Source organism: uncultured Sunxiuqinia sp. (assembly GCF_947495665.1).
GTDB lineage: Bacteria > Bacteroidota > Bacteroidia > Bacteroidales > Prolixibacteraceae > Sunxiuqinia > Sunxiuqinia rutila.
This window is the reverse complement of record NZ_CANLZV010000006.1, coordinates 57,672-173,014: the sequence shown is the minus strand read 5'-3', so window position 1 is coordinate 173,014 and position 115,343 is coordinate 57,672. Positions and strand designations below refer to the sequence as shown.

General features: G+C 45.5%; 90 protein-coding genes and 2 tRNA genes (2 of these 92 cut by a window edge). 41 read left to right on the top strand and 51 right to left on the bottom strand.

What is annotated here, in order from left to right:
- Positions 1-1,034 carry the start of a DUF2723 domain-containing protein gene (locus tag Q1A18_RS09685; RefSeq protein ID WP_299578963.1) on the bottom strand. Its footprint begins 2,026 nt before the window's first position, so 1,034 of the gene's 3,060 nt are visible here — the first part of the coding sequence; its start codon is at positions 1,032-1,034; its stop codon lies off the left edge, out of view.
- Positions 1,035-1,421: 387 nt separating this feature from the next.
- On the bottom strand, positions 1,422-2,150 hold the full coding sequence (locus Q1A18_RS09680; protein ID WP_299578960.1) for a PAS domain S-box protein: 729 nt from the start codon (positions 2,148-2,150) through the stop codon (positions 1,422-1,424).
- A gap of 216 nt (positions 2,151-2,366) precedes the next feature.
- On the opposite strand from Q1A18_RS09680, the gene Q1A18_RS09675 reads away from it, so the two are divergent.
- Together Q1A18_RS09675 and Q1A18_RS09670 are read left to right on the top strand one after the other, a co-directional pair.
- Complete coding sequence (locus Q1A18_RS09675; protein WP_299578958.1) at positions 2,367-12,056, top strand: HYR domain-containing protein; 9,690 nt, start codon at positions 2,367-2,369, stop codon at positions 12,054-12,056.
- 284 nt (positions 12,057-12,340) lie between these two features.
- Positions 12,341-13,006 carry a DUF6629 family protein gene (locus Q1A18_RS09670; RefSeq protein WP_299578956.1) on the top strand — a complete coding sequence of 222 codons (666 nt, stop codon included), beginning with the start codon at positions 12,341-12,343 and terminating at the stop codon, positions 13,004-13,006.
- Between the two features lie 148 nt (positions 13,007-13,154).
- Here the strand turns inward: Q1A18_RS09670 and hcp are convergent, their stop codons facing one another.
- Positions 13,155-14,825, bottom strand: coding sequence for a hydroxylamine reductase (gene hcp, locus Q1A18_RS09665; RefSeq protein ID WP_299578954.1), 1,671 nt, complete (start codon positions 14,823-14,825; stop codon positions 13,155-13,157).
- A 27-nt stretch (positions 14,826-14,852) separates the two neighbouring features.
- On the opposite strand from hcp, the gene Q1A18_RS09660 reads away from it, so the two are divergent.
- Positions 14,853-15,011, top strand: a complete 159-nt coding sequence (locus Q1A18_RS09660) for a hypothetical protein (protein WP_299578952.1) — start codon at positions 14,853-14,855, stop codon at positions 15,009-15,011.
- 72 nt (positions 15,012-15,083) lie between these two features.
- On the opposite strand, the gene Q1A18_RS09655 is transcribed toward Q1A18_RS09660, so the two are convergent.
- The gene (locus Q1A18_RS09655) at positions 15,084-15,974 is read right to left on the bottom strand and encodes a 4Fe-4S binding protein (protein WP_299578950.1); all 891 of its coding nucleotides are present in this window, start codon (positions 15,972-15,974) and stop codon (positions 15,084-15,086) included.
- A 79-nt stretch (positions 15,975-16,053) separates the two neighbouring features.
- Here Q1A18_RS09655 and Q1A18_RS09650 point away from each other — a divergent pair, with 79 nt between their 5' ends.
- The 5 genes from Q1A18_RS09650 (at position 16,054) to Q1A18_RS09630 (ending at position 21,326) form a co-directional block, all read left to right on the top strand.
- Positions 16,054-16,728 carry a Crp/Fnr family transcriptional regulator gene (locus Q1A18_RS09650; RefSeq protein WP_299578948.1) on the top strand — a complete coding sequence of 225 codons (675 nt, stop codon included), beginning with the start codon at positions 16,054-16,056 and terminating at the stop codon, positions 16,726-16,728.
- A 74-nt stretch (positions 16,729-16,802) separates the two neighbouring features.
- Complete coding sequence (gene pgeF, locus Q1A18_RS09645; RefSeq protein WP_299578946.1) at positions 16,803-17,591, top strand: peptidoglycan editing factor PgeF; 789 nt, start codon at positions 16,803-16,805, stop codon at positions 17,589-17,591.
- Positions 17,592-17,658: 67 nt separating this feature from the next.
- A complete protein-coding gene (locus Q1A18_RS09640) occupies positions 17,659-18,363 on the top strand; it encodes a queuosine precursor transporter (RefSeq protein ID WP_299578944.1) in 705 nt (234 codons plus the stop codon).
- A 248-nt stretch (positions 18,364-18,611) separates the two neighbouring features.
- Positions 18,612-19,859, top strand: a complete 1,248-nt coding sequence (locus Q1A18_RS09635; RefSeq protein ID WP_299578942.1) for an aspartate kinase — start codon at positions 18,612-18,614, stop codon at positions 19,857-19,859.
- Positions 19,860-20,042: 183 nt separating this feature from the next.
- Entirely contained in the window at positions 20,043-21,326 is a 1,284-nt protein-coding gene (locus Q1A18_RS09630) for an efflux RND transporter periplasmic adaptor subunit (RefSeq protein WP_299578940.1), read from the top strand.
- A 72-nt stretch (positions 21,327-21,398) separates the two neighbouring features.
- Here Q1A18_RS09630 and Q1A18_RS09625 read toward each other — a convergent pair whose 3' ends face one another.
- Positions 21,399-22,550: a carboxypeptidase-like regulatory domain-containing protein gene (locus Q1A18_RS09625; protein ID WP_299578938.1), complete on the bottom strand. Its 1,152-nt coding sequence runs from the start codon at positions 22,548-22,550 to the stop codon at positions 21,399-21,401.
- 232 nt (positions 22,551-22,782) lie between these two features.
- Between Q1A18_RS09625 and Q1A18_RS09620 the strand changes: the two genes are divergently transcribed.
- Both Q1A18_RS09620 and Q1A18_RS09615 read left to right on the top strand, forming a co-directional pair.
- Positions 22,783-23,439 (top strand): hypothetical protein, encoded by a 657-nt coding sequence (locus Q1A18_RS09620; RefSeq protein ID WP_299578936.1) that lies wholly within the window; start codon positions 22,783-22,785, stop codon positions 23,437-23,439.
- A gap of 22 nt (positions 23,440-23,461) precedes the next feature.
- Entirely contained in the window at positions 23,462-24,061 is a 600-nt protein-coding gene (locus Q1A18_RS09615) for a DUF1080 domain-containing protein (protein ID WP_299578934.1), read from the top strand.
- Here Q1A18_RS09615 and Q1A18_RS09610 read toward each other — a convergent pair.
- Together Q1A18_RS09610 and Q1A18_RS09605 are read right to left on the bottom strand one after the other, a co-directional pair.
- The gene (locus Q1A18_RS09610) at positions 24,058-25,395 is read right to left on the bottom strand and encodes a deoxyguanosinetriphosphate triphosphohydrolase (protein ID WP_299578932.1); all 1,338 of its coding nucleotides are present in this window, start codon (positions 25,393-25,395) and stop codon (positions 24,058-24,060) included. The two genes, Q1A18_RS09615 and Q1A18_RS09610, sit on opposite strands and share 4 nt — an antisense overlap.
- A gap of 39 nt (positions 25,396-25,434) precedes the next feature.
- Entirely contained in the window at positions 25,435-26,148 is a 714-nt protein-coding gene (locus tag Q1A18_RS09605) for a SprT family zinc-dependent metalloprotease (protein ID WP_299578930.1), read from the bottom strand.
- A gap of 49 nt (positions 26,149-26,197) precedes the next feature.
- Between Q1A18_RS09605 and Q1A18_RS09600 the strand changes: the two genes are divergently transcribed.
- From Q1A18_RS09600 to Q1A18_RS09585, 4 genes are all read left to right on the top strand, one after another.
- A complete protein-coding gene (locus tag Q1A18_RS09600) occupies positions 26,198-26,911 on the top strand; it encodes a hypothetical protein (RefSeq protein WP_299578928.1) in 714 nt (237 codons plus the stop codon).
- A 652-nt stretch (positions 26,912-27,563) separates the two neighbouring features.
- Positions 27,564-29,003 carry an alpha-L-fucosidase gene (locus Q1A18_RS09595; RefSeq protein WP_299578926.1) on the top strand — a complete coding sequence of 480 codons (1,440 nt, stop codon included), beginning with the start codon at positions 27,564-27,566 and terminating at the stop codon, positions 29,001-29,003.
- A 26-nt stretch (positions 29,004-29,029) separates the two neighbouring features.
- Positions 29,030-30,145 carry a carbohydrate-binding family 9-like protein gene (locus Q1A18_RS09590; protein ID WP_299578924.1) on the top strand — a complete coding sequence of 372 codons (1,116 nt, stop codon included), beginning with the start codon at positions 29,030-29,032 and terminating at the stop codon, positions 30,143-30,145.
- Positions 30,146-30,149: 4 nt separating this feature from the next.
- Positions 30,150-31,223: a family 10 glycosylhydrolase gene (locus tag Q1A18_RS09585; RefSeq protein ID WP_299578922.1), complete on the top strand. Its 1,074-nt coding sequence runs from the start codon at positions 30,150-30,152 to the stop codon at positions 31,221-31,223.
- Between the two features lie 152 nt (positions 31,224-31,375).
- On the opposite strand, the gene Q1A18_RS09580 is transcribed toward Q1A18_RS09585, so the two are convergent.
- Positions 31,376-32,797, bottom strand: coding sequence for a gliding motility-associated C-terminal domain-containing protein (locus Q1A18_RS09580; protein WP_299578920.1), 1,422 nt, complete (start codon positions 32,795-32,797; stop codon positions 31,376-31,378).
- A 128-nt stretch (positions 32,798-32,925) separates the two neighbouring features.
- Here Q1A18_RS09580 and Q1A18_RS09575 point away from each other — a divergent pair, with 128 nt between their 5' ends.
- Complete coding sequence (locus tag Q1A18_RS09575; RefSeq protein ID WP_299578918.1) at positions 32,926-33,936, top strand: aspartate-semialdehyde dehydrogenase; 1,011 nt, start codon at positions 32,926-32,928, stop codon at positions 33,934-33,936.
- A 78-nt stretch (positions 33,937-34,014) separates the two neighbouring features.
- Here the strand turns inward: Q1A18_RS09575 and hflX are convergent, their stop codons facing one another.
- The 3 genes from hflX to Q1A18_RS09560 form a co-directional block, all read right to left on the bottom strand.
- Entirely contained in the window at positions 34,015-35,226 is a 1,212-nt protein-coding gene (hflX, locus tag Q1A18_RS09570; RefSeq protein WP_299578916.1) for a GTPase HflX, read from the bottom strand.
- Between the two features lie 75 nt (positions 35,227-35,301).
- The gene (locus Q1A18_RS09565; RefSeq protein ID WP_299578914.1) at positions 35,302-35,985 is read right to left on the bottom strand and encodes an energy transducer TonB; all 684 of its coding nucleotides are present in this window, start codon (positions 35,983-35,985) and stop codon (positions 35,302-35,304) included.
- 127 nt (positions 35,986-36,112) lie between these two features.
- On the bottom strand, positions 36,113-36,796 hold the full coding sequence (locus Q1A18_RS09560; protein ID WP_299578912.1) for an energy transducer TonB: 684 nt from the start codon (positions 36,794-36,796) through the stop codon (positions 36,113-36,115).
- Positions 36,797-37,360: 564 nt separating this feature from the next.
- Between Q1A18_RS09560 and Q1A18_RS09555 the strand changes: the two genes are divergently transcribed.
- The 5 genes from Q1A18_RS09555 (at position 37,361) to Q1A18_RS09535 (ending at position 41,581) form a co-directional block, all read left to right on the top strand.
- Positions 37,361-37,434 (top strand) — tRNA-Ala (locus tag Q1A18_RS09555).
- A 255-nt stretch (positions 37,435-37,689) separates the two neighbouring features.
- A complete protein-coding gene (locus tag Q1A18_RS09550; protein ID WP_299578910.1) occupies positions 37,690-38,484 on the top strand; it encodes a patatin-like phospholipase family protein in 795 nt (264 codons plus the stop codon).
- Positions 38,485-38,755: 271 nt separating this feature from the next.
- Complete coding sequence (locus Q1A18_RS09545) at positions 38,756-39,769, top strand: META domain-containing protein (protein ID WP_299578908.1); 1,014 nt, start codon at positions 38,756-38,758, stop codon at positions 39,767-39,769.
- Positions 39,769-40,494: a hypothetical protein gene (locus Q1A18_RS09540; protein ID WP_299578906.1), complete on the top strand. Its 726-nt coding sequence runs from the start codon at positions 39,769-39,771 to the stop codon at positions 40,492-40,494. Before Q1A18_RS09545 ends, Q1A18_RS09540 begins: the two co-directional genes overlap by 1 nt.
- A gap of 10 nt (positions 40,495-40,504) precedes the next feature.
- The gene (locus Q1A18_RS09535; protein WP_299578904.1) at positions 40,505-41,581 is read left to right on the top strand and encodes a PCMD domain-containing protein; all 1,077 of its coding nucleotides are present in this window, start codon (positions 40,505-40,507) and stop codon (positions 41,579-41,581) included.
- A 102-nt stretch (positions 41,582-41,683) separates the two neighbouring features.
- Here the strand turns inward: Q1A18_RS09535 and Q1A18_RS09530 are convergent, their stop codons facing one another.
- The 11 genes from Q1A18_RS09530 to Q1A18_RS09480 form a co-directional block, all read right to left on the bottom strand.
- Positions 41,684-42,718: an AMP-binding protein gene (locus Q1A18_RS09530; RefSeq protein ID WP_299578902.1), complete on the bottom strand. Its 1,035-nt coding sequence runs from the start codon at positions 42,716-42,718 to the stop codon at positions 41,684-41,686.
- Positions 42,715-43,788 (bottom strand): o-succinylbenzoate synthase, encoded by a 1,074-nt coding sequence (locus Q1A18_RS09525; protein ID WP_299578900.1) that lies wholly within the window; start codon positions 43,786-43,788, stop codon positions 42,715-42,717. Before Q1A18_RS09525 ends, Q1A18_RS09530 begins: the two co-directional genes overlap by 4 nt.
- Positions 43,785-44,696: a 1,4-dihydroxy-2-naphthoate polyprenyltransferase gene (locus Q1A18_RS09520; protein WP_299578898.1), complete on the bottom strand. Its 912-nt coding sequence runs from the start codon at positions 44,694-44,696 to the stop codon at positions 43,785-43,787. Before Q1A18_RS09520 ends, Q1A18_RS09525 begins: the two co-directional genes overlap by 4 nt.
- Positions 44,697-44,865: 169 nt before the next feature.
- Complete coding sequence (menB, locus tag Q1A18_RS09515) at positions 44,866-45,690, bottom strand: 1,4-dihydroxy-2-naphthoyl-CoA synthase (RefSeq protein WP_299578896.1); 825 nt, start codon at positions 45,688-45,690, stop codon at positions 44,866-44,868.
- Between the two features lie 14 nt (positions 45,691-45,704).
- Positions 45,705-47,387 carry a 2-succinyl-5-enolpyruvyl-6-hydroxy-3-cyclohexene-1-carboxylic-acid synthase gene (gene menD / locus Q1A18_RS09510; RefSeq protein ID WP_299578894.1) on the bottom strand — a complete coding sequence of 561 codons (1,683 nt, stop codon included), beginning with the start codon at positions 47,385-47,387 and terminating at the stop codon, positions 45,705-45,707.
- Entirely contained in the window at positions 47,384-48,499 is a 1,116-nt protein-coding gene (locus Q1A18_RS09505) for a chorismate-binding protein (protein ID WP_299578892.1), read from the bottom strand. Before Q1A18_RS09505 ends, menD begins: the two co-directional genes overlap by 4 nt.
- The gene (locus Q1A18_RS09500) at positions 48,486-48,926 is read right to left on the bottom strand and encodes a PaaI family thioesterase (RefSeq protein ID WP_299578890.1); all 441 of its coding nucleotides are present in this window, start codon (positions 48,924-48,926) and stop codon (positions 48,486-48,488) included. The genes Q1A18_RS09505 and Q1A18_RS09500 overlap by 14 nt, the downstream gene beginning before the upstream one ends.
- Before the next feature lie 102 nt (positions 48,927-49,028).
- Positions 49,029-51,134, bottom strand: coding sequence for an alpha-galactosidase (locus Q1A18_RS09495; protein ID WP_299578888.1), 2,106 nt, complete (start codon positions 51,132-51,134; stop codon positions 49,029-49,031).
- Between the two features lie 184 nt (positions 51,135-51,318).
- Positions 51,319-52,611: a S28 family serine protease gene (locus tag Q1A18_RS09490; protein WP_299578886.1), complete on the bottom strand. Its 1,293-nt coding sequence runs from the start codon at positions 52,609-52,611 to the stop codon at positions 51,319-51,321.
- A gap of 29 nt (positions 52,612-52,640) precedes the next feature.
- Positions 52,641-55,004, bottom strand: a complete 2,364-nt coding sequence (hypD, locus tag Q1A18_RS09485) for a trans-4-hydroxy-L-proline dehydratase (protein WP_299578884.1) — start codon at positions 55,002-55,004, stop codon at positions 52,641-52,643.
- A 28-nt stretch (positions 55,005-55,032) separates the two neighbouring features.
- Positions 55,033-55,830 (bottom strand): glycyl-radical enzyme activating protein, encoded by a 798-nt coding sequence (locus Q1A18_RS09480; RefSeq protein ID WP_299578882.1) that lies wholly within the window; start codon positions 55,828-55,830, stop codon positions 55,033-55,035.
- A gap of 321 nt (positions 55,831-56,151) precedes the next feature.
- Between Q1A18_RS09480 and Q1A18_RS09475 the strand changes: the two genes are divergently transcribed.
- Complete coding sequence (locus Q1A18_RS09475; RefSeq protein ID WP_299578880.1) at positions 56,152-56,592, top strand: DUF4395 domain-containing protein; 441 nt, start codon at positions 56,152-56,154, stop codon at positions 56,590-56,592.
- A gap of 255 nt (positions 56,593-56,847) precedes the next feature.
- Here the strand turns inward: Q1A18_RS09475 and Q1A18_RS09470 are convergent, their stop codons facing one another.
- From Q1A18_RS09470 to Q1A18_RS09445, 6 genes are all read right to left on the bottom strand, one after another.
- Positions 56,848-60,237: a DUF1080 domain-containing protein gene (locus Q1A18_RS09470; RefSeq protein WP_299578878.1), complete on the bottom strand. Its 3,390-nt coding sequence runs from the start codon at positions 60,235-60,237 to the stop codon at positions 56,848-56,850.
- Positions 60,238-60,306: 69 nt separating this feature from the next.
- Positions 60,307-61,575, bottom strand: coding sequence for a Gfo/Idh/MocA family oxidoreductase (locus tag Q1A18_RS09465; RefSeq protein ID WP_299578875.1), 1,269 nt, complete (start codon positions 61,573-61,575; stop codon positions 60,307-60,309).
- A gap of 269 nt (positions 61,576-61,844) precedes the next feature.
- Positions 61,845-64,148 (bottom strand): LamG-like jellyroll fold domain-containing protein, encoded by a 2,304-nt coding sequence (locus tag Q1A18_RS09460; RefSeq protein ID WP_299578873.1) that lies wholly within the window; start codon positions 64,146-64,148, stop codon positions 61,845-61,847.
- A 22-nt stretch (positions 64,149-64,170) separates the two neighbouring features.
- Entirely contained in the window at positions 64,171-64,440 is a 270-nt protein-coding gene (locus tag Q1A18_RS09455) for a hypothetical protein (RefSeq protein ID WP_299578871.1), read from the bottom strand.
- A gap of 127 nt (positions 64,441-64,567) precedes the next feature.
- Entirely contained in the window at positions 64,568-65,800 is a 1,233-nt protein-coding gene (locus Q1A18_RS09450) for a dipeptidase (protein WP_299578869.1), read from the bottom strand.
- A gap of 14 nt (positions 65,801-65,814) precedes the next feature.
- Positions 65,815-67,233 (bottom strand): Mur ligase family protein, encoded by a 1,419-nt coding sequence (locus Q1A18_RS09445; RefSeq protein WP_299578867.1) that lies wholly within the window; start codon positions 67,231-67,233, stop codon positions 65,815-65,817.
- A 131-nt stretch (positions 67,234-67,364) separates the two neighbouring features.
- Here Q1A18_RS09445 and Q1A18_RS09440 point away from each other — a divergent pair, with 131 nt between their 5' ends.
- The 3 genes from Q1A18_RS09440 to Q1A18_RS09430 all read left to right on the top strand — a co-directional run bounded on the left by Q1A18_RS09440 (position 67,365) and on the right by Q1A18_RS09430 (position 70,020).
- Positions 67,365-68,474 carry a DUF3810 domain-containing protein gene (locus Q1A18_RS09440; protein ID WP_299578865.1) on the top strand — a complete coding sequence of 370 codons (1,110 nt, stop codon included), beginning with the start codon at positions 67,365-67,367 and terminating at the stop codon, positions 68,472-68,474.
- A gap of 5 nt (positions 68,475-68,479) precedes the next feature.
- A complete protein-coding gene (locus Q1A18_RS09435; protein WP_299578863.1) occupies positions 68,480-69,313 on the top strand; it encodes an MBL fold metallo-hydrolase in 834 nt (277 codons plus the stop codon).
- Between the two features lie 209 nt (positions 69,314-69,522).
- Positions 69,523-70,020, top strand: a complete 498-nt coding sequence (locus Q1A18_RS09430) for a GtrA family protein (protein ID WP_299578861.1) — start codon at positions 69,523-69,525, stop codon at positions 70,018-70,020.
- Between the two features lie 76 nt (positions 70,021-70,096).
- Here the strand turns inward: Q1A18_RS09430 and Q1A18_RS09425 are convergent, their stop codons facing one another.
- Together Q1A18_RS09425 and Q1A18_RS09420 are read right to left on the bottom strand one after the other, a co-directional pair.
- The gene (locus Q1A18_RS09425; protein WP_299578859.1) at positions 70,097-71,083 is read right to left on the bottom strand and encodes an NAD-dependent epimerase/dehydratase family protein; all 987 of its coding nucleotides are present in this window, start codon (positions 71,081-71,083) and stop codon (positions 70,097-70,099) included.
- Entirely contained in the window at positions 71,001-71,888 is an 888-nt protein-coding gene (locus Q1A18_RS09420) for an SDR family oxidoreductase (protein WP_299578857.1), read from the bottom strand. The genes Q1A18_RS09425 and Q1A18_RS09420 overlap by 83 nt, the downstream gene beginning before the upstream one ends.
- A gap of 702 nt (positions 71,889-72,590) precedes the next feature.
- On the opposite strand from Q1A18_RS09420, the gene mutA reads away from it, so the two are divergent.
- The 3 genes from mutA to scpA are packed head-to-tail and all read left to right on the top strand — an operon-like array spanning position 72,591 to position 77,088.
- On the top strand, positions 72,591-74,468 hold the full coding sequence (gene mutA / locus Q1A18_RS09415) for a methylmalonyl-CoA mutase small subunit (protein WP_299578855.1): 1,878 nt from the start codon (positions 72,591-72,593) through the stop codon (positions 74,466-74,468).
- A gap of 29 nt (positions 74,469-74,497) precedes the next feature.
- Positions 74,498-74,893, top strand: coding sequence for a GxxExxY protein (locus Q1A18_RS09410; RefSeq protein WP_299578853.1), 396 nt, complete (start codon positions 74,498-74,500; stop codon positions 74,891-74,893).
- A 41-nt stretch (positions 74,894-74,934) separates the two neighbouring features.
- Positions 74,935-77,088 (top strand): methylmalonyl-CoA mutase, encoded by a 2,154-nt coding sequence (gene scpA / locus Q1A18_RS09405; protein WP_299578851.1) that lies wholly within the window; start codon positions 74,935-74,937, stop codon positions 77,086-77,088.
- 241 nt (positions 77,089-77,329) lie between these two features.
- Here the strand turns inward: scpA and Q1A18_RS09400 are convergent, their stop codons facing one another.
- Both Q1A18_RS09400 and Q1A18_RS09395 read right to left on the bottom strand, forming a co-directional pair.
- On the bottom strand, positions 77,330-77,722 hold the full coding sequence (locus Q1A18_RS09400; protein ID WP_299578849.1) for a GIY-YIG nuclease family protein: 393 nt from the start codon (positions 77,720-77,722) through the stop codon (positions 77,330-77,332).
- 322 nt (positions 77,723-78,044) lie between these two features.
- Positions 78,045-78,635 (bottom strand): hypothetical protein, encoded by a 591-nt coding sequence (locus Q1A18_RS09395; RefSeq protein WP_299578847.1) that lies wholly within the window; start codon positions 78,633-78,635, stop codon positions 78,045-78,047.
- A 239-nt stretch (positions 78,636-78,874) separates the two neighbouring features.
- On the opposite strand from Q1A18_RS09395, the gene Q1A18_RS09390 reads away from it, so the two are divergent.
- Both Q1A18_RS09390 and Q1A18_RS09385 read left to right on the top strand, forming a co-directional pair.
- Positions 78,875-79,564, top strand: a complete 690-nt coding sequence (locus Q1A18_RS09390) for a 2-phosphosulfolactate phosphatase (protein WP_299578845.1) — start codon at positions 78,875-78,877, stop codon at positions 79,562-79,564.
- A gap of 132 nt (positions 79,565-79,696) precedes the next feature.
- A complete protein-coding gene (locus Q1A18_RS09385; protein ID WP_299578843.1) occupies positions 79,697-80,863 on the top strand; it encodes a PatB family C-S lyase in 1,167 nt (388 codons plus the stop codon).
- Here the strand turns inward: Q1A18_RS09385 and Q1A18_RS09380 are convergent.
- The 5 genes from Q1A18_RS09380 to Q1A18_RS09360 all read right to left on the bottom strand — a co-directional run bounded on the left by Q1A18_RS09380 (position 80,860) and on the right by Q1A18_RS09360 (position 87,119).
- Complete coding sequence (locus Q1A18_RS09380) at positions 80,860-81,843, bottom strand: glycosyltransferase family 9 protein (protein WP_299578841.1); 984 nt, start codon at positions 81,841-81,843, stop codon at positions 80,860-80,862. The genes Q1A18_RS09385 and Q1A18_RS09380 overlap by 4 nt on opposite strands.
- 68 nt (positions 81,844-81,911) lie before the next feature.
- Positions 81,912-82,154, bottom strand: a complete 243-nt coding sequence (atpC, locus tag Q1A18_RS09375) for an ATP synthase F1 subunit epsilon (protein WP_299578839.1) — start codon at positions 82,152-82,154, stop codon at positions 81,912-81,914.
- 11 nt (positions 82,155-82,165) lie between these two features.
- Positions 82,166-83,677 (bottom strand): F0F1 ATP synthase subunit beta, encoded by a 1,512-nt coding sequence (gene atpD, locus Q1A18_RS09370; RefSeq protein ID WP_299578837.1) that lies wholly within the window; start codon positions 83,675-83,677, stop codon positions 82,166-82,168.
- Positions 83,678-83,793: 116 nt separating this feature from the next.
- Positions 83,794-84,777 carry a polyprenyl synthetase family protein gene (locus tag Q1A18_RS09365; protein WP_299578835.1) on the bottom strand — a complete coding sequence of 328 codons (984 nt, stop codon included), beginning with the start codon at positions 84,775-84,777 and terminating at the stop codon, positions 83,794-83,796.
- A gap of 5 nt (positions 84,778-84,782) precedes the next feature.
- Positions 84,783-87,119, bottom strand: a complete 2,337-nt coding sequence (locus Q1A18_RS09360) for an MMPL family transporter (protein WP_299578833.1) — start codon at positions 87,117-87,119, stop codon at positions 84,783-84,785.
- A 330-nt stretch (positions 87,120-87,449) separates the two neighbouring features.
- Between Q1A18_RS09360 and Q1A18_RS09355 the strand changes: the two genes are divergently transcribed.
- The 6 genes from Q1A18_RS09355 to Q1A18_RS09330 all read left to right on the top strand — a co-directional run bounded on the left by Q1A18_RS09355 (position 87,450) and on the right by Q1A18_RS09330 (position 92,814).
- The gene (locus Q1A18_RS09355) at positions 87,450-88,214 is read left to right on the top strand and encodes a hypothetical protein (RefSeq protein ID WP_299578831.1); all 765 of its coding nucleotides are present in this window, start codon (positions 87,450-87,452) and stop codon (positions 88,212-88,214) included.
- 190 nt (positions 88,215-88,404) lie between these two features.
- Positions 88,405-88,478: transfer RNA gene (locus Q1A18_RS09350), tRNA-Asn, on the top strand.
- Between the two features lie 202 nt (positions 88,479-88,680).
- On the top strand, positions 88,681-89,667 hold the full coding sequence (locus Q1A18_RS09345; protein WP_299578829.1) for a DUF1080 domain-containing protein: 987 nt from the start codon (positions 88,681-88,683) through the stop codon (positions 89,665-89,667).
- A 353-nt stretch (positions 89,668-90,020) separates the two neighbouring features.
- On the top strand, positions 90,021-91,016 hold the full coding sequence (locus Q1A18_RS09340) for a hypothetical protein (protein WP_299578827.1): 996 nt from the start codon (positions 90,021-90,023) through the stop codon (positions 91,014-91,016).
- Between the two features lie 26 nt (positions 91,017-91,042).
- Positions 91,043-92,296 carry a cytosine permease gene (codB, locus tag Q1A18_RS09335; RefSeq protein ID WP_299578825.1) on the top strand — a complete coding sequence of 418 codons (1,254 nt, stop codon included), beginning with the start codon at positions 91,043-91,045 and terminating at the stop codon, positions 92,294-92,296.
- 83 nt (positions 92,297-92,379) lie between these two features.
- Positions 92,380-92,814, top strand: coding sequence for a hypothetical protein (locus Q1A18_RS09330; protein ID WP_299578823.1), 435 nt, complete (start codon positions 92,380-92,382; stop codon positions 92,812-92,814).
- Positions 92,815-92,936: 122 nt separating this feature from the next.
- Here the strand turns inward: Q1A18_RS09330 and Q1A18_RS09325 are convergent, their stop codons facing one another.
- The 10 genes from Q1A18_RS09325 to Q1A18_RS09280 all read right to left on the bottom strand — a co-directional run bounded on the left by Q1A18_RS09325 (position 92,937) and on the right by Q1A18_RS09280 (position 105,038).
- Positions 92,937-94,388 (bottom strand): hypothetical protein, encoded by a 1,452-nt coding sequence (locus Q1A18_RS09325; RefSeq protein ID WP_299578821.1) that lies wholly within the window; start codon positions 94,386-94,388, stop codon positions 92,937-92,939.
- A gap of 208 nt (positions 94,389-94,596) precedes the next feature.
- Positions 94,597-94,788 (bottom strand): cold shock domain-containing protein, encoded by a 192-nt coding sequence (locus Q1A18_RS09320; protein WP_299578819.1) that lies wholly within the window; start codon positions 94,786-94,788, stop codon positions 94,597-94,599.
- Between the two features lie 131 nt (positions 94,789-94,919).
- A complete protein-coding gene (locus Q1A18_RS09315; RefSeq protein WP_299578817.1) occupies positions 94,920-96,476 on the bottom strand; it encodes a pyruvate kinase in 1,557 nt (518 codons plus the stop codon).
- Positions 96,477-96,628: 152 nt separating this feature from the next.
- Positions 96,629-97,159, bottom strand: a complete 531-nt coding sequence (locus Q1A18_RS09310) for an archaemetzincin family Zn-dependent metalloprotease (protein WP_299578815.1) — start codon at positions 97,157-97,159, stop codon at positions 96,629-96,631.
- Between the two features lie 80 nt (positions 97,160-97,239).
- Positions 97,240-98,583: a sigma-54 dependent transcriptional regulator gene (locus Q1A18_RS09305; RefSeq protein ID WP_299578813.1), complete on the bottom strand. Its 1,344-nt coding sequence runs from the start codon at positions 98,581-98,583 to the stop codon at positions 97,240-97,242.
- 12 nt (positions 98,584-98,595) lie between these two features.
- Complete coding sequence (locus Q1A18_RS09300) at positions 98,596-100,266, bottom strand: ATP-binding protein (RefSeq protein ID WP_299578811.1); 1,671 nt, start codon at positions 100,264-100,266, stop codon at positions 98,596-98,598.
- 207 nt (positions 100,267-100,473) lie between these two features.
- Positions 100,474-101,184: a hypothetical protein gene (locus Q1A18_RS09295; protein WP_299578809.1), complete on the bottom strand. Its 711-nt coding sequence runs from the start codon at positions 101,182-101,184 to the stop codon at positions 100,474-100,476.
- Positions 101,185-101,225: 41 nt separating this feature from the next.
- The gene (gene nrfD / locus Q1A18_RS09290; protein ID WP_299578808.1) at positions 101,226-102,458 is read right to left on the bottom strand and encodes an NrfD/PsrC family molybdoenzyme membrane anchor subunit; all 1,233 of its coding nucleotides are present in this window, start codon (positions 102,456-102,458) and stop codon (positions 101,226-101,228) included.
- Positions 102,451-103,317 (bottom strand): 4Fe-4S dicluster domain-containing protein, encoded by an 867-nt coding sequence (locus tag Q1A18_RS09285; protein WP_299578806.1) that lies wholly within the window; start codon positions 103,315-103,317, stop codon positions 102,451-102,453. The genes nrfD and Q1A18_RS09285 overlap by 8 nt, the downstream gene beginning before the upstream one ends.
- Positions 103,318-103,361: 44 nt before the next feature.
- Positions 103,362-105,038: a hypothetical protein gene (locus Q1A18_RS09280; RefSeq protein ID WP_299578804.1), complete on the bottom strand. Its 1,677-nt coding sequence runs from the start codon at positions 105,036-105,038 to the stop codon at positions 103,362-103,364.
- A 454-nt stretch (positions 105,039-105,492) separates the two neighbouring features.
- On the opposite strand from Q1A18_RS09280, the gene Q1A18_RS09275 reads away from it, so the two are divergent.
- On the top strand, positions 105,493-106,494 hold the full coding sequence (locus Q1A18_RS09275; protein ID WP_299578802.1) for an adenosine kinase: 1,002 nt from the start codon (positions 105,493-105,495) through the stop codon (positions 106,492-106,494).
- Between the two features lie 119 nt (positions 106,495-106,613).
- Here Q1A18_RS09275 and Q1A18_RS09270 read toward each other — a convergent pair whose 3' ends face one another.
- Positions 106,614-107,228: a deoxynucleoside kinase gene (locus Q1A18_RS09270; protein ID WP_299578800.1), complete on the bottom strand. Its 615-nt coding sequence runs from the start codon at positions 107,226-107,228 to the stop codon at positions 106,614-106,616.
- A 61-nt stretch (positions 107,229-107,289) separates the two neighbouring features.
- Entirely contained in the window at positions 107,290-108,807 is a 1,518-nt protein-coding gene (locus Q1A18_RS09265; RefSeq protein ID WP_299578797.1) for a GH3 auxin-responsive promoter family protein, read from the bottom strand.
- A gap of 183 nt (positions 108,808-108,990) precedes the next feature.
- On the opposite strand from Q1A18_RS09265, the gene Q1A18_RS09260 reads away from it, so the two are divergent.
- The 5 genes from Q1A18_RS09260 (at position 108,991) to Q1A18_RS09240 (ending at position 114,601) form a co-directional block, all read left to right on the top strand.
- Positions 108,991-109,530 carry a CvpA family protein gene (locus Q1A18_RS09260; RefSeq protein WP_299578796.1) on the top strand — a complete coding sequence of 180 codons (540 nt, stop codon included), beginning with the start codon at positions 108,991-108,993 and terminating at the stop codon, positions 109,528-109,530.
- Positions 109,514-110,524, top strand: coding sequence for a DUF3667 domain-containing protein (locus Q1A18_RS09255; RefSeq protein ID WP_299578794.1), 1,011 nt, complete (start codon positions 109,514-109,516; stop codon positions 110,522-110,524). Before Q1A18_RS09260 ends, Q1A18_RS09255 begins: the two co-directional genes overlap by 17 nt.
- 194 nt (positions 110,525-110,718) lie before the next feature.
- Entirely contained in the window at positions 110,719-112,011 is a 1,293-nt protein-coding gene (gene tyrS, locus Q1A18_RS09250; RefSeq protein ID WP_299578792.1) for a tyrosine--tRNA ligase, read from the top strand.
- A gap of 181 nt (positions 112,012-112,192) precedes the next feature.
- The gene (locus tag Q1A18_RS09245) at positions 112,193-113,146 is read left to right on the top strand and encodes a Wzz/FepE/Etk N-terminal domain-containing protein (RefSeq protein ID WP_299578790.1); all 954 of its coding nucleotides are present in this window, start codon (positions 112,193-112,195) and stop codon (positions 113,144-113,146) included.
- A 78-nt stretch (positions 113,147-113,224) separates the two neighbouring features.
- Positions 113,225-114,601, top strand: coding sequence for an O-antigen ligase family protein (locus tag Q1A18_RS09240; RefSeq protein WP_299578788.1), 1,377 nt, complete (start codon positions 113,225-113,227; stop codon positions 114,599-114,601).
- A gap of 42 nt (positions 114,602-114,643) precedes the next feature.
- On the opposite strand, the gene efp is transcribed toward Q1A18_RS09240, so the two are convergent.
- Both efp and Q1A18_RS09230 read right to left on the bottom strand, forming a co-directional pair.
- A complete protein-coding gene (gene efp / locus Q1A18_RS09235) occupies positions 114,644-115,213 on the bottom strand; it encodes an elongation factor P (RefSeq protein WP_299578786.1) in 570 nt (189 codons plus the stop codon).
- A gap of 98 nt (positions 115,214-115,311) precedes the next feature.
- Positions 115,312-115,343 carry the 3' portion of a DUF3108 domain-containing protein gene (locus Q1A18_RS09230; RefSeq protein ID WP_299578784.1) on the bottom strand. 700 nt of this gene lie beyond the right edge of the window, so the window shows 32 of its 732 coding nt (coding positions 701-732); its start codon lies beyond the right edge, outside the window; the stop codon is at positions 115,312-115,314.

Here is a 115,343-nt window from a genome sequence, read left to right as displayed (position 1 = left end):
TGTCCGGTTATCAGCGGACGGTCGCCATATTGTTCGCGGTTCAGGTAGCTCAACAATGAGAAAACATTGTCGGGGCTGTTCTGATCCATCGGTGTGTTGGCCGAAGAACGGATTACAATCATGGCAAAGGATGAATAGCCGATCACAATTACGGTGAAAGCTACTAATACGGTGTTCCAAAGCACCATGTTCTTTTTGGTGGTGTAATGAATACCATACACAATCAGTCCAATGAGTAGCAGGGCATAAATAATGGTACCGGTGTTAAATGGAAGTCCAAAACCGTTGACAAACATCAGTTCGAACCAGGAGGCCACGGTGATGACTCCCGGAATAATTCCGTACATAATGACCCCCAGAAGCACCATGGAAATGATAAGACTGGCGATGATTCCGTTTCGGCTGACTTCGTATTTTTTGAAATAATAGACAAATACAATGGCAGGGATAGCCAGCAGGTTCAGCAGGTGAACTCCGATGGAAAGCCCCATGAGGTAAGCAATCAGAATGATCCAGCGGTTAGCCTGAGGTTCATCGGCCACATTTTCCCATTTCAGAATGGCCCAGAAAACAATGGCGGTAATGAGCGATGAGGTGGCATAAACTTCACCTTCAACAGCCGAAAACCAGAAGGTGTCGGAAAAGGTATAGGCCAGGGCACCAACAACGCCACTGCCAATAATGGCCAAGGCTTGTCCGGTGGTGTATTCATTTTCTTTCTTAACCAGTTTTTGCGCCAGGTGGGTGATGGTCCAGTATAAAAACAGGATGGTAAAAGCACTGGCCAGAGCCGACAGCGCATTGATCATCATGGCGGCGTGGGCCGAGTCGGCAAACAGGGTGAAAAAGCGTCCGAGAATCATGAAGAAGGGGGCACCGGGTGGGTGTCCTACTTCCAGTTTATACGAAGTTGTAATAAATTCACCACAGTCCCAGAAACTGGTGGTCGGTTCAATCGTCATTAAATAAACAACGGCTGCAACTAAAAACACCAGCCAGCCGGTAACATTGTTAATGAACTTATAATTTCTCATTCGTTAAAGTTTTCTATTTTAGAGGTTTAATTAAACGCTTGGATTGCCTGTTAAATCGTTTTTCTTGGCATGCAGGCTAAGTCCTGTTAAGCACTTGTATCAACCGCTTCTATTTTCATGTTTTTTTGATGTTTGCGAAGATAGTACATTCTTTGAACTCAGACTAATCAGAATATAAAATTAAGCGTTTTTAACAGCCTGTAAATAGCCGGTATTAACACTTATTAAGAAGGCTTCAGCAACAGAAGTATTCGCTTTTACCAGACTAAAGGCCCTGGCCCGAGATTGATTTAAGGGGAACAATTAAAGGTGATTTTGGAGTGACGAATAAAGGAGGTTAAAGGTTGTGAGGGACTTGCATTTGTATGAATGTTAGCTCCTTCGTTTCTACTTGACCAGTTTGATCAGGTATTCTGTTAACTTAACAGATCGGTCCAGACCCAGTTTTTTTCGAAGACGTTTTCGGGCTACATAAACCCCATTCAGGCTAATACCCAGTGCTTCTGAGATTTGATGGGAGTCCTTATTTAGGAAAATCAAGGATGCCAGCTTCAGGTCGTTGTTGTTAAGGTTCTTGTGTTTTGTTGTTAAGCAGGAACGAAATTGAAAATCAATTTCAACAGGGTTCATTGGTGCTTCGTTGAGTGAAGGATGCTGAAAAGCGAGGCTGGTGTTTTTAACTTTTCTGAGTTCGCATTTAAGCAAGGCAATGTTTTGCTCCAGGCATCTTCTTTCAATGAGTTGCTGGTCGGTTTCCTGGCGTGATTCCAAACGAACAGTGGTTTGAACAAACTTTTGGGAGCCCGCATAAACATAGCAGGTTTTTACCTGAGTGGGAAAAAGCGTGCCATCTTTTTTCCGGTTGATTCGTGGCACAAATTCTCCACGAGTGAGGTGCTCCTGGGGGATTTCCTCCGGAAATAGCTTGGCAAAATCCTCCGGAACGAGTTGGGTGACCGGCAGGCCTATGAGCTCCTTCGGGTCTGGATATCCGAACAGGGATGCAGCCAATGGATTTGCCGTGATGACCTGCCCTTTTATGCTGACTAAAAAGAGGGCTTCCTGACGGCATTCTGTCGTCTGAAAAATTAAATCCTCAATTTCTAGTTCTTCCATAGCATACGTTCATTATCCAATTTGCGACGAAAGAGAAAAATAAAATTTCCGATGGGGTAGTCTATGCTCATGTAATTGTTAAAAAGAATGTAAAAAATTAGGCTGAATGTACCCAAACTGTACCCATAATCAGTCTGCAATTCGTATGGATAAGCCCTAATTTTGGCGCACAACTACCTGTATAACATATTGTACCCTTTGTGATAAATTAGAAATATGAGAGAATTTTACCTGTCACGTGACCTGAGGTCTTTTAGACACACAATTTTAAGAGGCTTTTTCGTAAGCCTTTTTTTACTGTTTGCCGTAACGACAAAATTAGCGGCCAACGAACGAGTGATTGTTAGTGCCGAACCTGGGCCAAAAGCCATAAGTTCAACGGAACGTTTGCTGGTTAATGCAATCGGTTCATCGAAATCAAGAATCTTTGCGGAGAATGCCCTTCGTGTGGAGAATGATCTTACCCCTCCCACGGTATTAACGAAGAACATTTCCTTAGCTCTGGATGAAAACGGAAGGGCAACGCTTACACCACAAATGATTGATGCCGGCTCTTTCGATGATGTTGGCATTACTGAAATGACGCTGGATGTTACTTCTTTTGATTGCAGCCAGTTGGGAGAGCATACCGTTACCCTTACAGCTCGGGATGCTGCTGGGAAAAGTACTTCGGTCCCGGCAGTGGTTACTGTTGTTGATAATACCCCTCCAGTCTTATTAAACAGTAAACTAACGCTTGTGCTTGATGCCCAAGGAAAGGCCATTTTTACACCCGAAGACTATTCGTTTGAAACGACCTTAACGATGTATCCAAACTATACAAATAATGAGATTATTGTTGGGGGTTTTACAGCTGACGGACCGGCACCGGAGGACTTGGATGGCTTGTTTTTTACGCTTGATGGCACAAGCTATCATCAGCTATTCTTCTACTATAACGGTAGTTCTAATTATTCCCATTATTTCATTGACACGGATGGCTCCAACTATGCTCTGAATGTACAAGATTTATTTGGCAAAGAGCCTGGGGAGTTTACCTTGAAATTTACCCTGTGGAAGGATAACTGTGGCGAGGTGCAGCCCGATTTAACTCCAAGAACATTTGGCTGCGAAGAGGTGGGCGATCATCCCCTGTCGTTGACTTTGACCGATGCACAGGGCAATAGTCGTGAGGAAATGCTAACCATTACGGTTACCGATACCATACATCCTGTTTTTTCAGCCCAAAACCTGACACTTCATTTTGAGAATGATGCGGCCGACGCAATCACCATTGCTCCGGAGGATTTGGTTATTTGGGCTACGGACAATTGTGGAATTCAGGAGCCTGTTCTAAGCCGAAGTACCTTTAGCCCGAAAGATGCGGGCGAAAATAACGTCACCGTGACCTTAAGCGATGCGCATGGAAATACCGTTGAGCAAACGGTTGTTGTTACGGTTGCTGTACCGGACAATACGCCGCCAGTGGTATTAACCCAGGATATTACGGTTGAGTTGGATCAGTCGGGCAAGGCAAGCATCGGCCTGGAGCAGATAGACAAGGGATCGACCGACAACCTCCGGATTACAGAGCTTACCTTGGATCAGTCTTCTTTTGACTGCAGCCAGTTGGGAAATAATACAGTTATGCTGACAGCCTGGGATGCTGCCGGCAACAGCGCTTCGACCCCGGCGGTGGTTACCGTGGTTGACAACAGGGCTCCGGTTTTACCTGCCAAGAACCTTACGCTAATGCTTGATGCCGACGGGAAAGCCGTTTTCACCCCGGAGGATTTTTCGTTTGAAATGACATTCGAAATGTATTTGTTCCCTGATAATCTAATTCAAATTAATGATTTCAAGGCTGATGGACTCACTCCGGAAGATTTAGATGGCTTGTATTTTAGGCTTGATGGTTCAAGCTATCATCAGCTTTTCTTTCAATGGAAGGAAGGTAGATACTCTTATTTCAGTTTAGATACGGATGGAGATAGTCCGACTCCGAACCCAGTAGAGATCTTTGGAAAAGACAATGGAGAGTTTACTTTGAGCATTTCTCCCTGGTATGACAACTGCAGCATGCAGCTTACGGCCAGTAAAGAAGTATTTAGCTGCAACGAGGTGGGCGATCATGAAGTCACGCTAACCGCAACCGATGCCAGCGGCAATGCGTCAAGCCAGCAAACGATTATTACCGTTGTTGATAACACCCCTCCGAGTCTGTCAACCAATAACTTTACGATAGTACTTGATGCCAACGGGAAAGCTGATTTTACACCGGAGGATTATTCGTTTGAAACGACCTTGATGGTGTATCCGAATGTCCCTTATAATGATATTCATCTTAGTGGATTTGAAGCTAACGGACCCGCGCCAGAGGATTTAGACGGTTTGTATTTTACACTCAATGGCTATACCTACCATCAACTGTTTTTCCATAGTAAGAATGCAAGTCGTGCATATTACTATATCGATTTGAACCGGCATAGCACAACTCCGAATTCGGGGGACATCTTTGGAGATACATCCGGTGAGCATACTTTAAACTTTGCCCCGTGGAAGGATAACTGTGGCGATGTGCAAGTTGAGCTAAGCCAACAAGAATTTACCTGCGCAGATGTGGGTAATAATGAAATTGTTCTGACTGCACGGGATGTCAACGGTAATGAAGCAACGGCTGCGATTACGGTTGCCGACACCATTCGCCCGGCTTTATCGGTTCAAAACTTTACGGTTAATTTTAAGAGTGATGCCGCTGAAGCGATCACCATTACCTCTGCGGATTTGGTTGTTGAGGCTACAGACAATTGCGGAATTCAGGAGCCAGTCTTAAGCCGAAGTACCTTTAGCCCGAAAGATGCGGGAGCAAATGAAGTAATCGTGACTTTAACCGATACGCATGGAAATACCGTGGAGCAGCGGACAATTGTTACGGTTACCGCTCCGGATGATACACCGCCGGTAGCCTTAGCGCAGGATATTACGGTAGAGTTGGAGCAATCAGGAACAGTAAACATCAGCCCGGAGCAGATTGATAATGGTTCGACCGATAATTTGAGAATCACAGAGCTTTTGTTAGACCAGTCTTCTTTTGACTGCAGCCAGCTGGGTGAGCATACCGTTACCCTTACGGCCAGGGATGCTGCCGGCAACAGTGCTTCAGCCACAGCGGTGGTTACAGTGATTGATAATTTGCCACCAGCCCTCGTGAACAGTAATCTAACGCTTATGCTTGACGCGGATGGAAAGGCAACCTTTACGCCGGAGGACTATTCGTTTGAAGTATCCTTAACGGTGTCTCCGTTCTATTCATCTAATCAGGTTGTCATTGGCGGCTTTATGGATGGCGGACTGACGCCGGAAGACCTGGATGGTTTGTCCTTTACACTTGACGGTTATACCTTTCATCGGTTATTCTTGGCTTACAACTATAACAGTTATTCTTATGTATATAATATCGATAAAGATGGCTACAGTTCTACTCCCAATGCGCGGGACATCTTTGGAGATACATTCGGGGAAGTTAGCTTCAAATTTGCCCTGTGGTATGATAACTGCGGCGAAGTGCAGTCGGATTTAGTTGCAAGAACATTTTCCTGCGAAGACTTGGGCGATAATCCCCTGCCGCTAACGTTAACCGATGCACACGGTAATCGTATGGAGGAAACGCTAACCATTACGGTTACCGACACCATCCGTCCGGTTTTATCGGTTCAAAATTTTACGGTTAATTTTGAAAGTGATGCCGCCGAAGCGATCACCATCACTTCAGCGGATTTAGTTGTTGAAGCTACGGACAATTGCGGGATTCAGGAGCCAGTCTTAAGCCGGAGTACTTTTAGCCCGAAAGATGCGGGGGAAAATGAGGTAACGGTGACTTTAACAGATACGCATGGAAATACCGTTGAGCAGAGGACAATTGTAACGGTCACCGCTCCGGATGATACGCCACCGGTAGTCCTAACCCAGGATCTTACCCTTGAGCTGGATCGGTCAGGAAAGGCAAGCATCAGCCCGGAGCAGATTGACAATGGATCGACCGATAATTTGAGAATCACAGAACTTTCGTTGGATCAATCTTCTTTTGACTGCAGCCAGTTGGGGAATAATACCGTTACGCTGACAGCCTGGGATGCTGCCGGCAACAGCTCCTCGGCAACAGCATTGGTTACCGTGGTTGACAAGCTTGCACCAAGCTTACCCACCGGAAATCTGACGCTAATGCTTGATGCCGACGGGAAGGCCGTTCTTACACCGGAGGAATTTTCGTTCGAAATGACCTTAGAGGTGTTCCCTGCACCGGCTAATGGAATTGAAGTTTATGGCTTCAAGGCTGGCGGATTGACCCCAGAGGAGCTGGATGGTTTGTTTTTTTCACTTGATGGAGTGACCTACCATCAGTTGTTCTTTTATGGTAAGCGTGATGAAGTTGCGGCCTACCTAATTGATTCGAATCAATTGGGTATGACTCCGAACGCACAAGAGATTTTTGGAGAGGCCTACGGAGAGTTTACCTTGAGCCTTACCCCGTTTTATGACAACTGCGGGATGCAGCTTACAGTCAGTAAAGAAGTGTTTAGCTGCGAAGAGGTGGGCGATCATGAAATCACGCTAACGGCAACCGATGACAGTGGCAATGAGTCCATCCAACAGACAATCCTTACGGTTCTGGACACAATTTTGCCCAAACTGACGGTTCAGAATTTGGAGTTGGCACTGGATGCCAATGGAAACGCTACCATCAGCGCAAAGGATTTAGTGGTTGAGGCTACGGATAATTGTGGCATTCAAGATACCTTATTAAGTCAATCGGAATTTAGTCATGCAGACGAGGGCGGGAATGAAGTAATCGTGACCTTGGTGGATGTGCATGGCAATCGTGCTGAACAGACCGCTGTGATAAGCATTCCTGACCTTACCCCTCCTACGGTATTAATGAATAACATTTCCTTAGACCTGGATGAAACCGGCAGCGCAACGCTTACGCCAGAAATGATTGATGCTGGCTCTTCGGACAATGTTGGTATAACTGAAATGACGTTGGATATTACTTCCTTTGATTGCAGCCAGCTGGGTGAGCATACCGTTACCCTTACGGCCAGGGATGCTGCCGGTAACAGTGCCTCGGCAACAGCGGTGGTTACCGTTGTTGATAACACCCCTCCGGGGCTGTCAACCAATAATTTTACGATAGTACTTGATGCCAATGGGAAAGCCGCTTTTAGGCCGGAAGATTTCTCGTTTGAGATGGCCTTAACGGTTTATAGTGCGAGTACTAACTCAATTGAAATATATGGTTTCAAGGATGATGGATTAGTTCCGGAGGATTTGGATGGCTTGCTTTTTACGATTGATGGTTCTACTTTTCACCAACTATTCCTTAATCCACATTATCTGGGAGGTTCGTATTATTATATTGACACGGATGGCTTCAACCCGACTCTCAATGCGCAAGATTTATTTGGAAAAGCTTACGGAGAGTTTACCCTGAACTTTGCTTCGTGGTATGATAACTGTGGCGATGTGCAAGTTGAGCTAAGCCAACAAGAATTTACCTGTGCAGATGTGGGTAATAATGAAATTGTTCTGACTGCACGGGATGCCAACGGTAATGAAGCAACGGCTGCGATTACGGTTACCGATACCATTCGCCCGGCTTTATCGGTTCAAAACTTTACGGTTAATTTTGAGAGTGATGCCGCTGAAGCGATCACCATTACCTCAGCGGATTTGGTTGTTGAGGCTACGGACAATTGCGGAATTCAGGAAACTGTTTTAAGCCGAAGTACCTTTAGCCCGAAAGATGCGGGAGCAAATGAAGTAATCGTGACTTTAACCGATAGGCATGGAAATACCGTGGAGCAGCGGACAATTGTTACGGTCACCGCTCCGGATGATACACCGCCGGTAGCCTTAGCGCAGGATATTACGGTAGAGTTGGAGCAATCAGGAACAGTAAACATCAGCCCGGAGCAGATTGATAATGGTTCGACCGATAATTTGAGAATCACAGAGCTTACGCTGGATCAGTCTTCTTTTGACTGCAGCCAGTTGGGTGATCATACGGTTTCGCTGACGGCTTGGGATGCTGCCGGCAACAGTGCTTCAGCCACAGCGGTGGTTACAGTGATTGATAATTTGCCACCAGCCCTCGTGACCAGAAATCTAACGCTTGTACTTGATGCCGAAGGAAAAACCGTTTTTGCGCCGGAGGACCATTTTTTCGAAATGAGCTTATCGGTGTATTTGTACTACTCACATAACTCGTACAATGAGATTGTTGTTAGCGGTTTTAAGGATGAAGGACCAAGGCCGGAAGACTTGGATGGTTTGTATTTTACGCTTGATGGCTCAAACTTCTATCAGTTATTTTTGTACCATCAGCATTCCACTGATTCGTACCTGTATCATTTTGACTCAGGTACCAACAATTCTTCTGGCAATATAGAGCGTATATTTGATGAAACGGACAAGGAATATACCTTAAGCTTTGCCCTGTGGTATGATAACTGCGGCGAAGTGCTGTCGGATTTAGTTGCAAGAACATTTTCCTGCGAAGACTTGGGCGATAATCCCCTGCCGCTAACGTTAACCGATTCACACGGTAATCGTATGGAGGAAACGCTAACCATTACGGTTACCGACACCATCCGCCCGGTTTTATCGGTTCAAAATTTCACGGTTAATTTTGAAAGTGATGCCGCCGAAGCGATCACCATCACTTCAGCGGATTTAGTTGTTGAAGCTACGGATGTTTGTGGAACACAGGATACGATTTTAAGTCGAACTACTTTTAGCCCGACAGATGCGGGGGAAAATGAGGTAACGGTGACTTTAACTGATACGCATGGAAATACCGTTGAGCAGAGGGCAATTGTTACGGTCACCGCTCCGGATGATACGCCACCGGTAGCCCTTACTCAGAATCTTATCCTTGAGCTGGATCAATCAGGAAAGGCAAGCATCAGCCCGGAGCAAATCGATAATGGATCGACTGATAATTTGAGGATTACAGAATTTTCGTTGGATCAGTCTTCTTTTGATTGCAGCCAGTTGGGGGATAATACGGTTACGCTGACAGCCTGGGATGCCGCCGGCAACAGCAACTCGGGCACAGCGGTGGTTACGGTGGTTGATAACACCCCGCCTGCCTTACCCAGCAAAAACCTAACGCTAATGCTTGATGCCGACGGAAAGGCTGTTTTAAGAGCGGAGGACTTTTCGTTTGAAATGACTTTGGAGGTTCTCCCATTCTATACGGATAACAGGGTTGCGTTAGGAGGTTTTAGTCCTGGTAGCCCGGCTCCGGGAGACCTGGATGGTTTCTATTTTACGCTTGATGGTTCAACCTTTCATCAGCTGTTTTTTATCCGAACGGATTATAGCACTTCTTATTATTATATTGATACTGATCGCTATAGTCTGACTCCGAACGCACAAGGTATCTTTGGAAAAGAGACTGGAGAATTTACCTTGAACTTTATCCCGTTTTATGACAACTGCGGGATGCAGCTTACAGCCAGTAAAGAAGTGTTTAACTGCGAAGAGGTGGGCGATCATGAAGTCACGCTAACGGCAACCGATGGCAGTGGCAATGAGTCCATCCAACAGACGATCATTACGGTTATGGATACGATTTCGCCCAAACTGACGGTTCAGCCAATGGAGGCAACTTTGGATGCCGACGGGAATGCCACCATTCGTGCAAAGGATTTAGTGGTTGAGGCGACCGATAATTGTGGCATTCAGGATACTCTTTTAAGCCAGACTGTTTTTAGTCAGGCTGATGCGGGAGAACAGGAAATAATCGTGACCTTGGTGGATGTGCATGGAAACTCGGTGGAGCAAACAGCTGTGGTAACCATTCCGGATATTATTCCTCCCACCATTTCGCTTCCTGCCAATAGTACGGTGGCTAGTGCAGCAGACCAATGTGGCGCACGGGTGAATTATTTGGAAGAGGTGGTTGATGTTTCGGTACTTGATGCTAATATGGAAGTAAGCGGAAGTGTCCAATGGCAATCGTTTAAAGCCGGGGAAACAGGTAGGTTAACGAAACTGCAGCTTCATTTAAATGGACCGGTTACCCCCATGTTTAAATTAGTTATTTTTGAGGGGACAGGTGTTGCCGGGAAAAACATTTACAGTGTCGATTATCAGGGCGAAAGTCACGATCGTGGTTGGCTGGATGTTTCAATTCCTTATGCCGATGCTCCGATGCTTATGGAAGGAGCAAGCTATACCTTTCAAATTGAAGGCACCAATCTTTTATTTGAAGCTTCGTATCCGGGAGTATATTCCGAAGGCCAGTATTATTCATCATTCTATAGTGGTTCTTATGACGTTGATCTGGCATTCAAGGTCTCTGTTGCCACAGGAATTGTTGCGCTTGATAACTCAGGCGAGGTAGCAATTACTCAGACTGCCGGCCTGCCAAGTGGTTCCGTCTTTCCGTTGGGAACAACCACCAACACCTTTGAATTTACCGATTGGGGGGGGAACACTGTTCAAAGCTCCTTCACAATTACTGTAGAAGACCAAACGCCGCCAACGCTGGTAACCGAAAACATAAGCCTGGAACTTGATGCCAATGGGGCAGCGACCATTAAGCCGGAAGATGTGATCATCGACGCGATGGATAATTGTGGCATTGGCGATCAGGTGATTTCGCAAACGGCATTTGACTGTGCAAACCTGGGCGACAATGAGGTGCTTGTGACCGTGACCGATCAGAGTGGAAACGAAAGCAAGGCTACTGTTATGGTGCGCGTGGTGGATGTAACAAATCCGGCAATCGCACAAAAGGAAGCCATTACGGTTATTGCTGAACCCGGAGCCTGTTCGGCGGTGGTGAACTTTGATTTGCCTGTTGTACACGATGCCTGTGGGGCTTCGCTCGAACAGATTGCGGGCCTTGCGAGTGGCAGCGAATTTCCGCTTGGAACCACGGAGCTGGTTTTCCGCGCAACCGACAATTCGGGAAATACCACAACATCCAGCTTCCAGGTAAATGTAGAATCCATAAATCAGGCGCCGGGGCTTGATGCTTTGGAGAACCTGATGGTGCCTGCGCATCAAACCAGCGTGGAGTTAGTACTGACAGGCATTCATGCCGGAGCCGATTGCGAGGGACAACGGGTTGAAAGTATTGTGGTTGATGTTGCTGACCCGTCAATGGTTACGGCAACGCAAGTGGACTACACACCAGGCGAAGAAACAGCCCGGGTAAGCCTTTCGCTTGCTGAAGGTCAAAGCGGAGAAACAACCATCAGCATTCGGCTGAAAGACAACGGTGGAACAGCGAATGGCGGACTGGATGAAACTCAGGCAAGTTTTACGTTAAGGTTGCTGGAAAACCAGGCTCCGGAGGTGACTGGAGAGAACCTTACCATTTATGTGGATAAAAACAGTAGCGTGACGGAGGACTTGTCGGCCAACCTGTTCAGCGATGCGGACGAAGGTGACCGCCTATCGTATCACATGAGTCTGGAAGATGGCACGACGTTGCCGGCTTGGGCCAATTTCAATCCGGAATCGGTGGAACTGACCGTGGCTCCAACCGAAACAGAGCTGGGTGAGCACCGGTTTAAATTAACGGCCACCGACCTTTCGGGTGCCAGCGCAAGCATTGAAGTGCTGGTGGTTGTGCAGATTCCGACCGGGCTGGATGAGCTTACCGAAAGCATGAGCCTAAAGGTTTATCCGAACCCCAGCAGGGGAATGGTGCAGGTCGCTATTCAGGCCGAAAACAGCTTGGAAGTTGAGTTAAGTGTTTGTAATCTGTTGGGACAGGAAATTCATCGTAAAAGCTATTTCTTGTCCGAACCCATTCAGCTCAATCTGTCTAATCAAATGGATGGGGTGTATTTAATCCAGGTGAAACTGGGAACATCCATCCTGACCAGGAAGGTGATTTTACGCAAGTAAGCTACCTACATATCGACAAGCGAGGCCGTTCAATTGAACGGCCTCGCTTTTTTTATGGCGTGTGGCTGATTCTACCCCAGAAAGCAAGGAGCATCCTGTTCTGATGCCCTGCGTTTTCGCAAATCAAATTCAATAAATGCGCACTGTCGTTATTGATGCTAAGCCCGATAACCCAATATATAATTTGTGCATGTCTGCTTTAACCAGGAATTATGTCGTACCTTTTAGTTTTTTTAGGTTCATCAGTATTTTGTAAATAGAAATTTCACAGAAAGGGAAAGTTGATGTGTTTTTCGCCAGAAGCCAGTTTTGTCAGTGGGGCAGTCATTACGGTGATTGGTGTTGTGACTGTAAGAAAAGTACATCATCCGGCACAGCTTGTCTTTGCAGTAATTCCTCTGTTTTTTGGGATCCAGCAATTTGCGGAAGGTGTTTTATGGCTTAGTCTGTTCACTGACGGATCAGAAACAATACGCATATTTAGTACTTACTTCTTTTTGGTTATGGCCGAAGTCATCTGGCCATCTTTAATCCCAGTCTCCGTCTTGTTGATGGAGAAAAATGAAAAATGGAGAAAGATCTTACGTGTGTTGCTGATTTTGGGTATGATTTTGTCCGGTTATTATGCCTTCTGTCTGATATCCTATCAGGTATCACCACGAATTGTTTATTATCATGTTCAGTACAATAATGATTTTCCGAGTTTATTGGCGTTACCTGCCTTTGGTTTATATCTGATTGTAACCATCGTCCCTCTTTTTGTTTCAGAAGTCCGAAAAACCAAGTGGCTGGGTATTTTGATGCTGCTGTCGTGCGTTGTTACTATCGTGTTTTTCAGACAGTACCTTACTTCGGTGTGGTGCTTTTTTGCTGCTTTAATGAGTGGGGTAGTATACTGGATACTTCACTCGTCAAAGGAAAAATTTAAATTGGGTCGAATCGAATTCTGACCACTATTTCACCCCGGAAAGTTGTTCAAGACCGCTTGCCCAGATTTGAGATGCACGTTTTGTTATTGTATGGAACAAAAACAAGGGGCACCTTTTCAGATGCCCCTGCTTTTTCCCAAATCAAATTTAAACTCAATAAATAACCAATCTAAATCGATGCATTTTCTTCGATGGGGTTCAAGAATAATTTCAAGTCTTCATCAACGTTGGTGATGCCGGCAATGCCAAAGTTTTCAACCAGTACGTTGGCTACATTGGGTGACAGGAAGGCCGGCAGGGTTGGTCCGAGGTGAATGTTTTTCACGCCCAGGTAAAGCAGGGCCAGCAACACAATCACAGCCTTTTGTTCGTACCAGGCAATGTTGTAGGCAATGGGCAGGTCGTTGACATCATCCAGCTCAAAAATTTCTTTCAGTTTTAATGCCACCACAGCCAATGAATACGAGTCGTTACACTGCCCGGCATCAATAACCCGTGGGATGCCGTTAATGTCGCCCAAAGGCAGTTTGTTGTAGCGGTACTTGGCGCATCCGGCTGTCAGGATCACGGTATCTTTCGGCAGTTTCTCGGCAAACTCGGTATAGTAATCGCGGCTCATCATGCGGCCATCGCACCCAGCCATCACAAAGAATTTACGAATGGCCCCGGTTTTTACGGCTTCAACAATGGGTTCAGCTAATTCAAAAACCTGGTTGTGTGCAAATCCACCTACAATTTCGCCAGTTTCAATTTCGGTTGGAGCAGCACATTTTTTTGCATGCTCAATAATTAGGGAGAAATCTTTCATTTCACCCGGTTTACGATCCGGAATGTGGATGGCTCCGGTTAGTCCGCTGGCGCCTGTGGTATAAATGCGGTCTTTGTAGCTGGCTTTTTCCAGAGGTGGAACAATGCAGTTGGTGGTGAACAGGATGGGACCGTTGAACGATTCAAATTCTTCCTTTTGCTTCCACCAGGCATTTCCGTAGTTTCCGGCCAAGTGACTGTATTTTTTGAACTCGGGGTAGTAGTTGGCCGGCAGCATTTCGCTGTGGGTATACACATCTACGCCGGTTCCTTCGGTCTGTTTCAGCAAGTCTTCCAAATCCTTCAGGTCGTGTCCCGAAATCAGGATGGCTGGGTTGTTGCGTACGCCAATGTTTACTTTGGTGACCTCGGGATTGCCGTACGAGCTGGTGTTGGCAGCATCCAAAAGTGCCATGACATCCACTCCGAATTTACCGGTTTCCAGCGTCAGGTTGACCAATTCATCCACGGTAAGGTCTTTGGTGGTTGCGGCCAGGGCTTCCTGCAGGAAGTCAAAAATTTCCTGTTTCTCATGGTCCAGGTTATAGGCATGCTCGGCATAGGCGGCCAGCCCTTTCAACCCATAAATAATCAACTCTTTCAGGGAGCGTACGTCTTCGTTTTTCTCACTCAGAATTCCCACTTCCTGGGCTTTTGCTTCAAACTCTTCGCCGGTTTTAGCGGTCCAGTGCACCGATTCGTGCTGACTGATGAACAATCCGGCATCCGCTACTTGGCCTTTCAGTTCATCGCGAAACTTCAAAGCTTTTTTGATGCGGATTACAAACGCCGTGTGGTCGAAGTTGGCATTGGTAATGGTGCTGAACAGCCCGTCAAAAATAACTTTGTTGGCTTTGGCATCTGCCTTTCCAACCGTTTTTAACTCGGTATTTAAAATTGAAATTCCTTTCAATACAAAGAGTAACGTATCTTGCAGGTTGGCTACATCGCTTGGTTTTCCACAAACTCCTTTAATGGTACATCCAATTCCTTTGGCAGCTTCCTGGCACTGAAAACAAAACATATTCTCCATAACTAAACGCGATTATTTTCTGATTAAATGATTTATTTTTTTGATGGTGGCCCCTACAAGAGCAAGGAAGTCATTCCGAACTGGTTTCGGAATCTGTGTCAGCTTAGGAAAGATGCGCTTTTCTCGCAGGTTCTGAAACAAGTTCAGGATGACTCGGTTTGCGATTTGACGCAGTTTCGTAACTGATTGCTATTGGTAGGGCTTGTAATTTTGGGGTGGTAAAAGAAGCCGGGATTCGGTGCTCCCGGCTATTCCTCCTTAAATCCACTCTTCAGCCAATACATCTCCTCTAATTCCTATGACAATTTCTTTTACCGGCACTTTCCGGCTGGCCCGCTCAACAGCCAGCTGGATCAGGTGGGAGAGTCCACCGCAGCAAGGCACTTCCATAATGACCACCGTGATGGTGTTGACCTTGGATTCATCAATCAGCCGGACTAATTTTTCAACATATATTTCTTTTCCCTGATCCAGTTTCGGACAGGCAATGACTAACTTTTTCCCTTTGATAAAGGTTTGGTGAAAACTGCCGTGGGCAAAGGCTGCGCAGTCGGCAGCTACCAACAGGTCGGCCCCTTTAAAATAGCCGGCTGCCGGATTGATCAGGTGCATTTGTACAGGCCACTGTTGCAGCTCGGATTGTCCGGAATGGCTTGCTGCTGGTTGCGGAGCCATCATAAAGGCCGGCTTTTCAAAACTTACCGGAGCTGACCCCGGGCATCCACCGCCGCAACCACTACTTTGCTCTTGCCCCTGGGGCTTGCTGTTATGCACTTCGCTGATAATGGCCGATACATTCACATTAATCTCTTCCTCATTGGCCTTCAAATAGCGAACAGCTTCCTGTAAGAATCCGGTTTCTCCATGATCTTTCAGATGTTTCAGGTGAGCGATCAACAAGTTTTCGCCTTTCGGAATCATTTGTTTAATCACGGTCACTTCATCGTATTCTTCTGCCTCGCGCTTTTCAATTTCGATGGCTCCCTGCGGGCAATGGCCCAGGCAAGCGCCCAGTCCGTCGCACATCAATTCGCTGATCAATCGGGCTTTTCCATCGATAACCTGTAGTGCGCCTTCGTGACAATTGGGGATACATAGTCCGCATCCGTCACACAACTCTTCATCTATTTTTACGATTTCTCTGATCATCTTTTCCTATGTTTGATGCAACAAATGTAGATGGTCTGTGTTGGGGAGAATGTATCAAATGTTACAAACTTGATTTTTTATGCTGAACTATGATTTATTAAGCCGATCGCCGGTTTTTAGGGGGCTGAGCCCGGAGCAGCTAACCGAGCTTTTTCGGGCTGTCCATTACCAGATCCGGAACTTTGAAAAGAATGAGCTGGTGGTACATGCCGGCGATGAATGTAATCGGCTGTTTATTGTGCTGAAAGGAAGTGTAAAAGGGGAGATGGCCGATTATACCGGAAAAACCATTAAGATTGAAGATATTGAGGCGCCGCGCCCTTTGGCTGCTGCCTTTTTGTTTGGTCAGAATAACCGGTTTCCGGTGACAGTGATTGCCAACGAGCAGGTAAGCTTGCTGAGTATTGAACGGGTTGAGTTCCTCAAGCTGTTGCAGCAGGATTCACAGATTTTGACCAACTACCTGAATTCGATCTCTTCGCGGGCGCAATTCCTGTCGCAGCGCATTAAGTTTTTATCGTTTAAAACCATTCGGCAAAAGATTGCGCACTACCTGCTCGATTTGGCAGGCGATCGTTTGGCAGTGGTGGAGTTACCCCTGTCGCAAGCGCAGCTGGCTGAGTTTTTCGGGGTGACGCGTCCGTCGCTGGCACGGGCCATGGGTGAGCTGGATCAGGAAGGCTACATTGAAGTGCAACGCCGGACGGTCCGCATTCTGGATAAGCAAAAAATGAACGACTTACTGAAAGGGTGAGGGCCTGTTTGTTAAGTTAGAATTAACACCGATTGTAAATAAACACTAATCTATCTTTTATTCTGTAGTTTTGTATGAAAAGGATCGCAATGGAATGTATTCAGCATGGTGAAAAGACGTTTTTGAAATTCCGAAAATTGACCGATTCCGGTGTTTTTCACTTTTCGTCGACTCGAAAAGGGTGGGGAGGCAACGGGCAATCCCGCTTTACGGGTGATCAGCCTGAAACTTACAATTATTTCCGGCAGGAGTTGGCCAATGCCTTCCGGCTTGACGCGAAGCAGTTGGTTATTCCGCGGCAGGTACACGGCAAACGGGTTGTTGTGGTTAATGAGCTTACCGTGCCCGGCGATCTGGAAGAGACAGACGCGTTGATCACCAACCAGCCGCAGTGTTGCATTTGTGTGCAAACGGCCGACTGTGTGCCCATTTTGTTGTATGATCCGGTGCGCCGGGTGGTGGGGGCTGTTCATGCCGGTTGGCGCGGAACCGTGCAAAAGCTTGTGAGCAAGACCGTTCATGAAATGCAACGTCACTTCAATACCCAGCCTGAAGACCTGATTGCCGGGATAGGACCTTCCATTCATTTGCATGCCTATGAGGTTGGTGACGAGGTAATTCGTGCTGTACGCGAAAAATTGCCCAATTACCGCGAATTGTTAAAACCGGCAACAAAGCCCGGGAAAGCTTACTTTGACTTGTGGGAAGCGAACAAAAGTCTGCTGGTAATGGCCGGCGTACCTGAAGAACAGATTGAAATTATGGGGTTCTGTTCGTTTTCTCACCAAACCCTTTTTTATTCGGCGCGACGAGACGGGATTAATACCGGACGCATGATTTCAGGTATTATGTTGGCGAAATAATTATCTTTGCGCCGATATTTTTTTCGTGAACAGCAGGTGGCATCACCCTGCCTAAAAAATTAAAAAAATGCACAACGAACTACTGTGGCTGGTTATGTTACTGGCCAATTTTCTGTTAATTATAGCTGCCTATAAATTCTTTGGAAAATGGGGATTGATCATGTGGATTCCAATTTCCGTTATTGTGGCAAACATCCAGGTTATTCAAACGGTTGAGCTGTTTGGCTTGGTGGCTACCTTAGGCAATATTGTTTATGCAACTTCTTTTTTGGTAACTGACATTTTATCGGAAAACTATGGGCGCGAAGACGCGAAAAAGGCCGTGTGGATTGGTTTCTTTAGCTTGATTTCGATGACCTTGCTGATGAATCTGGCACTTTATTTCCTGCCGCTTGGAGGCGATGTATTTGCCGGAACAACGCACGAAGCCATAAGCACCATTTTTAAGTTGATGCCCCGCATTGCAGTTGCCAGTCTGGCTGCTTACCTGGTTTCGCAAAGCCATGATATTTGGGCGTTCCATTTCTGGAAAAAGCGTTTCCCAACAACCCGTCAGCTATGGTTACGCAACAATTTAAGTACCATGGTTTCGCAGCTGCTGGATAGTGTGGTGTTTACCTTCATTGCCTTTTTTGGGGTGTTTGAGTTGAATATGCTGTGGGAAATCCTAATCACTACTTATCTGTTGAAATGGGCCGTTGCTGCTGCCGATACGCCTTTTGTTTACTGGGCTCGAAGCATCCATAAGAAGGGGAATTTTGTCGTTCGCTAAAGCGCGACCTGTTTTTTAGCGAAAGAGCTTCGCCTGCTTGCCAATCGGTGGCATGGATTGCTTGTCGACCTTTGTTGGGTGTGTTCATTTACAGCGGATTGAATCGTTACGGTGCATTTTGCTTTGCAGTCAACCATTTTCTTATTTGAGGTGTTGAAAATAAAATTCAGCGGCTGATAAAAATAGTTTTATGATGATCTAAAACTATTTATTTTAGCACCTTAAAGTTTGATTGAAAAACAGGACCTATGAAGATATTTAAATTTGGCGGAGCCTCGGTAAGCTCTGCAAGTGCGATCCAAAATGCGGCATCAATTATTGAGTTGTTTCCCGGACAAAAGGTCATTGTGGTTTCGGCCATGGGCAACACAACCAATGAGTTGGAAGAGCTCGTAAAAAGTTACTTCAACAAAGGCAAGAAAAGCCAGGAAGTGTTCCAGCGTATTCAGGATTACCATGCTGGTATTATTGCTGATCTGGGCCTTGGTGAAGACGATTTGGGTCAAGTGAAACAACTTTTTGCAGCTTTGGATCTGCGTTTGGCAGAGAGCCCTTCACTGAATTTTGATTACGAGTATGACCAAATGGTTTGCTATGGCGAATTGATTTCCACGGCTATCATTTCGGCTTACCTGAATAAGCGCGGCCTGAAAAACCAGTGGATGGATATCCGTCAAAGCCTGCGTACCGATGACACACATCGCGAAGCACTTGTTGACTATAAGTGGTCTGAAATGCTGATTAACAATAACTTCACTTTTAAGAATGTTGACCACTACGTCACTCAGGGCTTTATTGGTTCGACCAATACGAATCAGACGACCACTTTGGGACGCGAAGGTTCTGACTTTACGGCGGCCATTCTGGGTAACCTGTTGAATGCGGAAAGCGTAACGATTTGGAAGAATGTACCCGGTGTTTTGAACGCTGACCCCGTAGATTTTGAGGATACCGTAAAGCTGGAAGAACTCTCTTATAAGGAAGCGATTGAGCTGGCTTACTCCGGAGCAAAGGTTATTCATCCCAAAACCATTAAGCCTTTGCGCAACAAGCGGATTCCACTTCTTGTTCGCCCGTTCGACTTCCCGGACCAGGCTGGAACCATGATTCACGATGTAGGTCATCAGCTGGACTTGGTTCCTGTTTTTATTCTGAAGAAAAAGCAGGCGCTGATTACCCTGTCACCGTCAGATTTCTCTTTCATCGGGATTGATCAACTATCCGAAGTATTCAGCTTGTTTAAAAAGCGCCGGATTAAGGTGAACCTGATTCAGCAATCGGCGATTGATCTTTCGCTATGTATTGATGAACCGGAAGTTGGACTGGAATCGTTGGTTGTTGAGTTGCGTAAGGAGTTTGATGTGCTTTACAACACGGGACTGATCTTGGCCACCATTCGTTTTTACAACGATGATGCGATGGCAAAGATGAAGCAAGGTCGTCAACTCTTTCTGGAACAAAAAAGCCGGCGTACCGCACGTTTGGTGCTGAAATAGTCAAGCGCCAGACAGGCTTGGTTAAAAAATGAACCAAGCTGACAAAAGAATAAACTGCGGCCCGTTTTTTTCGAATTACGGGCCGCAGGTGTATATTTCTGTTTTGTTTGTCATAAGTTATCGAAATATCGTACTTTTAATCAACAAAATCAGAATTAGTGGACTGACCAAATAAAACACACCATGGCTAAAAGAAAAAAAAGCAAGTTACTTCCTTTACTACTCGTCCTTCTTGTTGTTCTCATCATTGTGTTGGTCGTTGGGAAAAAGCAAGGTTGGTTTGGAAAAGAGTTTGAAGTTAAAGTTACCACCCAAAAAATTGAAAGTAAAACCATCACCGAGTTGATCACAGCTAATGGGAAGGTTCAGCCTGAAACCGAAGTAAAAATAAGCCCCGATGTCTCCGGGGAGATTATTGAGATGGACATTGAAGAAGGAGACCAGGTGAAAAGAGGTCAGCTGTTGATGGTGATCAAACCCGATATTTACATTCAGGCACTGAACCGGGCCGAAGCCAGCCTGAATTCTTCGAAAGCTCGCTTGGCGCAGGCCGAAGCCCAGCTGATTGAGCGGGAGTTGGCGTTCAAGCGGTCTAAAACATTGTATGATCAGCAAGCCGTTCCGCAGTCGGAGTTTCAAACGGCTCAGGCCAGTTATAAGGTATCAGCCGCAGAGGTGCGCGCAGCTGAGTTTGCCGTAAAATCGGCTGAAGCTTCGGTGGCAGAAGCCGAAGAGCAGTTGGTGAAAACCAAAATCTATGCGCCCATGGATGGCACAGTATCCAAACTCAATGTTGAAAAAGGCGAGCGGGTAGTAGGAACCAACATGTATGCCGGAACCGATATGATGGTGGTGGCTGACCTGGACCGGATGGAAGTGAAGGTGGAAGTGAACGAAAACGATATTGTGAAGGTGACAAAAGGAGACACCGCCCTGGTGGAGGTAGATGCTTATTTGAAGCGCAAGTTTAAGGGAATTGTCACCGAGATTGCCAACTCGGCTAATACGGTGGGGACTTCATCTGACCAGGTAACCAATTTTGATGTGAAGGTGTTGCTGTTGCAGGAATCTTACCTCGATTTGATCGACAGCGCTTCCATGAATATTTATCCGTTTCGTCCGGGCATGTCAGCCACGGTTGATATTCAGACGGAGACTCGCAAAGGGGTGATTGCCGTACCGATTCAGGCAGTTACTACCCGGGTGGCAGAAGGCGATACCGTTTCGGGCGCAGAAACCTCAAAGGATGAAAAAGAAGAAGTGATTTTTGTGTTGGAAGAGGGATTGGCTCGTAAAAAACGGGTTGAAACCGGTATTCAGGATAACATGAACATTGAAATTTTGAGTGGAATTCAGGACGGTGATGAAGTGATTACCGGCCCCTATAACATTGTGAGCCGGACCCTGAAAGATAGCTTAAGTGTTAAGCCGGTGGATGAAAAAGAATTGTTTGAAGCTCAAAAATAAAGAGGCAAAGGCAACACAAAAAAAAGCCATTCGGGATTTTCCGAATGGCTTTTTCTATGCCTTGATGCTTACTTATTCCGGACGTTTAAAATTGTTCCAGAAACTTTCCAGGTAAGCCTCGTTTTCGAAGTAATCTTTTCCCGTTCGTTGGCTTGGGCTAGTGTTTAAATCCAGCACACTGGCCTTCCGGCTAAAGGTTACCTGCTGGTTTTTCGAATTTAAAAATGTTTTGTCGCAATCCAGGTAGCTAAGGGCGTACTTCCCGTCCTGGGGTTTGTATGTAGCCGTGTAATGATAACGTACCTGGCTTTGTTTTTTGCTTTTGGTTGCCAGTGAACGGTTGTGCGGGTTGTTGCGTTTGGATTCAACCACACACTCATTACGCAGAATTTCATAGTTATTCTGGCTGATGTAAATTTTCCCGTCCAGACGGGTGGCATAATAATCGCCGGTATGGGCCAAATCGGCTTTGATGGTTTTGTACGAAATTACCCAAACCGAATCGCCGTTAAAGGGGCTAATGCTTTCGAGTTTTAAGTCAAAGTCGTTGAGCAGTTGGGCATTTAAAATCCCATTGGCTAGCCGGGCAATATCCATTTCAAGCAGCTCGTCAAAGCCGGTGCTACCTGTTGAAATCGAATACGATTCGAAATTTTTGTTGACCTCCGTGAACTGATAGTGGCGATTTTTAAAGGCATCGGTGATGAATGGCGAGCGATAAGCTGTGACATCAAAAAGATCAATAACAGCTTCGCGGTTTTGTTGCGCATCATCTCCTGTTTTCAAGGTTTCCTGGTAGTAAAATTTCAGACCCAAAGGTCCTTGGTGAAAGTTCTCAGGAATATTGTTTGCGGCCGTTTTTATAATTCGGAAAAGAACCCGGGATTGTGCAGCAATATCAACATCCTCAATATCGTAGGTCTGCTCATTTAGGTCAATCTTGATGAAGTCTTTTTGCAAGAGTTGGGCAATGTCAAAGGTGCGGTTTTCATAGCCTACTGCCGAAAAAAACAGTTGTTCCTGTTGAAATTCTTCCGGAACCTTAAGTTCGAAAAAGCCTTGGGCGTCGCTGGCTGTGCCGTAAAAGGTGCCTTCAACACCAATGTTGGTATAGGCAATTCCTGCCTGGTTGGCCGCGTCAACCACGCGGCCTTTAATTTGCTTGACTTGTGCTTCTGTCGTTAAACTAAACAGAAGAAATAAGGATATTATCAGATTTCTCATGTTGTCTTTTTTTTAGCTCAGAGTTTTTCCTATTTTTAGCTAATAACGGGAGAATAAATTTAAAAGTACAATTTGAATAACATATTTATAAGAAAGACGTTATTTATTCAAATTAACCAAGCAACAAAAAAATAGTTTGAAATCAAACAATCCGGGAGTTAAATCCTCTTCAATTCAGCATGAATTAGGATTCAATTGCCCGGCTTATTGTTTACAATAAAATTGAATAAAAATGAGAACAAGCAAACTTGTTATATTCATCGCATGCGTGGGGCTTTTGTCTGTATCGTGTGTGTCGAAAAAGAAATACTTGGACATGGAATCATCGAAATTGCGCGCGGAGCAGCGGGTGCGGGACCTGACGGATGAGAATCAGGCCAAAGCTGACCGGATTGCGCAGCTGATTGCCGACTACGAAGAGACCAAGACAGAATTGATGGGCAGCAATGCTGAAAAGGATCAGCTGATTAGTGACTTAAACGGACAAATCAATACTTTGGCCAACAATGTGCAGGAAAAAGATGCCAACATCGAAGAAAAGATTTATGCCTTCGAATACGAAAAGAGGCAATATAACCAGCAGATGGAAGGCTATAAAAATCAGATAGCTACTTTGCAGGATGATAAAAATGCCCTTTCTTCGCAAGTGAAGAAACTGACTGGCGATCTTTCCGAAATTCGTTTTGACCAGAACCGTCAGAAAGATGAAAATGGTAAGTTAGAATTTCAACTCAAATCGAAAAACAGTACCATTGAAGAATTGTCGGGGCAGCTGGCTACTTTAAAATCGCAAGTGCAAAAGCTGAAAGTAGATCTTCAATCCAAGGATGAAAAAATCGAACAACTGAAAAACAATGTTAGCTTGCTGAAAAGTGAGTTGGCGAAATAAATCAATCGTAAAGTTAAATTGAATGAAAAAAATGACGTATTTGCTGGCGTTGCTGCTGTGCGCAGGGCCGCTGCTGGCACAAAAAGATGTAGTTAAACTGTTTAATGGTAAGAACCTGGATGGTTGGAAAATTCACGGTACCGAAAAATGGTATGTGGACAAAGGGGAACTAGTTTGTGAAAGCGGCCCGGATAAGGCTTATGGTTACCTGTCAACCGAGAAATCGTATGATGATTTTGAGTTGGAAGTTGAGTTTAAGCAAGAAGCCAATGGCAATAGCGGCATCTTCTTTCGTTCTACTTTTGAAGGAACGAAAGTGAGTGGCTGGCAAGTAGAAGTAGCTCCGCCAAATCACGATTCAGGCGGTATCTACGAGTCTTATGGCCGTGGGTGGATCTGCCAGATTCCGGATGAGGAAGAAGGTCACCTGAAAATGGGAAAATGGAATAAAATGAAAATTCGCCTGCAAGGCGGCCATGTCACTACCTGGTTGAACGGACACCAAATGTGCGACATGACCGACGATAAAATTGCAGAAGGCAAAGGAAGTATTGCCCTGCAAATTCATGATGGAGGCGGCATTAAAGTACGCTGGAGAAACCTGAAACTTCGGGAGCTTTAACCCAAAGAAGGCAGGTTAATTCCTTTTATTTTACGGAATAAATCAAGGGCATACAAATCCGTCATGCCCGACACAAAGTCGATTACCGATTGTACCTTTTCATAGGTCGAATGGTGGTCGACTTTGTACTGAACAGGCATCAGTGAAATCAGGCGTCGCGAGTACCCCTTGTCGGGAGAAAGGACCGCCTCGGTAAACGCTTCAAGCAGCGTTCCGATAATCTGGTGACCCGAAATTTCAACTTCCACTACTGCCCGGTGTCTGTAAATTTTTTCGATGGACAAGGCCTGAATTTCGTCCATGGCAACCTTCGAGATTCCTTTAACCTGGCTGATCAGCGACTGCTGAAAAGTTCCTTCCATAATGGCTTCCTGGTTGATTTCAAATTCAGCCATGCATTGGTGCACCAGCTTGTTAATTACCCCCGCACGCAGGTAGGCAATGCGCTCATTGTGGTCCAGTACTTCGTTGAAGGTTGCTTCAATCTTGGCCAATAAGTCCTTGTCTGCCTGCTGGTCATAGAAATTAAGGAAAAGGGCTTTGGTTTGCTCATAAGTCAGAATCCCCAGTTTGTGAGCATCTTCCAAATCCATCAGCTGGTAGCAAATATCATCGGCTGCTTCAACCAGAAAAACCAAGGGATGGCGGGCAAATTTCAGCGGATTGTTTTCAAGCTGTTTGATATTGAGCTCGCGGGCGATTTCTTCGTAGCAGGCTTTTTCCGATTGAAAAAAACCAAACTTGGGTTTGGTAACATTGACCGATTCAAACGGGTACTTAACAATGCTGGCCAATGTGGTATACGTTAAGGCAAAGCCTCCGGCACGACGCCCGTGAAATTGGTGGCTAAGCAGTCGCAAAGCATTGGCATTGCCATCAAAATAAACAAAGTCTTTCCATTCTTCGGGTTTTAACATGAGCTCCAGGTTCTGCCCTTTTCCATTTCTGAAATAGCTTGAAATGGCTTCTTCACCAGCATGCCCGAAGGGAGGGTTGCCCATGTCGTGGGCCAGGCAGGCAGCTGAAACAACCGCGCCCAGTTCCGAAATTAGCGGATTGGTTTCACCGGCAGCCAGCAACTTCTCTGAAAGAATATTTCCGAGCGATCGGCCAACACTGGCCACTTCCAGGCTGTGCGTTAGCCGGTTGTGTACAAAAATGCTTCCGGGCAGCGGGAAAACCTGGGTTTTATTTTGCATCCGCCGGAATGGCGATGAAAAAATAATCCGGTCGTAGTCGCGCTGAAACTGGGTCCGGTTATAGTTTTCCGCCTGTTTTGCTGCGGGTTTGGAGCCTAATCGTTTACTCGAAATTAATTCGTTCCAGTTCATCATAGCTTTTTATTTTAATAAGCAGTTGGGGGCGCTTTCTGTTCAAAAAATATCAACCTGATAATTTTTCAGCTCTCTGTCCAGTTGTTTTGAATTTGGACAAACCGATTCGAGCAGGTTCCAAAAGCGGGCACTGTGGTTCTTTTCCCGGGTATGGGCCAGTTCGTGCAGAAGAACATAGTCGGTTAAGTGATCCGGCAAACGCATCAGATGCACATTCAGGTTGATGTTGTTGGTGTATGAGCAGCTTCCCCAGCGGCTTTTTACATGTTTTACAAATACTTTTTCAAATTGAAACTGGTGTTTGTCAGCCAGTTCCTGAAGGCGGGCAGGCAAGTATACTTTGGCTTCGTAACGCATCACTTCTACGAGCGTTCTGCGTATAAACTGCTGAATGGGTGGGTGTTCGTGATTGATGTGTTCCGGAATGTTGATTTGAATAATCCCGTTCCCAATGCTGTTTGATACTTTTGACTGCCTGACTTTTACGACTCTTAATTGGTGAAACTTTGTTCGAAAAGAGCTATCTTGTCTAAAAACAGTTAAACCTGTTTTTAGCTTTTGTTGTTGTTCTTGTATCCAGGCCGTTTTTGATTTGACAAAGTCAATTGCTTTTGACTCGGAAGCTAAAACAGGCATGGAGACATGGGCCAGTCCATTGGGTTTTACCCGTAACCGAAAATAACGGGAGCGTTCATTTCTAACTAGAGTAACCTGGCCAACAGGTTCTACATCGATCACTTTTTCAGCCTTCATAGCGTTGATAATTGCTGACGAAGATAATCAATCCTTCAAAATTTGAACTATGGAACAAAAAAACACGATTGAGGTATTTGGGACGATTAACAAACGAGAAACCGTATTTACTATTGATGACAAAGTAGAGCCGGGAACCCTTGTTTTTGAATCACTTGAGCCATTTCCGGGCTATTACCACGAAACACCTTTTGACACAAAGCCAATCTACATGTACATTGCGTTACAGGAACATTATCCACTGGAAACGATTATTCGCGCCACCCAGGAGGTGGAAAAGGATTTTGACGAAAAATTTGATGCTGGTAAAGGGTTTCTTACCATGTATGATACGACTTACAATGTTTTGAGGGTGCGGCATCTGAACCGATATGACCTGATTGGTGCTCTGCAAAAAGCCTATGCTGCGAATGGGATTCAATTTCTGACTAAAAACCGGAAGAACCTGAAAGAAAAAGCCAACATTAAAGTGGTTAAGTTTTTCAGTTTGGAGGAAATTGACCCTGGAATTTACCTGGATTTGAAAGAAGAGTTTCATGCCTATATTGAGCTTCCGGCTCATTATACTTGGGAAGAGTTCGATGCACTAAGCAACCGAGTGAAATACAATTGGAGTGAGAGTAAATTTGATGCGGCTGTTGGAGCCTTTTATCACAAGGGGCGGTTGCGCGAGTTTGTAAGGATTTATAGTAATAAATTGAGCCTGGAATATTTGCAGCAGCTGAAAAAGCTGTATCTGGAAAAAGTGAAACTACCACAGTAAAGAAATACTGAAAGCGGGATAACGGTTGTTATTCCGCTTGTTGTATCGGGCAGATTGGTTTCATGTTACCACTTAAAAAAGCTGCACCAATGAAATGAATCACTGATGCAGCCCCGAGTAAAAAAAATTATGCTGCTAATTTATTGGAAGTCGTGTTTGTTAAAGGACTTGACTTCAACAACGAGTTTCCAATTTTTTTGAATCGGCCTGCGGAAGTTCCGGGTCGATTATTTTTTCTGTCACTTATCCCTGTCTCTATTTTTAAATCTGATTGACTATGAGAAGTGTACGTATTTTGCTGTCAGTTGTAACTGCCCAAAACTAAGTATATTTTTCTCAAGAAATGCTGTTTTTGCGGATAAATGTGTACGCACACACCATTTTTTTTTATCTTGTCGCATGTTCTTCTCCTCCAGAGGTATGGTTTAACAAAGGAAAATCCGACTAATCCATTGTTTGGTTAAGGGCTTTATTTTGAGTGCTTACCGGATTCATGTCGGAGGAGAATCAGAAAAAGGCTTCTTTCTTTGTTGACCGTAATTGTTCGAGGGCACTTTTGCAGATTTTTTATAGTGTGTTCGCAAACACTTTTTTAGAAAGGATTATAATTCGGAACTTTGTAATGTAGACTAATCTTTAAAATCGACTATAAATGAGAAAGATAATTGGAGTTTTGTTAATGGTTATGACAGTTTGTTGGTCGTTGTCGGCCCAGGACCTGGGTGTACATCAACAGTCAACAACCTATGAATGGCCATCCGACCAAAAGGTTTTGGAAAAATTGGATCAATGGCAGGATCTGAAGTTTGGAATGATTATTCACTGGGGCTTGTATGCCGTTCCGGGAATAATCGAGTCGTGGGCACTGTGTTCCGAAGACTGGATAAACCGGCCCGATAGCATGGGCTATTGTGAGTATAAATCGTGGTACTGGGGCTTGAGCAAAGAGTTTAACCCGGTGAAATTTGATCCGGAGCAATGGGCAGATGCTGCTGATCAGGCGGGTATGAAATACTTGGTGTTCACCACCAAACATCATGATGGGTATAACATGTTCGATACCCAGCAAACGGATTTTAAAGTAACGAACGGCCCGTTTGCTGACCATCCCAAAGCCAATGTGGCAAAGTATGTTTTTGATGCTTTTCGGGCTAAAGACTTTATGATTGGGGCATATTACTCCAAGCCAGACTGGCATTCGCAAGACTTTTGGTGGGATAAATATTCAACGCCCAACCGGAATGTTAACTATGACATTCGCAAATTTCCGGAGCGCTGGAATCGCTTTAAAACATTTGCCTATAATCAGATTCAAGAGTTGATGACTGATTACGGTTCAGTGGATATTCTTTGGCTTGATGGCGGTTGGGTTCGCCCGCGTGAGACGGTGAATGAAGAAGTGTTGTCGTGGGGAGCACCAATTCCGGAGTGGGATCAGAAAATTGATCTGCCCAAAATTGCCGATATGGCGCGCCAGAAACAACCTGGCTTGCTGATTGTGGATCGCACGGTTCATGGCCCTTACGAGAATTATCAGACTCCCGAACGCAGTATTCCTTCCAAGCAATTAACTTATCCTTGGGAAAGCTGTATTACCCTCGGCAGCAATTGGGGATTTGTTCCGAATGAAAAGCTGAAATCGCCGACGAAAGTGGTGCATGACCTGGTAGAGATTGTGGCCAAAGGAGGTAGTTTATTATTAGGCGTTGGGCCTCGTCCTGATGGAACGCTGGATACCAAAGTTATTGAACGGCTAAAGGTGATTGGCGAGTGGCTTGAGGCCAACGGAGACGCTATTTACAATACGCGACTTGCCGATTTTTACCAAGATGGCGAAGTGTTTTTTACGAAAGGTAAGAACAAGGAGACTTATGCAGTTGCCCGGTTGACAGAGGGAGAGCCTGTTCCGGCAACGATTCGTTGGAGTGGAAATTTACCGGCAAAGGGTTCAGATTTGATACTGCTGGCTACCGGAGAAAAAGTGAAATGGAAAATGGACGGAGACCAGGTGGTGGTGACCGTGCCAAAGTCATTCCGGAAAAGTCATGCTGAATACCCTGCGTTGGCCTTTTCTATTCAACCCAATTTATAGAACTGATCTTTTAAGTATTGAGAAAGATGATGAAAAAACAATTTTGTATACTGAGCCTGATTCTCTTACTGTCCGCTCCGTTTTCTGCTTCTACACAGAACTTGCGGGAAGGCCTTGAGCATTTGTTTACACCGGTTCGGAATTATGTGATTTACCAGGCTGCTGAACCGATTGTAGTGGATGGAAAACCAGACGAAGCCGCTTGGTCAAAAGCCAGTTGGACGGCAGAATTTGTGGATATTGAAGGAGACCTCAAACCAAAACCATTGCATCGTACACGTGTTAAAATGCTATGGGACGCGAACAACCTGTATGTGTTTGCCGAGCTGGAAGAGCCGCACGTTTGGGCCTACTACGACACGAATGATATGATTGTTTATCATGAAAATGATTTTGAAGTTTTCATTGACCCGGACGGCAATGCGCATGATTATTTTGAGTTTGAAGTAAATGCCCGCAACACCTTGTTTGACTTATTTATGCCACGTCCGTATCGCGACGGAGCCCGCCCCTTGGTCATTTACAATGCCCCGGGCTTTGAAAGTGCCATTGCTATTGATGGAACGCTGAATGATGCGAGTGACCGGGATAAAAAATGGACGGTAGAGATGAAAATTCCTTTTTCAGACTTGCGCTCCGGGGTTGAGAGTGAAGTGCCTGAGCAAGGTGAGCACTGGCGAATTAACTTTTCGCGGGTACAATGGAAAACCGATGTTGTTGATGGTCGGTATGTCAGACGCAAAAATCCGGATACGGGGCGTCCGTTGCCCGAATACAACTGGGTTTGGAGTGCTCCCGGCATCATCAGCATGCATGCCCCCGAACGTTATGGAATCGTTCAGTTCTCGACTCAGCCGGTAGGAACTACTACCGATGATTTTCAGCCGGAGAAGCATGAGCAATTGCGCCAATATGCCTGGTTAATTTATTACCGACAGAAAAATTATCAGCGTGAACACGGCCGGTATGCAGATAATTTGCAACAATTGGATTTAAATGACCGTTTCACCTTAGATGGAAATGAGCCGGCCAAGCTGGAGCTGGAAGCCAGTAAGTGGCAGTTTACAGTCAGGCTTACGGCTGCTGATGGAACTTCTTTTACGATTAATGATGTAGGCTTATTCAAAACAAATCAAAAATAGACAGATGAAAAAACGTGAATTCTTAAAATCGTCCTTACTGGCAGGTGCCGGTATTTTAAGCTATACCAGCTCGGGAGCATTTCCGAAAGCAAGCAAATCGGAAAAAACAGCGACTAAACATTGGGTTTGGGAAAATCCGAATCAAAAAGAAACAGAAGCTGAGTTGCAGAAAAAATACGAACGGTATTACGATGCCGGCATCCGGGGGATGTTTTTTGAGAGTGACAGCGAATTACACTTCCGGGTTGCCAAGAAGGCGGGACTGGAAACACATCGTTGGATGTGGACCATGAACCGGGGGGAGAAGTCGTTGCTGGAGTCGCATCCTGAATGGTACGCCATCAGCCGTACCGGCGAGTCGTGTGCCACCAATCCTCCGTACGTTAATTACTACCGCTGGCTTTGTCCGTCAAAACCTGAGGTTCAGAATTACTTGCGCGAACAGGTGGAAAAGGTTTTGGAGAAAGACTATGTGGATGGCATTCACCTGGATTATGTACGCTACTGCGATGTGATTTTGCCAGTTGATTTGTGGGAAAATTATGGCATTGTTCAGCAGGAGGAACTGCCGGAATATGATTTTTGCTACTGCGAAACCTGTCGGTCAAAGTATCAAGAAATGCACGGTGTTGATCCGCTGGAACTGGAATATCCGGATCAGAGCCTTTCATGGCGAAACTACCGATACGACCGGATTACAACTATTGTGAATCAGGCCTCGGCTATTGCCAGTAAGCACAAAAAGCAAATTACAGCCGCGGTGTTTCCAACACCGGAAGTGGCCCGCCGGATTGTTCGGCAAGATTGGACCAACTGGAACCTGGATGCTATCTGTCCGATGATTTATCACGGATTTTATCGTGAGCAAGTGCAGTGGATTGGCGATGCGGTGAAAGAAGGTGTTCACTTTCTGTGCGGTCGGTTCCCGCTGTATGCCGGATTGTTTCTGCCTAACTTCAAGTCATCGGAAGAGCTGGATGCTGGCATTAGCTATGCCTTGAAAAACGGTGCAGCCGGCGTTTCGCTGTTTGGTAATGTTGATGATGATGTGCTGGCTGTTTTGAAAAAGCACAGGTAACTTGAAGTTTGTTTCATCCGATTAACAGGAGCGATCCCTTCTTAAGAGATATCCAAATAAAGGCTCCAAGGCGAGTGATCTTCTGATCCCGTGCTTTGGGGCCTTTATTGATAGCGCCCAATCATTCTGCCAGAAATGCCCGTTTTGGTCTGTTATTCCAGACGGTCGGTAATGCTGCAGGCTTTTTTGAATTGGTGCGTGTTTCCGTTTTGGTCGTGCACTTCCAGCCAAACAATGTAAATACCCAGCGGACTTTTGCTCCCGTTTTGCAACTCGCCATTCCAAATCCATTCCCCTTGGCTGCCGGCAGGTTCGTTTTGAACCAAGTCATTGATCGGTCGACCATGAGAATCAAATATTTTCAGGTTGGCCACGTAATGCGGATTTTCAAATTGATAGCTGATTGTTAAATAATCATTGTACCCATCATCATTGGGGGAGAAGGATTTGGGTTCTAAGGTGACGCTGTTGGCTTGGTGAGACTCGGTCCGGCTCATTGAATTGGCATAGCCGGGAGTGGCAAAGTGTACGGCCGGACTTGCTGAAGCCCAGTTGGAAGGATCATTGCTGGATTGATCCAGGGCAATTCGCTCCAGCGATACACCTTCTTCGTCAACCAGAAGCGGATGGTGCATTTTCTCTGAATAGTGGAATTCTTCGAGAACTTTCAGCGAATCGGCCATTAGCACTATAGTTCCTTCATCGTTGTTCATGGCGGGCAAGTCAGGAAGGTTCAGAAAGCAATCGGGACAGGATGTGCTGTAGAAAGCAAAAACCTGCTCCTGACTTTCGCTGAGCACCAGATAACTTTTAGGCGGGAAGTATGCTTCTTGAGTTGTTATCGGAATGATGGTTTTTAAGCTTCCATCGTCGTTTTTATTGGCCAAAAACAGGTGATCAAGGCGAATCATCTTGTCCGATTGATTGTAAAGTTCAACAAAATCAACGCCCTCGGGATAGGGGTTGAAAAGAACCTCATTGATAAAAAGATCACCGATAACCGCCAGCTGATTCGGATCAATTTGTTCCGGTTGGTCGGTCCAAATGCGGATAGCATCCAGAATGACTTTATCGCTGGCATAGCTGCTATTCAGGCGAACGATGATTCGGATCGAATCACCTTCCAACTGAGATTGACTGGCGATGACTTCACCCCAGTTCCCTTCATTCACCCCATTGGTTTCAAAAAGTTGTTCTTCCTGCTGGTCAATCTGGTAATAGGCTTTCAGGTATTTACTCGCCGGATTTTTGCCGCTACCGGTCTCTTTGGCTATCAGCTCACAATTGATTTCGGTGTATTTGCTAATCATGATCCATGCCGAAGTCCAAATGGCTTCGCCGTCGCAGTCCAGGGCTTCAAATCGGCCGCCGGAGGTCGTCACTGTTTTAACGTAGTCATTTTCAGCCGTGAATTGACAATCTTCATAATCGAGAGACCAGCCCACATTCGGATCAAGGTTTGAATGAATGCTTTCTCCGTTCGCATCGCCCCATACACCCAAGTCGGGTTGGCTGAAGTTTTCCTCCCAAATTACCTTGCCCTTGCTTTCATTTGTTAATAATACTAAAAGCATTATAAGAAAAACACTATTTATACGCCACATATTGTGAAAAATTAAAAGCAAACTGCTAATTTTGCGGACTTTATTATACGTTTGAAAGAACGTAAGAATGAATTCAAATTAATAAAATTTATTAAATTATGAAAGTTGCAGTTGTTGGTGCAAGTGGTGCTGTTGGGCAGGAATTTCTTGAAGTTCTGGCCGAGCGTAATTTTCCACTCGATGAGTTAGTTTTGTTTGGATCGGCCCGTAGTGCCGGTAAGGTGTTTGACTTTAAAGGCAAAAAACTGACTGTTAAAGAATTGAAACACAACGATGACTTCAAGGATATTGATATTGCCTTGACATCGGCTGGCGCTTCTATTTCTAAGGAGTTTGCATCAACCATTACTAAATATGGTGCGGTGATGATTGACAACTCCAGCGCCTTCCGTAACGATGATGATGTTCCATTGGTTGTTCCTGAAGTGAATGCAGAAGATTCCAGAAACCGTCCACGTAACATCATTGCCAACCCAAACTGTTCAACCATTCAGATGGTTGTGGCTTTGAAACCCATTGAAAACTTATCCAAGATTACCAAAGTTCAGGTAGCTACTTACCAGGCTGCCAGTGGCGCAGGTGCTCAGGGGATTGCTGAATTGGAAGAGCAAACACGTCAGTTGGCTCAGGGCGAAGAGCCTACGATTAATAAATTTCAGTATCAGCTGGCCATGAATATTATTCCTCATATTGATGTTTTCCTGGATAATGACTACACCAAAGAGGAAATGAAAATGAATTGGGAAACGAAGAAAATCATGCACACAGACATGGAAGTAAGTGCTACTTGCGTGCGTGTACCGGTTGCCCGTTCACACTCTGAAGCTATTTGGCTGGAAACAGAAGAGGAGCTGAGCCTGGAGCAGGTGCGTGAAGCGTTCAATAACTTCAAAGGCCTGACAGTGATTGACAAACCACAGAACAAGGAATATCCGATGCCGCTTTTTGTAGCCGGGAAAGATGATGTTTATGTCGGTCGTTTGCGTAAGGACCTGACAAACCCGAAAGGAATTACCTTCTGGTGTGTTGGTGATCAGATCAAAAAAGGTGCAGCGCTTAATGCTGTTCAGATTGCTGAATGGTTGATTGCCAATGGTGAAGTGAAATAATGAATTTACCAGACAATAACTAATGAGAAACCCGGCTTGATGGCCGGGTTTCTTATTGGGTGATGTTTTTCTTTCTTGTTATTCCTGTGGATTGATCCAATCAATATCGTATAAGAAATCGTTGTATGGGAAGCGGGTAATATGTACCTTTTTCACTTCCTCATAAAGTACCTTTTTGAAGGCTTCCACATTGTCTTTTTCGGTGGCCGAAATAAATAAAGACGGCGTGTTGCCTTTGCCCATCCAACTGTTTTGAAGTTCTTCCAGTGAAAGGTTTTCCTTCGTTTTGGGGCTTAAATCGTCTTCATCTTTTTGGACGTACTCAAAAGCATCAATTTTATTGAACACGTAGATGGTGGGTTTTTCGCCGGTCTTAATTTCTGCCAGTGTTTCGTTAACGGTGTCAATTTGCTCCTCAAAACCGGGGTGTGAAATATCAACAACATGAACCAAAACATCGGCTTCGCGCACCTCGTCAAGGGTTGATTTGAACGACTCAACCAGTCCATGGGGCAATTTGCGAATAAAACCAACGGTGTCCGCCAACAAAAATGGAAGGTTGCCAATAACCATCTTGCGGACGGTGGTATCCAGTGTGGCAAATAACTTGTTTTCAGCAAAAACTTCTGACTTCGCCAGCATGTTCATGATGGTTGATTTGCCCACGTTGGTATAGCCAACCAAAGCTACACGAACCAGTTTTCCGCGATTTTTGCGCTGTGTGGCCTTTTGTTTGTCAATCTTTTGAAGCTGAATTTTTAGCCGTGCTATTTTATCCAGAATAATCCGCCGGTCGGTTTCAATCTGTGTCTCTCCTGGACCACGCATCCCAATACCACCTCGTTGCCGTTCCAAGTGGGTCCACATACGGGTTAGACGGGGCAGCATGTATTGATATTGAGCCAATTCAACCTGTGTTTTGGCATGCGCTGTTTGAGCGCGTTTGGCAAAAATGTCCAGGATCAAATTGGTTCGATCAAGAACTTTGCATTCCAGCGTTCGCTCAATATTCCGGAGTTGTGTCGGACTTAGTTCATCATCAAAAATCACGGTGTCAATCTCATGAACTTTGATAAAGTTGTTAATTTCCTCCAGTTTTCCCGAGCCAACGAAAGTTGCGGAATTGGGTGTGTCTAAGCGTTGAAAAAATTGTTTTTCAACTTTTGCCCCTGCGGTATCAGCCAAAAACTCAAGTTCATCCAGGTATTCTTGTGCCTGTCTTTCATCCTGTTCTTGGTTAATTAACCCAACGAGTACGGCGGTTTCCTGTGTTTTGGCGGTTTCTATCATTCAGCTTTTACTTCTATCCATAAAAAATCCTGGCCCCGAAATACGGAACCAGGATCTTTTGTTTATCTAAAATCGTTATTGTAATACAAAGTTAATTGGAACCGTGTAAGAAACTTTTACTGGTTTTCCCCTTTGTTGTCCTGGCTTCCATTTTGGAAGGTTGTTTACCACACGAAGGGCTTCTTTGTCCAACGACTGGTCAACACCACGGGCAATACGCGCATTGGTAACGCTTCCGTCAGTATCAACAACAAAGTTTACGTATACTTTACCTTGAATACCGTTTTCCTGAGCAATAACCGGATACTTAATGGCGTTGGCAATAAACTTACGCAAAGCCAATTCTCCACCGGGGAACTCGGGCATGTCTTCTACAATAAAGAATACCTGACCTTCTTCTTCCTCTTCTTCTTCCTGAATAACAGGAGCTACTTCAATAGCTGTTTCTTCGTCGATATCTGTGTCCTGGATTTCCAGTTCATCTTCAATTTCAACGTCGTCTTCCACAATGTTCAACACTTCTACTACTTTTGGAGGTGGAGGTGGTGGTGGTGGTTTTACTTCTTCTTGACGGGTGATGGGGATAACCTCGTCTTCTACTACCTGCTCAGCCATTGTTCCCAATGAAGATGCCTGTTCTACTTTTGTAGTCCATTCAAAAGCAAGCAAACAAAGACCAAGAGATACCACTAACCCTATCTGAACAAAGATATTTCTTTTGCTCTCAAGATCGGCTTTTGGTGATTTCTTTAGTTCCATAATTCAGTTTTAGAAGTTTATTCTATTCTCAGAAATACTTTTTCTTTTGAGGGGTTAAAGATAAAAAATAATCTTCAAAAGCAAGAGTTCAAATCTTTTTTATTAACAGACTTATTTCGGTTTTTGTTTATTGTAATACAAAACTAATGGGAACATGGTAGAACACGCGGACTGCGCGACCTGCTTGCTTGCCCGGTTTCCACCGTGGCATGCTTTCCACCACCCGGATTGCCTCTTTGTCAAGGGATGGATCAACAGGACGAACCACCGAAACATTGCCCACCTGGCCATCAGCATTAACAACAAAGTTGACATAGACTTTTCCTTGGATCCCATTTTCCTGCGCAATTACCGGGTAGTTGACTGTTTTGCCAATGTAGTTGAGCAGCGCTTGCTTGCCTCCTGGAAATTCAGGCATCTCATCCACAAAGTTATAAATGACGGTTTTGTCCTCATAGGCATCATCCTTACGGTTGGCAAGCAAGGCATCCACATCAATTCCTTCATCGGTTATTTCGGAATTGAATATTTCGAGATGCTCATCCTCAATCTCTGTTTGATTATCTACCAAGGTGAATTCTACGACTGTTTGAACCGGAGGAAGGACTTCTTTTTTCTCTGGTCGGGTAAGTGGGATCACAATGTCATCGGGGACGCCCCAATCAACCTGGTCAAAAGCGTCGGTTTGATTTACGGGTGTTTTCCAGCTGAAGGCCAGCAGCACAAAACTTAAGGAAAGAACCAGTCCAATACTTAGAAATAAGGAGCGTTTTCCTTCTAAATCGGCTTTTTTAGTTTTCTTAGTTTTCATGACTTTAAGTTTAAAAGTGAATGATTAATTCAATGGCTAAACCTTGAAACACAAAAACTAAACCAAAAACGAAAGGAAGAAACCTGGGAGTTTGAATTGGCCTCCGCCCAACCCATTTTGAACAGGTGTTTACTTGAAGGCTAATCGTTGAATTCGCTGAGAAAAGAACCGTTCTGGATACATTAATTAATTGTGTTTATTTTTTACAAAATTTCGAGGAGTCTCCCCGTAAGCTCTTTAAACAACTTATTCTGGGAAGAACACCAAACTGATTTCTCGCAAGGAGACTTTATTTCCGGGAGCTTCTATCGTTCGATGGAAGAAGGAAAAGCAGCTTTCTTAATGAATGAAGAGCTTATAGCGGGTAAAAAGGTGTCAATTCCATTGTTGGACCTGGCGATTACGAAAGAAAAGGCGTATTGGGAAAACAAAGAATAGCTTTTTGATATTGGACATTTCATTGAAAATGAGGAATACCCGATTTTTATTTGCCGAAAATGTAAAATTTGTGTGTTGGCATGGTCTTGCGGTTTAAAAATATTTATATATTTGCCCTCGCTTAATGGGGGATTAGCTCAGTTGGCTAGAGCGTTTGACTGGCAGTCAAAAGGTCATCGGTTCGATTCCGATATTCTCCACAAAAAGAAAAGCAGTTGCAGCTATTTGCTGTAGCTGCTTTTTTGTTTTTACAAAAGTCGTTTTTCAGTAGTCCTCATGCTGAAATACGATGCCCCTGTTTTTTCAAAATCCCAAATATCATGCTTTTTTCTAGGGGGTTAACTTCAATAAAATGACTAATTTTAACTATCCTATTTTGAAAGGAGGAACCTTCTTCAATTATAGAATGGCGCTGCTAGCCTGATGTGGAATCAATTCTAAATAAGTGAAAAGCAATGAATGAAAAGCAGGATCAGAAAATAGGCTTGGCTCTTGGAGGCGGCGGAGCGAAAGGCTTTGCTCATGTCGGGGTATTGAAAGCCATTGATGAAGCCGGAATTGTTGTGGACAAACTTGCCGGAACAAGCATGGGGGCAATTATTGGCCTATTGTACTGCGCCGGCTTTGGTGCTGATGAAATATTAACGATGCTCCACAAAGAGAAAATTTGGAATTGGTTTAAAATTGATTTCCGGAACGGTGGGTTGGTTAACCTCAATGGGGTGAAGAAGCGGTTGGAAAATTACATCAAGCACGATCGGTTTGATTTGCTTCAAAAGCGCTTTTTTGTAACGGCCACCAACTTGAATACCGGGAGAGTGAAGGTGGCGGGCGAAGGTAATCAATTGATCGATTGGGTAATTGCCAGCGCTAGCATCCCGGTGGCTTTTGCTCCGGTTCATCTTAATGGCTCTGTCTTTGTTGATGGGGGCTTGTTTATGAATTTACCGGTTGAGGCCTTAAACTTCGATTGTGATGTGGTGATTGGTTCAAATGTGATTGGCGATCAAAGAGTTGAGCATATTTCTGGAGCCAGGGACATTGCGGAGCGGGTGTTTGATTTGTGTGCTATTCAAAATCAACGGAATAGTAAAGTCTATTGTGACTTGTGCATAGAACCCGATGAATTGGAGCAGTTTTCAGTTTGGGACTTTGACAAGTTCGAGGAAATCGTAGCGATTGGTTACCACACGGCAAAGAAAGACCTTGATCTTTTCTTTCGGTGTAACCCTTCTTCAAATGATCAGTAATAATTACTGATGCTTATGCATCTGTTTCTCTGAATTCTTTTTTGTATTTATCTGTTTATTTATAAGACTTTAAGAATTGAGCCTGGTTGTTTCTTTGTAGGCTAAAGTTGCTTGTAAGCAACCTTTTCACTTCGACTTGCATCTAGTTGGATAGTTTAGTTTAATAGATTCAGGAAATAAGAGTGCTGAAGCGGGATCTGAAGTATTATCGATGACAATTACTTGGATTCGATCTTTGGTACTCGTTTAAATTAATTAAGGATAAAAGGTTATGATGAAAGGTATTTTTAGCTTAATACTGCTGGCAACGCTGTTTTCATGCAGTACGCAAAAGAATGTATACTGGGTGAATAGTAGTAAGGTTGATTGTATGGGTGTTAGCCCAATGTCGTGCATGCAAGTGCAAAAAGGGAATAACATGGAGGAAGCCCAATGGCAAAATTTTTATTCGACCATTGATGGTTTTGACTATGAACCGGGGTTTTTCTATAAATTGAAAGTCAAAGAAGAGCATCTTCCCAAGGAAGAGGTTCCGGCTGATGCTTCTTCCATCAAGTACACCCTTGTTAAAGTGCTGGATAAACAAGTGGACCGTAGCGCTCTGATCCATGGAAAATGGTTGTTAGCACGAATTAATGGCGGTCCGGTTAATCGCTCGGTCGTTCTTCCCACACTGGAAGTCGATTTAGAGAACAACCGTATTTTTGGTTCCAGCGGATGTAACACTTATTCAGGTCCCATTCAACAACTGACTCAGGAAGCGATTCTGCTGGGCAATGTTGCAAGTACCCGCAGAGCTTGCATGAATCGGAATATTGAAGATGCTTATTTGAAAGCTTTGAGCCAGGTAGCCAGCTATAAGGCGGTTCAGTCAGAGCTTGTTTTTTACGGTGAAGATGGCGCAGAATTATTGGCTTTTATCAGGCAGCATGAAGAGGAAAAGGTCAACCAAAACTTGAATGACATTTGGGCTTTGGAAACCATGAATGGAGAACGCGTAACTGATTTTGAGGAACGCCCGGTACTTGAAATTCACTTGGCCGAAATGCGGGCAGTAGGAACGGATGGCTGCAATAATTTCATGGGCGATATCAAAAAACTGGATGGAAAGAACCTGGAATTTGGTGTTCTGGCCGGAACCCGAAAAATGTGTCAGAACATGACTGTTCCTGATCAATTTGGAAAGAGTTTGCAGCAGGTTAAAGGCTATCAGCTTGTTGGTTTAACTTTAATTCTAACCGACGAAGCGGACAATGAATTGATGAAATTTAAGAAAGTTGACTAGTGTCAAACGAAAAAAGGAAATACCAGTATCGGCTTACCCTAATGCTTATTGGGGTAAGCTTATTGTTTCAAACTTACCAGGTAATGGGGCAGGATCAAACCAGTCCGATGTTTGAGAAAGGAACCTGGCACACGGGTTTTACCATGAACCTGAACAATACCAGCAGTGAGAATCTGGACAACCTGTTGTTTAACGTCGGGAAGTTTGATAATACTGGCTTCGGATTGAATTTTTCAGGAGGCTATTTCCTTGCGGATGATATTTCTGCAGGTATTAAATACAGTTATCAGAGTAAGGAAATGGATGCCATTTACGAATGGAACGAAGAAAATGCCCGCTACCAGTCGGCGAAGTCTAACCATCGCATGATTTTCTTTTTACGGAATTATTACCCAATCTCGCCTAATGGACGGTTTAGCTTCTTTAACGAAACTGATTTGGGAGTTGACTTAGGAAGTAGTGTCACGCGTCATACCAAAAGCGAGAAAGATATCACCAAATCCTATTCCGAAGAATTTTCGCTGGCCTTGGGTGTAAAGCCGGGTATGGCTGTTGTTTTAACCAGAGGCTTTGCTTTTGAGGTGTCTGTTGGTTTGTTGGGGCTTACTTACACCAATAAGAATGTAACTACAGATGGTGTCAAGGAGGGTAGTAGGGATAAGTTCAATTTCGATTTTGATATTTCGCTGCTTTCTCTGGACTTTGGCCTGGCTTATTATTTTTAGAAAGGAGGGAATGATGAAATCAATAGATCAACTAATAATTGCCTTACTCCTTGTTTCATTCACTGCCGGATGTGTCAAAGAAGATCACTTTGGTTTTAGTGATGGTGCCGATATTCTGAGCCTTGAACTTAGTAATCAGAATGGAACGCCTTTTATTGACCGGCAAAATGATTCGCTCTATGTGGAGGTCGCTAATGGAACCGATCTTTCGCAGCTTGTTGTAAAAAGCCTGGAACTGTCTCCGTTTGCAAAGGCTACCATTGCCGTTGGCGACACCCTGGATTTTAGTGAAAGCAGCGAGCTTCGTGTTGGTGTTACGGCTGAAAGTGGTGCCGTTTCGAGCTGGAGTTTCAATGTGTTTGAGCTAGGAAGTCAGCCACAAATCTCAAATTCTGATTTTAATACCTGGCACAATCGGGGAACTTACCTCGATTTAGGCGTGGATGATGAATCTTCAGCCTGGGGAACAAGCAACCCAGGAGCTGTTTTTGGGGGCATAACGCCCAATGTTCAGCAGTTGGAAATGACTACTGGTGATTATGCGGTTAAGCTAACAACCCGGTTTACCTGGGTTGGCTCGTTGGTTGGAAAACCGATAGCATCGGGCTCGGTCTTCACCGGCGATTTTCAGGAAGGAAACATTAGTTTCGACAATCCACAGGCGGCCGTTAAATTTGGAATTCCTTTTACAGCAACTCCTGCATCGTTCAGTGTCGATTACCAATATACTCCTGGCGAGAAGAACATGGATGCCTCTCAGAATGCTTTGCCTTATGCGGATACCGGCGATATGTACATTTTGTTGGAAAGGAGAGAGGAGGAGCAGGTAAAACGTGTGGCAACGGCTTGGTTCCGGATTGAGGAAGGAACCAGCTCGATGAAAAACATAACCGTCAATTTTACTTACGGGCAATTACCTGCGGGCTCGCCGGAATATATGCTTCCGGGTGAAGGCGAAACTTATGCGGCGGAGGGAGAAGTGCCAACGCATATTGTGGCTGTTTTCTCGTCAAGTGCCAATGGAAATGATTACGAAGGAGCTGAAAACAGTGTCCTCATCATTGATAATCTCGTTTTGAATTATTGATTGCTTTCCAAGTGAAAGCATCTTTAAATGAGTCAGACCGTTGGTTTTGATTCGTTTAATTGAAAAAAAGAAGTCCTGTCTGTTTATCGGGTAGGGCTTTTTTTATGATCCTTTTCGCAGGATTTTTCCATTGGGCGTGCGTGGTAAGGTATTCGTGAATTCAATGGCTCGCGGACGTTCAAATTTATCCAATTGCTGTTGGCAGATAGCGGTCAGTTCCGCCATGCTTTCTGCTGATTCACTTGCTTCGACTAATAAAACCAATTGTTGCCCAAGTTTTTCATGGGGGCGGGAGGTGATCAGAAAAGGAAATGGCAGATAGGGTTCCAGTTTTTGCTCCAGTTTCTCGGGAATAAACTTAATTCCTCCGGAAATAATCACATGATCGGATCGCCCAAGAATTTTAAATGTTTTGGAGTCGATAAGTTCAGCCAAGTCAGTTGTTTGAATGAAGTTGTTCTCCAGTCCGGCCATCTGAATTTGCAGGCAGCCTTCATCTGACAAGCTCAATTCAATGCCATCCAATATGTGGTAAAATTCGTCACGATCTTCTCCGTTGAGTTTCCGAAGGGCAATATGGGTAGCTGTCTCGGTCATGGCATAACTGGAATAGCAGGCCGTTGAAACCTTTTGGAGCTGGTCTGTTAGTGTTTGTGGAACGGCTGAGCCACCAATCAATAGGGATTCCAGGTTCTCGATTCCACTTTCCAGTATTTTATACACCTGGTTGGTAACCATTGCTGCAAATTGAAACGATTGGTTGTTCAGCAGCTGGAAGTCGCTTGCCGGATCAACCACCTGTAAGTCCAGCTGCCCAACCAAGGCGCGAACAACCATTAATTTACCGGCAATGTAGCGTGTAGGCAGGCAATGCAGCACCCGGTCGTCTTGCTTCAAATTGAAAAAATGGAGCGTACGTTGGGCACTGGCTGCCACAAATTCTTTCGTGAGGCGGATGGTTTTGGGTGTTCCTGTACTTCCTGAGGTGTTGACTTCAATAAAATCCTGGGGAGCATACCATTCTGCCAAAAAATCAAGCCATTCTTTTTCCCAGCCTGCTTTAGCTTGTTGCTGGAGCAAATTGGCAACAGCAGTTGGCCTGCCATTAAGTTTGATATGACTGGGAAACAGATTCATTGTTCCGCTTTATTTTTCGGTGAGTTGGCCTGTTTGCTGATCGGGCTTAGATCAAACGGTTGTTGTGGATTAAACCACAGCTTTTCACCGCGGATTTCCAAAGGGGATTTCACATTGTTGGTAAAAAGCTGGCCGGTTCCCAGTCCTTGATGCCCGTTTGCCTGGAGGGTGAAGGTCCACTGGGCAATGGCATTCAGCCCGATGTTCGACTCCAGGTAGGAAGTAATCCACCAGCCAATGGAGCTTTCGTTGGCCAGGCTAATCCATTCCGAGCACCCTGAAAAACCGCCATGCAAACTGGGTTTTAATACCAGGTATTGGGGGCGAATGGTGTCGAGTAAGCGTTCTTTGTCAGCCAGGGTATTGATGCCGATCAGTTCTTCATCCAGTGCAATAGGAACAGGAGTTTGCTGGCAAAGCTGCTGCATGGCTGTCCACTGAGAGGCGGCCAGAGGCTGTTCAATGGAGTGGAGGTTCAATGCTGCCAGCCGGTTCAGTTTCTCCAGTGCTTCTTCGGGCTTAAAGGCGCCGTTTGCATCTACTCGAAGCGTAATCTGACTGGCCGGATAATGCGTGCGAATGGCATGCAATAGCTCCAACTCTTCTTCAAAATGAAGGGCCCCGATTTTTAGTTTGATGCATCGGTAGCCGCTTTCCAGCTTGTACTGAATCTGCTTGCGCATGTCTTCCGCAGGCCCCATCCAGATTAGCCCGTTGATGGGAATGCCTGCTTCCCCCTTGGTAAATGCAGAGGGGAACAGTTCTTGTCTGCCTCCGTTTTGCAGGTCGGTTAAGGCAGTCTCCAGCCCAAAACGAACCGATGGAATGGCTTGAAGAAGCTCCGGATTTTCCAGAAATGGCTTCGGATCCTGACAAATCAATTTTAGTGCTGTTTCAACTTCTTCGGGCGTTTCCTGGCTAAGGCCGGGCAAAGGAGCACATTCGCCAATTCCTGTTTGGTTGTTTTGGTTTAGAAAAAGAAACCAAACGGGCCTTGTGTTGTATACGCCACGCGATGTTCCTGCAGCTTGCTTAAACTGAAGCTCATATTTTTGGTAGTGCGCAATCATGAAGCAGCCAAGATAAGGCCCAGGCAAAACAGCACGGTAAATGCCAGGGTTGAAAGTGACAGGCGTTTTAGAAAGGGATCCAAGCCTTGTGCTTCTTTTGTCCGGCTAATTTTGATCAGGTCGGTTAAAAAAAGTGGAAAGGCCAGTAGAAAGAGCCATTGCCAGGCTGACTCCTGCTGGTGGTAAGTAAACAGGATTACAGCCACCCATCCCCATAAGATCATGGCTGCATGGTAGATGCGGCTGTTGCGCTCGCCCATGCGAACCGGCAGTGTGATTTTTCCGGAAGCCCGGTCATTATCAATGTCGCGCATGTTGTTGAGGTTGAGCACGCCGGTGCTGAAAAAACCCATACTGATGGCAGGCAGCAAAATGGCCGTTTCAAAATAACTGGCGTGGAGGTAAAAAACGCCAACAACCGGTAAAAGTCCAAAGAACAGGAAAACGGCCAGGTCGCCCAGGCCAACATAGCCGTATGATTTTTTGCCGGCGGTATAAAAATAAGCTGCCAGTAACGAAAGGATTCCCAGACCAATAAAACTGAAAAAGGCGGTTTTCGAAACTTGCCAGGTCCCTACATAAACCAGTGCCAGCCCCAGCATAAAGCTCAGGCCGCCAATCAGGGCCATGCCGGCTTTCATTTCTGCTTTGGTAATCTCTCCGCTTTGCATGGTACGTGTTGGTCCCAGGCGGAACTCATTGTCAGTTCCCCGTTGGTTATCGCCATAGTCATTGGCAAAGTTTGAAAATACCTGAATAAGGGTAGCGGTCAGAATCGCCAACAAAGCGACAGCCGTGTTAAAAGTTCCGCAAAACCATGCCAAACCACAACCTAGTACAATGCCTGATAAGGCCAAAGGTAAGGTTCGGGGCCGGGCTGCTTTGATCCAACTTTTTGTTGTTGCCATAATCAGTGTTCAACGCTCGGAGTTCAACGTTCGGAGTTGTCCGAAAATCTGAATGTCCGAAAATGTATTTGTTTATTGTCTAATCTCGGGAAAGGTTACAATCCGGGCTAATTCAACTAAGCTTACCGAAAGGCGACTTTCCTTTCGATAAGCTCATTTCCCTTGTAAGTTATGGGAACTTGGGGTATTTCCCGAAGTCTGGTTTGCGTTTCTCCAGGAATGCATGTTTGCCTTCCTGAGCTTCTTCGGTTAAGTAATACAGCAAAGTGGCATTGCCTGCAAATTCCTGAATTCCAATTTGTCCGTCCAATTCAGCATTTAAGCCCAGCTTAAGCATGCGAAGGGCCAACGGGCTGTGTTCCTGCATCTTTTGAGCCCAAGCCACCACTTCGTCTTCCAGCTGATCGAAAGGGACAACCTTGTTAACCAAGCCCATTTCCAAGGCTTCCTGTGCGGAGTACTGGCGACACATGAACCAGATTTCGCGTGCTTTCTTTTGGCCCACAATGCTGGCCAGATAAGAAGAACCCAAGCCGGCATCGAAGCTTCCAACTTTGGGACCGGTTTGTCCGAAGATGGCGTTTTCGCTGGCAATACTAATGTCGCAAACCACATGCAACACATGGCCACCGCCAATTGCAAAGCCGTTGACCATTGCGATGACGGGTTTGGGCATGCTGCGAATTTGTTTTTGAACTTCCAGGATGTTGAGGCGCGGAATGCCATTCTCATCAATGTAGCCGCCGGTTCCTTTTACATTCTGATCGCCTCCGGCACAAAAAGCTTTGTCGCCGGCACCCGTCAAAACAATTACGTTAATGCGTTGGTCTTCACGACAAATCTGTAGCGCATCGCTGATGTTATTCACCGTAGTGGGGCGAAAGGCGTTGCGTACGTGTTCCCGGTTGATGGTAATCTTACCTATCCCGTCGAAATAATCGAAGAAAATATCTTCGTATTCTTTAATGGTTTGCCATTGTCTTGTTGTGCTCATCGTATGTTGTTTTTTTATTGTTTTACGTATTTAAATAACTCCCGAAACACGTTCGTGTTTACCTCCGCATCGGTAAAAATTTCGAGGAGGGCAGCCTTTTGCTGTCCGGGGGAATAAAAGTCGCTTAAAGCCTGGCTTAGTTCAGTTGCATTTTCGGCCTTGAAGTAGTCCAGTTCAAAAGCCCGGGCCAGGCCTTCGGCTTTAAATTTATTTTCGGTGAAGAAATGTTCCTGAAAAGCCGGAGAATTGCCGGGACCTTTGATCAGTCCAAAAATGTTTCCTCCCCGGTTATTGATGACAATCACCCGCAGGTTGCTGTGAATGTATTTGTTCCACAGGGCATTCGAATCGTAGAAAAAAGACAAATCGCCCAGGATGATGGTGTTGATTGTTGTTGCTTCGGAAGCAAAACCCAAAGCGGTGGACAAGGGGCCATCAATGCCACTGGTGCCGCGGTTGCCAAAGTATTGGGCATTTTTTACCGGCGGACAGATAAGTCCGTAACGCACCGGTGAGCTGTTTCCCAAATGGATGACAGAATTCTCGGGGATGGCTTTTCGAAGCTGGTCAAAGACCGTTAAGTCGGAATAGCTTGCCTGTTCGATAAAGGCATCCCGAAGCTGGTTGACTTGTTTTTCTTTGTTTTTCCAGCGCTGAATGTAGTTCTTTTCTTTGCTCGAAACCTTGGGTAAAAGCTGCCCGAAAAAGTCAGTCGCATCCTGTGGAATGACCTTGGTGAGCGACTGGTAGGTGTCGAAATGTTCCTTCGCTAAACTCAGGTGCCAGTGGTTAGCCGGCTTGTATTTCCGTAGAAATTGCTTTAAGGATTTGGATACAAATTGTCCGCCGAAACTGATGAGTAGTTCGGGCTGAAACTCTTCGATCCGGTCTTCCAGCAAGGCGGCCATCAGGGGGTCAATACTACCGCAAAAGTTGGGATCGTCGAGATTGGCCAAATGCTCTTTCAAAACCACAGCGCCTGTTTTGGAAGCCAATTCGCTCAGCTGGTTTTCCAGGCCGGGGTTTGGAATTTGCTGACCGGCCAGCACCAATACTTTATGGGCCTTATTGAAAACTGCAGTCAGCTGGTCGAGTGCTGAGTCCGCTAAAAGCTGCCGGGTGTCAGCGGTTTCAATGATTTTAACCGGAGGAAGCGATTCATCCAGTAAGTCGTGCAAAGGCTCTTCCAGCGGAATGTTAATGTGCACGGGGGCAGGCGCTTCACATAAGGCCGTATTGAGGCACTCATTGATTTGGCGTGCCGCATACCACAATTCATTTTCAGATTCGCCCAATGGCAAACTGATTTCTTTTTTAATGAAATTCTGATAAATATTTTCCTGACGGATGCACTGACTTTCAGCCTGATCAATCCAGTAGTCGGGACGGTCAGCTGTAAGCACAATCAAAGGGACCTGCAGGTAGAAAGCTTCGGCAATAGCTGGTGCATAATTCAGCGTGGCTGTTCCGGAACTGCAAACAATGACTACGGGCTTTTGCTTGGCTTGCGCCAGTCCAAGCGCGAAGTAAGCCGCACTTCGTTCGTCTACGATGTTGCGGCAATTAAACCGGTTGCTACCGGCAAACGTATGAGTTAGCGGCCCGTTGCGTGATCCGGGGGAAATGATGACATCGTCAATTTCCTTGGCCAGCAAAATGGCTGCCAGTTGCTGAATGTGCTTTTTTGTTGAAATCATGTATGTTGAACAGCGTCAATGGCTGATAATAAAGTGTCTGCTTTTTTGATGGTTTCTTCCCATTCTTCTTCGGGAACCGACCGGGCTGTGATTCCTCCTCCGGAATACAGAATGTAACGGTCGGGGGTAATTTCCATGCAACGCAAATTTACAAATAATCTGACGGAATCATTCATTCGCCAGGGACCGAGGTAACCCGTGTAATAGCGACGGTTGTGCTGTTCTATTTTCCGGATAAATTTGGCTGCCTTTGCTTTGGGATAGCCACACACGGCTGGTGTGGGATGGAGTTCGGCAACGAAATCGCCCAGTTTGTGAGCCAGTTTTTTTGCTGAAAACCGGAAGCTGGTAAACAGGTGAGCCACCTTGCCACTTTCCAAAGTTTCCGGACCTTGTGTGGTGTAAGGGTAAATGTTGAACCGGTAAAAAACATCCAGCAAATAACGGGAAACAAAGGCTTGCTCCTCAATTTCCTTGGTGTGCCAGCTGTAGTCCGAGTCGGCCCGGCGGTTTTGGGTGCCAGCCAGCGAAACCGTTTCAACGGTTTTGGCTTCTGCCTTTAACAATACTTCCGGAGTCGCTCCCATCCAGGAGCCTGCCTGGGGTAAATTGACCAGGTAAACAAAGGCGTTGGGCGTTTGCTGCAAGAGTTGCAGGTAAAGTTTGCCGAGCGACTCTGATTTTCGTTCTTTCGGAATCAGCCGGGAAACAATGGCTTTGGCAAGCTTGCTGTTTTTGATTTCCTCTACCGTTCGCTCAATATCGTTTAAGTAAGCTTTTTTGTCAATAATCCGATGTTGCTCCGGCCCCTTGTCCTGGGCTTCGCCTTTTTCCATAAGAGAAGGATCTATGGTCAGAATCTCTTCGATGCCTTTTTTGTAGGTTCCAGGCTTGAGAAGCACCAGCGGCGTTTCGTTGCTGATTTGATAGGGGGCAAACACAAAGCCCTCCTGACCGTTCAGTTTGTTAAATTCTGCCGGGTAAATCAGGTCATTCTTGTCGGTTAACAGAATTTCAGGAGTTTGGCTCCCCGGCATGGACCATAGCGCAAAAGAGCAATTTTTTTCGATCAGTTCATCCAGCAGTATGGCAAAATTCTCAGTATTTGTCATTCCTTTTCACAATCATATTGGTCACCCGAATGGTTGAAATCAGGCGTCCTTCTTCATTTCTTACATCAACATTCCAAATGTGGGTCTGGTTTCCCGGATGGAGAATATTTGCTACGGCGTAAGCTTTTCCTTGGCGTAAGCTGCTGGTATGGTTTCCGTTGACCTGGATACCCAGCACGTCAAAGTTTTTCATGTCAACCATAAGCATGCTTCCTAAACCGGCCAGGCTTTCGGCAAAAGCCAGGTTAGCTCCGCCATGAAGGATACCATCGGGCCGGCAATTTTTCTCCGAAAGGAGCATGGTGCCTTCAACGGTTCCTTCACCAACTTTGGTGATTTCGATACCCAGGCTTCCGATTAAGCCGTTTTGTGTTGCCTGATTAATGAGTTCAAGGGGGGTACTGTTATTTAGTAAACTAAGATCCATAATGATATATTCAAAAAAAGTGAACCTCAAAAGTAAGGTTTAGTTTTGAATTTTAACAGGGCTTTTCCCCATTCATTTGACCAGAGGATCCTCCTCAAGAGGCTAAGAATCTTGTTTCCGGTAGGCTTTTTTCAGTCGGATGCCGCTCATGGTCAAATCTTCCGCCGGATTTTCTTTTCCATTGGCCAGGTAGAACAGTTTCGACTCGTGTTTTTGCAAGGTGACTGTTATCTGGCTGAGGTTACCCAAGCTGATGCTTTCTCCTAACTTCCACTCGTACACCCAGTTGTTGTTTTCTTCGTTGATTTCAGAAAAGGTAAAGCTTTCAGTGACCGTTTGATCCGTGTCATTCAGAATAAGGAGCCCCCAGGCTTTGGGCGAGCGGTAGCGACGAAGTGCAATTTTACACTTTTTAGAGCCGCCCCAAAGGGGTATGGTCGCACTTTGCGGACGTTCCTGAGGCAGCAACAAACGCCAGGTATTCAGTTCCTGTTCCGTAAGCTCGGAGAACTTAACAGAGGTGCTGACCACTCCTCCCATAATGCCTACCCAATTGGCAATGCTGTTTTTCTCGGTGGGATTTAGGCCGTCATTTTCCAGATCGAAGGGAATAACATCCAGGTCGTTTTGCCAAAAGATGTTGTTGAAATATTGGGTGTTGTAACTTTCCTGCAACATGCTGCCTATTCCTTCTGTGGTCCATTGGTCTTGTTTGCTGTTGGCAATGCACATGGCATCCACATAACCAATCATTGGGGCATAGGGTGACCGACTTGTGATCCAGAAACTTCCGGCGCCGATTTCTTCCCGGATAATGTTGAGAATGTCGGTGAATATCTGAACCGATGTCTTGGTTTTGTCGTAGCGGTCGATGCCGATACTTGGCCTTAAGCCCCAATCCATGAAATCGGTTTTATAAAAGGTGAAGCCCATTTTTCGGTAGGCCCGAAACACTTTTTCAATGTATCGTTGCACATCGGGATGACTGCCATCGAGCGTGTAGTGACGGCTTTGACCGGAGGTTCGTTCCGGAATCGGATTGCCATCCAGGTCGCGAATGAGCCAGTTTTTGTGCCGTTTAAACAGCTTGCTTTCTTCGCTCACCATAAACGGTGACACCCAAACTCCGGCCCGATAACCGCGCTGAAAAATATCGCGGGCGGCGGGTTCCAGCCCTTTGGGCCATTGGTCATTGCAATCCAGCCAGTCGCCGTGCGTACAGTAACAGTCATTGATCAGGATGGCATCCAGCATTAGGGCTGGATTGATGGTGTCCAGGTTGCTCAGTAAGCCGGTCAGGCTGTCGTGGCTGAAGTCGTGGCCAAATTCATTCACCGAGTCCCAGTGATAGCTGGTCTTGGTGTCCTTGCGGGCCTGCAGCTGTTCCGAGATGTTCCAGGCCAGATGTTGAAGCGTTTCGTAGGGCTTATTCCCAAAATAAATATAAATGTCGGGAAGCTTGATGAAGTCATCTTTCAAGGGGATGTTCTCCGTCACAAAGCCCGTTTCAAACAAAATGGATTCAACATCGGGATACCGGTCCGATAAACCGCGACGGTGAGGCCGGTTGTATAAGGTGCTTTTTTGAATAAAATCGTGATGTTCGTAGGTGCCGATGGCCAGGGTGTCCTGTTGAGCCGAGATTAAACCGGTTGTCAGGTATGAATCATACGACCAAGCCTGTTCGCCGGGTTGATTCCCAAATTCGGCAGCAGTGGGTTTCTGAAATTCGTACAAGCCGGAAGGCCCCCCGAATCCTTGCCCTTGCCTGAAAAAGTGCTTGACCCCGTTAACCACCGCTTCGCCCAGTGGGCAGAAATAATAAGGCGCCCGTGGCATGCCGCTTAGTTCAGCGCCAATAGAGATGGAGCCTGAGTTAATTTTCAGGTCGAGCATGACAAAGCCCCGGTCCAGCTCATAAATAATACGCTTGCCTTTGGGCGAATCGCCCACGAAGGTATTTCGAACAAAAATACTCTGACCATCAATGGTGGGGCGGCAATTTCTCAAATGAATGCCACCGGCAATTAAATCGAAGGTGCCGTCATTGTGAAGAATCCACTGTGGTTTTCCAATCTTAAACCGGTTGCGGCTTACCGTGCTGGTATACTCAAGTGCACTTGAGTAGTAAGGCATTGTGAGTAATGATCCAATTCCAGTACCTACCAATTTTAGAAAATTCCTTCTTTCGATGGTCTTCTTGGTCATAGATGTATTTATTGATTTGTTAGAGTGGCTGTAAATTTAACAACTTTTAACAATGTTCGCACGAAAAGGAGAAAAACTTTATTTTGCACAAAAACACTGGTTGTTAGTTGCTTGTGTTTTTTAGCTGCTGTAGAAAATATTCTTTCTGCTTCAGGTGTGTTGCTGTTTATGGTTTAGAAAGAGATTATCGGACCATTTTGTTTATTTTTCGAATGAGTTTTTCACGCTTTTGTTCGGGAAGTGTTCCAATACGCGTGGCGTGATTCCCGCCCTCCTGTACTATTTTATGGTTATTTCCTCGTTTTCTGACAGTCGCAGCCGTTGCACTCCACGGGTCTACCTCCCCATAAATAAGCACGACGTTTCGGGCATCCGACTTTAAGAATTGATCTACCTGCCTGGAGGTCTTGTCGCTATAGGTGGTGGAACTTCCGACAGGAAGCATAAACTGGTTGACATATCCTTGGGTAGATTGCAGGGATAATAAGTCGGCAAAGGATTGGGTGTCGTAGCCGTAGTATCCTAGTTCACGGGCTGCCTGGTAGAAGAATGCCCGGAAATGAGCTGATCCCTGATAGGAAAAATAGTCCGGAGAACTGATTCTGATTAAGTTGTTGAAGAGCGCTTCGGTACTGGCCGTGTCTGCGGGAATGGCATTGCAGTTGTGACCCCATTGCCAAAAGGAGAAGGCATACTCCAGCACAATATAGTCAAGTGTTTCATCCATGGGCATGGGGAAGGTGTAGTTTCGCTGCTTGGCGTAGTCGGTTAGCAGCGGAAGCATTTGTGCCCGTCGTACCAGTATTTCGCGTTGGAAACTTCGGATTTTGTCCCTGCATTCATCCGATCCGACTTGATTTAAAAAGCGTTCGTGCCTCCCATCTTCAACCCCAAAATTAAGCGGCGCTACATAGGCAACCGTGGCCGAAACATCGTTGGGGAAAAAGCTGCGGTGAGCCAGAGCCGTTTGTCCGCCTTTGCTGATTCCGGTGTTGAGCCACTTTTCCTGGTAATGTTTTTTGAAAAGTTGCACAATACGATGATGATCCCGGGCGGCATTTTCAACCGTTAAGAACTCCCAGTTGATGGGATCGGGTACCGATTCGCCAAAATAGCGATGCTCCACACAAAGTTGGTTGGCCTCAAGCATCGGGCTGAGCTCGTGGATGAAATTGGGCTGTGCGGCATAGTTGGCATCGTACCCTTCCGTGATCAGCACCACAGGGCGGTCCGCTTTTTTGTCAGACACAAACACCCGCTGAAGGAAAAATCCTTGCGTGGTGTCCCGATGGTTTAGCGGCTGTCTGATCCTTATTTCGTAACATTGATTGAAAAAGTGATTTCCATCAATGGCTTTGATGGAGGAGATCTCTGGCTGAGCCTGCATAAATTGAAACAGGTTCTGGCATAGAGCGGTTCCGGTGGTCAGCAAAAAAAGAACCAGAAACCAATGGAGCTTAGCAGTTATTGGGTGCATTTGTGGCTTGTTTAGAAAATACCTTAAAATTAAAAGTTTTGGTGTTCGGTCCGCTCAATAATCTCATTTTGTAAATCTTCGCCCAGGTCGTTGAAGTAATCGCTGTAGCCGGCTACCCGCACAATCAGATCTTGATGATGCTCCGGATGCCTTTGGGCGTCGCGCAACGTGGCGGCATCCACAACATTGAATTGAATGTGGTGTCCGTCCATCCGGAAGTAACTTCGCACCAGGCTGGAAACCTGAGCAACGGCCGATTCTCCTTCAAAAAAAGAAGGGGTGAATTTCTGGTTTAGCAAGGTGCCGCCTGTACGTAAATGATCGATCTTGGCAGCCGATTTAATTACCGAAGTGGGACCTTTACGGTCAGCGCCCTGCACGGGCGAAATGCCTTCTGAAACAGGTGTTCCAGCCAGGCGCCCGTCAGCACTGGCTTGCATCACACTTCCAAAGTAGACGTGGCAGGTGGTCGGCAGCAGGTTAATCCGGTAATCTGCTCCCCGCGGACTTTTATGACCATGGACAGCCCGGTGATAAATTTCAAAAACACTTCGCAGCTGATCATCAGCCTGATCATCGTCATTGCCATATTTGGCGGTCTTGTAAACCAACTGGTAATGCAGGTTTTCAGCGCCTGAAAAATTGTTTTTCAAAGCCTCCAGCAGGTCTGGCATGCTGCAGTTTTTTTGGTCAAATACCTGTTGCTTAATGGCGGTGAGCGAATCGGTGATGGTGCCCATGCCTACACCTTGAATGTAGTTGGTGTTGTAGCGAGCGCCTCCATTAATGTAGTCGGTGCCGTTCGCAATACAATCATCAATGATTAACGAGAGAAATGGCGTTGGAATATGGTTGATGAAGGTTTTTTCAATGCGGTTGCTGCCTTCAATTTTAATTGAAACAAAATGTTGAACTTGTTTTTCAAAAGCCAGCATCAATTCTTCCATCGACCGAAATGCTGCAGGATTGCCGGTTTGCAGCCCAGTCTGCTTTTGGGTGCGTGGGTCAAAACCATTGTGAAGCGTAATTTCCAATATTTTGGGCAGGTTGAAGTAGCCGGTCAGAATATAACTTTCAGTACCGAAAGCACCGCTTTCCACACAGCCGCTGGCGCCTCCGTTTCTTGCATCCGTCAGGCTTTTGCCTTGGGCAACCAATTCCTGAATTATGGCATCGGTGTTGAAAATGGAAGGTTGGCCAAAGCCGGTTTTTACAATCTGAATGGCGCGTTGAATGAAACGGTCCGGATTTTTTTGACTCAGCTGAACCATGGAGCTGGGTTGCAGCAAACGCATTTCTTCAATAACATCCAGTATCAGGTAAGACAGCTCATTAACTGCATCAGTCCCGTTGGGTTTCACCCCGCCCAGGTTAATCAAGGCAAAGTCTGTATACGTGTTGCTTTCCAAAGCAGTAATGCCCACTTTGGGAGGCGCGGGATGGTTGTTAAACTTGATCCAAAAAGCTTGTAGCAGTTCCTGAGCCAGCTCTTTGCTTAGTGTTCCGGCAGCCAGTTCTTTTTGGTAGAAAGGGAGCAAATGCTGATCCAGTCGGCCGGGGTTAAACGAATCCCAGGGATTGAGTTCGGTGACAACGCCCAGGTGCACAAACCAATAATATTGCAGGGCCTCATGGAAGGTTTGAGGCGCATTGGCGGGCACCCGGCGACAAATGCCGGCCATGTTTTTAAGTTCCAGTTTCCGGGCCGCTTCTTTTTCTTGCCTGGCAAGCTTTTCCAATTGGTCGGCATGCCGGTTGGCAAATACAATTATGGTTTCGGCGGCCAGCTGCATGGCATTCAGCTCTTCCTGCTTGTCGTAAGCTTGCGGATCCTTTTTGAAATCGAGTTGGCACAGGCTTTCCTTGATGTCCAGAATAATATCCAGCATGCCTTTGTGATAGATTTTAGCGCCGGCAACGGTGTGCCCCGGAGCTCGCTGTTCCATAAATTCGGTAAAGATGCCCGCCTCGTAGGCAGCCAGCCAGTCTGGTTGCATTCGGCTCATAATCCGGTCACGATTGGAATGCCCCTGCCAAAATGGAATGATCACTTCTTCATAAACCCTTCGGGTTTCCGAATCAACCCGAAACCATACCTTTTTTCGGGAATTTAAGATGTCCAGATCCTGCAGCGAGTGTACGGTAATTTCCGGATAGGTGGGTGTGGCTTTGGGGGCCGGTCCCCGTTCACCAACAATCAGCTCATCGTCATTAATACAGATGGTTTTGTTTTCCATGATGTAGCGAAACGCTTTGGCGCGTTGCATCGGAATGGAGTCTCCCAGGGCCTGGTGACTTTTATAAAATTCGGTCAACAATAACGCTCGTTCGGCTGAGATGCGGTTGATGGCGTTTAAACTTTGATTGCGTAGTTTTTCTATTCGTGGTGTCATGTTGTTTGTAATTTTTGGGAATTCAAGGTTAAGCTCCGATGGAGACTGTAAATCCGGCCCTTTCAAACTGTTGCCTGATTTCAAGCAAGGCTTCCTTTCTCAGGGAAGCTTGATCTTTAAACGGGTTTTCCAGCTGAAAACGTATGTATTTAGACCTGGCTGTATTGTGAAATGGCAACAGGTCAACAGCGCGTGGCGGATGAGGCAGCTTCTGCAAAAATGCGATGCTTGCTTCAATATTCTCAGGCGTGTTGCTGACTCCTGGAATGATGGGAATGCGCACATTGTAGGCCTTTTGGAGCCTTGCCAGCTTTTGCATGTTGGCTAAAATCAACCGGTTGGAAACCCCGGTGTATGCCCGATGCTTTTGATCATCCATCAGTTTAAGGTCAAGGAGAAAGAGGTCGGTTGCCTGCGCTGTTTGCTGTACTGTTTTCCAGCTTGCCAATAAGCTGGTGTCTACTGCAGTGTGCATGCCGTGGTTTTGGCATAGCTTCAGCATTTTTTGTAGAAACGGGCTTTGCAATAAAGGTTCGCCGCCAGAGAACGTTACACCACCACCCGATTCTTCCATAAAAACTTGTTCTTTCTGAAGTTCTGCCAACAGTTGCCGGGGTGTTATGGTGTAACCTACCTGTTCGTTTTCGGTGAAAAGGTGCCCGTTGAGCTGAACGGTTTTGGGCACACAAACGGGTTTCGGATCAATGCTCTCGGGGTTGTGGCACCATTGGCATTGCAGGGGGCAACCTTTGAAAAATACGGTGGTGCGTATGCCCGGCCCGTCATGTACAGCAAAGCGCTTAATATCAAATATAATCCCATCCATGAGGAGATCGTTTTAATCCGATTTTAGAAAAGAAAGAAGGGTGGTTGTGAATGCGTTAGCCAAGCAGGCATTCAATTGATCCAGCATTCGTAAAGTCCTTTGCCGAAGTGGTGATACAGGTTCGAGAAATGTTTGATTTTGAACTTCATCCGTGTCGAAAATTAAACAACAAACGCAAATTAGCTTTTTTTACCAATGTAAAGAAACTATTAAGTCTATTCGGCACTATTTAGAATATCTTTAAATAGGAAGGAGAAAAAGATAAATTTGTCCGAAATTAAAAAGTAATTCTAAGAAACTGTAGGTCAGGAAAGGAGTACGATGAAAAATTTATTTTGCCCCATATCAGATGAACGAATCAATGAGCAGGTACCCCGGGTTACGGCTTTGCTGGTAATTCTGACTGTGATTGCTTCATTTGCGTTTCAGTTGCCTGTGTTGATGGCTCTTGTAGCCGGAGACTTTTTCATTCGGGCATTTACCAAGTTGAAATTCAGTCCGCTGAGTTGTTTGGCTTATTGGATGGTGAAATGGCTTAAAATTCCGGCAAAACCCATTGATAAAGCGCCAAAAGTATTTGCGGCACGAATGGGCTTTGTTATGACTGTGATGATTACAGCTTTACTTGGATTGAACTTTTCGCTGGCAGCAATGGTTGTTGCAGGCATTCTGCTCTTTTTTGCAAGCCTGGAATTTGCCTTTGCCTTTTGTGCGGGATGTACCATTTACACTTATTTGGTTTTACCGTTGTCTAAAAATTGAATATTCAACACCAACAAACAATAGTTTTTTCTCGAAAAAACCGGCACGAAGCCGGTTTTTTTGTGCCTAAAATCGTCGCATCAATTCCTGTGTGACTGTTTCTTTTCGTCGTCTGGATGGAGTGGGGACCCTTGGCTTGGGATGATTTATTAACCGGTCTGATTGCTGAGCGAGATGGCTGAAAAAATAAAAGCGCCTCCGTGTTTTAATCCGGAGACGCTTGATTTATTAGTTGTTTACTCGGTTCGCTACTGATTACAACTCTTTGATGCGAATATTTCTGAATTTCAGGTCTGAACCATGACCCAGGAAGCAGATACGGCCGGTATTGCGTTTCAGTCCAGGGTGGTTTTTCTTGTCGGCAGTTCCGTTTTTAGAGGCTTCTTTCATGTTTCCTTCCAGAATAACTTCACCATTCAAGGTGATTTTAATGTCATCTCCATTAACAATCACTTCCTGGTAGTTCCATTCTCCAACAGGGTTTAGAAATCCACGTTTAGCCGTGATGATTCCGTAAACTGAACCGTGGTATTGGTAAGGTTTCAGGTTGGCATAAATCGGAGCAGTATTGTCCAGAATTTGCAATTCTTTACCTACATATGCAACATCGCCTTCCAGCGGAGCATGAATTCCAAGTCCGTTGTTTGCACCCGGTGTCAATTGAAATTCAAAGCGGAAGATGAAGTTTGAATAGTCTTTTTCAGTGTACAGGTTGCCATGGCCACCCTCTGCCGGACGAACAACCAACAGGCCATCTTCAGCCAGGTAGTCTGTTTTATTGCCAACCCAGTTGTTCAGGTCTTTGCCGTTGAAAAGCGATACAAAACCTTCGGCTTTTTCAGCTTCTGTTATACCCGGAGTTTCAGCATTCAACTCACGAACATAAACGTTGCGGAAAGTCAGGTCATTACCGTGGGCCTGCAGTTCAATCGGACCTTCGCTGAAAATAGGTAAGCTGCGATCCCAGTAGTTCTCCATGGTTACATTGTCTACAACCAGAACACCATTCAGGTAAACAGTTACTTTATCACCTACCATTTTAATGCGGAAAGTATTCCAGTCTCCAACCGGGTTGTCGGCTACGACCAATGGGGTGCTGCGGTGCTTGGTGTTGTTGTAAAGTCCGCCTGAGCCTACCTGAGCGCCAACTTTTACCAATGAAGTATCCCAGATTTGAACTTGTGGGGTGCCACGCAGGTAAATACCGGAATCGCCCTCTTTGGTAATTCTCCAGTCAACGATCATTTCGAAATCGCCGTAGTTTTTAACTGTACACAGGTTGTCGCCTTTACCGTCAAAAACAATCATGTTGTCTTTTACCGACCAGTTTTCGTGCATGCGGGTGTTGGCTTTAACTTGTGCAGCAGCCAGCTCTTTCTCCGACATTTTGGCTCTTGCAATTGGGTTTTTCACCAATCCTTGCCAGCCGCTCAAATCTTTGCCGTTGAACAAAGAAACATAGCCGGTTTCTTGAGGCATCTTGTCCAAATACTCCTGAATGTCAATTTTGAAGTACTGGCTGTCGGCCCCTGAAATTTTAGCTTTAACCTTAGTCAGTGTTTCACGGACAAAGGTTCCGGTTAAACCGTTTTGTTCGCCTGGTGTTGGCAGCGCAATTTTCATGGCAGCTCTTGCGGCAGCTCCGCTTAGGGCCTCGTTATCGAGGTAGTTGGCAACAAAAACCAGCGACAAGAATGTTTTCACATTTCCGGCTGCGCGGATAACTTGTTGTTTTTCGGCGTCAGTGGTACACTTGGGCATTACTTTATCCAACCACAACAATTTTTGATCAGCCGGAATGTTGGCCTGGCTGGTTAATTTCAAAAAGGCAGCAAGTGCTTCTTGTTTGAAGGCTGCTTTTGAATTGTCGCTGAATACATTGAAAAGCGCTGGCAGAGCTGAAGCGTCAGACCAGTTGGTCAGTGCTTTGAAAGCTGCTTTTTGCTCGCTGCTATTGCCGTCTTTCAGCAAAGAAACTACACTGTTCAGTGCATTTTGGTCATTCAGGAAAGGCAAAACCGGAACCAGTTTTTCGGTCTGTTTCCCGGCTTTCATTTCATTCAAAACAAGCGAAACGGCAGGAGCATCTGTCGAGTTGTACAGGGTAATCAGTGCTTGTTGTACAGCGTTGATACCATTGGCCGAAGAGGTTTGTTGCAACAGGCTTAACAGGCTGTTTGTATTTTCGGCTTGAGCTACCCGAGCCAAGGCTTGGTAAGCGGCTTGGCTAACCTGGTTGTCCGAACTTTTGCAAAGCGCTTCAACCTGGTTGAAATAATTATGGGCACGACGAGCTGCCAGTACTTCGATCAGGACAACCTGCGCATCGGCACTTTGCTCATTCAGTTGAGCAGCCAGTTGGTTGCAGTCGTCCACTGACGTTGCTGTAAGCAAGGCTTTTTTAATAGCTGCCAATTCCGCTTTGTCGGTAGCTTGTTTCAGCTGACTCAATAGCGTAGGGATGGCTTCTGCTTGTTGGTTGATAGCCAATGCTAAGGCTGCTTCCTGGCGAACCGCTTGGTTGTCTGAAGCCAATGATGGCAAAATAACCTGGTTCAGGACGCTGGCTTCCGGACGGTGTGCCAGAACGTAAAGCAGCTCCGTTTGTTGCTCAGCTGATTGTTTTGGGAATAAGGCCACCCATTGGTTAACCTCAGCTTCGGTGATTCCTTGCTTGGCAAAAGTCAATACAGCCATGCGGTAGGCTTTGTCCTCATTTTTGAATTCTTTAGCCAACAGTTTGAAGGCAGCCTCCCCTTGATTGGCGCGCAATGTTTTTAAGGCAGCCGAGCGGTAATGCAATTGATCCTGCTCTTTGAATTTTTTGAGCGCAGTTGCAGCCAGCTTGTTGCTTAACTTGGTATGCCCATTCAATCTTAGGTTGCAGGCATATTGCAGGTACGAAAGCATGGTTTCAGTTTCATCCGGGGCAAACGATGCTTTTTTGGCTGCAGCGCTGAAGGTTTTGGCAGAAGCTTCACCTCCGATACGTGCCAGAGCAGCATACGTTTGTTTTAGCGGCTCGCCGCTGGCTGATTCGGCCAGACCGATCAAAAATGACTCGGCGGGTTGGTAGTTTAACACTCCCAGTGCTTTGATGAATTCAACTTGCTGCTCGCCACTTTGGTTTGGAGCTGCTTGAAGAATCAGGGCAGCCGCTTCGTCTGTACCAATGCTGGTAAGCGTTGAAATAGCTGGTGAAGCCAGTGTTTTATGATTCAGGTATTGGCTCACGGCATCAACCGTTGCTTCTTGTCCGCAGTAAGCCAGCTGGCGCATGAAGAAAGCTTTTACTTCGTTGTCATTGGCTTTTTCCAAGGCTTTGATCAGGTTTTCCTCAATTAGTTTGCTCTCGGCCGAACCTGCTTTTACCGGCAATTTGGCCAGACTGGTAATGGCGTAGCGAGCCTGGGTGTCATTTCCGGTTCCGGGAGGAATAATCATGTCGCAAAAGCTGGCAATCCCTTCCGAATTTAAAGCAATGATTTGTTGAGTTAACTTTGACGTTTCCTGGCTGTTTTCGGCGGGAAAGCGCGCCAGAATATCAGCGACCTTGGTTTCCAGCGTCCGCCTGTCCTGCGCAAAAGCCGGGATAAGCATCAAGCTTATCAATAAGGTTGTAAGTATATTTTTTAAGTGGTTCATTCCGTTTTAAATTTTCGTTTTAAATCCAAGTAATTTTGTGTTTCTGTTGATTTTGTTCGTTTACCGATTTCAAATCTGCCATTCACCACGCATGGGTTGGTTGATCAGTCGGTTGGCTTCATCATCGTTGATGAAAACCTGGTTTACCGGATCGAACTCCAGGGTTCTTCCCAGGCGAAGGGCAATCAGTCCCATATTAACAATGGTTGCTGAACGGTGTCCGTTTTCTTCGTTTAGTGCAAATTTTTGACGGGTGCGTACCGATTCGCTGAACGTGGTAATTTGAGGTTCTGGATCTGGCATGCTGTCGATCAGCGCTTTCAAATTTGGAATGTCGGATTTAAATCCATTGAAGATTTTTCCGTTGGGACCTTCAATGTAAGCGGCATTTTTATCTTTGTTTTCGCCGTCCAGGATAATCTGGCAGCCATCTTCGTAGGTGTAGGTAATTTTCCGCCAGGTACCAATGGCATCGTCGTGTTGTTGTGGGGCATCCACTTCAACTTTTACCGGGCTGGTGTTGTCTTTACCCAGGAAGTATTGAACCGGGTCGATGTAGTGTTGTCCCATGTCGCCCAGACCACCACCATCGTAATCCCAGTATCCACGGAATGTTTGATGTACGCGGTGTGCGTTGTAGGGTTTTTCCGGAGCAGGTCCTAACCACATGTCGTAATCCAACTCCTGAGGAACCGGTTGTGGTGCCAGGTTGGTTTTTCCTACCCAGTAGAATTTCCAGTTGAAACCGGTTACTCCGCTGATGGTTACTTTCAACGGCCAGCCCAATACACCGCTTTCCACTGCTTTCTTGATTGGTTTTACCGGTGTGCCCAATCCGTAGAAGTTGTCTTTGAAACGGAACCAGGTATTTAAGCGGAACATTTTTCCGGTAGCGTTGATGGCTTCCACCACGCGCTTTCCTTCTCCAATGGTACGGGTCATGGGCTTTTCGCACCAAACATCCTTACCGGCCTGAGCAGCCATCACCGACATGATACCGTGCCAGTGTGGAGGTGTTGCAATGTGCACAATGTCAATGTCAGGGCGTTGTAACACTTCCCGGAAGTCGTGGTAACCCTGTACTTCAGGTTTTACCATGTCGAGGGTTTGCTTGAGGTGATTTTTGTCTACATCGCAAACGGCCAGAAGACGCGTGCCTTCATAGGGGATGTGTCCTCTTCCCATTCCACCCACACCAATAATGGCTTTGGTCAATTGATCACTGGGAGCCAGGAAGCCTGGTCCACCCATAACGTGTCTTGGGATAATTGTTACGCCCGCGGCTGCGATCAACGATTTTTTCAGGAAATCGCGGCGGTTGTTCATTTTCTTGTTCATTGTATTAATGGATTTAGTAGTGATTCGATATTACATGAATTGGAACCACACAAAGAAAGACACCGGGGTATAATGCCAGGGGTAACAAATGGGGTAATGCCCGATAAAAAAAGGGAAGCAGGCGTTTTTTTATTTTTTAGCCGGAGCTTCTTGAAAGGACACGACAGGTCTTGGCGCTCCTGTTTTTTGGGGCGGACAAGTCGGTTTTTGCTGAAAAATTGGCCAATATGCCTGGCCGTTTGCTTTGCTCCGGAAGACCGGAAAACGACTTATTCGGTGTTGCTATTTTCAACAGTGAGGCTTTTGAAGTTGACCGGATAGTTCTCCTGGTACATTTCCTGGTACACTTTGATGAAGTGGTCGTAGACCGAATGCGCCAGGCTGAGTTTCCCCTGGTTGGTTAAAAGTTGCAATTTTTTGCGCAGGGCCGGTTCGTTTAGCGGGTCATTCAGGCTAACAACTTCTGCCAAGGCGTAGAGGGATGCCGAATCTTGCTTTTCATCAAGCGATTCGAACAGGCTAAGGCCCATTTCAATGATCCGGTCACTCATTTTACTGATGTACGGATCGAGCCAGGATTCGGACATGTCGGGTAAAAGGGTGCCGCGGCTCAGGATGTCCAGCAGTTCGGGGAGCGCTTCCTTGGCATTCGGACCATCTGGCTGGCTCTCCACCAAGCTAAGCTTGCTAAGAATATCGCAGTATTCGGAGTAGCAGGAGTCGCTGAGTTCAATTTGCCAAAGCCGGTCTTTAAATACCAGGTTGATACCCGGACAGGAGGCCAAGGCCGCTTTCAGGTTTTGTATGTTTGTGCCCCTTGTGTTTTTGGCTTTTTGTGTGCTCATGCCGGGCCATAAAATTCCGGACAGTTCGCTGGTTGAGATTCCACGGTGGCCGTTTACGCTATTCAGAAGCACCAGCACAAACAACTGTTTGATTTTAGGTGAAAACTTTTGGCTAACATCCACCCCTTCAGGATTGATGACTTTAAGCCCGCCCAAACAGTAGATTTGTTCGTGGTTAAGGGCTGGCTTGTTGTTCTTTTCTTCTTTTTTCGTCACTGCCGGTGCTGGCTTTGGTTTTCTTTTTCGGAAAGCCAGGAGGCCAGGAATCAGCACCAAAAGTGGAATGACCAGCCAGGCCCAGAATCCGGCTCGTTGTTCATCCAGGTTGACGGACTGTTGGTACTGCTGGCGAATTTCATCTTCATTCAGCTCGCGGCTCCAGATTTTGATCTCGTCCATGTAGCCGACAAAAAACTCTTCCCACAAATTGCTCCCAATCAGTAAGGTATAGTCCGATTCGGTGTACGGGGTGATCAAGCCGACCTGGTCGGTGAGTTCGCCATTGAGGTAAAAACGAATCTGGTTTTCATAGGCCGAGTGGACCACTGAGATAAAGGTCCATTCGTTGGTAGGCACCTCCGACGAAGTGGAAATGTAATCCTTAATTCCTTGCATGGTGTAGGTGAGCTTCCCGTTGTGAAGCTTCAGCACAAAATCACGCCCTTTACCCAGAATGCTGTTGTTGGCATTTAGCTGGGTGGGTTTAATCCAGGCTGTTATGCTGAAATTGGGGTGGAGGCTTTCTTTGCTCTGGATGCCGCCATCCAGGTAAGCCCTGCCCGGAAACCAGGCACAGTTTCCTCTTTTGCTGTCAGTGATGAATTCAACTTCGTTGTTGATGATTTCCTGCTCATTGTTACGCAGTAAGTTGAGCGGTTTCTTATCGAACACAAAATGGTCAGTCAACTCAAAGTCGGGGCTCAGGTTAACAGCTTTAAATTCTTTCAGGTAGCCTCTGTTGGCAGGCGAATCGTACATGATGTCGGGTGAAAAGCGGTAGCCAGCCTTGTGTGGAATAAATGGTTCCAGGCTGCCCGGCATCAGCGGGAAACAGAAATAGCCATTGCTTTGACGGTTGGGATAGGCTTTCCAGGAAACTTTTTCAAGCAGTTTGCCATTGGAGGAAACCATGCCCACAAATTGTCCGGTGGCATTGAGCGACTGCACCCATTGGGCAGAGGCTGTAAGGTTGTTGTAGTCGGGGAGGATGAAATTGGGGAGCTTTCCGGATTGGCTCCAAAGCGCCATCAGCCGCTCGGCCTTGTTTGCGGTGTTGCCCGGTTCTACCAAAAGCAGCTCGCTGAGGCTGAACAAGGAATGGCTGAATAAGCTGTCGTTCACCTGCTGGTCGAGCCTGACCCGGTCAAATTCCTGCGGTTTTATCAGCACCAAGGGTTTGCTTGCTTGGAAAATTGGTTCTTTTTCTGTGTTGGTGATCACCGGAATATGGGTTTGTTGACCCGTTAACCTGTTTAGTTTACGTTGACGTTCCGGGCTTTCCAAATCTTCGGCGAAAAAAGCCAGAGGAAGCGCCGTTTGCTTCAGCGTGTTAAGCTCCGAATCGCTCAATTCATTGAACTGAATCAGCAGGTGTGCTTGCAGTCGAATGGCTGTTCGTGTACTGTCCGGCATTTCGTGGTACCACACGGTTTGGGCTTGTGCAAAGCCACTTAGCAGGCATAGCAGTACAGCAAAGATTAGATCGTATTTATAATATTTAGGTGTCAAGAAAATATTCAATTGGTCATTCCTACAAATCTATAAAAAGCTGCTTGATCTTTGCCGAATGTGTCCAATTTAATTGTTCAAAAATGGGCAAAACCGTTTTGGAGAGCAAAAAAGGAAGGAAAGCCTGAATACAACCAGGGCGAAACGCGAAAAACCAGCGCGGAATGCAAAATACGAGGGCGGAACAGGAAAAACCGGAGCGGAATGCCAAAAACGAGGGCGGGACAGGAAAAAACCAAGGCGGAATGCCAAAAACCAGCGCGGAATGCGATTCAACCTGGTCGAATGCCATTTCGCCGCGGATTTTAGCGCTCCGCGCTGGTAGGATGCTGTTCGCTGCGGTTAAAGCTTGTTTGGCTGCGGTTTAGTGTATTCCGTGCCAGTTTTATCAGGAGTCAATCCAGTGCGTGCCTGTTTTTTTAGTTCTTCGACAGTTTTGCCGCTGTTCTTTCCACTTCCCTGAAAACACGGATCAGGTTTCCTCCCCAAATCTTTTGAATGTCCCGCTTGGAGTAGCCGCGTTTCAACAATTCATAGGTAATGTTTGGAAACTCACTGACATCGGCACAGTCGGCCAGGCCACCTCCTCCGTCAAAATCACTGCCTATTCCCACGTAGTCTGCACCCACCAGGTTCACCACATGGTCAATGTGGTCAACCAAATCGCTAACGGTCGGCAGCTGTTTGGGATAGTTTTTCTGCATGTCAACCCATTCCTGGTTTAGAGTCGCCCTCTCCGCTTTGTTCATGGCATGATACTCGGTGCGGTAAGTGTGCATGAGCTGGCTTTGGATGGCGTAGCGTTGGGTGGTGGTATCCGGCTCTTTCACGTAGTCGTCGAGCAGGCAGATTTGAATGACGCCACCTTCCTCCGCTAACTTTTTGATCATCTCATCGCTCATGTTTCGGTCGTGTTTGCAAATAGCCCGAACACTGCTGTGTGAGGCGATTACCGGTGCCTGGCTCATGTTCATCACATCAAAAAAAGAGGCATCCGACAGGTGAGAAACATCGACCATCATGCCCAGCCGGTTCATTTCATGAATGACCATGCGCCCGAAGTCGCTAACGCCGTTGTGCTCCGGCTCAGCAGCATCGCTGGACGAGTCGCAGATGTCGTTGTGAAACGAGTGGCACAGGGTGATGTAGCGAACCCCACGACTGTAAAATTCCTGCACCCGGTCGAGCTTTTGGGCCAAGGGAAAGCCATTCTCCAGACCAATGAAGATGGCACGTTTGCCGGTTTGGGCTATTTGTCCCGCGTGACTGGCTGTGGAGGCCAGCATGGCCTGGTCGGCATGCCGGATGACAGCAGCATGGATCGAATCCAGCATTTGGTGGGCCAGCTGGTAGCTTTGCCTGTAATTGTCAGCCGTCCGAGGTCTTTGGTCGGTATACACGGCAAAAAACAGAACATCCAGTCCGCCTGCTTTCATGCGGGGCAGATCTACCCGGCTTTCCGGACTTTCATGTTGTTCTCCCAGGTTGAAGCCCGGCTTGAGCATTTCCATGGGCGTGTCGCAATGGGTGTCTATGGTTAACACACGTTCGTGAATGCGCAGGGCTTTTTTCCACAGGCGTTGGTCTTTTTCTGTTGCTTTTCCTGGCAACCAAAGAAGGATGCAGAGTGCGGCTAGTAGAAGGTGCTTCATGGGATTCCTGTTTTTTAGCTTATCATGCCATCCGGATGTTTCAGCCAGTTATTCTGTTGTTGAAACCGAACCGGGTTGCCCGTCACATCAATGGCAAATGCTTTCAGGTCTTGTCCGGAGAAATTGCCGGAGGTCATGACCAGCAGATTTTGATGCTCCCAGTCTTTTTCGCGTAATTGCTGGAACAAGGCTTCCGGATCGGTAAATACCTGCAAGCCTTCGGAAGCAAAAGCACTGGCCACCTCTTCTTCCGAAATAGGAGCTAGCCGCTTGTGCGCAATGGTTTTGGGGTTGAAGAAAACATAGGCTTCATCGGCTTCGTCCATGCAGCCCTGGTATTGGGGCAGAAATTCTTTTTTGAGCGAGCTGTAAGTATGTAATTCCATGACGGCAACCAGTTTTCGGTTGCTGAACTGTTTTTTTACCGCTGCCGTGGTGGCTTTCAACTTCGAGGGCGAATGGGCAAAGTCGTAAAATACCGTGCAGTTGTTGGTTTCGGCAAGCGTTTCAAGCCGGCGGGCTGCTCCTTTAAACGAGGTCATCGCCCGGTAAAATTGCTCATCAGTCAGCCCCAGTTGATCGCAAATGTGTTTAGCGCCGGCAATGTTTTGCAGGTTATGGTCGCCAAACACCTGCAAGCGGATACGTCGGTCGCCATAATTCAGGTAGGTCACGCCATCTTCAACAGTCGATTTATGTTCGCGGTAGCCAATGGCAGTTACATCCTGCCGCACTTGCCGGGCAATTTGTTGCAGGTTTTCGTCGCCTTCAAAATAAATGAGCGAACCATTTTCTTCGACCTGGCTGGCGAAAATGCGAAACTGCTCCACGTAATTGTCAAAGGTCGGAAACACGTTGATGTGATCCCAGGCAATGCCACTGAGCAAGGCAATGTGTGGATGGTATAAATGAAACTTGGGGCGGCGGTCGATGGGGGACGATAAGTATTCGTCGCCTTCAAACACGGCAATTTTGGTTTCTTTTTTCAGCGAAACCATGGTTTCAAAACCATCCAGTTTGGCACCAACCATATAGTCGAAATCAATCTGGTTGCTTTTCAGCACATGCATAACCATGGAGGTGATGCTTGTTTTTCCATGCGAGCCGCCAATCACCACGCGGGTTTTATCTTTGGTTTGTTCGTACAGGTATTCGGGGTACGAATAGATTTTTAGTCCGAGTTCCTGCGCTCTTTTCAGCTCCGGATTATCGGGATGGGCGTGCATGCCCAGAATAATGGCGTCAATTTGATCGGTGATCAGCTCCGGTTGCCAGCCTTGTTGCTGAGGAAGCAAGCCGTAGCTGTCGAGCCGGCTGCGCGATGGTTCAAAAATTTCATCATCGCTTCCGGTAATTTGGTATCCTTTTTTGTGAAGGGCAATGGCCAGGTTGTGCATGGCGCTTCCGCCAATGGCTATAAAATGGATGTGCATGAAGTCTGTGTTAAGCATTGAGCGTTAAAAATAGCGAAAGTACGTCAAGTATTCCTTTTCAGAAAAGAAAATCTTGTGATTTCGGGGTTCGGCCGATTTCGTGTATTTTTGAAATTCTGAAAGAAAGATTGATGCACGTGAAAACTCCCAGGCAACTGAAACAATTATTTGGAAAACGCTGGCTGCTCCTTTGGCTGGCGGTGCTTACGTTTTTACTGACCGAGTTGTTGGCCGCGTTTCCTGCTGTTTCCGAGTGGGTTTATGCGCGTGGAATTTATCCGCACCTTGCTACACTTTTGTCGGGCTTCAGTCGCTGGTTCCCTTTTTCGCTGGATGACCTCTTGTATGTTTCGCTGATTTTGTTGGGGTTGGTTAGTCTGATAAGCCTGATCCTTCGACGCATCAACTGGCGTGGCTTCCTCCGGTTTTGGGTGAACACATTGGCTCTCTTCTACATCTTGTTTTATTGGTTGTGGGGCTTTAACTATTACCGGCAAGGCTTGAATGAGCGTCTGGAAATAGCCGAAAGCCAGGCAGACACTGAGGCTTTTGTGGAGGTTTTGGAGGCATTGATTATTAAAACCAATCGCACCTATTTACCGGTTGATTCCATTGATTTCGATTGGGTTGATGAACGGGTGGAGAACTCGTACGGGCAATTGGCGCCTTTCCTTGGGATTTCATACCCGGCCGGTGTGCGGCGGGCCAAAGCGATTACCTTTAGCGGCTTTTTTGCCAAAGCGGGCATTTCGGGTTATTATGGGCCGTTTTTTAATGAAGTGCAGGTTAACAGGCACTTGCTGCCGGTGGAGTACCCCCTGGTGTTGGCTCATGAAAAGGCGCATCAGCTGGGCATAACGAGCGAGGCGGAGGCGAACTTTTACGCTTGGCTGGTCTGCTCCCAGAGTCCGGACCAGGTGTTGCAATACAGCGCCAACCTGTATGTGTTGCGTTACTTTTTATACCAGGCGTACCAGCTGGAAGCTTATGCCGGGTTGGTGAAAAAGATTGATGAACCGGTGAAAGCGGATTTTCGGCGTATCCGGCAGCATTGGCTGAGTTGGCGCAACGAGAAGATTGACCAATACGCTTCGAAAGTGAATGATGCCTATTTGAAAACCAATAAAGTAGAAAAGGGTATTGAGGACTATACCGGTGTTGTGAAGTTTGTGATGGACTTTTCAACCGATTCGCTGGCAACCCAACGGGTGAGCCAGTTGTTAAAACCATACAAAGATTAAAAGAAATGAATGAATTGATCCCCATACATGCCGGTCACTTTTCGTGTGATGGCGGCGCTCTGTTTAGTGTGATTCCAAAACCGTTGTGGTCGCGGGTTTATCCGGCCGATGAAAATAATGTAACCCGGCTGACCATGCGCTGTTTGTTGGTTAAGCAAGGCGATCGGAACATTTTAATAGAAGCTGGCGTAGGCAATCATTATCCCGAAAAAGTCAGGCAGAATAATGGTCATGAGGAAACCGATGCGCTTGCTCAGTCGCTTCAACAACAAGGGCTGTCAACGGATGACATTACGGATGTGGTGTTTACACACCTGCATTGGGATCATTGTAACGGGGCTGTTTTAAAGGAAGGTGGCCGGTTGCAGCTGGTGTTTCCCAATGCCACGCACTGGTGCAGCCAACGCCAGTGGGAGCATGTGCCCCAAGCCAGTATTCGGGAGCAGGCCGCTTTTTATCCCGAGATTTTGAATTTTCTGAAAAACGAAGGGAACCTGCAGTTGGTGGAGCAGGAAGGGGAGCTTTTTCCCGGATTCAGTGTGCGCTTGTTTGATGGACACACCCCCGGACAGCTAATTCCTTTGGTGGAATCGGATGGTAAAACCTATGTTTACACGGCTGATCTCATTCCAACAAATGCGCATATTCCTATCGTGTGGCTGGCTTCTTACGATTTGTATCCGGTTACGGCGATGGAAGAAAAAGCGTCTTTTTTGAAAGAGGTGGCTGAGAAAAACTACATCCTGTTTTTTGAGCATGACTATTATACCGAATGTGCCACGGTGGAATGGACCGCTAAGGGGCCTAAGCTGAAAGAGAGCTTCCCTTTCCGGATTTGATCCAACTTAGTTGATGGATTGTGTTGATCTGCTGACGATAAGAGTTTCTGGTATTTGTGTTGTGAAGCAGCTCTTAAAGGATGGAATTCTGAAACTTAGGATTTTTTCCTATTTTTGAAGCCTGAAAATCCGTTAAAAATAAAGAGGAAAATTAACGAAAGTGGATTGCCGGAGCATCACTTTCAAGTTTATGAATTTTTAGTTGTTTCATGCCCGAGCCGATCAAGTACATAAAAACAAAGACATTTGTTCTCAATACAATAGACTGGTTTTATCCACTCTTTCGTCCTATTCTTGATTTGCAAACCTTTCGCTATCTGGCGGTGGGAGGATCAAATACGCTGCTGGACATTTTCCTGTACTTTATCTCCTACAACTTCATTATCGACAAGCAGGTGATTTATTTGTCTTCGCAGGTGGCTATCAGCCCGCATATCGCGGCTTTTATCATTGCGTTTCTGGTCACCTTCCCGCTGGGATTTATGCTGATGCGTGGCTTGGTCTTTCCGGAATCGGTCCTTCGGGGGCGTGTTCAGCTAGTCCGTTATTTTTCGGTGGCTATGCTGAATATTGTGCTGAACTATGTGCTGTTGCGGGTTTTAGTTGAGCAATTTCACTTCTTTCCAACGCCTTCAAAGATTATTACTACTGGCATCGTGATTATTGTCAGTTACCTGCTGCAGCGTTTTTTTACTTTTAAGTCCTAACGGGAAAGCAACTCCCTACCGTCACATTTTTTGCTACTGGCTCAGCTTGGTTTAATCTTGCACCCAACTTGTTCCATTAACTCAAATACCCTTGTTTGTTGAACCAGTTGAGGGCATCGTGGATGGCCTGCTCGATGGGCGTTTGCGGTAGTTGCAGTTCGCGCACTGCTTTGGCGGGCGAGTAATAATTGTCAGCCTGGAGTAAAGGAGCATTGATGGAATTGAGTTTGGCGGGTTTGCCGGTTAGGTTTTCATAGCAGGAACCGGCAGTTCCGGCTAATGACAGCAGTGGCTTGGGGATTTTGATGAGTCGTTTGGGGTAGGTTGAAACAGCCTGCATCTTTTTGAAAAACGCTTCATAGCTTAAATTTTCATGGGCTAACAGGTAGCAAGCGCCGGGTTGTCCTCGTTCGATGGCACTAACAATGCCGGTTGCGACATCGTCAACATGAACGAAATTCTTTCCTCCGGAAGGGCAGGGCATCTGTCTTTTGCCATAGGCCATCAGTAGCAACTGGCCTGAGCTTGGCTTAGCATCGTATTTCCCCAGCATAAAGGTGGGGTTGACCACCGTCACCGGAAAGCCATGTTTCTGATGAAAGTTTAGGGCCAGTTGCTGAGCTTCAAACTTGCTGCGCATATAGCCCGATTGGTATTGCAGGGGGGTGAATGGAGTAGATTCGTTGCCCGGATTGCTTTTGGAGCCCGGACCAAAAGCGTTGGCTGAGCCAACCAGGATGAAGCGTTCTACGCCAGCCAGCCGACTTTCTTTCAGCATCCGTTTCACGCCGTCTACATTCGCTGCTTTGTAGTGCTCGTAGGCGGATGGCCATTGCGAAGTGTTGGCTGCTGCATGAATTACAGCTTGACAGCCAGTCAGTGCTTGCCTTACGTGTGCAGCATTTGTAAAATCCCCTTTAAACCATTCCGGACAGACTCCCTCCAGCGAGCGAAGGTTGCTAGTTTCACGAACCATGGCTTTAACCTTGTAGCCGGCTTGCAGCAGCTTTCTGGTCAGGTTGCTTCCAAGCAGGCTGTTTGCTCCGGTTACGAGTACCTTCATAATTACGGGTTTTTCGGTTTTCGCGTTTAAAGATTTGGGTGCCGACAAAGATTCGGAAATTGACGGGTACCAAACGAATGAAAAAGGCATTGATTCGGTTCATCAGGCCCGGGATAATGACTGACTTGCCGCGAAGCATTTTTTTAAGGGCAATTTGTGCTACCTGTTCCGGTGTCATAATGGAAAGTTTGACATAGGAGCTTTGAGCATCAATGCGTTTGCAAACATCTGAGTTGGTCATGATGGGGCCTGGATTTAACACGCTTACCCGGACATTCGTGTCTTGGAGTTCGGCTTCCAGTCCGCGGGAGAAATGGTGGATAAAAGCCTTGCTGGCTGGGTAAATTGTTTTGTATGGAACCGGAGAGAAGGCAGCCAGACTTGAAACGTTTAAAATGTGCGCTGGCGTTTGTTGCTTCAAGCTGGGCAATAGCAAACGGGTGAGGAGGGTCATTGCCCGGATATTGAGTTGAATCATATCGTCGAGGTAGGTCGTTGTGGAATCAATAAAATGCTGAGTGCCTCCAATTCCTGCATTGTTGATCAGAATATTGATTGAAAAGTTACTGGTGGCCCATTGGGCGAATTCTTCCACGGCTACCCGATTGGTGAGGTCTGTTTCTTTGTAAAAAACCTTTATTCCGTGGTTTTGCCTGAGTTGCCTGGTTAAGTCCTCCAGATTCTCATTTGGCAAGGCGCTTAAGACCAGGTTCATCTTTCGATGAGCGCATTCCAGGGCAAAGGCTTTTCCAAGGCCTGTGCTTGCTCCTGTAATTAAGGTATATTGTGAGTTGGGATCTTTCATGTTTATGTCCTCTTTGCAATTTTTATTTTTGTTGAAGCTCGTTCATTTTGTTTGTGAACCGGAAGAAGAATGCAGGCTGTTTAAAATTTTGCACCGAGGCTTCTTCTTTCCAGGAACCCGGGAGTTTTTGAGATCAACCAGTTCGTATTTTTTCTACAGCTCACAGGGGAGGCTGCAAAAATCACACTAAAGGCACTCAAAGCAGAACTTTCGTTCGTTTGAGGGGCTTAATCAATTGAACGCAAAATTGTTTATTAAATTATGGTCTGGTGCTAGCGGGGAGTGTGGTTGCTGTTTTCTTGAGTCAGGTATTCTACGAATGTGGACAAAGCTACACGCTTTAACGCCCAATGGCTGAAATTATAAGCTTACTTGCCCTGTTTGCATAAATTCCTGCTTGTTTGCAGCGAAATGAGTTAATTAAGGAATAGAATAGGCGTTGGTTATCGCCTTTGCAATTCTGGAAAGCGTGTGAATCCAGACTGGCATTATCGTGTGTTTTTTGGTCTGTTCAAAATGCCTTGTTATTTATACCCATTAAAAATAAGGGGCATTTTTGAGATATCTAGATGACTGGATGTCTAAATAACTGAGAATCAAAACCTGATATTTGTTAGTTAAAGGTTAAAAACTTGTGAATTTTTGAGCAGTCCTTATGTAAAAAGACTAATTTTGCAGCCTGATTTTCTTAACAGTTACATTATGGCAGAAAAATATATCAAACTATTTAACGAGTTTCCTCCTGTCAGTACAGAGGCGTGGAAAGAAAAAGTGGTTGCCGATTTGAAAGGTGCCGACTTTGACCGCAAGCTGGTGTGGAGGACAAATGAGGGTTTTTCCGTTCAGCCTTATTACCGGCAGGAAGACCTGAAAAAGTTGGGATACCTTGATGCCCTACCGGGTGAGTTTCCCTACGTGCGCGGAACCAAGACCAATAACAACGATTGGTATGTCCGTCAGAACATCGTAGTAAAAGATTTAGAAGAGTCCAACAAAAAAGCACTTGACGTTTTGATGAAAGGTGTGACTTCGTTGGGCTTTGTTTTTAATGACTGTGCAGAACTGACCGTTGCAGATCTTGGTGTTTTGTTGAAAGACATCTGTCTGGAGTCGGTAGAAGTAAACTTTGTTTGCAAATGCCAGACGTGCAAAATTGCCGGCTTGTTTGCAGAGTATGTGTTGGCAGGCAAGTGGGATGCTAAAAACGTGAAGGCTTCTGTGTCTTACGATCCTTTTGGCAACTACCTGCTTTACGGTCGTATCAAAAATGGTGTTGAGCAAGCGATGACGCAAGCGCAAGACCTGATTGCCAAAACAGCTGAATTACCCAGCTACCGTGTATTGGCCGTTAATGGCAAAAACTTTGGCAATGCCGGAGCTTCTGTTGTCCAGGAGTTGGGTTTTTCGCTGGCTCAGGGTGCTGAGTACCTTTCAAGCTTAAGCGAAGTTGGTGTGGCTGTTGAAGATGTGGCTAAAAACATCAAATTCAATTTGAGTGTGAGCGCCAACTACTTCATGGAAATTGCCAAACTACGTGCCGGTCGCCTGTTGTGGGCTCAAATTGTAAAAGCCTACGAACCCAAGTGCGAATGTGGCTGCAAAATGAAAGTTCATGCCGAAACCGGCAGCTGGAACAAAACATTCTACGATCCCTATGTAAACATGCTGCGTACCCAAACCGAAGCCATGAGTGCTGCTTTGGGTGGAGCTGATTCGATTACGGTGCTTCCGTTTAACGCGATCTACGAAGATCCGACAACATTCTCTGACCGGATTGCCCGTAACCAACAACTGTTATTGAAAGAAGAATCGCACTTCGACAAAATTGTTGATGCTGGTGCCGGTTCATACTATATTGAAGAATTGACTGCGTCGATTGCTGATGAGGCCTGGAAGCTGTTCCTGGAAGTTCAGGATAATGGTGGTTTCCTGGCTGCAGCCAAAGCTGGATTTATTCAAACAAAAGTGAAAGAAATGGCTGCCAAGCGGGATTTAAACGTGGCTACCCGTCGCGAAAATCTGCTGGGTATTAATCAATTCCCGAACTTCACCGAGCGTTTAGAAAAACCAGAAGCTGTTGAGGACGCGTTGAAACCGATGGACCTGACTGCTGAGGACGCTGAAATTGAAACCTTGAAACCTTATCGTGGGGCTCAGGCGTTTGAGGCAATCCGTGTTGCTACGGATAAATATGCCGAGAACAACAAGCGTCCGTTGGCTTTCATGCTTACTGTTGGTAACCTGAACTTCCGCAAAGCAAGGGCTCAGTTTGCCTGTAACTTCTTTGCTGTTGCCGGTTACGAAGTAAAAGACAACAACGGTTTTGCTACGGTTGAAGAAGGTGTGGCTGCTGCCAAAGAAGCCGGCGCTGATATCGTGGTGATTTGTAGCTCTGATGATGAATATGCTGAAATGGCTCCTGCTGCTTTCGAAGCCATCAATGGTGAAGCAATCTTTGTTGTTGCCGGCGCTCCTGCTTGCACCGACGAGCTGAAAGCCAAAGGCATTGAAAACTTCATTCATGTGAAAAGCAATTTGCTGGAAGAATTGAAGGCGTATCAAAGCAAACTTGGAATTTAAACCTAACGCAAAGACACAGAGACGCTAAGATGATTTCAAAAATTGAATATGAAGAAATTGGGAGAAAAATAGTCCATGCATCTTATGAAGTGCATCGTGAACTTGGTCCCGGTTTGTTGGAATCAGTTTATGAAGTTTGTCTGGCCGAAGAACTTAGAAATCTTCATTTAGAGGTTGAAAGGCAAGTTAAACTGCCAGTGATTTTTAAAGGAAAGGTTCTCGAGAAAGAGTTTTTTATTGATTTGTTAGTTGAAAAGTCGATAATCATTGAGCTTAAAGCCGTGGAAATTATCTTACCGGTGCACGAAGTTCAGTTATTGACCTACATGAAATTAGCCAATATGAAACTTGGATATTTAATAAATTTCAATGTCCCATTAATTAAAACTGGGATCAAACGAAAAGCAAATAACTATTTTGTTTAATTCTTGGCGACTTAGCGTCTTCGCGTTTAAAAGTTTTTAATATGAAACCAAATTTTAAAAATATCAATATAAAGACAGCTGCTGCCCAGCCAGAGGCGAGTGAGTGGGCTGCTCAAAACAAAATTGAAAAAGACTGGGTGACTCCGGAGCAAATTCCGGTGAAGCCAGTGTATACCAAAGAAGATTTGGAAGGTATGGAGCATTTGAACTATGCGGCCGGTTTGCCACCATTCCTTCGCGGACCTTACTCAGCCATGTATGCCATGCGTCCATGGACCATCCGTCAGTATGCCGGATTCTCAACAGCTGAAGAGTCGAACGCGTTTTACCGTCGTAACCTGGCAGCCGGACAAAAAGGGCTTTCAGTAGCTTTTGACCTGGCAACGCACCGCGGCTATGACTCGGATCACCCACGTGTAGTTGGTGATGTGGGTAAAGCAGGTGTAGCTATCGACTCGATTCTGGATATGAAAATCCTGTTCGACCAGATTCCATTGGATAAAATGTCTGTATCAATGACCATGAACGGAGCGGTGCTTCCGGTAATGGCTTTCTACATTGTTACAGCATTGGAGCAAGGCGCTACGCTGGATCAGCTTTCGGGAACCATTCAGAATGATATTCTGAAAGAATTCATGGTGCGGAACACCTACATTTACCCACCAGAGTTCTCGATGAAAGTGATTGCTGACATTTTTGAATTCACGTCGCAAAAAATGCCAAAGTTCAACTCCATCTCTATTTCGGGTTACCACATGCAGGAAGCTGGTGCAACGGCCGATATTGAAATGGCTTACACGCTGGCAGATGGTTTGGAATACCTGCGAACAGGTATCAAAGCCGGATTGGATGTGGATGCCTTTGCACCACGTCTGTCTTTCTTCTGGGCCGTTGGAATGAACCACTTCATGGAGATTGCTAAAATGCGTGCTGCTCGTATGATTTGGGCTAAATTGGTGAAACAATTTAATCCTAAAAACCCAAAATCGATGGCTTTGCGCACGCACTCGCAAACATCGGGTTGGTCGTTGACTGAGCAGGATCCGTTTAACAACGTAGGTCGTACAGCTATTGAAGCGATGGCGGCTACTTTGGGTCACACGCAGTCGTTGCACACCAACGCGCTGGACGAAGCGATTGCTTTGCCAACCGATTTCTCTGCACGTATTGCACGTAACACGCAGCTGTACATCCAGCAGGAAACTGAAATTTGCCGTGGAGCCGATCCATGGGCTGGTTCGTACTATGTGGAGTCATTGACGCAAGAGTTGTACACCAAAGCCTGGGCCTTAATTGAAGAGGTTGAGAAACTGGGAGGTATGTCGAAAGCCGTTGAGACTGGTGTTCCAAAAATGCGGATTGAAGAAGCTGCTGCCCGTGCTCAGGGACGTATTGACAGCGGTGCTCAAACCATTGTTGGCGTGAACAAATACCGATTGGAAAAAGAAGATCCGATTGATATTTTGGACATTGACAATACGGCTGTTCGTTTGTCACAAATTGACCGGTTGAAGAAACTGCGTGGTGAGCGTAACGAAGAAGAAGTGAAACAAGCCTTGGCAGCCATTACCAAATGTGCTGAAACAGGCGAAGGTAACTTGCTTGACCTTTCGGTTAAAGCCGCGCAAAAACGTGCTTCGTTGGGTGAAATTTCAGACGCCTGCGAAAAAATCGTAGGACGTTATAAAGCTGTAATCAGAACAATATCAGGCGTGTATTCATCAGAAAGTAAACAAGATAAAACCTTCGCTGAAGCTCAGGAATTGGCGAAGAAATTTGCTGAGCTGGAAGGTCGTCAGCCACGGATCATGATTGCCAAAATGGGGCAGGATGGTCACGATCGCGGCGCTAAAGTAGTAGCAACCGGTTATGCCGACCTTGGCTTCGATGTGGATATGGGACCGCTGTTCCAAACTCCGGAAGAAGCTGCCAAGCAAGCCGTTGAAAACGACGTACACGTGATGGGTGTTTCTTCTCTGGCTGCCGGACACAAAACATTGGTGCCTGCCGTAATTGCTGAGTTGAAAAAACTGGGTCGCGAAGACATCATGGTGATTGCCGGTGGTGTAATTCCTGCTCAGGATTATCAATACCTGTACGATGCTGGTGTTGTTGCGATCTTCGGACCTGGTACAAGTGTATCAGCTGCCGGTAAAAAAATCCTTGAGATTTTGATTTCAACGCACGAAGAATAAATGCTGACTGTTATTGAGCAGCTGACTCCGAGTCACCTGCTCAATTCACCATATAAAAGGCCATTTCCGAGAGGGAGTGGCTTTTTTTTTGTTGCTCAGTCCGTTTAAAAAGAAAAAGCGTCATCCCGAATTTATTTCGGGATCTGTTTGCTCTTACTTGTCAGCCTTTTAAGTCCCATAGAGATGCCGAAACAAGTTCGGCAAGACTCGCAAATGGAAGGTGACTCCTTAGTGAAGATCGTCATCCTGAACTTGCTTCAGGGTCTGTCCGCGAATTTTGGTTCTGCTTTTTAAAAAATGCTTTCGCTTTTGCCCGGTCGGCAATTAGCAGTTCTCCATTTTGCTGAAGAAACCAATCACTGGATAGATCTTTCATTTTAGGATTGTTTTCTCTAATCAGATTGATTTTCCAATCGCGATGCCAATTTTTAAGTTGTTTTTCCCGATTGATGCATTCGTTCATGCCTTCTATTTTCTCATAATACATCAAATCAGTCAGGTTGTACTTTTTGGTAAAGGCTGATCCGATGCGCTTTTTGTGTTCGAGTATTCTTCGTTTAATATCGGAAGTAACGCCAATGTAAAAGGTTGTTCGATTTTTGTTCGAGAGGATATAAACGAAGCCTTTATGCATGTGTGAAGGTTTGTTGGTTAAAGGTAAGCATTTGGGCAGAGAATTTTCTGCCTTCAAGTAGGCAGATGCCGTAACAAGTTCGGCAAGATTCGCAAATGGAAGGTGACTCCTTAGTGAAGATCGTCATTCTAAACTTGCTTCAGGATCTGTTGGAGGTAAAAGCCCTTTCTGGTTGTTGGGAAGAGGCCGGAATAAATTTGGACAAACGGCTTCGTGAAATAACAACCCGAATGGGTGAAGTTGGCTCCACCAGGAAAGTTTAAAGCATAAAAAATGCGGTCTCTTGTGGATAACCGCATTGGAAAAAAAGTTTTGGGACTTCTTATTTTACAGCAACTGCGTAGTCGTAAACTTCATTTCCTGAAGCCAATACCACTTGGTAATCTCCTGTAGCTAATTTAGAAAGGTTAAGTCCTTCGTTTACAGAGAAAGAATTTTCCAATGCTTTGCTGTAAACAAGTTGGTCGCCATCGTAAATGTATAAGCTTGTTTGTTCGCCGGAGTAGTTCAGAAAAGCAATACGCAATACGTCGTTGTTGAATGAGAAGTATGGAGCTGCCAAGGTTTTTTCTTTTCCTACGACGATTGAACCGCGGTCAATTGAGAAGGGACGTTCTCCTTTTACATCATCAATACTTACAGTCAGGGTGTAGTCTCCGTTTTCCAATTTTGAGAAATCATACACTTTGCGGTAGTCTGCTACATTTTCCTCAGTTTCTTTAAAGTAAACAACATCGCCTTGCTCATCTTTAATGCTGATTTGGAATTTGGTTTCGGCATTGTTTGAAATGGCCACCACAGCCTGATCGCCATTGATCGGCAGAATGTTTACACGCAAGCTTCCCGCTGCCAGGGCGATATTTGCAATAACTGTTAATGCAAACATCATGGTAATTGTTCTAAATGTTTTCATAGTTTTGAATTTTAAATGGTCACTACTAAATGACACTTACAAAAGTAAGATGTTTTACAACATGTGCTGTAAAACATGCGTTAAGGGTAGGTTAATTTTATGCGATCAGATTAATCAATAAAATTGATGGGCTTAAGAATTCATCTAATATGTGTGTTTAGAGGGGATTGGAGATGCGAGTGGAAGGTTATCAATAATTGTGCCATAAAAAACCGGGGTGTTAATTTTTAATAAAATTCATGGAAATACAAATCTTACAATTACTGGAAGGTGCCCGGCAGGCACAAGGATTAACCGTTATTATTGATGTGTTCCGGGCTTTCTCGGTAGCTTGTTATGCTTTTGATGGAGGAGTGGAGCGTATTTATCCTGTGGGACAGATTGAGCTGGCTTATCAACTCAAAAAGCAGCATCCGGATTACTTGCTTGTTGGTGAGCGGAACGAGCAGAAGCCCGAAGGTTTTGATTTTGGGAACTCGCCTTCGCAATTGGTCAGTACCCAGCTTGCTGGTAAAACAATGGTACATACCACCAGCAGCGGTACACAGGGGATTGTGAATGCAACGGGTGCCGATGAGATTATAAGCGGAAGCTTTGTTAATGCCGACGCTATTATTCAATATATACGGCAGCGGCAACCCGAAAAGCTCTCGCTGGTATGTATGGGGTATGCCTGCCAGCAACCAACTGACGAAGATACTTTCCTGGCGGAATACATCAAGGCGAAATTGCTGGATGAGCCGGTTGACTTCCCGACTATGGTTGAGCGCTTGCGTCATGGTGCCGGAGCACGTTTTTTTGTTCCCGAAAAACAAAGCTGGGCTCCTGCTGTTGATTTTGATTTATGCCTGGACCTGGATCGCTTTAACTTTGTGTTGAAAGTTGAGCGGGAAGAGGACTTGTATTTTCTGAAAAAGATCGAACTTTAGGCTATTGGAACGCCTTGCTGGGAAGGGTAACTTTGCTGCCTTTGTTTATGGAAGTGCTATGCAGATGCAAAGTTTCCAGGCTACGGAAGTGTCTGATTTGCTGAAATTAGAAGAATGAATAGGTAAAATGCTATGAAAAAATACAATTTTGATGAACTGGTTGACCGGACCAATACCAACAGTTTGAAATATGACGCCCGGGAGCAGGTGTTTGGAACCATGGATGTGTTGCCTCTTTGGGTGGCCGATATGGATTTTAAGACGCCGGACTTTGTGATGGATGCCTTGCGGAAGCGTTTGGAACATGAGGTTTTAGCGTACACGTTTCGCGGCGATTCTTACTCGGATGCTATTCTGAATTGGTTGGAGCAGCGGCACGATTGGAAGATTGATAAGGAATGGCTTTCATTTAGTCCGGGGGTTGTGGCTGGATTAACCCTGGCCATTGAAACTTATTCCAAGGCTGGTGATGAGGTGATTTTGCAACCACCAGTGTATTTCCCGTTTTTTGATTCGATTAAGGGAACCGGACGAAAGCTTGTGGAAAACCCGCTAAAGCTGGAGAATGGTCGCTACACGTTCGATTTTGAGGATCTTAAGCGCAAAATTACGCCCAACACCAAGATGTTGTTGTTGTGTAATCCGCAAAATCCAGGGGGAATGGTTTGGACACGCGAAGAACTGACCCAGCTGGCAACAATCTGCCTGGAGAATAACGTGTTGATTATTTCGGATGAAATTCATGCCGACCTGGTGTTTGATGGCTATAAGCACATTCCCTTGGCTTCGCTGTCCGATGAGATTGCCGACAACTGTGTGGTGTTAATGTCGGGAAGTAAAACCTTCAACATTGCCGGTTTAACCACCTCTTTTGTGGTCATTCCTAATAAGCGTCTGTTGGTGCGCTACAACCGGAGTTTGCAGGTACCGCACTTGCATATGGGGAACATTTTTGGCTCGCTGGCCCTGGAAACAGCCTTGCGCGAAGGAGCCGACTGGGTGGATCAAATGATGGATTACTTACAGGAAAACTACCGCTTTTTAGAGACTTTCCTGAAAGAGAAAGTGCCTCAGATTGTTCCGATGAAACCCGAAGCAACTTACCTGATCTGGCTGGATTTTTCAGCCTGTAAGCTGACGGATGATGAACTGAACGACCGATTGATTAATGCCGGTGTTGGTCTGAACCGGGGCATCCAGTTTGGAACGCAAGGGAAGGGCTACATGCGAATCAATATTGCCTGTCCAAAAGCAACGCTGGAGCAGGCATTGATTCGCATTCAGCAAGCGTTTGCCTAAAAATTCTGTTTAACCCATTGAGCCATTTCCGTTGTATCTTGTGCAAGCATGCAACGGAAATGTTGTTTGGGGCAGTAGGCTTTGCCAATTTTAGAGCAGGGTTGGCAGTTTAATCCGTTTACTTTGAAGATGCGGGATTGAGGATGCGGCTGGTAGGGAGTCATTCCCAGGTCGGGGATTGTGCCGCCCCAAATCGAAAGAATCTTTTGCTGAAAGGCTGCGGCAATATGCATGAGTCCGGTGTCGTTTGAAATAACCAGCCGGGCCTTTTTGACCAACGAGGCCGATTGGTTCAGGCTTAGTTGATGGCACAAATTAAGCACTCTGCCCGATGTTTGTTCTTCAATCTTTTGGGCCAGCTCCAATTCATTTTTCCCGCCGAGTAAGACAAAGGGAACCTGGGTTTTTGCAATCACTTCCAGGTGCTTTTCGGCAGGAAACCGTTTGGTGTAAAAGCTGCCGGCCAAAACCAGAGCAACATAGCCCTGCCTGAATTCTTCGGGTAAGTGACTCAGGGGGTAATCTTCTTCTTCGGGAATGAAATAATCCAATCCCTGTCCGTCGTTTTTAATGCCCAGCGGCGCCACGGTGTTCATCATCCGGTCGACGATGTGAATTTTGGGCATCAGATTCATTTTAAGGGTAATCAGCAGCCATTTTTCGATATTCAGCTTGTGCAGACTGTAGGTTTTCTTGCGCAGGTTGCGTCGTATAAACTGGCTACGCAGGTTGTGGTGCAAGTCCACAATGTAGTCGTAATTTTCCTGTTGAAGCTGTTGCATCAGTTCGGTCAGGTTGGATTGCAGCAGAAAGAGTTGATCGATGTACGGATTGGCCCGAAGCAGATCTTCATGTTTTTTCTTGGTTAAAAAATGAATTTCAGATTCAGGCAGCTGCTTTTTTAAGCAGCGCAGCACCGGGCTGGTCAGAACAATGTCGCCGATGGAGCTAAACCGTATGATGAGTATTTTAGGAGCCAATGCTAAAAATAATACCCTGAAAGATATTGATCTTTCAGGGTATTATCAATTAATGAGTGTAAATATATTTATGCTGATTCAGTCAGCACAATAATTTTATTCTTTTTTACTTCTACCACACCACCGTTAATGTCAAAATAGCTCACCTTGTCACCTTTTTCAACAATCTTGATTTTTCCTGCTTCCAGGGTCGAGATGATAGGGGCGTGGTTTTTCAGAACAGCAAAGGAGCCTTTGCTGCCTGGCAGTTTTACCAGGCTTACTTCACCTGAATAAACTTTTGTCGAGGGTGTTATAATTTCAAGAAACATGGTTATGGGTTTTAAGCATGGGCTTCAGCCAGCATTTTTTCACCTTTCTCGATGGCTTCTTCAATCGTTCCAACCAAGTTGAAGGCTGATTCGGGATATTGATCCACTTCACCATTCATGATCATGTTGAAACCTTTAATGGTATCCTCAATGGAAACCAGTTTTCCTTGCAGTCCTGTAAACTGTTCGGCTACGAAGAATGGCTGAGACAGGAAGCGCTGTACCCGGCGGGCACGGTGAACAACCAGTTTGTCTTCTTCCGATAGTTCGTCCATTCCAAGAATGGCGATAATGTCCTGAAGCTCTTTGTAGCGTTGCAGAATTTCTTTCACCTGCTGGGCACAGTTGTAATGTTCCTGCCCAACAATATCGGCAGTCAGGATTCGCGAAGACGATTCCAGCGGATCAACTGCGGGATAAATTCCGAGCTCTGATATTTTTCGGCTCAATACCGTTGTAGCATCCAAGTGCGCAAAGGTTGTGGCCGGTGCAGGGTCAGTCAAGTCATCAGCAGGTACGTAAACGGCCTGAACCGATGTAATTGATCCGTTTTTGGTTGAGGTGATTCGCTCTTGCATTTCACCCATCTCAGAAGCCAGCGTGGGTTGGTAACCTACCGCTGAAGGCATCCGTCCTAAAAGGGCTGACACCTCTGAACCTGCCTGTGTGAAACGGAATACGTTGTCAACAAAGAACAGGATATCGCGTCCACCAGAGCTGCTGCCGTCACCGTCGCGCAAGCTTTCTGCAATGGTCAATCCGGAAAGTGCTACCCGGGCACGGGCGCCGGGAGGTTCGTTCATCTGTCCGAACACCATGGCCAGTTTTGATTTTTTCAGGGCTTCCGGGTCTACTTTTGAAAGGTCCCATCCGCCTTCTTCCATCGATTTGCGGAACTCATCACCATAGTCAACAATTTTCGCTTCAATCATTTCGCGAAGCAAATCGTTTCCTTCACGGGTCCGTTCTCCTACTCCAGCAAAAACCGAAAGTCCGCTGTGCGCCAAAGCAATATTGTTAATCAACTCCTGAATCAATACGGTTTTTCCAACACCAGCACCACCAAACAGACCAATTTTACCCCCTTTGGCATAAGGCTCAATCAAGTCAATTACTTTAATTCCGGTGTAAAGCACTTCTGTTTCAGTGGTCAGGTCTTCGTATTTCGGTGGTTTATTGTGAATGTTCAATCCTTGCTTGGGAAGGTTCTTCATGCCGTCAACGGCATCGCCGGTAACATTCAGCAAGCGTCCCAGTGCAATTTGCCCTTGTGGCATCGTAATGGCTTCACCGGTTGCTACAACGTCCATTCCGCGTCTGATTCCGTCTGTTGAATCCATTGAAATGGCGCGAACCGTGTTTTCTCCAATGTGTTGCTGGCACTCAACAACCAGGTTGTCCTGGCCTTCGCGAACAATTTCTAAGGCATCGTAAATATTGGGGAGTTCACTGCCTTCCCGGTCGAAACTGATATCAACTACAGGTCCAATAACCTGTACTACTTTTCCGATATTTTGACTCATGATAAAAAGTTTACTTCTGTGGAGCCGGAAATTACAAAAACCAGCTTAATTGAACAAATTTAATGGGTTTTATATTGTCTGTTGTTTTTACAACAATAGCAAACGCTTTTTAGTGCTTAATGTTCACGTTTCATGATGGTTTTAGCCAATAAAATCAATGGTTGCTTCCGATCGTTTTCAAGCTCAATGGCTTGTAATTCACCAAGTGCTGCCTGATAGTAATCGTCTGATTTTTGACTGCTGATTTCCTGAAGATTCAGTTCGCCATATATTTTTTTGACTGCGGCCACTTTTTCTTCCGGGGCGAAGTCTGTTTTATTGATCCAGTGTTCTAATTCGGCTCGTTGTGTGGGCGATGCCAGTTCGAGTGCTTTGAGCAAAAGGAATGTCTTCTTATTGGATAAGATGTCACCACCGATTTTTTTACCGAATTTGGCTTGATCGGCAAAAACATCCAGGAGGTCATCCTGCAGCTGAAAGGCCAGTCCAAGATTGATTCCAAAACGGTAAAGACGCTCAGCGTCAGCTTCGGGAGCTTCTCCCAGCAGTGCTCCCATCTTCATTGCTCCGGCAATCAGTACGGCTGTTTTTAGCCGAATCATTTCCAGGTAATTGTCGATGCTGACATTGGACTGGCTTTCAAAGTCCATGTCGTATTGTTGCCCTTCGCAAACTTCCATGGCCGTTCTCGAAAACAGTTGGGCTACCAGCTGAATGGCGGGATGCGCAGTTTTTAGCAGGTACTGGTAAGCCATGATAGACATGGCATCGCCTGAAAGAATAGCCACATTCTCATTGTATTTCTTGTGAACTGCAGGTTGGTTACGTCGGATTTCCGCCTTGTCCATGATGTCGTCGTGCAACAGGGTGAAGTTGTGAAATACTTCAACAGCTAGCGCGGCTTGCAAGGCCTTGTTCACATCGCCTCCAAATAAATCGCAAGCCATCAAAAGCATTACCGGACGCAGGCGTTTCCCGCCCATGTGTAGCGTATATTCAATGGGTTGGTACAGATTTACCGGTTGGGTTTGTCCGATTTGCGTTGCTTCCTGCTGGAGTTGTTCTACCAGCAGCTCCTGGAGTTCCTGGATTGAATACATGGCTTTCATAGCTTTTTGTCTTCTTGATTAGTACCTTCTATTTCCAGCTCATCCAGCTCGATGTCCTCTTCTTCATCAAAGATTTGGAGCAAAGGTTCGTGGAATGACTTAGTGGTCGTGTATTTTTCGAGCCCTGCCAGAAGCGAGGGAAGTAGAATCAGGTTTGAAGTGATTGCGACAAATAAGGTTAGCGAAACCAGGATACCAAGGGCTGCTGTACCCCCAAACTGGGAAACGCTGTAAACACCAAATCCGAAGAAAAGAACCACAAAGGTGTAAATCATGCTCACGCCTGTTTCACGCAGGGCCAGCTTGACGGACTCCTGAATATTCCAGCCGGTGGCTGTTAGTTCTTGCCGGTACTTGGCCAAAAAGTGAATGGTGTTATCGACCGAAATACCGAAAGCAATACTGAAAACCAGAATAGTGGAAGCCTTGATGGGAATATCCACAAAACCCATGATTGCTGCAGTAAATATGAGCGGAATGATGTTCGGTATTAATGACATTAGCACCATGCGCCAGGAGTAAAACATAACGGCCATAAAGGTGGCAATCAGGAAGATGGCCAGGGTGAGGCTGCTAAACAAGTTTTTTACCAGGTACTGCGTGCCTTTGAAGAAGGTTACGCTGGAGCCGGTTACGGTTACATCGTACTTGTCGGCCGGGAAAACGGAGTCAACTTCCTGCTTAAACTCGGTGTAAAGCTCTTCCATGCGTTTGGTGCCCACGTCATGCATCCGAATGCTGATTCGGGTTACTTGTTTGGTGCTATCCAAAAAGGAATGAAGGGCGCTGACTCCAGCAGCTTCATCTTCATTACTTTTGGTGGCGTAACCCAGTATGAAGTTTTTTTCCTGGTTGTTAGGCAGACTGTAGTAGCGCTCATTGCCATTATAGAAAGCCTGTTTCGAGAATTTTAAAATATTCAGCAACGACATGGAAGACGACAGTTCATCGTAATTTTCCAGTCGTTTTTCCAATTGGTCAATGCGTTTGAAATTGCTGAGGCTCATGACTCCGTTGGGGCGTTGGGTATCAATAATGATTTCCAGAGGCATCAATCCGTCAACTTGTTTTTCAAAGTATTTCAGGTCCTTGTAAATGATGTCGCTTTCCGGAATATCGTCGACCATGTAGCCAGAGCTCTTTATTTGCGAAATGCCATAGAAACCCAGCAGCAATACGCCAATGGTGGAAATGTAAACCAGCTTGCGGTGCTTCTGTGAAATGGTTTCCAGACGCATAACGATAAATTGGAAGAGTTTGCTTTCCAAGTGCTTAATGTGACGCTCGCCCGGAGGTTTGGCAAAGCTAAATAAAATGGGAATCAGCAGCAGCGAAAGAACAAACAAGGTCAAGATGTTCAGGGCAGCAATAACTCCAAATTGTCTTAGAATTTCACTGTTTGTAATTACAAAGGTGGCAAACCCGGAAGCCGTGGTCAGGTTGGTTAAAAAGGTGGCATTCCCGATTTTAATAATGACCCGCTGCAAGGCTTTTATGTTATTTCCGTGATTCCGAAATTCGTGATGGTACTTGTTCAGCATGTAAATACTGTTGGGAATACCAATTACGATGAGCAGGGACGGAATCATCCCGGTGAGCAGCGTAATTTTAAATCCAAACAGCGCCATGGTTCCCATGGCCCATATCACCCCGGTAATAACAATCAAGATGGGGAAAAGAACGGCTTTGAACGATCTGAAAAACAGAAAGAGGGTGATGATACAAAGCAGCAGGGCCAAGGCACTGAACAGGTAAATTTCTTTTTTGATTTTGATGGAATTGACAACCCGAATGTAAGGGAGACCGGAATAGTGGAGGTCTAATTCGGTTTTCTCGGAGAAGGCTTCGCAGGTCTTTTGAATCGAAGTCACCATTTTTTCCCGCTGTTTCGACTTCATTTTATCTTTGTTGACCGAAATGGCCAGCAAATAAAAGTCGGACTCCTCATTGTATAGTAAACCACGATAGAAGGGCAGGCTGTGAAAGAGCGAGGCCAGGCTGTCGAGTTGTTGCTGGGAATTGATTTCTTCCGGGAAGATTTCTTCAATTTCAAAACTGCGCTTTTCCTTGTTCTTCCTTAAATTATAAGCGTTGGAAACCGACAGTAGATTTTCAACCCCGTCAATCTGGTCCAGGTTGGAGACCAGTTCATGCCAGGCTTCAAAATGATCCAGCTGGAAAAAATCCGGATCTTCAACACCCACGACAATCAGATTACCTTCTTCTCCAAAAATTTCTCTGAACTTTTGGTAATCAACATAAGCACTGTCTTTTTTAGGAAGCAACTGTGCCGCCTCATAGGACATTTCAACTCTACTGGCCTGATAGGCCATGAAAATGGTAACAAGTCCTAATATTGAAAGTAATAAACGCCTGTTTCTAAGTATAATACCGGAGAGCCAAACCCACATAATCAAAATTCGTATAAAAAATTATGGCGAAAATAGTTAATAAAATGGGATTACGAAAGAAAGCATTGGTGCAGCTTCCCTTCATTAATGATAAAGAAAGATTCGTGATTTAAAGGGGTGAAAACCTTGTTTTTAATGGGGCAAAACAAGTTGGATACGGAAGGGAGCAAGCCTGCTTAAAGAATGGGACGTAATGAAAGGTGTTGTTTGAATTGGAATTAGGAGAAACGCAAATCAATAAAATTAGAAGTTATGAAAAAATATTTTTACCTGGTTGCCACTCCCGAGTCCATTATTGTTTCGCATTTGCAACCACATGACTTTGGGAATTACCTTTCGGTAGGTACCCAAAAACAGCTTCATGGGGAGGTGATTTTTTTTGAATTTGATCCCGACCATACCAAACTGCATCAGGATTATATCAATTTAAAAATGAAACCCTATGATGATGGAGAGCCCAAACGTTCGGTTTATCTTTCCATTTACCGCTGTTTTGAAGCAATTCCTTTGCGTGCTCTGCGTAATCTTTACCTGGTGACTGATGACGGAAAGGTGCTGGAAATGGCAGCTCATGATTATATTCCGAAGACTACCAAGGAAATTCACTTGTATCAACAATTAATTCCGGTGACTACGCGGGTGGCCAGTAAACTTTCGCCGGTTGATTTTATTCGCCGTTTAACCGATTTGAATCAACCCGTGTCAGCTCCCAAGGTATTTTTAGTGGATTTGAAATTGAATGACTGGGGAACAAATCCCGATGGCCCCCTAAGCGATTTGCCTTATCCGAATCCGGATCATCTTCGGGATTGTATCAAGAAGTTGAAACTATCGTCAGCTCGTCAAACTAAAACCGTCTTGCGTTTTTTGCGCGATGACATTTCGTATCGAACCATTCAAACCGGGTTTTTTGTAGGCGACCAAAAGCAGTACCTCTTTTATCCGTTTCCTTCGGAAAAAGATTTGGAAGAAAAATATTATTCCTGGTGGCGTTCGGCTTTGGTTCGGCACTTTTAAAGTAAGGTTGGTGATAATCAGAATCTTTAGTTAGGTGTGCGCTGGGTGTACCTATTTCAAAGGGGTTTGGTCGGAAAAAAAATATCGATCAAAATGAATAATTTTTTCTGTTTTTGTTTTTTCTTTCCAAAAAAGCTCCTATTTTTGCATCGCTTTTGAAACACAAAGCAACAGTTCTAAAGATAAAAATTCCCTAGTAGCTCAGTTGGTTAGAGCGGCGGACTGTTAATCCGTAGGTCGTAGGTTCAAGTCCTACCTGGGGAGCTCAAAAAGGTCAATCAGAAATGGTTGACCTTTTTTTTGTCCCTGATTTAAGAAGCTGAAAGTCTGAGAAACCTCCAACAAATAGTAAATAATTCCAAATACACACCCGATTCGGATATTGTGATTTATTCTGAAGTAGTTTTTTAAGTAGATTTGTACGTAAACAAAAAATTCACATTTATTAATCGAACAGAATAGTATCATGAAAAAACTAAAAACATTCCTATTACTTTTTGTATTTACTTTAACTAGCTTCGTTTCGGTGCAGGCACAGCGTGTTGAAAGCGATTCGAATGTGATTGGGAAATGGGATCTTACGATCACCATGGAGAAAGAACAATTAGAGAATCTCGGAATTTTCAGACACGGTTTAATGGCCTCGGATGGTTTCCCCGGATGGTTGGAAATTAAATTGTCTGGTTTCTCAACACTTGTAGGATATTATGTAGGATACGAAGGAAGTGCAAGACCAATTGCAGAAATTCATTATTCAGCGAGTGAAGATAAATATCATTTTACCATTCCACCACAATGGATGGATATTGATGACATCTATTTTGAATTTACGATAAAAGACGATGTGTTGACCGGATATAAAGTACTTGATGGCAACAAACTGAAATGGACTGGTGTTCGTGCGCCTTCTTTGGAAAGAACAGAACCAGCAATTTGGGGAAATCCGATTAACCTGCTTACGGACAACATGGACAAATGGATCATTCCGGCGAACAATAAGTTCCGGATGATTGATGGTGTTATGGTGAACACAGAAAAAGGTGGCAACCTGGTTACCAATCAAAAATTTGACGATTTCAAGCTTAGCGTCGAATTCCGCTATCCGGAAGGAAGTAACAGTGGAATTTACCTTCGTGGCCGTTACGAACTTCAAATTGAAGATTCAAAAGGAAGAGCTGATGCGGTAAGTATTGGTGGTATTTACGGATTTATTGCTCCTTCGGTTAACGCTGCTAAAAAACCGGGAGAATGGCAGACTTACGAAATCACGCTTGTAGGCCGCCATGTAACCGTTGTTCATAACGGTATTGAAACGGTTTCAAACCGACCAATTCCTGGAATTACAGGAGGTTCGCTTGATAGCAAAGAGGGAGAACCGGGCCCCATCATGGTGCAAGGTGATCATGGACCCATCGAGTTCCGCAAATTTGTGATTACACCAGCTGTCAACTAAGTGGTGTTGTAAAAATAGTTTTCTTTAAACGTGGAATTGTTGCAAACAGGTGCATATTACCACTGTTGGAGAGCTAAAAAGGTCAATCAGACGATGATTGGCCTTTTTTTTGCTCAACGCCTTGGTGCCTGGGCTGACGAAATCTCAAAGACAGGCATTTTTGTCCACTTGTTAATAAAAGGGTAAGAGATGATCTAAAGGAGCTGTTTAAGAACATCAATTTTTGATTTTTAATTAATAAAAAGCACTTTTGTGGTCCGGTATTTAGAGGGTAATTCTAGATACTCGGGGCACTCTTCGAGACCGTTCTCTGGTCTCCTGTTTCTCCCGATTACATACTAAATCTTTTAGAAATGCTGAATAGAATTTCAACGAATAACAATTCCTCAATCTATCAAATTGAGGAAGAAGGGAAAACAAGTGTCAACCGCTTGCTTGTTTCCAGTGCTGAAACGCGTGCAATTTGCAATGATTCAACCGTTATGGGGGTTGATTACACGCAAAAGTTAGGCAAAGCCTGTTCGCTGGCTTTAAAAAGTATGCAGGAAGAGCAAGTGATTAAACTGGAAGAACGAAAAACCATTGTTTTTAACATTTTGCGTGGAGGATTGAATTTTGGCTTGCGTCAGGCTATTGCCGATGCTTTTGGCTGGAATTTGCATGGCTCGTCGTTTATCAGTGCCCAGCGTGCGCGGAGGAATCCGGAATCGGAAGAATGGCATATTATTGAAAGTGATTACCAAAAAGTTTACATGCCTCCATCGGCACAAATTGTCATTGGCGATGTTGTGGCTACCGGAACCAGCCTAGAGTTTGGCTTGGAGGCCTTGGTAAAACAAGCCGAAATGAACAACATCAATATTGAATCGATTCTGTTTTTCACTTTTGGAGGACAGCGTACGGAAGAAATTTTGGAAAAAGTGGATGCCCTGTGCCGCGAGAAATTTGAAGGCTACCAATCAACTACCCTCTGTTACATTGAAGGACGTTTTTCCGTTCCAACCATTTCATCGCCATTGACGATAAAACTTACCGGAACCGACTTGGTCAAACGCGATGCGTTAATGACGCCGGAGTTTATCGAAAGTCAATACGAAGCGCCGGCATATGCTATTGAGCGCTGTGTGATTTACGATGCCGGGTCACGGGCTTTTTGGCTTCCTGAATACCTGGAAGATGTGATTGAATATTGGGAGCAGGTGCATACCATGGCCCGCCGGGGCAGAACTTTTACACAGCTGCTCAGTGAACGTTTCCCAGAGCTTGATGCCAGCCGGTTCGCCGATGTTAGTCTGCTGGAAGTGGCCCGTTGTCAGCTGGATAAGTTGAAAACTATTGCAAATTCATAATCAATTCAAACTATACTATATAAGAAATGGAAAAGACGACACACTTTGACCATGACTTTTCATTGTCGCCTGTTGATAAAAATAATCAAAAAGGATTTTGGCCCATGCTGGTTGTTATGCTGGGTTTCACATTTTTCTCAGCCAGTATGTGGGCTGGTGGAAACCTGGGAGCAGGATTAACGGCCGCTAATTTTATTACAGCCGTATTGTTTGGAAACCTTATTTTAGGAATTTACACAGGCTTACTTGCTTTTATTGCCTCCAAAACCAATTTGTCCACTCACCTGTTGGCGCGTTATTCTTTTGGCGAACGCGGTTCCATATTACCCTCGTTTTTGTTGGGAATTACGCAAGTGGGGTGGTTCGGTGTTGGTGTAGCCATGTTTGCTATTCCGGTGCAAAAAGTAACTGGCTTAAATATTTACATGCTGGTTATTGTCTCTGGATTCATTATGACCGCTACGGCCTGGTTTGGAATCAAAGCCTTGACAATACTTAGTTTTATTGCCGTTCCTTCCATCACGTTTTTGGGCTTAATGTCGGTTGGTAAGGCCTTTAATGATTTTGGTGGTACAGAGGCTTGGTTCGATATTGTTCCGTCAAATCCGATTACACTTTATGCTGCAATTGGTATTTGTGTAGCTTCTTTTATTAGCGGTGGCACCTTAACTCCTGACTTTACCCGATTTTCAAGAAACAGCAAAATTGCCGTATCAACCACGCTGATTGCGTTTTTCGTGGGTAATTCGTTAATGTTTTTGTTTGGGGCGGTTGGTTCCGCTTTCTATCAGCAGTCTGATATTAGTGATGTTTTAATGCAGCAGGGAATGATTGTTTGGGCCATGATAATTTTGGGCTTAAACATCTGGACAACCAATGACAATGCACTTTATGCATCAGGCTTAGGTTTTTCAAACATTACCCGTTTGCCTAAAAAAGTAATGGTAATTGTCAATGGTGTTGTCGGGACTTTGCTTGCCCTTTATTTGTACAACAACTTTGTCGGCTTTCTGAATGTATTGAATACCATGTTGCCATCCATTGGCGGGGTGCTCATTGCCGACTTCTACCTGGTGCATAAAATGAAATATGCCAAATTAGCCGAGAAAACGATCACTAAATTTCGCTGGTCAGCCGTTGTGGCGTGGGGAATGGGTGTTTTAGCTGCTACTTTTCTGCCGGGAGTTGCTCCGGTAAATAGTGTGCTTACGTCTATTGTCGCTTATGTGATCATCGAAAAGGTGATTCTTAAAACCAAAACGATTGCGGACAAGGCTTAGCGCACAGCAAGCTGCGCATGTTTCTTGTTGAATAGATAAATACAGGAAGCCTGCTTTGTATTCTGAAAAAAAATGAGTTTGATATGCATATTGTTATCTGTTCAAGTATTGATTTTACGCCACAAATAGCGCAGGTGGCACAGGGGTTAACCCGGTTGGGGCATACGGTGGATATTCCTTTGACCAGCCAGCAAATTATAGCCGGTGAGCTCACGTTGGAGGACTATTTTGCCGAGAAAACCAATGCGGGTGAAAGTGCCCGGCGAAAGATAGAGCATGATGTCATTCGGAGCTATTTTGAGAAGATAAAAATGGCCGATGGGATTCTGGTTTTGAACTTTGATAAAAAGGGCATTGCCAACTACATTGGAGGGAATACCTTTCTGGAAATGGGATTTGCCCATGTTCTGAATAAACGCATCATTCTGTATCGTCCGGTGCCGGAGATGCTGTATACGGATGAATTGCTGGCTTTTAATCCTGAGGTTATTGATGAAGACCTTGCTTTGATTCGTTAAAAACGGCAAGACCGAAGGCCGGTTTTATCCTCAAAGCGATTATTATTTAGCGCGTAAAGCTTGACTTGGAAGCACAGAAAAGCCGATCCAGAAATGGATCGGCTTTTTTATGTTTTTCGGATTTACCTACGTCCGGATCGCTTGCTGGAAGAACTCCGTGATTGCCTGCTTTTCGATGCAGCTTTTGATGTCTTGCTGCTGGAGCTGCTGCTGCGAACCGTTGCTTTAGGCTTTGATGAAGAACTTCGGGATCTTACCGACCTTGAAGAGCTCTTCGGTTGGGAATTCGACTTTCTTGAAACCGAAGTGGATGACCGTTTGGAAGAACTGTTGCTGGGCTTGCTGTAAGACGAACGTGTTGTCCGGTTTGTCTTTATTGTTGTTGATTTCGGAGATGGCCGACTTTGCTTCTTCACCGAAGACTTGGTGCCACTTCTGTAAGTCGAATTACTGCTTGGACTCGTTCTACGTGATACCTTGGTGCTGCGTCCTGAAGACGAGTTGTTAACTGACCTGTTGGGCTGAACGGCTGATGACTTGCGTGTTACACTGCTTCTTCTGTTTACGGAAGAGTTTGGGCTTACCCGTGTTGTTGTGCTCGAGCCCGATCGTTTATGAGATACGGAACTGTTCCGTTTAACTGGCCGGCTACTCACAGATGAGCTGGATGTTCTGCGCCTGCTATCCGAATAGTTTTCGCGTGATCGCTGATTTTTGCGAGCTGTTCGCTTGTAAAGTACATCTCCTTTTCTTCTCAGGTCCGGACGCGAATAGGTTTTCCGGTAGCTTCCTTGTTTTATTCGGGCCGATACCCTCGGAGAATAAGTCCGGACACGACTGTAGTAAAATTTGTTGTAATGTTTGTAATGATGATGGTGCGAATGCCGGTAGTGCGCATAGTAATGGTTGTGATAGTGGGTATGGTACCCATAGTAAGTATGCCAGTAATAGGGGCGCCATGGCCGCCAGTAGGAAGGGTAATGGCCCCATCGCCAGGATGAATGCCAGCTTACGTAGCTCGGACGGTAAATGAACCGAATAACGGGCCAGGCAGCCACCTGAAAAGTGGTAACAGCAACCATGGACGGACGTTCAACGACAACGGTTGAGTTTCCGATATAGCCGGGGTTGGGTCTTTCCTGGTTGTCGGCATAAATGGGTTCAACAATATAATTGGGGCCATAAAGCGCTTCGTCGCCAATTAATTGAATGCGGGCTGATCCGTCATTGAAACGTTCAACGGTAAAAACTGCCACATCTTGTGTTTCATTCTGGTTCAAGGCGGCTCTCAAAACAATGTTGTGGACATGTCCGTCAACATAATCAATTACCATCAGGTAGTCCACCATTCGGTCGCCGTTCAGGTCGAGGTTGTTGATGCGTGAATTTTCATCATTCAAACTTCGTTCAAAATCTTCAAGAGTTTCTGATTCCTGAAAAAGCTTCATGGTGGCGTAGAGGTTGAGGTTGTCTCCAGGCAGTCCGAGGTATTCATTCGGGTAGTTTTTTGCCTGAACGGTACTCGTTGCTGCTATAAGCAGTGCGAGTAGGGATATGATGATTGATTTTTTCATGACATTATGTATTAATTAATGATCTGTTTCCAGTGAAAATACAAAACCTGTACCATTATTCATTTCAGAGATGAACTGGATAGATAAACATGCTTTAAATCAGTTGTTTTTTGTCGGTGTAAATTTTTAAATCGGTCTGAAAATGAGATAAAAAAAAGTCCCATGTTTAATGGGACTTAAGATCTTTAAATGGTAAGTTTATTTTAAACTAAGCTAGTTTAACATTGACTGCATTTAATCCTTTTCTGCCTTCTTGCAACTCAAAGGTTACTTCGTCATTCTCTCCGATATTGTCGATTAACCCGGATGAATGCACGAAATATTCTTGCGATGAATCGGCATCTTTGATGAATCCAAAACCTTTGGATTCGTTGAAAAATTTAACTGTTCCTTTGTTCATGATATGAATAGTTTTAATACCGTGCAAGTTAAGGTTAATTATTGGGAATCTTGCATAGATTACCCAAAAAACACCTGCGCTGGACTTAGTCAGGTCGTTTCATTTGTCAAGCATTGCAAGTTGTTTTTGTTTCACAGGGGGAGATTCTTTTTCGATAGAAAACCCTCAGCCACCCGCAAAGCGCGTAAAGTTCCTTTCTTTTTATATTGATGTGCTTCCATACGATGCAGAATGTTATACAGAATTTGCACGGTTTCCTGCATGTTATCTCCTTTGTTAAGCATTACGCATTCCGAACGGGCTGCCATGGAGGCATCCGTAATTTCGGCGCGGGTTGCAACGCCTTCCTTCGACAGCTTCTCAAGAACCTGGGTGGCCCAGATGTTGGGAATGAAAGCGGCTTCGCACAGCCACAGAATTTGCTCCTGAACTTCAGATATGCGTTCAGCTCCCAGTTCAACAGCCAGGTCGCCGCGAGCAATCATCACTCCGATATTGGGATTGCGCATGGCGGTGATCAACAGCTCGGGAAGGTTTTCAAAAGCATCACTGTTTTCAATTTTTAGAACCAGCCCAATGTCTGATCTTCCGTAGTTTTTCAGCTCGTTCTGAAGGGCAATCACATCGGCGGCCTGGCGTACAAATGAATAGCCAATGATGTCGGCCTGTTCAGTTAGGAAAGGTAGAAAGCTGAGGTCGTCGGAGGAGAGGGAAGGCAGGTTTAGCTTTGAATCAGGGAGGTTAATACCTTTTTCAGCCCGAAGCTTACTTCCCTTTTCAATGTTAGCCCGCACAATCTCCACATCGAGGTATTCTGCGGTGATTGCGCTGATGACTCCTCCGATTTTGCCATCGTCAAACCAGATGTGTTCACCCACGTTCAGGTCGGAAAACTGAATAGGAGAGGCAATTGCAATTTGGGCAGGGGCGATCAGTTCTCCGTCAGCGGAGTATTGGGCATCGCGTCCCAGAATTTCTTCCCGATACACGTGCAAATGATCGCCTTTATGCAAAGTCAGATAATTGATCTGTTTTTTCTTCTTCTTTTTCTTTTTTTTCATCTTGACAGGGCCTGTTCGCATTTTCGGGCCGGGCAAGTCCATGTAAATGCGGCATTCCTGACCTGTTTCCCGACAAGCTTGCCGGACATGTGCAATCATCTTTTCCCAATCTTCCTGTGTGTCGTGGCTGCAGTTTACCCGCGCAACTTCAATCCCCAGCTTAATCAATCGTTTGACAAGTTCGTAATCAGTTGCGGCCTCCGAAGGTAAAGTAACCATAATACGCGTGTTGAGCGACTGGTTGCTTTTTCCCAGCAAGCGGGTGGAGTTATTTTCCAGTACATCGTTACTCCGGAAGTAGTTAACCGGGTGCTCGCCCAGATCGTATTTCCCCTGGAATTTTTTCCCCTGGTACAAGTGCAAAAAGTAAAGGATGTTTTCGATGTTGGCTAAAACATAGCGTTCCGAGTGACCAATGGAAGAGAGTCCCATGGCCGATAGTTCCTCCTGAATCTCCCGGAGTTCAAAGGTGCGTAGTTTCAGGTAGCGAATGAAATTGCGTACGCTGTATTGGTAATTCGGATGCACCGACTGGATCATCGGTTCATAGTTTTCTTCGCATGAGAGAATCGCCTCCCTGATCCTCATCAACCGAAGGATTAATTTGTCAACATCAATAGATTTCATATTCAGACGATTACTTTTTTGTGTTCGGGTGTTTTGCCACTATTTATCCGTTTGAAAATAAAACATAAAGATAAGAATACTTTTAGGTCTTACTATCGGTGTTGGTTCTTTTCAAGTACCTCTGCTCCGGAATTCGGGAGCTTTTGGCGGAGTCAGCCTTCCAGCTGTTTCCTGCACTTGGGACAAAACGACCAGCCTTTTTGGTCAATGTCTTCCACGTAGGTGCTCGAACGCATGACACAAGTCGGGGTAAGGCAGTGGATAAGGCCAAAGGCGTGCCCCAGCTCATGGATCACTTCCTTTCGCAAACGATCAACAAAAACAGGCTCGTTGGGCGCAATGCCATAGCGTTCGTTACGAAGTCGGTATGCCGAAGCAATGCCGCAACGGCCGTTTAAAAAGGCCTGGCCAAAAATGAAGGTGAGAATCGGAATGTATAGATCGACATTGAAAACGGCGAGTGTTTTGGTTTCATCAGAAGCAAATTGCTGGTTGATATCCTGAAGGAGGCGATTTCCGTTGTATTGGCGGCGCGCAGGATCAAAGTAAAGGCTTAGGTCCAGATAACCTTCGCGGACAATAACCGGGATGCGGAATTCCCGTTCGACATCATACATGATTTCACCGAGAAATCGTTTCTCGAAATACCCAAATGAAATTAGTGTGATGTTCTCCGGCTTCATGTATCCGTCGGTTTAAGCAGCAAGCAGGTGGTTTTGTCCGTATCGTCGGGACATGTTTGCCCCATCTTTTTGCTGAATGCTCAATTGTTTGCCTGCTTAAGTTGATATTTCTTGATCTTATTGTATAAAGTCACCCGATCCACTTTCAGCGCTTTGGCCGAAGCCGAAATGTTCCAATTGTACTTATTCAGAATCTGAAGAATATGATGCTTTTCAATATCGTTCAGGCTTTCGAATGAAGGACTGGCTTCCGGTCGGTCGATGGGAAGATCTTTTAAGGTGATTTTCTTGCCGTTCCCAACGACAATGGCTCGTTCAATCATGTTCTCCAGCTCGCGAATATTGCCCGGGAATGGGAATTCCTCCAGACGCTTCAAGGCGGCCGGGTCAATGGTCATTACCGCCCGGTTCATGGTTTTGCAGTATTTCTTGATGAAGTAGTCGACCAGCAAGGGGATGTCGTCGGTACGCTCGCGTAAAGGGGGCACGTTGATGTTGACTACGTTGAGGCGGTAGTAAAGGTCTTCGCGAAAAACACCATTGTCCACCATGGTTTTCAGGTCGCGGTTGGTGGCACAAATCACCCGGAAATCAGACTTAATTTCTTTGTTCCCACCAACGCGCATAAAGCTCTTGCTTTCGAGCACCCTTAGTAATTCGATCTGCATTTTGGGGGAGATGGTCGCAATTTCATCCAGAAAAATGGTGCCGTTGTCGGCCATTTCAAAGCGTCCTTTCCGGTTGTAAACGGCTCCGGTAAATGCGCCTTTTTCGTGTCCGAACAGCTCACTCTCAAGCAGGCTTTCGGACAGGGCTCCGCAGTGAACGCTGACCAAGGGGAAGTATTTTCGTGGGGAGTTGGCATGAATGGCGCGTGCTACCAGCTCTTTGCCGGTCCCACTTTCGCCGGTAATAATGACTGAAGCATTGGATTGAGCCACGCTTTCAATTTCCCGGAATACCTGGTTCATGGCTTCACTTTTGCCAATCAGGTCTTCCACATTTTCCAGTGACACCACTTTCTCCTTCAAAACCTCATTCTCCTCCATCAGGGTAATTTGCCGCGATGCATTGCGGATAAGGTGCGATAAATCATCCGGGTCAAAGGGTTTGGTTACATAGTCGAAAGCTCCATCTTTAAGGGCTTGAACGGCTGTTTCAACAGTGGCAAAGGCGGTCATCATAATCACAATGACATCTTGCTGAATGGCTTTGATGCGCTTGAGCATTTCAAGTCCGTCCATGCCCGGCATCTTAATGTCGGCCAGCACAATGTCGAAAGTTTCAGACTCCAACCTGTTTAAGGCGACTTTGGCATCTTCGGCGCAATCTACCTGGTAGCCGTCTTCAATAAACCAATTGTACAGGGAGTCTCTTACGGAGCTTTCATCGTCAACAATGAGTATGGAGATTTTTTGTGTCATGATTGAGCTTGATTAAGTCTTTATTAATGGGAGGGTGATGGCAATGGTTGTTTCTTTTCCGGGTTCTGACTGAGCTTCAGTTTTTCCTTTATGGTTCTGAATAATGCCATGCACAATGGATAAACCGAGTCCAATTCCGCTGGCTTTTTCTTTAGTCGAGAAAAAGGGTTCAAACACATAAGGCAGGTCGGCTTCGGCAATTCCAACGCCATTGTCAATCACTTCAATCCGGATCGTCTCCGGATCGGGGTTGAGCGTTCGAAGGGTAATCTCGCCGTTTTCACCAACAGCTTCCGAAGCATTGACTAAAATAGCCATGCATGCTTGTTTGATCTGGTTCGGGCTGCAGAAGATCAGGTCTTGTTTGGCCGATAAATCAGCCAAAAAGTGAATATTGGCGATCTTCATAGGGTGGCTCATCAGGGTGGCGGTATCGCGCAAGATTTCGTTCAGGTGTTTAGCTTCAAAGCCTTCCTGATCTTTTTTGGAAAAGTCGAGCAGGCCTTTTACAATATCGCCGCAACGCTTGGTTTCGCTTTCAATCAGTTTCAGGTGTTTGAGCATGTTGTTTACCTTCTCCGGATCGAGCTGGGGGTTGCTCAGCTGCTTGTGAATGAGTTTGGTGTAGATAAGAATGCCGGACAGCGGGTTGTTGATTTCGTGGGCGACGGATAATGAAAGTTTCCCCAGCGAGGCAATGCGTTCAATGTTGATCAGCTCATTCTGTGCCTGCCCCAATTCTTCCGACTTCTTCTGAACTTTATATTCCAGTTGTTGGGACCAATTTTGCAGCTCGGTGTTGGCTGTGTGCAGGTTATCCAGCATTTCGTTGAAGGCGTAAGAAACCATGCGCATGTCGGAGAGCGAATTGGGCTTAATACGCAGGCGGGTGTCTTTGTCGCCTTTGGCCACCTTTTCAGCCGCGCGGATAATCTGGTTCAGAGGCTTTTTTATCTTTTTGTCGGTGAACAGAATTAGAAAAAGGATGAGCAAAATGGTCATCAGTGCTGCCATCAGGAAAAAGTCGGTGGTTGACTCTTGCAGGGCATTATCCAGCTTCTCAAGCGGCATTTTAATCATCAGCGATCCCAGCACTTTTTCATCGGGGCTGTGGGCATGACAGGCCGCCGTATGGCAGGAAGGATCGTTTAAGATGGGAGATTTGATCATTAAATTACGAATGCTGTCATTGTCCGGATTCATGATGCACTCACTTTTGGCCTCAATAATCCGGTAGGATTTCTCTTCTGCCGAAAACATTTGGGCAAAGTCTTCGTGACAGCTGATGCAGTCGGGGTCGCTGTGGTTGGCCGAATTGCTCGAAATGGAAGTATACACCAGGTTGTTGTTGGTGTCGTACATGCTCACATTGTCAATCCCGGACATGTTGTTGATCAGGTCCAGCGTTCGCTGTAGCGAGGCCTGATCATTTTTCAGCATGGCATCGTACAAAGCCCCTTCGACCAAAAAGCCAATGTTGTTGCCGTTTTCACTGATCACCGATTTCATGTAATTTTCATTCACCGACCGGAAAATAATTCCGAAGGAGACAAACAGGAAAAAGGAAGAAATGGCGATGATGAAGATAACCCGTCCGTAGATGGAAGAACGGAATTTGACATAACCATTCACAAGAGGTTTGCCAACGCGTTGTTTTTGTTCTATCTTTTTTAACCAGGGCATGGGTGCAGGCTAAAGTTAGTTACTAGGACGAAGTTAGTTGAAAATTGAAACCAGACTCAATTCTGTATTTTGTTATATAACATCTAAATGATGAAATCCGGTTATTTAAAATCATCAGAAACGGCTAAAGCGATGTGGCATGCACACCGCTCTAAAACCGTTTCCTTTCAAGAAGCACTAAGGCTTAAGCGTATTTTTGGTGGTTGTTTAGGTCAGGAAGTTTTCCTGAAAGTCACGCCATACTTCCGGAGGCAGTTCTGCCAACGGATGGTCGACCAATTCTCCTCCGTCCTGTAAAACCACCTGGCTTGGGTCGGGCAAGTGTTTCATGACTGAAGCCGACAGGAAATCCTTGAAGCGGCTCAGTTCCTGGGCTGCCCAGTTGCTGGCATCTTCGGCTAAAAAGTGGGCGTTGGTGTCAGCTTTCCAGTTCGAGGGTTTGATCTGGTACATCCAGCCTTGACGGTACGGATCTTCGCGCATCAGCCCGGGCTCTTCGGCCAGCAACTCATTCATTTGCTTAATTTCGCCTGAGATGGGAGAGAAAATACGCAGGCTTTTTCCGTTGTGGTTAATTTGCGTGAGCCATTCGCCTTTTTGCACTTTTTCGCCCGGTTGTTTCAGGTGCGTAATGCTTACCTCGCCGGTAAGATGAAGTAGCAAGTCGTCAAGGCCAACTTTTGCCGCTCCGTTTTTTTCGAGGTATGCCCAGCTGTGAAACTTGCTGAAGAAAATTCCATGAGGAATACGAAGCATGCTGGCGGTAATCAGTCTGCCAGTCAGTTGCTCCTGCCCGGAGGTTTTTGATTTTCTGGTCAGCAGCATCCAGAATGGAACCAGTAGGAGGAAAAAGCCAATGATGGCCAGGTATTCGATTCCTTTGGTTGCAAAGATATTGGTGTATGTAAATCCGTCCATGATTGTATATTTTAGGTTGTTAATTCAAACTCGTCAGTTGCCTAATGACTGGCTTTTTGTGCCCACTTGGGCGATTCGTCAAGCACAGGCATCCGGCTGATAACCCAGCGGAAAATCCAAATCTGAATGAGGATGATGGTAATGCTAACCACCACTTCCATCCAGGAGGGGACATAATGTACCGCGGCATCCCAGCGAAACGCAATGATCGATACATTCAAACGGTTCAGAATAATGCCAAGTATGGTGATGATGGCGGCCACCCGGCTCAGCAAAATGCTGGACTTTCGGGAAGCATAGAAAAACAGCGCCATCGGAACAAGGACAAAACCAATCATTTCAAGCAGGAACCAGTAGCCCATGGGTGTGTTGAGCAAATCCCAGTGTTGTCCGTGAATGAAAACCAGGAATTGCATGGCCAGGTAGGCAAACATGGAAAAAGCACAGATTTTTGAAAGGCTTTGCACCAGGCTATTGCGTGATTCGCGGTTCTTGCTGCTGATTTTTCGGAAGAAGACCCGCTGACTGATTGACCCTTCGAAAATAACCATGGATAGGCCGGCAAACACACTGGAAACCAGAAACAGAATGGGAATAAACTCGTTGTACCAGAGCGGGTGAATCTTTTGGCTAGCCATAAGGAACAGAGCGCCTAAACCGGATTGGTGTAAGGTTGAAAGCGTGATTCCGAAAATGACCGCTCCGAGAGTCAGCCCCGATAGTAGCTTGTGGGCACGACGGGCGCCCAGCCATTCGGCTACAGCCGGAGAAAACTCAATGAGCTGAGCCACAATGTAGAGCAGGAAATGCCAGGCTACGAGAAACAGTACCGAGCTGGCTCCAAAGTTATTGCCAATAATCGGGTTGAAGATGTTCCAGGGTTTGCCCAGGTCAAGAACCAGTGCTCCGGCGTAAAACAGGTAAGCCAGAAAGCCGTTCAGCACGGTTACCCGGACAATGGAGTGGAACTTATCCACTTTCAGAATATAAACGATGAAGGTGAGTACATAGGCGCCACCGGCAAAGGCTACGCCGGTAACTACGTTAAAGCCCTTCCACAAGCCCCAGGGGATTTCCTGATTGATGTTGGAAACGGCTCCCAGGCCTTCTGTAAAGCGAATAACAATAAGAGCCAGCCCCACGAGGATGATCGGAATGGAGATCAGGTTAAAAGGTGTCAGCCATTTTCCTCTGGGTTTTAGCTCGTTCATTAAAAAGCGCCAAGTCGATTGATCTTTGGCTGTTTTGGTTAACGGAATTATTGGGCTAGTCATGATTTTCGTCTTTAGTTTTTCTGGATTTAGTAGCTTCGTGAATACCTAGCAGCAGGGTAGGCACAAGGATAAAGACAGAAGGAACACTGTACAGAAAACCCTTGGTAAGTGCCGGATAAGACGAGGGCTGGATACGGGTATCGAAGCCCAGCTCGCCGGGCGCAACTGGGGCCAGGTATAAGTAACCGGTTCCTCCGGCTACGCGTTCTCCGTAGATTGAATCGATATAGAGCTCAGGGATTTCGGCAATTCGGCGGCGGGCTTCAGCGACCAGCTCGCGTCGGGTTCCAAAGAATAAGGCATCGCCACAGGTTTCAACACAAACTGGTTTTTCGCCTTTAATAATCCGGTCGTAACACATGTCGCATTTCTGAATTTTCGGATTGGTGCTTCCGTATTCAAACTTCGGAACATCGAACGGGCACGAAATCATGCAGTAGCGACATCCCATGCATTTATCTTCACGCCAAATGACGGGGCCTTCTTTGGTTTTGTACATGGCCTGCGTGAGGCAGGCTGCGGCGCAGGCCGGCTCGTTGCAATGCATGCACTGGTTTCGTACATAAACTTCGCCCTGGGAGGTTTCGTAGCTGTTGAGGACGCAGCGTTGGTTTTCACTGGTTTTTCGAACGACACCTACTTCCGGCTTGTCGGTTGGTTCGGGTAGACCGTGGGCTTTGGCGCAGGCTTTTTCACAAGCCTGGCAGCCAATGCAGATGCTTGAATCATACAGAATTCCATAAAATTCGGTCTCCTCATCCTCTGACTTTGCCTTGGGCGCTCCCGAAGCATTGACACCGATAATGGTCATGCCGGTTATCGCAATGCTTTTGAAGAATTTTCTACGATCGATTGTCATAACTCTGTTTTTAGGATAGTGATTATAAGCGTTTAGCGTATGGTTTACTTAGAGGTGTCGATGAACTTGGTTTGAAAGTCGTCCCAAACTTCAGGGGCAAGGTCTGCCAAAACGTTATCAGTCAGTTCGCCGCCATCTTGCAAGACCAGGTGTTCAAAGGCCAGGGTGTTGGTGTTGGCTGCATGAGCCAGAAAATCTTTCAGTCGTGTAAATTCATCCTCAAGCCAGTCGCGGTAAGTGTCAACACGAAATAGCAAGCGTACTTCTCTGCTCCAGTTTAAAGGTTCAATCTGATACACCCATCCGTCGGAATAGGGTGCAGTGTTTAACTGAACCGGAGCGTTCAGCAACGATTGGTTTTGCGCTTTGATAACTCCGGAAACAGGAGAGTGAATCTCCAACTGTTTACCCTCGCGGATGATGGTTAGTATTTTTTCGCCTTTACGAATTTCAGTTCCGGGCTCTTTGAGTTTGACTTGTGTCAGAGGTCCGGTGAGGTGTTGCAAAAAGTCATCGATGCCAATTTTAACCAGTCCGTCGCGTTCCATAAAGGCCCAGGTGTGGGTTTTGTCGTAGAACAGGCCGGCTGGAGCCTCAATCGCGTCCTCATTCATGGCAGTTGTTATTTCAATGTCGTCACTTCCAATTTCGGCCAGGTCTTCTTGTTTGGAATGAATAAGCCGGTAAACGAAAAACAGAACAAGTACCAGGGCTGCAGCGAGTATCCATCCTAAGGGCAAGCCTGGAGTGTTGTTCCCGGGTGTAGGTTGTGCGTTGGGCTGAATTAAGGCTTCGATGTTAGCCGTTTTTTCGCGGCTGGAAAGATAGCTGTAACCTGAGGCGGCCAGCAGTTCTTGTCCGTTGTTATTGACCCAGCTCAGGAAATCCAACGCATTTTGCTGGTCTGGTTTTGACACGGCCATGGCATAAATCTCAGTGCTCAGTTCACGAGGGTATTTGCCCAGCCAAACACCACGGGTTAGTGCTTCAGGACTTTGGTAGATGTTTTCAAAGCGGTCCAGGCGTCCATTCCTGTTTTTGTCAATCGGAAGAATACAGATGTTTGAAGCAAATGTGGTGTTGTTTGAAGCGATTACATCCGCCAATTTGCAGAATCCAATGGCCTTTACGTCTTGTTGCATTGCAGCAAGAAGTTCGGCGGCTGAAGAAAACGCCGTTGCCTGAATGTCAGCTGGTGACACTTGAGTGTAACTGGCAAGTTTTGCTCGAATTTGTTCTTGGTCAACCAGATATATTTGAGCAGATTGGCTGGGAGCGCCTTCGAGAACCTGGCTCCAGTTTGAATGCTCCACAATCAGCTGAGCCAGATCTTCGGCATGAATGCCTTGTTGTTGAATTGCCTGAATAAGCGGGTTGTTTGAATGGATAATCGGTACAATAATATCATGGCCGATAATCATTTTCCAGCTGATTTCCTCTGGAATTACCTGAGGCTGATGCGTTGTCAGGTAGAGCTGATCTTCAGTAAGTGCTGTTTCTGAAGTCATTGTGCGGATGGTGATGTCTTTATCTGGATGCTGGTTCTTAAAGTTAGCCACCCAGTCAGAAGTCAGGTTCAGTAGCTCAGGAGAACTAACCAGTTGCAGGCTTGTAGCCTTGGTCTGTTCTCCAGCTTGTTTATCACTCACCACAAAGCCAAAGCCAGCGATGCTGTGCAGTAGAAGTGATAATGTGAAAAAAGTTGCTAAAAAGGTTTTCATAACGTTGATATTAAGTGTGGTTTCTATTTCTACTTAGTCGTAATTGATTGTTAGTCAGTTGTTAGACTGTTTTGCTTCACTATTAGCCAAATAGGATGCCATAAAATAGAACACGCGTAAAGTACAGGTGGTCATGTTGTTATGGGCTTGCGTGTTGTTTGCTTAAACAGAGGGTATTGTTGATATAATCAACAGTTTGCTTTATGGATTTTCTTATTGTGCAGTGAGCTAGTGAGTTGTGTCGAGTGTTGAAAAAATCAATACTGCTGAATAAAACAACACTTTGCGAAGAGAAGTGCTTGAAATTCATTAGAAATAAATGAAATAGGCATCAATTAATTTTTGCATTGGAGTTCAAGTTTGTTCACTTTTCTTGTTTGGAAGAGTCATGATTAATTGCCTGGCATATGTTTTTAAGAGTCGCTAAGTCAGCATTTTCATTATTTTTGTGGCCATGAACAATACTATGGAGCCAAAAACAATTGTGGGTATCGGAAGTGCCCTGGTAGATATTCTGGTTCAACTGGAGGACGACCAGTTGCTGGATGATTTTCAGTTGCCTAAAGGGAGCATGACCTTGGTTGATGCTGGTTTGTCGCAAAAGATACTGGACTCAACTCAGGGCTTGAGTCGCTCAATTGAGACAGGCGGTTCGGCTGCGAACACGTTAAGAGCTATCGCACAACTGGGAGGAAAAGCCGGATTTATCGGAAAAATTGCGAATGATTCGATGGGCCATTTTTTCAAAGATGAATTTGAGAAAAGTCATATTGCGCCGCATCTTTTTTACAGTCAGATTCCAACGGGTAAAGCCGCTACCTTGATTTCACCAGATTCGGAGCGGACATTTGGTACTTACCTGGGAGCTGCCAGTGAGTTGGTGGTGGATGATTTGTCGGAAAATTTGTTTGCGGGTTATGACTTTCTTCATATTGAAGGCTACCTGGTTTTTAATCATGAATTGATTGAGGGAGTCTTGAAGCTCGCGAAAAGTCAGGGACTGAAAATTGCCTTGGACTTGGCAAGTTTCAATGTGGTGGAAGCGAACCTGGATTTTCTGAAACACTTGATAGACCAATATGTGGATGTGGTTTTTGCTAATGAAGAAGAGGCTAAAGCGTACACCGGATTGGAACCCGAAGCAGCTTTAAAGCAAATTGCCTTGCAGTGTGAAGTGGCTGTGGTAAAGGTAGGAAAAGATGGTTCGATGATTCAGGCCGGAGATCAGTACATAAAAGTGGACACGCCTAAAGTGAAAAGTTTGGATACTACAGGAGCAGGGGATGTTTATGCTTCAGGCTTTTTATTTGGGCTGGCGCATGGTTTTTCGCTTGAAAACTGCGGAAACCTGGCTTCGCTGCTGGCCAGTAAGGTAATTCAGGTATTGGGGGCCAAAATTCCGGATGCGGAATGGCCGGGAATATTTGAACAAGTAGAGGGCTGGAAAAACAATTGACTTGCTGAAGTTGAGGATGGGGCGTTTTAGGGATGGCTCCGATTCAGTAAAAAAATAGAAAAAGGCCACGGTTGCTGTCATCCAGACGAGCAGCCGTGGCCTTTCATATTCCGGCGCTATTAAAACAAGCCGTGTATCTGGGCATCAATTTTATCAATCACGCTGCTCAGATCTTCCGGGTTGTTGGTGATGTTAATGTTATCCACATTAATGATCAACAGTTTTCCTGCTTTGTAACGGTTAATCCAGGCCTCGTAACGCTGATTCAGTTGTTTCAGGTAATCCAGGCGGATGGAGTTTTCATAGTCACGTCCCCGTTGTTGAATCTGATTGACCAAGGTGGGCACCGTAGCCCGAAGGTAAATCAGCAAATCGGGTGCTTTTACCAATTGGCTCATCAGTTGAAACAAGGTGGAGTAGTTGTTAAAGTCGCGGGTGGACATTAAGCCCATAGCATGGAGGTTTGGTGCAAAAATTTCGGCATCCTCGTAAATGGTCCGGTCCTGCACGACGGTTTCTCCTGATTTCTGAATGCCCATTACTTGTGAAAACCGACTGTTTAAGAAGTATATTTGCAAGTTGAAAGACCAACGTTGCATGTCTTCGTAGAAGTCGTTCAGATACGGATTTTCATCCACATCCTCATAATGAGGTTTCCAACCATAGTGTTTAGCCAGTAAGCCGGCCAGGGTTGTTTTTCCGGCTCCAATGTTACCTGCAAGTGCGATGTGCATGATATAGTTTTTAAATTATGATTTACAAATTTAGTCTTGCTGTCTGAATTAATAGCCTGTGCTAGATTTTTTCCTGCAGCTCTCTCAGTTCATCCAAATATTGCCGGTTGTTGGCCAACCTTGGAATTTTGTTCTGACCACCTACCTTTCCGCGCTGCTTCATCCACTCGTAGAATAAATTTGGTTTCGCTACCAGTAAATGAGGTTTCTCCAGGGTCAGGTTTTTATGCCGCTTGGCTTCATAATCTGAATTGAGTGTTTTCAGCGAATCGTCGAGTACTTCCATGAAATAATCCAAATCCTCCGGTTTTTGCTCAAACTCGATGATCCACTCGTGGGCTCCTTTTTGATCGTCTTTCATGAAAACTGGTCCGGCCGTGTACTCCTTCACAATTGATCGGGTGCGTTCGGTCGCAATTTTCAGGGCTTGCTCAGCATTGTCAACAATCATTTCTTCACCAAACGCATTGATGAAATGTTTAGTGCGTCCGGTAATTTTAATTTTGAATGGTTTTTTGGAGGTGAATTGAATGGTGTCTCCAATAATGTAGCGCCACAAGCCGCCGTTGGTACTGATAACCAGAGCATAGTTTTTATCCAGCTCGACTTCTGCAAGACTCAGAGTCTTCGGGTTTTCATCGTGCAGATTCTCCATCGGAATAAACTCATAATAAACGCCATAGTCGAGCATCAGCAGCATGTCGCTGCTGTCCGGGTCATCCTGAATGGCAAAAAAGCCTTCCGAAGCGTTGTAGGTTTCCATGTAATTCATGGCCGACGACGGAATAATCTTTTGGTATTGTTCGCGGTAAGGATCAAAGTTGATACCGCCATGAATAAAGACTTCCAGGTTCGGCCAAATATCCAGGATGCTGCTTTTGCCGGTGTGTTGGAGAATGCGGTTGAGCAAAACCAAAAACCAGGATGGAACGCCAGCCAGCGAAGTGACGTTTTCATCCAGCGCTTCGTCAATGATCCGGGCGATTTTCTCCTCAAACTCTTCCAGTAAAGCGACCTGTACGGAAGGGGTACGGATAAATTCGGCCCAGAAAGGCGTGTTTTCAATTAAGATGGCTGAAAGGTCGCCATAGTAGGATTTATTGCTGAAATTATTCACCTGCTGGCTTCCGCCCAGGGTGAGTGTTTTGCCGAACAAAACCCCCGAGTCGGGATTGTTTTTCAGGTAAAGGGCAAAAACATCCTTGGCTCCCCGGTAGTGAACATCTTCAAGCGATTGTTTGCTTACAGGAATAAACTTGCTTTTATCATTGGTGGTTCCTGAAGACTTGGCAAACCATTTGATTTCGCCGGGCCACAGCAGGTTTTTCTCTCCTTGCCGCAGCCGTTCAATGTAAGGGGCAAAATCTTCGTAATAACGAATGGGAACCCGCTCCTTGAATTCTTGTTCGGAACGGATACTTTTAAAATCATATTGTTTCCCGAATTCGGTGTCGCGTGCTTCTTCAAGCAAGTTGAAAAATACTTCCAACTGAACATCAAAGGGGTGCTTTTTAAAAAGATCTATTTGATAGATGCGCTTAAAGTTGATCCAGTTGATGACGGAATTGATAAATGGCATTCGTGTTTTTTTATGGTGTTAAATACTCACGCTTACAGGTTGCTTTTTCTGTAGGAATCAAATTTATCTTTTTTGTTTGAGACTACCTATTGCCTGATCAGCAAAAATATTTTTCTATTTTTACTTCAAATCTTTTCTGAAAAAGAAAAGCAACATTTTGTTTCCTTACTTAAATCGCTCGGCGTGAATTACATTGATATTGTTCTTGCTGTTTTGTTGATACTTGCAGCATTTCGTGGTTTCTATAAAGGTTTTGTGGCCGAAGTGGCGTCGTTGGCTGCCTTAGTATTGGGCGTTTGGGGAGCTATCCACTTTTCGCATTTCACGGCAGACTACATTGTTGAAACGTTCAGTTACCAATCAGATCACCTCGGGCTGGTTTCTTTTTTGGTCACTTTTTTGGTCATTGTTATTCTGGTTCACTTGGTGGGTAAAGCTATTGAAACCATTATTTCGGCTGTTGCCCTGGGTTTTATAAACCGGTTGGCCGGAATTCTTTTTGGCGTAATTAAGTCGGCCTTAATTCTGAGTGTGCTTTTGCTGATTTTTGATGAAGTGGATGAAAACGTAAAAATTCTTCCTAAGGATGTGAAAGAGGAATCACAGATGTATGAGCCGGTGAAAAATTTGTTGCCTACCCTGTTTCCTTTTCTGAACCTGGGCGATGTGGACGAGGGGTTGTTCGAACCGCAAAAACAAAAGGAGCATGAAAAAATGGTTTAATCGCAAAAAACCTTCGTTTGACGAGCTGGAAGAACATGCTTGCCCAAATTGTTCGCATGTGTTTAAAGGGTTTTACTGTCCGAATTGCGGGCAGTCCACCTCCGAGTTTGACCGCCCGGTAGGTTTTGTTTTTTACGATTTTCTGGGCAACTTACTGGCTTTTGATTCCCGTTTTCTTCGCACTTTTCGCGATTTGATTTTCAAACCTGCTTTTCTGACGCAGGAATTTTTTAAAGGACGCCGGGCACGGTATGCTCCTCCTTTCCGTGTTTATATTTTCATGAGTTTTATTTTGTTCCTGCTTCTGCAGGTAATGACCAACAGGGGATTAAATACCGCATTGGAATACTCCATCGCGAAGGAGTGGGAGGCAGCGTCGGCTTCCGATTCGGTGGTTGATGCGAAGCTCGATTCAGTTCAAATTGAGTTGCAGCAGAGCATGGGAGACGAGTCTTCCGTGGCCTTGAATTATGATGATTTGCTGAAGGCTCCCAATGTAAAACAAGGGTTGAACCGCTTAGCCAGTCAGCTGGAACTAGAAGCTGATCGCACCGACGATTTGGCTGAAAAAAAGGAGTTGGCAGATGTTGCGGCCATGCTTCGGTCTCCGGATCAACGGGTTGCTAAGTTTTTGCAATACTTATCTTATGCCTTTTTTGTTTTGCTGCCGGTCTTTGCCTTACTGCTTAGCTTAATTTATGTGCGGCACCACGTTTTTTACGTCCGTCATTTAATTTTTTCCGTGCATCTGCATGCGTTTATTTTCTTTCTGCTCAGCTTGGTCGTAGTTGCTTACCTGCTACTTCCTGATTCGGTTTCTGGTTTTTTTATGTGGCTGTTGCTGCTGATTCCGGTTTATAGTTATTGGTCATTGAAAAAATTTTACGGGCAGACTTACCTGAAAACGCTGGCCAAATTTCTGCTTCTCGGATTTGCTTACCACGCCATCCTACTTGTTGTGTTGGTCTCGGTTTTCATCAATGCCTTGGGCTAGGTTAAGGATGTGCCTGACCGGATCGGAGCTTAAAATATTAAACAGAACCTTCAGCCCTTAACGGTTCATTTTTATATCTTTGCCAAATTTCACAGACCGAATCACTTTTTACTCCTTTCAATTTTTATTGTTTGCTAAAAAGTAGAAGCTGGTCAATTGAAAAAAGTACAGAACATTAATTCAAATAGTTATAGATGAACTTTGTTGAAGAATTAAACTGGCGTGGCATGATTCACGATATCATGCCTGGAACTGAGGAGCAACTAAAAAAAGAACTGACCACGGCCTATGTCGGAATTGATCCGACGGCAGATTCATTGCATATCGGGCACTTAGTTGGTGTGATGATGTTGAAGCACCTTCAGTTAGCCGGGCACAAACCAATTGCATTAATTGGTGGTGCAACAGGAATGATTGGAGACCCTTCGGGCAAGTCGCAGGAGCGTAATTTGCTGGACGAAGAAACCCTTCGTCATAACCAGAATTGTATTAAAGCCCAGTTGAACCGCTTCCTGGATTTTGATTCAGGCGAACCCAATTCGGCTGAATTGGTGAATAACTACGACTGGATGAAAGAATACAGCTTTCTGGAGTTCATTCGTGATATTGGCAAGCATTTGACGGTGAATTACATGATGTCGAAAGACAGTGTGAAGAAACGGTTGGGAGAAGATGCTAAAGTGGGAATGTCTTTTACCGAGTTTTCTTACCAATTGGTGCAAGGAACGGACTTTTTACACCTGTATCGTTCGAAAAATTGCAAACTGCAGATGGGAGGATCAGACCAGTGGGGAAATATTACTACCGGTACTGAGTTGATTCGCCGCAAAGAAAGTGGAGAAGCTTTTGCCTTGACCTGTCCTTTGATTACCAAAGCCGATGGAACCAAATTTGGGAAAACGGAAAGCGGCAATGTGTGGCTGGATGCCAAGCTGACTTCTCCGTATAAGTTTTTCCAGTTCTGGCTGAATACTTCGGATGAGGATGCGGAAAGATACATCAAGATTTTTACGCTGTTAACCCGTGATGAGGTGGCTGATTTGGTTGCTCGCCACAAACAAGCACCACATGAGCGTGAGCTGCAAAAGAAACTGGCCGAGGAGATTACGGTTATGGTTCACTCGCGCGAAGATTATGAGATGGCTGTAGAGGCTTCTCAGATTTTGTTTGGACGCGGAACAGCAGAAAACCTGAAAAAACTGGATGAGCAAACCTTCCTGGCTGTTTTTGAAGGTGTGCCTCAGTTTGTGGTTTCTAAAGCAGAACTTGCCGCGGGAATCAACGTGGTGGACTTGCTGGCCGATACAGCAGCTGTTTTCCCTTCAAAAGGAGAATTGAGACGCACCATTAAAGGAAACGGACTCAGCATTAACAAGGATAAAATTACGGATCAGGAGTTGTCTGTCAACGAAGATTACCTGATTGGTGATAAGTATATTCTGGTTCAGAAAGGAAAGAAAAATTATTATTTGCTGATTGCTGAATAAGCAGAAGGGTGTCTAACAAGTCGGCTTCGTTTTCAACAGTTTCATTTAGTAGAACCTACTAAGTTGTTGAAAGCAAAGGAAACGATTTTTAGACACCCTTTTATTTTGGACTTTTTTGTGCCCGATTTATACAAAACAAAGGGTATATTCGTTTAAAGAAAGATCAAACACCTAAATGTTTATGAGAAGTTTTTTTGATAACCAGAATCTGTTGGCTATTGTCTGGAAATGGAAACTGCACCTGCTTATTGTTGGAGTGGTAACTATTTTGGCAGCCGCTGTCTTTTCTTCCCCTTTGTTTATTCAACCCCTGTTTCAATCGCAGGCGCGGGTTTATCCCACCAATACCAACACGTTTTCAGAGGAGTCTGAGAGTGAGCAAATGTTGGAGATGCTTAATTCTTCGGATTTGAAATGGCAGCTTATTGATGCGTTTGATTTGACTTCCCGCTTTGATATTTCAACCGCTGAGCGTTTTTACCGGACGAAAATCATGGAAGAGTACAATGACCGAATAAGTTGTAAAAAGACCGAGTATGAGTCGATTGAAATTAAGGCACTTGATGCCGAACCGGTGGTGGCCAGCGCCATGGTCGATTCGCTAATCCATTTTTACAACCGCAAGATTTTGACCCTTCACCAGGAAAAGGCGCGCGAAAATGCGGCTACCATTTTAAAACAACTGAAGCGTAAAAGAATTGCGATTGAGGAGGTTTCAGAAAAAATGGAGCCGTTGAGAAAAGAATATGGTTTGCTGGATTATGAGATTCAGGCCGCTCAGGTAACGCAAGGGTATTTGCTGGCCCTGGCTGAGGGAGCCAGCAGTCGTTCGGTGGCTGATATTAAAGAGTTAAAAGCGAACCTGGAAGAACGGGGGGGGGCCTTTTTCCTGCTTCAAAAAGAACTCGCAGGCCTGGAAGCTCAGCGCGATACGCTGGCTAATCGCTACGATAATGCCTTGATTGAGGCGGAAAAGAATTCAACCTACACGATGGTTATTGAAAAGCCATTTCCTGCTGATAAAAAAGCTTACCCCATCCGTTGGTTAATCGTGTTGTTTAGCCTGCTTGCGGTTGAGGCACTGGCCTTACTTACGATTTTTTGTGTTGAAGGAATTCAATTGTCCAGCCGCTAGATGTTGTCTCCAAAATCATTTCGTCTTGTCTTTTTTTACGGGGTTGTTGTTTTGTTTTTAGCACTCAACTTCTACTTTGTGGTTAATCAGCAAAGCCTGTTGATTAATGTATTACCTTTTGCTTTGGCCTTTGTGCTCACAGCCTTTATGCGGATGGATAACTTATTGCTGCTGGTGGCTTTCTTAACACCTTTGTCATTACCGTTGCACGATTTGGTTGAAGGCCTGCCTTTTGATATGTATTTGCCCACCGAGCCTTTGCTGTTTGGTGTGTTGATCTTGTTTATCTTTCAGGTTGCCAGGCAGCAAACCTTTGATAAGCGTATCCTCAGGCATCCGGTTTCACTGGCTCTGTATTTTTATCTGGGCTGGATGCTGCTGACCTCGTTAAGCAGTAGCATGCCGGTGGTTTCCTTAAAATACTGGTTGTCGAAGCTTTGGTTTTTGATCGCGTTTTACTTTTTGGGCTTTTTGCTCTTTCAGAAAAAAACGAACATTTATCGTTTTGCAGGGCTTTATTGCAGTGCTTTTGTGTTGGTCATTTACTATGCGTGGTCCCGGCATTTTGCCTTGGGTTTTCACAATGTTCAAGCGGCCCATTTTGTTATGAACCCTTTTTACAAAGATCACACCTCGTATGGTGCCATGTTGGCCTTTTTCATTCCTTTTTTGCTTGGCGTTACCTTATTTAAGGGCTACCGGAAAGGGTTTCGCAAGATGGCTGCTTTGGCTTTACTTTTATTTTCGGCAGCTTTGCTGTTGTCCTACAGCCGGGCTGCGTGGTTGAGCTTGGGGGCTGCAGCAGTTGTTTGGGCTATTCTGAAGCTGCGCATTCGCTTTCGTCCGTTGTTGATTACCGGCTTAACTACCCTTGCGCTGATACTGACTTTTCAGACTCAGCTGCTCAGCATGCTGGAACGCAATGATCAGGAGTCTTCGGCTAACTTAATGGCGCATGTTTCGTCGATGACCAATGTGTCCAGCGATGCCTCCAATCTGGAGCGGATCAATCGGTGGAGTTGCGCGATGCGTATGTTTGAAGAAAGGCCGGTGTCGGGTTGGGGACCCGGAACTTACATGTTTCAATATGCCCCCTTTCAGTTAACCAGGCACCGGACAATTATAAGCACCAACTCGGCCAATCGCGGAAATGCGCACAGCGAGTACCTGGGGATTTTAGCTGAATCGGGTTTCATCGGGCTGATCAGTCTGTTGGTGTTGATTACAGTGGTGCTTTACACCGGAATTCATGCTTATTCCCGGGCATCAGACAAGGAAACACGGATGCTTACTTTATGCACATTGCTGGGGTTGGTCACTTACCTGGTTCATGGTACCTTAAACAACTTTTTGGATACCGACAAGGTGGCTGTGCCCTTTTGGGCTTTTGTTGCTATTTTGGTTGTGCTAGACGGGAAAACCAAAGAACAGCAAGCTGAATTGACTGGAAAATAAAAAAGCCCGGTTTCCCGGGCTTTTCAATCATTGCTGAAGGTTTTATTTCTTTACACGTTCGCTGTAGCAGCGTTCGCGGGTATCGACTTTAATGATGTCGTTTTCATTGATGAATAAAGGAACCATCAGTTCAGCACCTGTTTCAAGAGTCGCTGGTTTTAGCGCTGTTGAACTGGCTGTGTTTCCTTTTTCGCCAGGAATGGTTTGAGTAACTTCCAATTCAACAAAAGGAGGCAGCTCAGCAGTCAGTGGGGTTTCATTTTCAGCCTGGAAGTTTACCTCAATCATTTGGCCTTCTTTCATCAAATCGGCGTTTTCAATCATGTCCGGATTCAGTGAAATTTGCTCAAATGTTTCGGTGTGCATGAAGTTGCACCCCATGTCATCTTTATACAGGTATTGATACGGTCTTCTTTCAACCCGAACCACATCTACTTTTACTCCGGCATTAAAGGTGTTTTCAAGCACTTTCCCGGTTTTAACATTTTTCAATTTGGTACGCACAAAAGCGGCACCTTTACCGGGCTTAACATGTTGAAATTGTACAATGGTAAAAATCTGTCCGTTGTATTCAATTGTCAGTCCGTTTCTAAAATCTGATGTACTAGCCATATCTTTGAATTATAATGAATTGCAAATTTTGCTGCAAAAATAGTTATTTTCTGCTTAATATTTTCCTTTTCTACCGCTAATCAATTCATTTGTTGAACTTAGTCCACTTGTTCGATGCCATTTTTTTTGT

Excerpts from the sequence above, each read along its gene's own strand:
- Q1A18_RS09680 (WP_299578960.1), bottom strand. The coding sequence starts at position 2,150 with ATGGAAGAACTAGAAATTGAGGATTTAATTTTTCAGACGACAGAATGC.
- Q1A18_RS09675 (WP_299578958.1), top strand. The coding sequence starts at position 2,367 with ATGAGAGAATTTTACCTGTCACGTGACCTGAGGTCTTTTAGACACACA.
- Q1A18_RS09670 (WP_299578956.1), top strand. The coding sequence starts at position 12,341 with ATGTGTTTTTCGCCAGAAGCCAGTTTTGTCAGTGGGGCAGTCATTACG.
- hcp (WP_299578954.1), bottom strand. The coding sequence starts at position 14,825 with ATGGAGAATATGTTTTGTTTTCAGTGCCAGGAAGCTGCCAAAGGAATT.
- Q1A18_RS09660 (WP_299578952.1), top strand. The coding sequence starts at position 14,853 with ATGATTTATTTTTTTGATGGTGGCCCCTACAAGAGCAAGGAAGTCATT.
- Q1A18_RS09655 (WP_299578950.1), bottom strand. The coding sequence starts at position 15,974 with ATGATCAGAGAAATCGTAAAAATAGATGAAGAGTTGTGTGACGGATGC.
- Q1A18_RS09650 (WP_299578948.1), top strand. The coding sequence starts at position 16,054 with ATGCTGAACTATGATTTATTAAGCCGATCGCCGGTTTTTAGGGGGCTG.
- pgeF (WP_299578946.1), top strand. The coding sequence starts at position 16,803 with ATGAAAAGGATCGCAATGGAATGTATTCAGCATGGTGAAAAGACGTTT.
- Q1A18_RS09640 (WP_299578944.1), top strand. The coding sequence starts at position 17,659 with ATGCACAACGAACTACTGTGGCTGGTTATGTTACTGGCCAATTTTCTG.
- Q1A18_RS09635 (WP_299578942.1), top strand. The coding sequence starts at position 18,612 with ATGAAGATATTTAAATTTGGCGGAGCCTCGGTAAGCTCTGCAAGTGCG.
- Q1A18_RS09630 (WP_299578940.1), top strand. The coding sequence starts at position 20,043 with ATGGCTAAAAGAAAAAAAAGCAAGTTACTTCCTTTACTACTCGTCCTT.
- Q1A18_RS09625 (WP_299578938.1), bottom strand. The coding sequence starts at position 22,550 with ATGAGAAATCTGATAATATCCTTATTTCTTCTGTTTAGTTTAACGACA.
- Q1A18_RS09620 (WP_299578936.1), top strand. The coding sequence starts at position 22,783 with ATGAGAACAAGCAAACTTGTTATATTCATCGCATGCGTGGGGCTTTTG.
- Q1A18_RS09615 (WP_299578934.1), top strand. The coding sequence starts at position 23,462 with ATGAAAAAAATGACGTATTTGCTGGCGTTGCTGCTGTGCGCAGGGCCG.
- Q1A18_RS09610 (WP_299578932.1), bottom strand. The coding sequence starts at position 25,395 with ATGATGAACTGGAACGAATTAATTTCGAGTAAACGATTAGGCTCCAAA.
- Q1A18_RS09605 (WP_299578930.1), bottom strand. The coding sequence starts at position 26,148 with ATGAAGGCTGAAAAAGTGATCGATGTAGAACCTGTTGGCCAGGTTACT.
- Q1A18_RS09600 (WP_299578928.1), top strand. The coding sequence starts at position 26,198 with ATGGAACAAAAAAACACGATTGAGGTATTTGGGACGATTAACAAACGA.
- Q1A18_RS09595 (WP_299578926.1), top strand. The coding sequence starts at position 27,564 with ATGAGAAAGATAATTGGAGTTTTGTTAATGGTTATGACAGTTTGTTGG.
- Q1A18_RS09590 (WP_299578924.1), top strand. The coding sequence starts at position 29,030 with ATGATGAAAAAACAATTTTGTATACTGAGCCTGATTCTCTTACTGTCC.
- Q1A18_RS09585 (WP_299578922.1), top strand. The coding sequence starts at position 30,150 with ATGAAAAAACGTGAATTCTTAAAATCGTCCTTACTGGCAGGTGCCGGT.
- Q1A18_RS09580 (WP_299578920.1), bottom strand. The coding sequence starts at position 32,797 with ATGCTTTTAGTATTATTAACAAATGAAAGCAAGGGCAAGGTAATTTGG.
- Q1A18_RS09575 (WP_299578918.1), top strand. The coding sequence starts at position 32,926 with ATGAAAGTTGCAGTTGTTGGTGCAAGTGGTGCTGTTGGGCAGGAATTT.
- hflX (WP_299578916.1), bottom strand. The coding sequence starts at position 35,226 with ATGATAGAAACCGCCAAAACACAGGAAACCGCCGTACTCGTTGGGTTA.
- Q1A18_RS09565 (WP_299578914.1), bottom strand. The coding sequence starts at position 35,985 with ATGGAACTAAAGAAATCACCAAAAGCCGATCTTGAGAGCAAAAGAAAT.
- Q1A18_RS09560 (WP_299578912.1), bottom strand. The coding sequence starts at position 36,796 with ATGAAAACTAAGAAAACTAAAAAAGCCGATTTAGAAGGAAAACGCTCC.
- Q1A18_RS09550 (WP_299578910.1), top strand. The coding sequence starts at position 37,690 with ATGAATGAAAAGCAGGATCAGAAAATAGGCTTGGCTCTTGGAGGCGGC.
- Q1A18_RS09545 (WP_299578908.1), top strand. The coding sequence starts at position 38,756 with ATGATGAAAGGTATTTTTAGCTTAATACTGCTGGCAACGCTGTTTTCA.
- Q1A18_RS09535 (WP_299578904.1), top strand. The coding sequence starts at position 40,505 with ATGATGAAATCAATAGATCAACTAATAATTGCCTTACTCCTTGTTTCA.
- Q1A18_RS09530 (WP_299578902.1), bottom strand. The coding sequence starts at position 42,718 with ATGAATCTGTTTCCCAGTCATATCAAACTTAATGGCAGGCCAACTGCT.
- Q1A18_RS09525 (WP_299578900.1), bottom strand. The coding sequence starts at position 43,788 with ATGATTGCGCACTACCAAAAATATGAGCTTCAGTTTAAGCAAGCTGCA.
- Q1A18_RS09520 (WP_299578898.1), bottom strand. The coding sequence starts at position 44,696 with ATGGCAACAACAAAAAGTTGGATCAAAGCAGCCCGGCCCCGAACCTTA.
- menB (WP_299578896.1), bottom strand. The coding sequence starts at position 45,690 with ATGAGCACAACAAGACAATGGCAAACCATTAAAGAATACGAAGATATT.
- menD (WP_299578894.1), bottom strand. The coding sequence starts at position 47,387 with ATGATTTCAACAAAAAAGCACATTCAGCAACTGGCAGCCATTTTGCTG.
- Q1A18_RS09505 (WP_299578892.1), bottom strand. The coding sequence starts at position 48,499 with ATGACAAATACTGAGAATTTTGCCATACTGCTGGATGAACTGATCGAA.
- Q1A18_RS09500 (WP_299578890.1), bottom strand. The coding sequence starts at position 48,926 with ATGGATCTTAGTTTACTAAATAACAGTACCCCCCTTGAACTCATTAAT.
- Q1A18_RS09495 (WP_299578888.1), bottom strand. The coding sequence starts at position 51,134 with ATGACCAAGAAGACCATCGAAAGAAGGAATTTTCTAAAATTGGTAGGT.
- Q1A18_RS09490 (WP_299578886.1), bottom strand. The coding sequence starts at position 52,611 with ATGCACCCAATAACTGCTAAGCTCCATTGGTTTCTGGTTCTTTTTTTG.
- hypD (WP_299578884.1), bottom strand. The coding sequence starts at position 55,004 with ATGACACCACGAATAGAAAAACTACGCAATCAAAGTTTAAACGCCATC.
- Q1A18_RS09480 (WP_299578882.1), bottom strand. The coding sequence starts at position 55,830 with ATGGATGGGATTATATTTGATATTAAGCGCTTTGCTGTACATGACGGG.
- Q1A18_RS09475 (WP_299578880.1), top strand. The coding sequence starts at position 56,152 with ATGAAAAATTTATTTTGCCCCATATCAGATGAACGAATCAATGAGCAG.
- Q1A18_RS09470 (WP_299578878.1), bottom strand. The coding sequence starts at position 60,237 with ATGAACCACTTAAAAAATATACTTACAACCTTATTGATAAGCTTGATG.
- Q1A18_RS09465 (WP_299578875.1), bottom strand. The coding sequence starts at position 61,575 with ATGAACAAGAAAATGAACAACCGCCGCGATTTCCTGAAAAAATCGTTG.
- Q1A18_RS09455 (WP_299578871.1), bottom strand. The coding sequence starts at position 64,440 with ATGGCATTCGACCAGGTTGAATCGCATTCCGCGCTGGTTTTTGGCATT.
- Q1A18_RS09450 (WP_299578869.1), bottom strand. The coding sequence starts at position 65,800 with ATGAAGCACCTTCTACTAGCCGCACTCTGCATCCTTCTTTGGTTGCCA.
- Q1A18_RS09445 (WP_299578867.1), bottom strand. The coding sequence starts at position 67,233 with ATGCACATCCATTTTATAGCCATTGGCGGAAGCGCCATGCACAACCTG.
- Q1A18_RS09440 (WP_299578865.1), top strand. The coding sequence starts at position 67,365 with ATGCACGTGAAAACTCCCAGGCAACTGAAACAATTATTTGGAAAACGC.
- Q1A18_RS09435 (WP_299578863.1), top strand. The coding sequence starts at position 68,480 with ATGAATGAATTGATCCCCATACATGCCGGTCACTTTTCGTGTGATGGC.
- Q1A18_RS09430 (WP_299578861.1), top strand. The coding sequence starts at position 69,523 with ATGCCCGAGCCGATCAAGTACATAAAAACAAAGACATTTGTTCTCAAT.
- Q1A18_RS09425 (WP_299578859.1), bottom strand. The coding sequence starts at position 71,083 with ATGAAGGTACTCGTAACCGGAGCAAACAGCCTGCTTGGAAGCAACCTG.
- Q1A18_RS09420 (WP_299578857.1), bottom strand. The coding sequence starts at position 71,888 with ATGAAAGATCCCAACTCACAATATACCTTAATTACAGGAGCAAGCACA.
- mutA (WP_299578855.1), top strand. The coding sequence starts at position 72,591 with ATGGCAGAAAAATATATCAAACTATTTAACGAGTTTCCTCCTGTCAGT.
- Q1A18_RS09410 (WP_299578853.1), top strand. The coding sequence starts at position 74,498 with ATGATTTCAAAAATTGAATATGAAGAAATTGGGAGAAAAATAGTCCAT.
- scpA (WP_299578851.1), top strand. The coding sequence starts at position 74,935 with ATGAAACCAAATTTTAAAAATATCAATATAAAGACAGCTGCTGCCCAG.
- Q1A18_RS09400 (WP_299578849.1), bottom strand. The coding sequence starts at position 77,722 with ATGCATAAAGGCTTCGTTTATATCCTCTCGAACAAAAATCGAACAACC.
- Q1A18_RS09395 (WP_299578847.1), bottom strand. The coding sequence starts at position 78,635 with ATGAAAACATTTAGAACAATTACCATGATGTTTGCATTAACAGTTATT.
- Q1A18_RS09390 (WP_299578845.1), top strand. The coding sequence starts at position 78,875 with ATGGAAATACAAATCTTACAATTACTGGAAGGTGCCCGGCAGGCACAA.
- Q1A18_RS09385 (WP_299578843.1), top strand. The coding sequence starts at position 79,697 with ATGAAAAAATACAATTTTGATGAACTGGTTGACCGGACCAATACCAAC.
- atpC (WP_299578839.1), bottom strand. The coding sequence starts at position 82,154 with ATGTTTCTTGAAATTATAACACCCTCGACAAAAGTTTATTCAGGTGAA.
- atpD (WP_299578837.1), bottom strand. The coding sequence starts at position 83,677 with ATGAGTCAAAATATCGGAAAAGTAGTACAGGTTATTGGACCTGTAGTT.
- Q1A18_RS09365 (WP_299578835.1), bottom strand. The coding sequence starts at position 84,777 with ATGTATTCAATCCAGGAACTCCAGGAGCTGCTGGTAGAACAACTCCAG.
- Q1A18_RS09360 (WP_299578833.1), bottom strand. The coding sequence starts at position 87,119 with ATGGCCTATCAGGCCAGTAGAGTTGAAATGTCCTATGAGGCGGCACAG.
- Q1A18_RS09355 (WP_299578831.1), top strand. The coding sequence starts at position 87,450 with ATGAAAAAATATTTTTACCTGGTTGCCACTCCCGAGTCCATTATTGTT.
- Q1A18_RS09345 (WP_299578829.1), top strand. The coding sequence starts at position 88,681 with ATGAAAAAACTAAAAACATTCCTATTACTTTTTGTATTTACTTTAACT.
- Q1A18_RS09340 (WP_299578827.1), top strand. The coding sequence starts at position 90,021 with ATGCTGAATAGAATTTCAACGAATAACAATTCCTCAATCTATCAAATT.
- codB (WP_299578825.1), top strand. The coding sequence starts at position 91,043 with ATGGAAAAGACGACACACTTTGACCATGACTTTTCATTGTCGCCTGTT.
- Q1A18_RS09330 (WP_299578823.1), top strand. The coding sequence starts at position 92,380 with ATGCATATTGTTATCTGTTCAAGTATTGATTTTACGCCACAAATAGCG.
- Q1A18_RS09325 (WP_299578821.1), bottom strand. The coding sequence starts at position 94,388 with ATGAAAAAATCAATCATCATATCCCTACTCGCACTGCTTATAGCAGCA.
- Q1A18_RS09320 (WP_299578819.1), bottom strand. The coding sequence starts at position 94,788 with ATGAACAAAGGAACAGTTAAATTTTTCAACGAATCCAAAGGTTTTGGA.
- Q1A18_RS09315 (WP_299578817.1), bottom strand. The coding sequence starts at position 96,476 with ATGAAATCTATTGATGTTGACAAATTAATCCTTCGGTTGATGAGGATC.
- Q1A18_RS09310 (WP_299578815.1), bottom strand. The coding sequence starts at position 97,159 with ATGAAGCCGGAGAACATCACACTAATTTCATTTGGGTATTTCGAGAAA.
- Q1A18_RS09305 (WP_299578813.1), bottom strand. The coding sequence starts at position 98,583 with ATGACACAAAAAATCTCCATACTCATTGTTGACGATGAAAGCTCCGTA.
- Q1A18_RS09300 (WP_299578811.1), bottom strand. The coding sequence starts at position 100,266 with ATGCCCTGGTTAAAAAAGATAGAACAAAAACAACGCGTTGGCAAACCT.
- Q1A18_RS09295 (WP_299578809.1), bottom strand. The coding sequence starts at position 101,184 with ATGGACGGATTTACATACACCAATATCTTTGCAACCAAAGGAATCGAA.
- nrfD (WP_299578808.1), bottom strand. The coding sequence starts at position 102,458 with ATGACTAGCCCAATAATTCCGTTAACCAAAACAGCCAAAGATCAATCG.
- Q1A18_RS09285 (WP_299578806.1), bottom strand. The coding sequence starts at position 103,317 with ATGACAATCGATCGTAGAAAATTCTTCAAAAGCATTGCGATAACCGGC.
- Q1A18_RS09280 (WP_299578804.1), bottom strand. The coding sequence starts at position 105,038 with ATGAAAACCTTTTTAGCAACTTTTTTCACATTATCACTTCTACTGCAC.
- Q1A18_RS09275 (WP_299578802.1), top strand. The coding sequence starts at position 105,493 with ATGAACAATACTATGGAGCCAAAAACAATTGTGGGTATCGGAAGTGCC.
- Q1A18_RS09270 (WP_299578800.1), bottom strand. The coding sequence starts at position 107,228 with ATGCACATCGCACTTGCAGGTAACATTGGAGCCGGAAAAACAACCCTG.
- Q1A18_RS09265 (WP_299578797.1), bottom strand. The coding sequence starts at position 108,807 with ATGCCATTTATCAATTCCGTCATCAACTGGATCAACTTTAAGCGCATC.
- Q1A18_RS09255 (WP_299578794.1), top strand. The coding sequence starts at position 109,514 with ATGAAAAAATGGTTTAATCGCAAAAAACCTTCGTTTGACGAGCTGGAA.
- tyrS (WP_299578792.1), top strand. The coding sequence starts at position 110,719 with ATGAACTTTGTTGAAGAATTAAACTGGCGTGGCATGATTCACGATATC.
- Q1A18_RS09245 (WP_299578790.1), top strand. The coding sequence starts at position 112,193 with ATGAGAAGTTTTTTTGATAACCAGAATCTGTTGGCTATTGTCTGGAAA.
- efp (WP_299578786.1), bottom strand. The coding sequence starts at position 115,213 with ATGGCTAGTACATCAGATTTTAGAAACGGACTGACAATTGAATACAAC.